Origin of the sequence: Blastococcus deserti (assembly GCF_042682525.1) — a bacterium.
GTDB classification, from domain to species: Bacteria; Actinomycetota; Actinomycetes; order Mycobacteriales; family Geodermatophilaceae; genus Blastococcus_B; species Blastococcus_B deserti.
Map to the genome: position 1 here is coordinate 56,792 of NZ_JBHUHP010000019.1, position 113,420 is coordinate 170,211.

105 protein-coding genes and 2 riboswitches (2 of these 107 running past the window's edge) are annotated in these 113,420 nt (G+C 74.0%); of the genes, 60 read left to right on the forward strand and 45 right to left on the reverse strand.

Annotation, left to right across the window (positions count from 1 at the left end; translation table 11 throughout):
* The 6 genes from ACFSHS_RS17825 to ACFSHS_RS17850 form a co-directional block, all read right to left on the reverse strand.
* Positions 1-2,295 carry the 5' portion of a site-specific DNA-methyltransferase gene (locus ACFSHS_RS17825; RefSeq protein WP_376878948.1) on the reverse strand. It extends 396 nt beyond the left edge of the window, so the window shows 2,295 of its 2,691 coding nt (coding positions 1-2,295); its start codon is at positions 2,293-2,295; its stop codon lies beyond the left edge, outside the window.
* Positions 2,285-5,335, reverse strand: a complete 3,051-nt coding sequence (locus tag ACFSHS_RS17830; protein ID WP_376878950.1) for a BPTD_3080 family restriction endonuclease — start codon at positions 5,333-5,335, stop codon at positions 2,285-2,287. The genes ACFSHS_RS17825 and ACFSHS_RS17830 overlap by 11 nt, the downstream gene beginning before the upstream one ends.
* Before the next feature lie 536 nt (positions 5,336-5,871).
* Positions 5,872-6,099: a hypothetical protein gene (locus ACFSHS_RS17835; protein WP_376878952.1), complete on the reverse strand. Its 228-nt coding sequence runs from the start codon at positions 6,097-6,099 to the stop codon at positions 5,872-5,874.
* Between the two features lie 790 nt (positions 6,100-6,889).
* Entirely contained in the window at positions 6,890-7,747 is an 858-nt protein-coding gene (locus tag ACFSHS_RS17840) for an ABC transporter permease subunit (RefSeq protein WP_376878954.1), read from the reverse strand.
* Positions 7,744-8,688, reverse strand: coding sequence for an ABC transporter ATP-binding protein (locus ACFSHS_RS17845; protein WP_376878956.1), 945 nt, complete (start codon positions 8,686-8,688; stop codon positions 7,744-7,746). Before ACFSHS_RS17845 ends, ACFSHS_RS17840 begins: the two co-directional genes overlap by 4 nt.
* Positions 8,689-8,804: 116 nt before the next feature.
* Positions 8,805-9,260 (reverse strand): DUF6326 family protein, encoded by a 456-nt coding sequence (locus tag ACFSHS_RS17850; RefSeq protein WP_376879218.1) that lies wholly within the window; start codon positions 9,258-9,260, stop codon positions 8,805-8,807.
* A gap of 230 nt (positions 9,261-9,490) precedes the next feature.
* Between ACFSHS_RS17850 and ACFSHS_RS17855 the strand changes: the two genes are divergently transcribed.
* From ACFSHS_RS17855 to ACFSHS_RS17865, 3 genes are all read left to right on the forward strand, one after another.
* Entirely contained in the window at positions 9,491-10,639 is a 1,149-nt protein-coding gene (locus ACFSHS_RS17855; RefSeq protein WP_376878958.1) for a sensor histidine kinase, read from the forward strand.
* Positions 10,636-11,283 (forward strand): response regulator, encoded by a 648-nt coding sequence (locus tag ACFSHS_RS17860; protein WP_376878960.1) that lies wholly within the window; start codon positions 10,636-10,638, stop codon positions 11,281-11,283. Before ACFSHS_RS17855 ends, ACFSHS_RS17860 begins: the two co-directional genes overlap by 4 nt.
* 677 nt (positions 11,284-11,960) lie before the next feature.
* The gene (locus ACFSHS_RS17865) at positions 11,961-12,626 is read left to right on the forward strand and encodes a peroxiredoxin (RefSeq protein WP_376878962.1); all 666 of its coding nucleotides are present in this window, start codon (positions 11,961-11,963) and stop codon (positions 12,624-12,626) included.
* A 64-nt stretch (positions 12,627-12,690) separates the two neighbouring features.
* On the opposite strand, the gene ACFSHS_RS17870 is transcribed toward ACFSHS_RS17865, so the two are convergent.
* Complete coding sequence (locus ACFSHS_RS17870; protein ID WP_376879220.1) at positions 12,691-13,431, reverse strand: GntR family transcriptional regulator; 741 nt, start codon at positions 13,429-13,431, stop codon at positions 12,691-12,693.
* On the opposite strand from ACFSHS_RS17870, the gene ACFSHS_RS17875 reads away from it, so the two are divergent.
* Complete coding sequence (locus ACFSHS_RS17875; protein ID WP_376878964.1) at positions 13,416-13,577, forward strand: hypothetical protein; 162 nt, start codon at positions 13,416-13,418, stop codon at positions 13,575-13,577. The two genes, ACFSHS_RS17870 and ACFSHS_RS17875, sit on opposite strands and share 16 nt — an antisense overlap.
* 248 nt (positions 13,578-13,825) lie before the next feature.
* On the opposite strand, the gene ACFSHS_RS17880 is transcribed toward ACFSHS_RS17875, so the two are convergent.
* Positions 13,826-14,566 (reverse strand): LrgB family protein, encoded by a 741-nt coding sequence (locus tag ACFSHS_RS17880; protein WP_376878966.1) that lies wholly within the window; start codon positions 14,564-14,566, stop codon positions 13,826-13,828.
* Positions 14,563-14,916, reverse strand: a complete 354-nt coding sequence (locus ACFSHS_RS17885; protein ID WP_376878968.1) for a CidA/LrgA family protein — start codon at positions 14,914-14,916, stop codon at positions 14,563-14,565. Before ACFSHS_RS17885 ends, ACFSHS_RS17880 begins: the two co-directional genes overlap by 4 nt.
* 360 nt (positions 14,917-15,276) lie before the next feature.
* Between ACFSHS_RS17885 and ACFSHS_RS17890 the strand changes: the two genes are divergently transcribed.
* The 6 genes from ACFSHS_RS17890 to ACFSHS_RS17915 all read left to right on the forward strand — a co-directional run bounded on the left by ACFSHS_RS17890 (position 15,277) and on the right by ACFSHS_RS17915 (position 22,955).
* A complete protein-coding gene (locus tag ACFSHS_RS17890) occupies positions 15,277-16,785 on the forward strand; it encodes an FAD-linked oxidase C-terminal domain-containing protein (RefSeq protein ID WP_376878970.1) in 1,509 nt (502 codons plus the stop codon).
* A 7-nt stretch (positions 16,786-16,792) separates the two neighbouring features.
* Positions 16,793-18,019, forward strand: coding sequence for an FAD-binding oxidoreductase (locus tag ACFSHS_RS17895; RefSeq protein WP_376878973.1), 1,227 nt, complete (start codon positions 16,793-16,795; stop codon positions 18,017-18,019).
* Complete coding sequence (locus ACFSHS_RS17900) at positions 18,016-19,434, forward strand: (Fe-S)-binding protein (protein WP_376878975.1); 1,419 nt, start codon at positions 18,016-18,018, stop codon at positions 19,432-19,434. Before ACFSHS_RS17895 ends, ACFSHS_RS17900 begins: the two co-directional genes overlap by 4 nt.
* 123 nt (positions 19,435-19,557) lie before the next feature.
* On the forward strand, positions 19,558-21,795 hold the full coding sequence (locus tag ACFSHS_RS17905; RefSeq protein WP_376878978.1) for a malate synthase G: 2,238 nt from the start codon (positions 19,558-19,560) through the stop codon (positions 21,793-21,795).
* 59 nt (positions 21,796-21,854) lie between these two features.
* Entirely contained in the window at positions 21,855-22,280 is a 426-nt protein-coding gene (locus ACFSHS_RS17910; protein ID WP_376878980.1) for a GlcG/HbpS family heme-binding protein, read from the forward strand.
* Between the two features lie 297 nt (positions 22,281-22,577).
* Positions 22,578-22,955, forward strand: coding sequence for an LLM class oxidoreductase (locus tag ACFSHS_RS17915; protein ID WP_376878982.1), 378 nt, complete (start codon positions 22,578-22,580; stop codon positions 22,953-22,955).
* A 72-nt stretch (positions 22,956-23,027) separates the two neighbouring features.
* On the opposite strand, the gene ACFSHS_RS17920 is transcribed toward ACFSHS_RS17915, so the two are convergent.
* Positions 23,028-23,669 (reverse strand): methyltransferase domain-containing protein, encoded by a 642-nt coding sequence (locus ACFSHS_RS17920; RefSeq protein ID WP_376878985.1) that lies wholly within the window; start codon positions 23,667-23,669, stop codon positions 23,028-23,030.
* 247 nt (positions 23,670-23,916) lie between these two features.
* On the opposite strand from ACFSHS_RS17920, the gene ACFSHS_RS17925 reads away from it, so the two are divergent.
* The 4 genes from ACFSHS_RS17925 (at position 23,917) to ACFSHS_RS17940 (ending at position 26,769) form a co-directional block, all read left to right on the forward strand.
* Positions 23,917-25,164 carry a hypothetical protein gene (locus ACFSHS_RS17925; RefSeq protein WP_376878987.1) on the forward strand — a complete coding sequence of 416 codons (1,248 nt, stop codon included), beginning with the start codon at positions 23,917-23,919 and terminating at the stop codon, positions 25,162-25,164.
* A 128-nt stretch (positions 25,165-25,292) separates the two neighbouring features.
* Positions 25,293-25,721, forward strand: a complete 429-nt coding sequence (locus ACFSHS_RS17930; protein ID WP_376878989.1) for a hypothetical protein — start codon at positions 25,293-25,295, stop codon at positions 25,719-25,721.
* Positions 25,718-26,302, forward strand: coding sequence for a hypothetical protein (locus tag ACFSHS_RS17935; protein WP_376878991.1), 585 nt, complete (start codon positions 25,718-25,720; stop codon positions 26,300-26,302). Before ACFSHS_RS17930 ends, ACFSHS_RS17935 begins: the two co-directional genes overlap by 4 nt.
* A gap of 50 nt (positions 26,303-26,352) precedes the next feature.
* A complete protein-coding gene (locus ACFSHS_RS17940) occupies positions 26,353-26,769 on the forward strand; it encodes a PaaI family thioesterase (protein WP_376878994.1) in 417 nt (138 codons plus the stop codon).
* On the opposite strand, the gene ACFSHS_RS17945 is transcribed toward ACFSHS_RS17940, so the two are convergent.
* A complete protein-coding gene (locus tag ACFSHS_RS17945) occupies positions 26,770-28,059 on the reverse strand; it encodes a hydroxyacid-oxoacid transhydrogenase (protein WP_376878997.1) in 1,290 nt (429 codons plus the stop codon).
* Positions 28,060-28,199: 140 nt separating this feature from the next.
* Between ACFSHS_RS17945 and ACFSHS_RS17950 the strand changes: the two genes are divergently transcribed.
* Genes ACFSHS_RS17950 through ACFSHS_RS17965 form a run of 4 tightly spaced genes read left to right on the forward strand, consistent with a single transcriptional unit; the run spans position 28,200 to position 32,223 of the window.
* Positions 28,200-29,165, forward strand: a complete 966-nt coding sequence (locus ACFSHS_RS17950) for a cyclase family protein (RefSeq protein WP_376879000.1) — start codon at positions 28,200-28,202, stop codon at positions 29,163-29,165.
* Between the two features lie 6 nt (positions 29,166-29,171).
* Positions 29,172-30,818 carry an AMP-binding protein gene (locus ACFSHS_RS17955; RefSeq protein WP_376879003.1) on the forward strand — a complete coding sequence of 549 codons (1,647 nt, stop codon included), beginning with the start codon at positions 29,172-29,174 and terminating at the stop codon, positions 30,816-30,818.
* A 50-nt stretch (positions 30,819-30,868) separates the two neighbouring features.
* Entirely contained in the window at positions 30,869-30,997 is a 129-nt protein-coding gene (locus ACFSHS_RS17960; RefSeq protein WP_376879005.1) for a hypothetical protein, read from the forward strand.
* 26 nt (positions 30,998-31,023) lie between these two features.
* Complete coding sequence (locus ACFSHS_RS17965; RefSeq protein WP_376879008.1) at positions 31,024-32,223, forward strand: serine/threonine-protein kinase; 1,200 nt, start codon at positions 31,024-31,026, stop codon at positions 32,221-32,223.
* Positions 32,224-32,233: 10 nt separating this feature from the next.
* Here the strand turns inward: ACFSHS_RS17965 and ACFSHS_RS17970 are convergent, their stop codons facing one another.
* The 3 genes from ACFSHS_RS17970 to ACFSHS_RS17980 all read right to left on the reverse strand — a co-directional run bounded on the left by ACFSHS_RS17970 (position 32,234) and on the right by ACFSHS_RS17980 (position 34,248).
* Complete coding sequence (locus ACFSHS_RS17970; protein WP_376879010.1) at positions 32,234-33,265, reverse strand: ion channel; 1,032 nt, start codon at positions 33,263-33,265, stop codon at positions 32,234-32,236.
* Between the two features lie 72 nt (positions 33,266-33,337).
* Positions 33,338-33,892 (reverse strand): universal stress protein, encoded by a 555-nt coding sequence (locus tag ACFSHS_RS17975; RefSeq protein ID WP_376879012.1) that lies wholly within the window; start codon positions 33,890-33,892, stop codon positions 33,338-33,340.
* Positions 33,889-34,248, reverse strand: a complete 360-nt coding sequence (locus ACFSHS_RS17980; RefSeq protein ID WP_376879014.1) for a universal stress protein — start codon at positions 34,246-34,248, stop codon at positions 33,889-33,891. The genes ACFSHS_RS17975 and ACFSHS_RS17980 overlap by 4 nt, the downstream gene beginning before the upstream one ends.
* Positions 34,249-34,407: 159 nt before the next feature.
* On the opposite strand from ACFSHS_RS17980, the gene ACFSHS_RS17985 reads away from it, so the two are divergent.
* On the forward strand, positions 34,408-35,592 hold the full coding sequence (locus ACFSHS_RS17985; protein ID WP_376879017.1) for an acyl-CoA dehydrogenase family protein: 1,185 nt from the start codon (positions 34,408-34,410) through the stop codon (positions 35,590-35,592).
* A 28-nt stretch (positions 35,593-35,620) separates the two neighbouring features.
* On the opposite strand, the gene ACFSHS_RS17990 is transcribed toward ACFSHS_RS17985, so the two are convergent.
* Positions 35,621-35,866 carry a hypothetical protein gene (locus tag ACFSHS_RS17990; protein WP_376879019.1) on the reverse strand — a complete coding sequence of 82 codons (246 nt, stop codon included), beginning with the start codon at positions 35,864-35,866 and terminating at the stop codon, positions 35,621-35,623.
* A 155-nt stretch (positions 35,867-36,021) separates the two neighbouring features.
* Here ACFSHS_RS17990 and ACFSHS_RS17995 point away from each other — a divergent pair, with 155 nt between their 5' ends.
* The 3 genes from ACFSHS_RS17995 (at position 36,022) to ACFSHS_RS18005 (ending at position 37,811) form a co-directional block, all read left to right on the forward strand.
* Positions 36,022-36,600, forward strand: a complete 579-nt coding sequence (locus ACFSHS_RS17995) for a hemerythrin domain-containing protein (RefSeq protein ID WP_376879021.1) — start codon at positions 36,022-36,024, stop codon at positions 36,598-36,600.
* A gap of 63 nt (positions 36,601-36,663) precedes the next feature.
* On the forward strand, positions 36,664-36,969 hold the full coding sequence (locus ACFSHS_RS18000) for a hypothetical protein (RefSeq protein WP_376879024.1): 306 nt from the start codon (positions 36,664-36,666) through the stop codon (positions 36,967-36,969).
* Between the two features lie 56 nt (positions 36,970-37,025).
* On the forward strand, positions 37,026-37,811 hold the full coding sequence (locus ACFSHS_RS18005) for an esterase/lipase family protein (protein ID WP_376879027.1): 786 nt from the start codon (positions 37,026-37,028) through the stop codon (positions 37,809-37,811).
* Between the two features lie 35 nt (positions 37,812-37,846).
* Here ACFSHS_RS18005 and ACFSHS_RS18010 read toward each other — a convergent pair whose 3' ends face one another.
* Positions 37,847-38,674: a phytanoyl-CoA dioxygenase family protein gene (locus ACFSHS_RS18010; RefSeq protein WP_376879030.1), complete on the reverse strand. Its 828-nt coding sequence runs from the start codon at positions 38,672-38,674 to the stop codon at positions 37,847-37,849.
* 95 nt (positions 38,675-38,769) lie between these two features.
* Positions 38,770-39,855, reverse strand: a complete 1,086-nt coding sequence (locus ACFSHS_RS18015) for a LacI family DNA-binding transcriptional regulator (protein ID WP_376879032.1) — start codon at positions 39,853-39,855, stop codon at positions 38,770-38,772.
* 162 nt (positions 39,856-40,017) lie between these two features.
* On the opposite strand from ACFSHS_RS18015, the gene arfA reads away from it, so the two are divergent.
* Genes arfA through ACFSHS_RS18045 form a run of 6 tightly spaced genes read left to right on the forward strand, consistent with a single transcriptional unit; the run spans position 40,018 to position 46,825 of the window.
* A complete protein-coding gene (gene arfA / locus ACFSHS_RS18020) occupies positions 40,018-41,532 on the forward strand; it encodes an arabinosylfuranosidase ArfA (RefSeq protein ID WP_376879035.1) in 1,515 nt (504 codons plus the stop codon).
* A gap of 43 nt (positions 41,533-41,575) precedes the next feature.
* On the forward strand, positions 41,576-42,886 hold the full coding sequence (locus tag ACFSHS_RS18025) for an ABC transporter substrate-binding protein (protein ID WP_376879038.1): 1,311 nt from the start codon (positions 41,576-41,578) through the stop codon (positions 42,884-42,886).
* 1 nt (position 42,887) lies between these two features.
* Positions 42,888-43,889: a carbohydrate ABC transporter permease gene (locus ACFSHS_RS18030; RefSeq protein WP_376879040.1), complete on the forward strand. Its 1,002-nt coding sequence runs from the start codon at positions 42,888-42,890 to the stop codon at positions 43,887-43,889.
* A 1-nt stretch (position 43,890) separates the two neighbouring features.
* Complete coding sequence (locus ACFSHS_RS18035; protein ID WP_376879042.1) at positions 43,891-44,799, forward strand: carbohydrate ABC transporter permease; 909 nt, start codon at positions 43,891-43,893, stop codon at positions 44,797-44,799.
* A complete protein-coding gene (locus ACFSHS_RS18040) occupies positions 44,796-45,833 on the forward strand; it encodes an aldose epimerase family protein (RefSeq protein WP_376879044.1) in 1,038 nt (345 codons plus the stop codon). Before ACFSHS_RS18035 ends, ACFSHS_RS18040 begins: the two co-directional genes overlap by 4 nt.
* Positions 45,830-46,825, forward strand: a complete 996-nt coding sequence (locus tag ACFSHS_RS18045; protein WP_376879046.1) for a glycoside hydrolase family 43 protein — start codon at positions 45,830-45,832, stop codon at positions 46,823-46,825. Before ACFSHS_RS18040 ends, ACFSHS_RS18045 begins: the two co-directional genes overlap by 4 nt.
* Before the next feature lie 24 nt (positions 46,826-46,849).
* Here the strand turns inward: ACFSHS_RS18045 and ACFSHS_RS18050 are convergent, their stop codons facing one another.
* Positions 46,850-47,305 (reverse strand): MarR family winged helix-turn-helix transcriptional regulator, encoded by a 456-nt coding sequence (locus ACFSHS_RS18050; RefSeq protein WP_376879049.1) that lies wholly within the window; start codon positions 47,303-47,305, stop codon positions 46,850-46,852.
* 20 nt (positions 47,306-47,325) lie between these two features.
* Between ACFSHS_RS18050 and ACFSHS_RS18055 the strand changes: the two genes are divergently transcribed.
* From ACFSHS_RS18055 to ACFSHS_RS18065, 3 genes are all read left to right on the forward strand, one after another.
* Positions 47,326-48,369, forward strand: a complete 1,044-nt coding sequence (locus ACFSHS_RS18055) for an ABC transporter substrate-binding protein (RefSeq protein ID WP_376879051.1) — start codon at positions 47,326-47,328, stop codon at positions 48,367-48,369.
* Between the two features lie 95 nt (positions 48,370-48,464).
* Entirely contained in the window at positions 48,465-49,919 is a 1,455-nt protein-coding gene (locus tag ACFSHS_RS18060; protein ID WP_376879053.1) for an APC family permease, read from the forward strand.
* A complete protein-coding gene (locus ACFSHS_RS18065) occupies positions 49,916-50,959 on the forward strand; it encodes an acetamidase/formamidase family protein (protein WP_376879056.1) in 1,044 nt (347 codons plus the stop codon). The genes ACFSHS_RS18060 and ACFSHS_RS18065 overlap by 4 nt, the downstream gene beginning before the upstream one ends.
* 109 nt (positions 50,960-51,068) lie before the next feature.
* Here the strand turns inward: ACFSHS_RS18065 and ACFSHS_RS18070 are convergent, their stop codons facing one another.
* Entirely contained in the window at positions 51,069-52,649 is a 1,581-nt protein-coding gene (locus ACFSHS_RS18070; protein WP_376879058.1) for an FAD-dependent oxidoreductase, read from the reverse strand.
* A gap of 77 nt (positions 52,650-52,726) precedes the next feature.
* On the opposite strand from ACFSHS_RS18070, the gene ACFSHS_RS18075 reads away from it, so the two are divergent.
* A complete protein-coding gene (locus ACFSHS_RS18075; protein ID WP_376879061.1) occupies positions 52,727-53,329 on the forward strand; it encodes a helix-turn-helix domain-containing protein in 603 nt (200 codons plus the stop codon).
* 9 nt (positions 53,330-53,338) lie between these two features.
* Here the strand turns inward: ACFSHS_RS18075 and ACFSHS_RS18080 are convergent, their stop codons facing one another.
* Positions 53,339-54,124: a PIG-L deacetylase family protein gene (locus tag ACFSHS_RS18080; protein WP_376879064.1), complete on the reverse strand. Its 786-nt coding sequence runs from the start codon at positions 54,122-54,124 to the stop codon at positions 53,339-53,341.
* Positions 54,121-54,735 (reverse strand): GNAT family N-acetyltransferase, encoded by a 615-nt coding sequence (locus tag ACFSHS_RS18085; RefSeq protein ID WP_376879067.1) that lies wholly within the window; start codon positions 54,733-54,735, stop codon positions 54,121-54,123. Before ACFSHS_RS18085 ends, ACFSHS_RS18080 begins: the two co-directional genes overlap by 4 nt.
* A gap of 180 nt (positions 54,736-54,915) precedes the next feature.
* Between ACFSHS_RS18085 and ACFSHS_RS18090 the strand changes: the two genes are divergently transcribed.
* From ACFSHS_RS18090 to ACFSHS_RS18105, 4 genes are all read left to right on the forward strand, one after another.
* Positions 54,916-55,488 (forward strand): OsmC family protein, encoded by a 573-nt coding sequence (locus ACFSHS_RS18090; protein ID WP_376879070.1) that lies wholly within the window; start codon positions 54,916-54,918, stop codon positions 55,486-55,488.
* Between the two features lie 80 nt (positions 55,489-55,568).
* Complete coding sequence (locus ACFSHS_RS18095; protein WP_376879072.1) at positions 55,569-56,831, forward strand: flavin-containing monooxygenase; 1,263 nt, start codon at positions 55,569-55,571, stop codon at positions 56,829-56,831.
* Positions 56,828-57,985, forward strand: a complete 1,158-nt coding sequence (locus ACFSHS_RS18100; RefSeq protein WP_376879074.1) for an NAD(P)/FAD-dependent oxidoreductase — start codon at positions 56,828-56,830, stop codon at positions 57,983-57,985. The genes ACFSHS_RS18095 and ACFSHS_RS18100 overlap by 4 nt, the downstream gene beginning before the upstream one ends.
* A gap of 29 nt (positions 57,986-58,014) precedes the next feature.
* Entirely contained in the window at positions 58,015-61,227 is a 3,213-nt protein-coding gene (locus ACFSHS_RS18105; protein WP_376879077.1) for an ATP-binding protein, read from the forward strand.
* 61 nt (positions 61,228-61,288) lie between these two features.
* On the opposite strand, the gene cobN is transcribed toward ACFSHS_RS18105, so the two are convergent.
* The gene (cobN, locus tag ACFSHS_RS18110; RefSeq protein ID WP_376879079.1) at positions 61,289-64,945 is read right to left on the reverse strand and encodes a cobaltochelatase subunit CobN; all 3,657 of its coding nucleotides are present in this window, start codon (positions 64,943-64,945) and stop codon (positions 61,289-61,291) included.
* Between the two features lie 53 nt (positions 64,946-64,998).
* Positions 64,999-65,064, reverse strand: a riboswitch (cobalamin riboswitch).
* Between the two features lie 111 nt (positions 65,065-65,175).
* Positions 65,176-65,832: a TetR/AcrR family transcriptional regulator gene (locus tag ACFSHS_RS18115; RefSeq protein WP_376879081.1), complete on the reverse strand. Its 657-nt coding sequence runs from the start codon at positions 65,830-65,832 to the stop codon at positions 65,176-65,178.
* A 60-nt stretch (positions 65,833-65,892) separates the two neighbouring features.
* Here ACFSHS_RS18115 and ACFSHS_RS18120 point away from each other — a divergent pair, with 60 nt between their 5' ends.
* Entirely contained in the window at positions 65,893-66,588 is a 696-nt protein-coding gene (locus ACFSHS_RS18120) for a hemerythrin domain-containing protein (RefSeq protein ID WP_376879083.1), read from the forward strand.
* A 61-nt stretch (positions 66,589-66,649) separates the two neighbouring features.
* Here the strand turns inward: ACFSHS_RS18120 and ACFSHS_RS18125 are convergent, their stop codons facing one another.
* The 3 genes from ACFSHS_RS18125 to ACFSHS_RS18135 all read right to left on the reverse strand — a co-directional run bounded on the left by ACFSHS_RS18125 (position 66,650) and on the right by ACFSHS_RS18135 (position 69,006).
* Positions 66,650-67,132, reverse strand: coding sequence for a hypothetical protein (locus ACFSHS_RS18125; RefSeq protein WP_376879085.1), 483 nt, complete (start codon positions 67,130-67,132; stop codon positions 66,650-66,652).
* Between the two features lie 93 nt (positions 67,133-67,225).
* Positions 67,226-67,897, reverse strand: coding sequence for a response regulator (locus ACFSHS_RS18130; RefSeq protein WP_376879087.1), 672 nt, complete (start codon positions 67,895-67,897; stop codon positions 67,226-67,228).
* On the reverse strand, positions 67,894-69,006 hold the full coding sequence (locus tag ACFSHS_RS18135; protein ID WP_376879090.1) for a sensor histidine kinase: 1,113 nt from the start codon (positions 69,004-69,006) through the stop codon (positions 67,894-67,896). Before ACFSHS_RS18135 ends, ACFSHS_RS18130 begins: the two co-directional genes overlap by 4 nt.
* Before the next feature lie 225 nt (positions 69,007-69,231).
* Here ACFSHS_RS18135 and cobG point away from each other — a divergent pair, with 225 nt between their 5' ends.
* The 4 genes from cobG (at position 69,232) to ACFSHS_RS18155 (ending at position 73,974) form a co-directional block, all read left to right on the forward strand.
* Entirely contained in the window at positions 69,232-70,392 is a 1,161-nt protein-coding gene (cobG, locus tag ACFSHS_RS18140; RefSeq protein ID WP_376879092.1) for a precorrin-3B synthase, read from the forward strand.
* Between the two features lie 117 nt (positions 70,393-70,509).
* On the forward strand, positions 70,510-71,748 hold the full coding sequence (locus ACFSHS_RS18145) for an HNH endonuclease (RefSeq protein ID WP_376879095.1): 1,239 nt from the start codon (positions 70,510-70,512) through the stop codon (positions 71,746-71,748).
* A gap of 112 nt (positions 71,749-71,860) precedes the next feature.
* A complete protein-coding gene (locus tag ACFSHS_RS18150) occupies positions 71,861-72,481 on the forward strand; it encodes a precorrin-8X methylmutase (RefSeq protein WP_376879098.1) in 621 nt (206 codons plus the stop codon).
* A complete protein-coding gene (locus ACFSHS_RS18155) occupies positions 72,478-73,974 on the forward strand; it encodes a precorrin-2 C(20)-methyltransferase (protein WP_376879100.1) in 1,497 nt (498 codons plus the stop codon). Before ACFSHS_RS18150 ends, ACFSHS_RS18155 begins: the two co-directional genes overlap by 4 nt.
* Here ACFSHS_RS18155 and ACFSHS_RS18160 read toward each other — a convergent pair.
* Complete coding sequence (locus ACFSHS_RS18160; protein WP_376879102.1) at positions 73,962-74,699, reverse strand: cobalt-precorrin-6A reductase; 738 nt, start codon at positions 74,697-74,699, stop codon at positions 73,962-73,964. The genes ACFSHS_RS18155 and ACFSHS_RS18160 overlap by 13 nt on opposite strands.
* A 26-nt stretch (positions 74,700-74,725) precedes the next feature.
* Between ACFSHS_RS18160 and ACFSHS_RS18165 the strand changes: the two genes are divergently transcribed.
* Positions 74,726-75,817, forward strand: coding sequence for a cobalt-precorrin-5B (C(1))-methyltransferase (locus tag ACFSHS_RS18165; RefSeq protein ID WP_376879104.1), 1,092 nt, complete (start codon positions 74,726-74,728; stop codon positions 75,815-75,817).
* Here ACFSHS_RS18165 and cobM read toward each other — a convergent pair.
* Both cobM and cbiE read right to left on the reverse strand, forming a co-directional pair.
* On the reverse strand, positions 75,814-76,557 hold the full coding sequence (gene cobM / locus ACFSHS_RS18170) for a precorrin-4 C(11)-methyltransferase (protein ID WP_376879106.1): 744 nt from the start codon (positions 76,555-76,557) through the stop codon (positions 75,814-75,816). The genes ACFSHS_RS18165 and cobM overlap by 4 nt on opposite strands.
* A complete protein-coding gene (gene cbiE, locus ACFSHS_RS18175; protein ID WP_376879109.1) occupies positions 76,554-77,795 on the reverse strand; it encodes a precorrin-6y C5,15-methyltransferase (decarboxylating) subunit CbiE in 1,242 nt (413 codons plus the stop codon). Before cbiE ends, cobM begins: the two co-directional genes overlap by 4 nt.
* 51 nt (positions 77,796-77,846) lie before the next feature.
* Here cbiE and ACFSHS_RS18180 point away from each other — a divergent pair, with 51 nt between their 5' ends.
* The 10 genes from ACFSHS_RS18180 to ACFSHS_RS18225 all read left to right on the forward strand — a co-directional run bounded on the left by ACFSHS_RS18180 (position 77,847) and on the right by ACFSHS_RS18225 (position 88,226).
* Positions 77,847-79,370, forward strand: coding sequence for a cobyric acid synthase (locus tag ACFSHS_RS18180; protein ID WP_376879111.1), 1,524 nt, complete (start codon positions 77,847-77,849; stop codon positions 79,368-79,370).
* A gap of 67 nt (positions 79,371-79,437) precedes the next feature.
* Positions 79,438-79,572: riboswitch (cobalamin riboswitch) on the forward strand.
* 92 nt (positions 79,573-79,664) lie between these two features.
* Positions 79,665-81,728 carry a putative cobaltochelatase gene (locus ACFSHS_RS18185; RefSeq protein ID WP_376879114.1) on the forward strand — a complete coding sequence of 688 codons (2,064 nt, stop codon included), beginning with the start codon at positions 79,665-79,667 and terminating at the stop codon, positions 81,726-81,728.
* 3 nt (positions 81,729-81,731) lie between these two features.
* On the forward strand, positions 81,732-82,346 hold the full coding sequence (gene cobO, locus ACFSHS_RS18190) for a cob(I)yrinic acid a,c-diamide adenosyltransferase (RefSeq protein ID WP_376879117.1): 615 nt from the start codon (positions 81,732-81,734) through the stop codon (positions 82,344-82,346).
* A 103-nt stretch (positions 82,347-82,449) separates the two neighbouring features.
* A complete protein-coding gene (locus tag ACFSHS_RS18195) occupies positions 82,450-83,850 on the forward strand; it encodes a cobyrinate a,c-diamide synthase (protein WP_376879120.1) in 1,401 nt (466 codons plus the stop codon).
* A complete protein-coding gene (locus ACFSHS_RS18200; RefSeq protein WP_376879122.1) occupies positions 83,837-84,517 on the forward strand; it encodes an energy-coupling factor ABC transporter permease in 681 nt (226 codons plus the stop codon). The genes ACFSHS_RS18195 and ACFSHS_RS18200 overlap by 14 nt, the downstream gene beginning before the upstream one ends.
* Complete coding sequence (locus tag ACFSHS_RS18205) at positions 84,514-84,834, forward strand: energy-coupling factor ABC transporter substrate-binding protein (protein WP_376879124.1); 321 nt, start codon at positions 84,514-84,516, stop codon at positions 84,832-84,834. The genes ACFSHS_RS18200 and ACFSHS_RS18205 overlap by 4 nt, the downstream gene beginning before the upstream one ends.
* Positions 84,831-85,568 (forward strand): cobalt ECF transporter T component CbiQ, encoded by a 738-nt coding sequence (gene cbiQ, locus ACFSHS_RS18210; RefSeq protein ID WP_376879126.1) that lies wholly within the window; start codon positions 84,831-84,833, stop codon positions 85,566-85,568. The genes ACFSHS_RS18205 and cbiQ overlap by 4 nt, the downstream gene beginning before the upstream one ends.
* Complete coding sequence (locus tag ACFSHS_RS18215; protein ID WP_376879129.1) at positions 85,565-86,410, forward strand: energy-coupling factor ABC transporter ATP-binding protein; 846 nt, start codon at positions 85,565-85,567, stop codon at positions 86,408-86,410. Before cbiQ ends, ACFSHS_RS18215 begins: the two co-directional genes overlap by 4 nt.
* The gene (locus ACFSHS_RS18220; protein ID WP_376879222.1) at positions 86,410-86,793 is read left to right on the forward strand and encodes a cobalamin biosynthesis protein; all 384 of its coding nucleotides are present in this window, start codon (positions 86,410-86,412) and stop codon (positions 86,791-86,793) included. Before ACFSHS_RS18215 ends, ACFSHS_RS18220 begins: the two co-directional genes overlap by 1 nt.
* Positions 86,790-88,226: a hypothetical protein gene (locus ACFSHS_RS18225; RefSeq protein ID WP_376879131.1), complete on the forward strand. Its 1,437-nt coding sequence runs from the start codon at positions 86,790-86,792 to the stop codon at positions 88,224-88,226. Before ACFSHS_RS18220 ends, ACFSHS_RS18225 begins: the two co-directional genes overlap by 4 nt.
* A gap of 4 nt (positions 88,227-88,230) precedes the next feature.
* On the opposite strand, the gene ACFSHS_RS18230 is transcribed toward ACFSHS_RS18225, so the two are convergent.
* The 7 genes from ACFSHS_RS18230 to ACFSHS_RS18260 all read right to left on the reverse strand — a co-directional run bounded on the left by ACFSHS_RS18230 (position 88,231) and on the right by ACFSHS_RS18260 (position 95,171).
* Positions 88,231-88,917 (reverse strand): glycosyltransferase, encoded by a 687-nt coding sequence (locus ACFSHS_RS18230; RefSeq protein WP_376879133.1) that lies wholly within the window; start codon positions 88,915-88,917, stop codon positions 88,231-88,233.
* The gene (locus tag ACFSHS_RS18235) at positions 88,914-89,753 is read right to left on the reverse strand and encodes an NAD-dependent epimerase/dehydratase family protein (protein ID WP_376879135.1); all 840 of its coding nucleotides are present in this window, start codon (positions 89,751-89,753) and stop codon (positions 88,914-88,916) included. The genes ACFSHS_RS18230 and ACFSHS_RS18235 overlap by 4 nt, the downstream gene beginning before the upstream one ends.
* Positions 89,754-89,761: 8 nt before the next feature.
* Positions 89,762-90,580, reverse strand: coding sequence for an aldolase (locus tag ACFSHS_RS18240; protein ID WP_376879137.1), 819 nt, complete (start codon positions 90,578-90,580; stop codon positions 89,762-89,764).
* Between the two features lie 65 nt (positions 90,581-90,645).
* The gene (locus ACFSHS_RS18245) at positions 90,646-91,755 is read right to left on the reverse strand and encodes an ABC transporter ATP-binding protein (protein ID WP_376879139.1); all 1,110 of its coding nucleotides are present in this window, start codon (positions 91,753-91,755) and stop codon (positions 90,646-90,648) included.
* Positions 91,752-93,176 carry an ABC transporter permease gene (locus tag ACFSHS_RS18250; protein ID WP_376879141.1) on the reverse strand — a complete coding sequence of 475 codons (1,425 nt, stop codon included), beginning with the start codon at positions 93,174-93,176 and terminating at the stop codon, positions 91,752-91,754. Before ACFSHS_RS18250 ends, ACFSHS_RS18245 begins: the two co-directional genes overlap by 4 nt.
* Before the next feature lie 176 nt (positions 93,177-93,352).
* Positions 93,353-94,363 carry an iron ABC transporter substrate-binding protein gene (locus ACFSHS_RS18255; protein WP_376879143.1) on the reverse strand — a complete coding sequence of 337 codons (1,011 nt, stop codon included), beginning with the start codon at positions 94,361-94,363 and terminating at the stop codon, positions 93,353-93,355.
* A 145-nt stretch (positions 94,364-94,508) separates the two neighbouring features.
* Complete coding sequence (locus tag ACFSHS_RS18260; protein WP_376879146.1) at positions 94,509-95,171, reverse strand: HAD family hydrolase; 663 nt, start codon at positions 95,169-95,171, stop codon at positions 94,509-94,511.
* A 91-nt stretch (positions 95,172-95,262) separates the two neighbouring features.
* On the opposite strand from ACFSHS_RS18260, the gene ACFSHS_RS18265 reads away from it, so the two are divergent.
* The 4 genes from ACFSHS_RS18265 to ACFSHS_RS18280 all read left to right on the forward strand — a co-directional run bounded on the left by ACFSHS_RS18265 (position 95,263) and on the right by ACFSHS_RS18280 (position 100,827).
* On the forward strand, positions 95,263-95,529 hold the full coding sequence (locus ACFSHS_RS18265; RefSeq protein ID WP_376879148.1) for a metal-sensitive transcriptional regulator: 267 nt from the start codon (positions 95,263-95,265) through the stop codon (positions 95,527-95,529).
* 88 nt (positions 95,530-95,617) lie between these two features.
* Positions 95,618-96,994, forward strand: coding sequence for a rhodanese-like domain-containing protein (locus ACFSHS_RS18270; protein WP_376879150.1), 1,377 nt, complete (start codon positions 95,618-95,620; stop codon positions 96,992-96,994).
* Between the two features lie 255 nt (positions 96,995-97,249).
* Entirely contained in the window at positions 97,250-98,026 is a 777-nt protein-coding gene (locus ACFSHS_RS18275) for a sulfite exporter TauE/SafE family protein (protein ID WP_376879152.1), read from the forward strand.
* Positions 98,027-98,295: 269 nt separating this feature from the next.
* On the forward strand, positions 98,296-100,827 hold the full coding sequence (locus ACFSHS_RS18280) for an HAD-IC family P-type ATPase (protein ID WP_376879155.1): 2,532 nt from the start codon (positions 98,296-98,298) through the stop codon (positions 100,825-100,827).
* On the opposite strand, the gene ACFSHS_RS18285 is transcribed toward ACFSHS_RS18280, so the two are convergent.
* From ACFSHS_RS18285 to ACFSHS_RS18295, 3 genes are all read right to left on the reverse strand, one after another.
* Positions 100,799-101,398, reverse strand: a complete 600-nt coding sequence (locus ACFSHS_RS18285; RefSeq protein WP_376879158.1) for an AAA family ATPase — start codon at positions 101,396-101,398, stop codon at positions 100,799-100,801. The two genes, ACFSHS_RS18280 and ACFSHS_RS18285, sit on opposite strands and share 29 nt — an antisense overlap.
* Before the next feature lie 102 nt (positions 101,399-101,500).
* Positions 101,501-102,277: an ABC transporter permease gene (locus ACFSHS_RS18290; protein WP_376879161.1), complete on the reverse strand. Its 777-nt coding sequence runs from the start codon at positions 102,275-102,277 to the stop codon at positions 101,501-101,503.
* A gap of 9 nt (positions 102,278-102,286) precedes the next feature.
* Complete coding sequence (locus ACFSHS_RS18295; RefSeq protein WP_376879163.1) at positions 102,287-103,225, reverse strand: EamA family transporter; 939 nt, start codon at positions 103,223-103,225, stop codon at positions 102,287-102,289.
* A gap of 70 nt (positions 103,226-103,295) precedes the next feature.
* Between ACFSHS_RS18295 and ACFSHS_RS18300 the strand changes: the two genes are divergently transcribed.
* Positions 103,296-104,165 carry a LysR family transcriptional regulator gene (locus tag ACFSHS_RS18300; protein WP_376879165.1) on the forward strand — a complete coding sequence of 290 codons (870 nt, stop codon included), beginning with the start codon at positions 103,296-103,298 and terminating at the stop codon, positions 104,163-104,165.
* Positions 104,166-104,237: 72 nt separating this feature from the next.
* Here the strand turns inward: ACFSHS_RS18300 and ACFSHS_RS18305 are convergent, their stop codons facing one another.
* The 3 genes from ACFSHS_RS18305 to ACFSHS_RS18315 form a co-directional block, all read right to left on the reverse strand.
* Positions 104,238-104,822 carry a hypothetical protein gene (locus tag ACFSHS_RS18305; protein WP_376879167.1) on the reverse strand — a complete coding sequence of 195 codons (585 nt, stop codon included), beginning with the start codon at positions 104,820-104,822 and terminating at the stop codon, positions 104,238-104,240.
* A gap of 119 nt (positions 104,823-104,941) precedes the next feature.
* Entirely contained in the window at positions 104,942-105,799 is an 858-nt protein-coding gene (locus ACFSHS_RS18310) for a siderophore-interacting protein (RefSeq protein ID WP_376879169.1), read from the reverse strand.
* 26 nt (positions 105,800-105,825) lie between these two features.
* Positions 105,826-106,785, reverse strand: a complete 960-nt coding sequence (locus ACFSHS_RS18315) for an ABC transporter substrate-binding protein (protein ID WP_376879171.1) — start codon at positions 106,783-106,785, stop codon at positions 105,826-105,828.
* Positions 106,786-106,901: 116 nt separating this feature from the next.
* Here ACFSHS_RS18315 and ACFSHS_RS18320 point away from each other — a divergent pair, with 116 nt between their 5' ends.
* The 3 genes from ACFSHS_RS18320 to ACFSHS_RS18330 are packed head-to-tail and all read left to right on the forward strand — an operon-like array spanning position 106,902 to position 109,776.
* Positions 106,902-107,894 carry a FecCD family ABC transporter permease gene (locus tag ACFSHS_RS18320; RefSeq protein ID WP_376879173.1) on the forward strand — a complete coding sequence of 331 codons (993 nt, stop codon included), beginning with the start codon at positions 106,902-106,904 and terminating at the stop codon, positions 107,892-107,894.
* Positions 107,891-108,961 (forward strand): FecCD family ABC transporter permease, encoded by a 1,071-nt coding sequence (locus ACFSHS_RS18325; protein WP_376879176.1) that lies wholly within the window; start codon positions 107,891-107,893, stop codon positions 108,959-108,961. Before ACFSHS_RS18320 ends, ACFSHS_RS18325 begins: the two co-directional genes overlap by 4 nt.
* Positions 108,958-109,776, forward strand: a complete 819-nt coding sequence (locus ACFSHS_RS18330) for an ABC transporter ATP-binding protein (RefSeq protein ID WP_376879179.1) — start codon at positions 108,958-108,960, stop codon at positions 109,774-109,776. Before ACFSHS_RS18325 ends, ACFSHS_RS18330 begins: the two co-directional genes overlap by 4 nt.
* Before the next feature lie 55 nt (positions 109,777-109,831).
* Here the strand turns inward: ACFSHS_RS18330 and ACFSHS_RS18335 are convergent, their stop codons facing one another.
* The 3 genes from ACFSHS_RS18335 to ACFSHS_RS18345 all read right to left on the reverse strand — a co-directional run.
* Entirely contained in the window at positions 109,832-110,347 is a 516-nt protein-coding gene (locus ACFSHS_RS18335) for an SET domain-containing protein (RefSeq protein ID WP_376879182.1), read from the reverse strand.
* A gap of 6 nt (positions 110,348-110,353) precedes the next feature.
* A complete protein-coding gene (locus tag ACFSHS_RS18340; protein WP_376879184.1) occupies positions 110,354-112,867 on the reverse strand; it encodes an EAL domain-containing protein in 2,514 nt (837 codons plus the stop codon).
* 146 nt (positions 112,868-113,013) lie between these two features.
* Positions 113,014-113,420: the 3' end of an RNA polymerase sigma factor gene (locus tag ACFSHS_RS18345; protein WP_376879186.1), read on the reverse strand. Its footprint extends 841 nt past the window's final position; only the last 407 of its 1,248 coding nucleotides appear in the window; the start codon falls outside the window, past its right edge; it ends in the stop codon at positions 113,014-113,016.

Genomic DNA, 113,420 nt, shown 5'->3' on the forward strand with positions numbered 1-113,420 from the left:
CTTGGCGAGGTCCTCCCCCATCAGCAGGTCGACGTTCATCCGAACGAGCAGTACGCGGATCCGACCGACGGTGCGTTCACCAGCGACCGAGGCGAAGCCTTGGTCGGTGGCCTCGACCGTCACTCCATCGGACTCGGTGACCTCGGTCGCCTGCGCGTCGAAGGCGAAGCCCAGCACGCACAGCAGATCCACGTCGCCGGCCCGGATTGCCTCACGCGCAGCCGACTTGATGAACGTCGGCGAGACAGTGCCGTACTGCGGGCCAATCGCGACCCCGACCCGACTCGGCGCGACCTCCTCACCGTCGGCGGCGGCCCGCTCGCCGATGGCCTGGATGTAGATGCCGGCGTACGGCTCGATCCCGGCAAAGTGGATGCGCTCCTTGCGCTTGCCGTTCTGGATGCCGGCCTTCGCGAGGTTGTCGAGGATCGACTGCTCGAACGTCGGCGCGGAGGCATCGGCGGCAGCGGTCTGCTCGCTGACGGTTTCCCGGTGCTCCACATCGTCGGGACCGCCCGCGAACACCAGCGACCGGTGCGGCGAGAGGCTCTCGACAGTGAAAGGACCAGTGACGCGAACCTTCGACTTGTCCTCGTACGGCTTGTCGTAGAGGACCTCGAAGTCGGCATGCCGCTTGATCGCGGCGTCGATCTCAGCCTGTGACATCCCCTCGCAAATGTCCGGGTTGTTTGCGATCGACTTCAGCGTGATGTGCTGCACGCGCTCGTAAACAAAGCCACGGCGGATGTCATTCGTGACCTCAGTCGGCGGTAATGGCTTGCCGCTGAGCTGCTCCTCCTTGGCGCGGCCTTCCACGGAGTCAGCCATAAAGTAGTAGGGAAACTTTGCTGCCATCAGGCGCTGACGTGCGAGCGCAAGGGCCACACGTGAGGTATCAATGGTGATCCATCGCCGCCCCCACTGCTCGGCGACATACGCGGTCGTCCCCGACCCGCAGGTTGGGTCCAGGACTAGATCACCAGGATTCGTACACATCAGCATGCAGCGCTCAATCGTCCGACTTGCCGTCTGCACTACGTAAATCTTCGGATCTGCCCGACTCTGCACACCCCCAATATCCATCCAGGCGTTATTGATGGCGAACGCCGGAAAGTCATCCAAATAGCGCACGTACGAGAGAGTGTTGCGAGTTCTCGCCACACGGCCAGCAAGCAAGAGGCGAGCCATGCCAGCTTCGTTCGTCTTCCACCTACTTTGCATAGTCGGATAAAAGTCGCGGCCGTCGATATGTACGGGGAACCACGAGGCTGCACCTTCACCCTTAGCCCGACCTTGGCTCTGGCTGGTCAGATTGTCCAACCGGTACGGCCTGCCTGAGGCGTCCACGGATCCGTACTTCGAGGCGCCGGCACCGCCCGCCTCCTTCGCGGCATAGACACGGTTGAATCGCGTCCGAGTGTGATCCTTGCCATACCACAAGATGAAGTTTGAAACGGAGGGCAGGAATTCATTAGTAGCCCCCGCCGTGGTGGCGAACGTAATGAGGCTGATGAAGTTCTGATCCCCGAAGACCTCGTCCATCAATGATCGGACCAAGTGGACGTTTTCGTCTCCGATTTGAACGAAGCACGAGCCACTTTCGGTCAACAGCTCACGAGCCGCCACGAGTCGGTCCCGCAAATATGAAAGATATGAGTGGATGCCTAGTTCCCACGTATCCCGAAAAGCCTTGATCTGCTCTGCCTCGCGGGCAGCATCCTCGAGCTTCCCGTCCTTGACATCACGACTGCGAGCGGAAACCTGCCAGTTCGACCCGAACTTGATTCCGTAGGGCGGGTCGATGTAGATCATCTGCACCTGACCGCGCAGCGCCTCTCGATCCCCCAGCGAGGCCATGACCTGCAGCGAGTCGCCCAGGATCATCCGGTTCGACCAGTTCGCCTGGTGCTGGTAGTACTCGATCATGTCGAGTTCATCGAGGCCGTCGAAGGTCTCGAAGAGCGACAGCTCGGGCTCTGACTGACCCGGCGCGGCGGTCCTGCGTAGGTTCTCCACCAGCACCCGCGGGTCGATCTTCTCCTGGATGTAGATCGGCGGAGCGTCGACGACGAGATCGGTCCCGGCTGTCGGGTCGCCGTGCGGGTATTTGCCCTTCCAGATGAGCTGCGGGTCCAGGCTGGCGTCGCGGGCCAGCGCGACCGTACGGATGGCCTCGAGCTCCGGCGTCCCGAAGTCCTCGACCGCATCGGCGGTCGGCAGGTTGACCCGGGTGTCCAGGTGCTCGATCGCCTCGACCGGCGTCGGAGTCTTCGGACCGTTCGGCTTAGGCACCACGTGTGACCTCGTCATAGTCGAGCAAATCGGGATCGCCGATGATCGGCGCGTCGGCGTACAGCAGGTCGATGGCCTCGGAGAGTCGCTCCCGGACGCCCAGCATGGTGGTGATCTCGACGTAGCCCCAACGCCCGAAGCCGCCGTGGTTGTTCACCGCGACGCACCACTGGTCGCGGGCGGTGTCGGCCTTGGCCTTGGTCGGCCCAGGGCTCTTCTGGCTGCCGGAGACCTCGACGACAAGCGTCCGCACCACGTCGTCCTCACGCGGCTTCAACCGGACGAGGAAGTCCGGAAGGTAGGAGTGCGTCCGGCCCTTGTGCACATACGGGATCACGAACCCCAAGTGGTCGTTCTTCACGTACGACAGAACGTCCCTATGCAGCTCGCACTCGGCAGCCAGCAGCTGTTCCCAGGTGTTGCCGTCCTTACCGTCCAGGGTGACGTGGCTGACCTCCGACTTCTCCGTCGCCACCACGGCCTTCCGCGTCGGGAAGGCGATGTCGGCCGTCGAGCCGACCGGGTCGAAGCGCCGAATCATCGGGCGCAGCCGCTCGCGTCGGCTGCCGGCCTGGACGGCGATCGCCCGATGGATCGCCTCCGCGGCCTCGGCCTGGCCCTCCGTCGACGTGAGCAGGTGCCCGATCGCGTAGCCGGGGGCGACGTCGACGCACTGCTCCAGCCACTGTTGGGCGATCTTCACCAGCTGCGGGAAGAGCCAAGGGCGTGGGTCTTCCCCCAGCGCGGTCAGGTGCGTCCGCAGGAGCCGGGCAGCCAGGCGGTAAGCGACCTCCTGCCGGCGCCGGCCCTGCGCCTCATCGTCGGTGACCGTCTCTCCCTCACCGACCACTCCCTCGACGTCTGTCCGGGTCGGCACGGTGCTGGGCCCGATGGGGAACCGCTCGGTCGTCGCCGGGTCGAACATGAGCTGCTCGTCGGGGATCTCGACCCGGTAGCCGTCGAGCTTGGGGAACTCGATCCGCAGGTGTTCCCGGCCGGGCAGCGACTCGACCATGATCGCCGGCGGCCGCGGCAAGGGATCGGGGCCGGGCTTGTCGCTCGGGATGAAGGCGAACGGGATGCCGTAGACGTTGGCGTACTCAGGCTCGAACTTGCCGTCCTCGCCCAGGGCGTAGGAGCGCCGGCGGAGTCCGCGGCCGACCACCTGCTCGCACAGCAGCTGGCTGCCGAAGGCGCGGATGCCGAGGATATGGGTGACTGTGTTGGCGTCCCAGCCTTCGGTGAGCATGGCCACGCTGACGACGCAGCGGACGCCCTCGCCAAGCTTGCCCTTCTTGCCGACGGTGTTCATCACCTCGCGGAGGAGGTCCTCGTCGGTGAGGGAGTCGGCGTCCGCGCCCGGGCTGCGGCGGCGGAAGTCGGCCTTGAACGCCTCGATCTCGGCGGCCGCGGCGTGCTTGAAGTCGGCCTTCATCGCCTCACCGGACTCCAGCTGTGCCGAGTCGACGAGGATGCTCCGCGGCCGGTCCAGGAACCGGCCATCCTCGACGTTGCTGAACCGCGCAAGCTCTCCAGGCACGAGCACGCCGCCGTCCGTCTCCGTGCCGGCGACGTAGTCGTAGACCAGCTTGGAGACAACCGTGTTGGGGCAGACGACGATGAAGACGGGCGGAGGCTCGCCGTGCTTGGCGAGCGTCCGCTCCCAGTGCTCGAACGCCCTCGTGTAGCTGCGGTAGAGGCTCTTCAGGGCGCCCTCGAGCTCGGCCGGCGGCACCCACCCGTGCAGCGCCTCGGTGGAGGACAGCCTCTTCTTCGGAAGGTGCGTGCCCACGTAGTCCCAGAGCCGTAGGTAGGTGACAAGGTCACCGGTCGCGTCGTCGTCCACCGGGGTGCGCGGGATCTTCACGATGCCCGACTCGATTGCGTCCATCAGCGAGAAGTCGCTGACCACCCACGGGAAGATGTAGCCCTCGGAGTAGCCGGAGCCACCGAGGTAGAACGGCGTCGCCGACAGGTCAAAGATCGTCTTGATGCCGACCTTGCGCTGGATCGCCTGGAGACCCTTGAACCAGACGCGCGCCGTCTCGAGGTCGTCCTTAGTTTGCGACGCGGGAGCACCCTTGACCGCGGGGATCGGCTTGTCCTGGTAGCAGTGGTGGGCCTCGTCGTTGAACACGACGATCTGCTCCTTGCGGCCGGCGAAATCGCGCAGCACCCGGGCGACCATGGCGTCATCGGTCTCGGTGAACGGATCGTCCGTCTTGCCGGCCAGAAGAATCTTTCTGGTGTTGGCGGCGACGCCCTTAATCTCCTTGGCGTCGCGGAGCAGGAAGGCGTGGTAGTTCGTGATCACGATCTGGGCCTGCTGCACGGCCGCGCGTAGGTCCGAGGGCAGGAGGTCGCGCTCGTCGTAGTAGTTGCCGGTGTGTCCAGGCTGCAGCACCTGGAGCCGGTCCCGGATGGTGATGCCGGGCGCCACGATTAGGAAGCGCTTGGCGAACCGCGCGTCGCGCGGGCTCAGCACCTTGTTGGCCGTCTGCCAGGCGATGAGCATGGCCATGACGACGGTCTTGCCGGTGCCGGTGGCCATCTTGAGAGCGACCCGTGGCAGCCCCGAGTTGTGGTCGGCGTTGGCCTCGTCGACCTGGCGGCGCCAGTCGGTGTATCCGTGCCGGCCGGCCACCTCGGCGAGGAAGATCGCGGTCTCGGCGGCTTCCCGCTGGGCGAACAGAACGCGGTTCTCGCGGGTGGGGTCCGCCCAGTGCTGCAGAAGCTTGCGGCTGGTCGCCGTCACCCGCTCGTAGCCGCGGTGCCGCCAGATCTCGACGTCCCGGCGGAGACTGTTGACCAAGCTGTTGCGCTCTCGGCGCTCGCCGGTGAGGTCGTAGTCGATCGTCTCTTCGACGAAGCCCGCCTGGTTCTGCTGGCCCTTGCGGGCCGCGGGGATGGGGATGAAGGACTCGCTTGGGCGGCGTCCCTCCTTGACTGTGTTCGTCCGCCCCTGCCTCCCCATCTCGTAGTGCCGCGCCGGCGGATCGTACGGACCGTTGAGGATCGGGCTCGCAGCGGTTGTCTCCGTCACGCCCGACCACGTCCCCTCGTCATTTCGAACCCTCGGCGTACCGACGTCACCCTAGGTCTTGGGCCGTCGCACGGGCAGTCAACAGGTGGCCACCACGATCGGCTGATCGTCTGCTCGTTACCCGCGGCGCGGGCGAGCGGCAGGGACAGCCACCCACTCCAGCCCCGCGCCCGCACTTGCCCGACCTTGGTGGCCAGCTCGGTGATCTGAGCGACGGCCTCCGCGTACGGCGACGCGCTCCGGATGCCTCGTCGAGTACCACCGACGCTCGTGGCGGTCGAGCAACCAGCAGCGCCGCAGCCGGTGGAGCACTCCTGGCCGCTTCGCACAACCGGCCCCTCTTGGCTGCAGTGGGTCGGGGGAAGGGTGGGCCGAAGGCCCATCCCGCAGGGACGCGAAGCGCCCTTCCGGCGACCCACTGCAGCCGACACACTCGGCCGGAGGTGAAGCGGCAGCTGGGTCTCAGGACCTTCCTGACGGCCGGATGAGACGGGCCGCTGTCCTGATCGCCAGTCCCCCTCCAGTCCCCAAGACGCTCAGTCAGTGCCCTGTCGGCGCTCGCCTTCTACGGCAAGGGCCGCGAGACCGAGGTCCGCGCCGAGAGCTTCCGTCGCATGGTCAACCCGCTTCTCGACACCGGAGTGCAGCGACTGATCATCGAGTCGCGCCAAGGGCGCGATCAGCGCGACCGTCAGGTGCTCATCGAGGAACTCCGCCGCCTCGCCCGACCCCAACCGTTTCGCTACGTGCATCTGCCGCCGCACGGCGACCCGCTTCTGTAGGTCGCCGACGCCTTGTCCTGAAGCCATTCCGCCGGAGGTGCCTGGCGAGCGCGCATCGGGGACATCACCGCGGCCGAGGACGTGGTGGCGCCGTAGACAGCGCGAGGCCCGGCCGCTCACCGTCCGGAGAGGAGCCGGGCCCACTTCCTGAAGCTAAGCGCGACAGGCAAGGCTCAGTGTAGGCGTCCCCACACGGGCGCTAAGCCCCGCAGGCAGCACACTGCCGGAGCGACCCGACCGCTCCCGCCGCGAGGCGTGCCGCCCGGGTACCCCTGCCTTGTATGCGTACCGGCCGTGCCCACACCGTGCCCACACGGTGCCCACAAAAGGGCCGTTTCGGACCATCGACGGCCATCGGCCGCCAACCATGAAACCGCAGGTCAGCCGGCAAATCACCGATGATCATGCAGGTCAGCGCAGGGCTCTGAGATACCTCATAATCCCTGGGTCGTGGGTTCGAGCCCCACCCGCCCCACCGATGAATTCCCAGGTCAACAGCGTGCCGCTTGATCTTTGATCTTGAGGTTCGGGTCCCGTGCCCACGGTGCCCACAGTTCGCGAAGTCTTGAGGGCGTCGTGTGCGGCATCAATGTGCCCTCGTGGGGGTCTGGCGTCTCCCATGACTGTTAGCGGGCCTGCACCGGCTCGCTTCGGTACGCCGCCAGTGCGGCGGCGTCGTCGTTGGTCATTCGGCGCAGCACCAGATGCTCGGCGGCGGCCAGGATCTCGGCGGTCATAGTGCTCAGCTGCTTGGGGTATCGAATGCAGGGCGTCAGGCGTCGCGTCGGTGCAGCGTGACGGCGGCCGCCGCGATAGGGACGACAGCGTAGGCGGCGATCACGATCAGGCTCGCCTGTGTGGAGAGGTAGGCACCTTGAGTCTCGGCTGCTCCGGTGCTGAGCAACGCTGAGGACGCCGGCAGCGGTAGGTAGCCGACGATGGTCTCCACCCAGTCCAGGCGGATGAAGCTGAGGACGCCGGGCAGCAGCAGCAGCACGGTCAGGGCAGCGGTCACGCTGGCAGCGGTGGAGCGTAGGAGCGTGCCGATGCCGAGCGAGAACAGGGCGGCGGCGATGAGGGAGTAGAGGGCGCCGCCGAACACGCGCCAGGGGCCCGGGTCGTCCAGCGCTGGGACGAGGTCGTACTGCGAGAGTTGGGGCATGGTGACGACGTAGGACAGGGTCACGCTGACGAGGGTCACGACGGCGGTCAGGACGACCAGGGTGAGGGCTTTCGCGGCAAGGACCGGGATCCGGGTTGGGACTGCGGCGAACGTGGAGCGGATCAAGCCGGTGGCGTATTCGCCGGTGATGAGCAGGGCGCCCAGGACGGCGATGGTCAGCATCCCGAAGGGGAAGCCGCTGGAGATGACCTCGGCGCCGTGCATCTGCTCGATCCCCGGGACCAGGGCGGGGTCGTCGGCCATGGCGTTCAGGGACGCGGCGGCGGCCAGGGCCGCCAGCGTGATCACTGCGGCGGTGGAGGCCAGCGCCCACCACGTCGAGCGCAGGGACAGCAGCTTGATCCACTCCCCGCGCACGACCCCCGCGAAGGTGGGCTGCACCTGCGCGGCGGCGGGTGGGGTGGCGGCGTGTGATGTCGTGGGGGGGTCGGCGGTCAGGGTGCTCATTGGTTCTCGGCCTTCGCGGTCCTGGAAGTGGTGGGGGTGGTGTGGGCGCGGTACTCGACCGCATCCTGTGTCAGGCTCATGTACGCCTCCTCCAGGCTGGCGCGGCGCGGGGACAGCTCGTGCAGCAGCAGCGCGTTTCTGTAGGCGACCTCGCCGACGTGCTCCGCGGTGGTCCCGCTGACCTCGAGCATCCCGGCCTCGGGCGAGGTGACGGTCGCACCGTCGGCGGCCAGAGCGGCGGCGAGATCACCGGCGCGCGGGGAGCGCACCCGCACCGCGCCGCCGCCGACGGAGTCGATGACCTGCTGGACCGGGCCGGCGGCGATGATGCGACCGCGGCCGATCACCAGGAGATGGTCGGCGGTCTGGGACATCTCGCTCATCAGGTGCGAGGAGAGGAAGACTGTTCGTCCTTCGGCGGCCAGGGCACGCACGAGCTGGCGGACCCACTGCACGCCCTCGGGGTCGAGCCCGTTGACCGGCTCGTCGAGGATGAGGGTCCTGGGGTCGCCTAGGAAGGCGGCAGCGATGCCCAGGCGCTGGCCCATGCCGAGGGAGAACCCTCCGACGCGCTTGGTCGCTACCCCGGCCAGGCCGGTCATCTCGATGACCTCGCTGATCCGGGAGGCCTTGATGTTGTGGGTGGCGGCCATGGTGCGCAGGTGTGAGCGGGCGCTCCGGCCGGGGTGCACGGCGCTTGCATCCAGCAGGGCGCCGACCTGGCGTAGCGGGGCACGGTGCTGCCGGTAGGGCTTGCCGTTGACGGTGACGGTGCCCGACGTCGGCCGGTCCAGTCCCATGATCATGCGCATGGTCGTGGACTTGCCGGCGCCGTTCGGGCCGAGGAACCCGGTGACGGTCCCGGGCGCGATCGTGAAGCTGAGGGACTGCACGGCGGTGGTGTCGCCGTAGCGCTTGGTGAGCTCGCGTGCCTCGATCATGACCGGGACCGTTCCGGGGGATGGGGTGGGACGGAGTGCTCAACAGCGAACGCTGAGACAGGTGACCGTGCCCGCGGGTGGCGCGAGCGAAGGATGGTCGGGCGCGGGGCGGGCAGTCACGCCTGCTGCGGCGTGCGGAGTGGCTCGCTGTCGAGGCTGGCTGCCAGGGTCGCCGGTGATGCGGTGCGGCGTGGCCAGGTCCAGGCGGAGCGCAGGATGAAGGCCAGGAGCACCACCTCGAGTCCGATGGAGAGGCCGTAGAAGAAGGCCCAGTCCCAGGACTCCCCGACCGCGTTGTACATCGAGAAGGGGATGTAGAGCGTTGCTACGACGAGGTTGGTGGCGCGGTTGACACGGGCTGGCAGTGTCGTGGAGAGCAGGATCATGAGGCTCGGGATGGCCACGGACGTGAGGAAAATGGTCAACAACGTCGGGCTGATGTCGAACTCGAAGACGACGCCGGCCAGGATGTCGTCGATGACACCGGGCTTGTACAGATGGAAGTAGTCGACGTAGATGTACAGGAACATGAAGCTGGTCCATGCGGCTGCGAGTGTGGCCTGCACGGGCATGCGCCGATCTTCCAGCGCGCTGCGCGATGGCGGATTCTCCAGCGCGGTGTGGGATTGAGGCGTTCTCATCACAATGCTCCTTGGCTTGATCGGGTGGGTGCTGCCACCTTCACGGAGGCCGGCGGCGGGCACATCAGCCCCGGAGCCTGATCCGACCTGGCCGTTGGCACAGCCGAGCTCTTGTACTTTCGGCGGATACACCGAGCACGCGGGCTGCCTAGGCTGGTCAGATGGCCACCAGCGCACTCCGCTCGCTGTGGGCCGAACCTCGACCCACGAATGCCCCGGACCGGGGGCCGCGGGACTGGGCCTTGGTCGTAGCCCTGGTCGGCTGGTCCGTGGTGGAAGTGGTGTTTCGCCAGGACCTGGCGCCGCGCCCGCTGCTGCTGCTCTACACGCTCGCGGTCCTCGGCCCGCTGCTGTGGCGACGCACGCACCCGCTCGTCGCGGTTGCGGTCTGCTTCGGCACGTTGACGACCCTCGACATCGTCAGAATTCTCACCGGGTCGCAAGGCGGCCTGCTGAACAGCATGTCCGCAGCGCTGATCCTGGCCTACGCCCTGTTCCGGTGGGGCTCCGGTCGGGAAGCCGCAAGCGGCCTCGGCGTCATCCTGCTCTGGCTGCCCATCACCACCGTCGCCGACCCCACCAGCCTGGCGGACACGGTCGGGGCGTACGCGTTCTTCCTGTTCGCCGCCGCGCTCGGCGCCGCGATCCGCTATCGCGCGAAGATCCGCATCCGCGACATCGACCACGCCAAGGCCCGCGAACGCGAACAGCTCGCTCGTGAACTCCACGACACCGTCGCCCACCACGTCTCGGGCATCGCCATCCAGGCCCAAGCAGGACGTGCCATCGCGGCCTCCCACCCCGAGCGTGCCGTCGAGGCCCTGGCCATCATCGAGGACGCAGCGACCCGCACGCTCACCGAGCTGCGCGCCATCGTCGGCGTGCTCCGCGCCACACAGGACACCGAGTTCGCGCCGCAGCCCGGCGTGGCCGAGGTCGAGCAGCTCGCCACCGATGGCCAGACGCGTCCCTGCGTCGAGGTAACGCTTTCCGGCGAGTTCGACGACCTCAGCCCGGCGGTCGGGGCCGCGATCTACCGCCTGGCCCAGGAGTCCGTCACCAACGCTCGACGGCACGCCCGCCACGCGACCCAGGTCACCGTCGCCGTCACAGGCGACGCCGACCAGGTACGGCTGACCATCGACGACGACGGCTCCTCCGGTGCTGGCGGCCGCGCCCCAGCGGGCTACGGCCTGGTGGGCATGCGGGAACGTGCCTCACTGCTCGGCGGCACCTTCCACGCAGGCCCCGCCGCCGAGCGGGGCTGGCGGGTAGAGGCGGTCCTGCCCCGAACCGGGACGCCACGATGAGCATCAGGGTCCTCATCGCCGACGACCAGCCCATCGTGCGCACCGGGCTGACGATGCTGCTCGACGCCCAACCCGACATCGAGGTGGTCGGCGCGGCCGCCGACGGGCGCGAGGCAGTCCGCCTGGCGCTCCAGCTGCGCCCCGACGTCGGCCTGTTCGACATCCGAATGCCGCTGATGGACGGCATCGAAGCCACCCGACGCCTCGCCGGCCCCGACGTCACCGACCCCCTGCCGATCGTGGTCATCACCACCTTCGACCTCGACGAGTATGTCCACGGGGCGCTCAAAGCCGGCGCCCGCGGGTTCCTGCTCAAGGACGCCGGACCCGCCCTGCTGACCCAGGCCATCCACGCCGCCGCCGACGGAGACGCACTGATCGCACCCAGCGTGACTATCCGACTGCTCGCAGCGTTCGCCCACGCACGGACCTCACCACCGAGGCAGCCGATAGAACCGCTTACCGCCCGCGAGGAGGCAGTCCTCGTGCCTGTAGCCCAAGGCCGCACCAACAATGAGATCGCCAGCGAGCTCTACATCACCCCGAGCACCGTCAAAGCCCACCTCGCCAGCCTCATGCGAAAGCTCGGCGCACGAAACCGCGTCGAGGTCGCCATGTGGGCCCACGAGACCGGCCGCACCTGACGCCGCCAAGGCTCCCGCCGCCGTTTGCCGCAACCCCCCACAGCGTCACAAAGCGGCGTGCACCCCTCGGAGGGACGCTGCGTCCTCTCAGCGGATGACGGGCTATACAGCACGCGGGTCTGAGGGCTAGCGCCGGAAGCTCCGGGTTGCCCGGCCGCCGTTGCGGCACTGCCTCCCTGCGCGTGAAGTGACCCCCTGGGCTGAACACCTCCGGACTTGGCGAAAGCCGAGAAGGGAGTGCCCGAGTGGGCCGACGGAGCAAGTACCCCGAGGGATTCCGGCAGCAAGCCGCACAACTGGTCCTCGACAGCCGCCGCAGCGCGTCCGCGAGGTCGCCGGCGAGCTCGGGATCAACCACGGGGCGAGTTCCGAGATTCTCGATGCGATAGGCAATCGAGATAGGACAATCTTCCTGAGCACCCTGGCAGAAAAACTTGGGGACGCGGATCAGGCTGTGTAAGCGATAGACAACTGGCGACGCTCAGGCTCGGAGGTCTTGAAAGGCGTCTCACTGGATCGATCAGCAGGCGCGGTAGCTGATATCCTCCGGCTGGACGCTAATCGCGTATACCCAAAAGTAGCCCGTTCGTGGAGTGCCTCGGCGCAGGCGCTGAGCACAGCGGCGAGTGCTCGCTGTCGCTGGCCGTTACCGCGGGAGAATCATCGAACTCGACCGCATGATCACGTCCCTGACGACCCGTCGCGGCCTGCTCGTCCGCAGGCTGGACGAGAGCGCGGCCCGAACCTTGCGACCGGAGAAGACCACGGTGACGACCGACTACACCGAACTGCCAGCGGATCTGCCCGCTCCCGCCGATGACGGGGCCGCAGCCCATCTCCCCGGCCGGGCCATACCCGCTCTGACGCTGACAGCCAGCGACGGCACCACTGTGAACCTTGCCGACCTGGGCGCCGACAGGACGATCATCTACCTGTATCCGCTCACCGGCCGTCCCGGTGTCGACCAGCCGCAGGGGTGGGACGCGATACCGGGCGCCCGCGGTTGCTCCGCCGAGGCGTGCGACTTCCGCGACCACTTCGCCGACCTCCGGCGAGCGGGTGCGTCACAGGTGTACGGCCTCTCCAGCCAGGACCCCGAGTACCAGGCCGAGGTCGTCGAACGGCTGCACCTCCCCTTCGGGATGCTCTCCGACCCGCACTTCGCTCTGGCCGATGCGCTCGACCTGCCGACCTTCTCCGCGCCCGGTCACGACCGCCTGTACTCGCGGCTCACGCTCGTGGTGCGCAACGGCCACATCGAGCACGTCTTCTACCCGGTCTTCCCGCCCAACGCCCACGCCGGGCAGGTCCTCGCCTGGCTCGACGCACATCCCATTCGGTGAGCAGATGGGCGGCACACGCCGCTGAACCCGGCCCGCCGGTCCGCCACGCGCACCCCTCGTCCGCTCAGGCCTGCGGGGACCGCGTACCGAGCAGCTGGGCCAGCTCCTGGACCAGTTCGCGCACCCGTCCCAGTTCCTCGCCCCCGCCCGCCCCGGGCGGACGGGGCCCGACGTGGGCGTCCACGTCGAACACGGTGTCGGGCCGGGGGTGCCAGGCGGTGAACCACTCGAGCCCGCGCCCGTACTGGTCCCGGGTCACCCCCTGCAGGAGGAGGACCGGCACGCCGACGCCCAGGTCCAGGTGGGTGGCCACGGCCTCGTCCGCGGGTACCGCCTGCAACTGACGCGGGCCGCCCTGCGGCTCCACGCCCCGGGCCCGCATCCAGTCGTGCAGGGAGCCGCCGTCGAGGTCCTCGGCCGACAGGTGCGGGAAGAGCTCCCTGGGCAACCACGTCCGCATGAAGACCAACGGCTCCTCCTCCACCCGCCGGATCCGCTCGAGGCGCCACGTGTCGGTCACCCCGAGCGCGGCGGCGGCAGCGGACGGCGCCTCGTCGACCGCCAGCCCGACGATCTCGGTGCGGAGGTGGTGACCACTGGCCTCGACCTGCTGGCGGAGGCCGCCGGCCTGGTCCGCGCGCCGCCGGTGCTCAGGGCGCGGTGCGACGACGCTGCCGCGGCCGCGCTGACGGACGATCAGTCCGAGGTCGGCGAGGTCGCCCAGCGCCTGCCGGACCACACTCCGCGAGACGCCGTAGCGCGCCTGCAGCGCCTCCTCGGTCGGCAGCGGTGCTCCGGGCGGCAGGGAGTCTCCTGCTGCAGTCGGGTCGCATCGACCTCGACTGGCTGATCACCCACCGCCTGTCCCTCGACGAGGCCGAGGCCGCGGTTGAGCTGCTCACCGGCGACGCGGGGAAGGTGCTGCTCGTCCCGGGCGCGAACCGGCGGTGATCCGGCGGGGTCGGGCCGGCACCCACCGGCCCGACCCCGCTCGCCCCGCACCGAGCCGGCGTCCACACGGCTCGCAGGGCCGTCATGGCGGGGCGGCAGCGCCGTCGCCCCGGCGCGTCGCCGCGGCCCTGTCCCGGAGACGACGGCGCAGACGAACTCGGTGACGCCGTGGCCTCCCGGGCAGCGCCCTCCGCTCGGCCGGCCGCCGCCGTGGACGACCTGGGATGAGAGTCGGCTCCCCCAAGGCTCTAATGGGTCAGCCGGACCAGCGGCGGCACGACCGTGAAGAGGAGCGGAACGAGCAGCGCGGTCGTGACGGCGTTGAGCGCCAGTCCCAGCCCCGCGAAGGCACCGCTGGTCGGATGGACCTGCATCTCGCGAGCCGTCCCGATGCCGTGTGCGACGACCCCGATGGCCAGCCCGCGAGCCCGGTGATCCCGTACGCGGACGAGGTCGAGCACGGCTCCGCCGCAGACCGCGCCGGTGATCCCCGTGAGGATGGTGAACACGGCGGTCAGCGAGGGAGCGCCGCCCAGCAGTTCGGACACGCCCATCGCGACCGGCGCGGTCGCCGACTTCGGGGCGAGTGAGACCAGCGTCTGGTCGGCGGCGCCCAGGGCCGCCGGGATGGCGATCGCGGTGACGATCGCGGTGAGCGAGCCGACGCCGACAGCCGCGAGCAGGGGCAGCGCCAGCCGTCGGAGCTGCGGCAGCTGCCGGTACAGGGGCACCGCCAGGGCGACCGTGGCCGGGCCCAGCAGGAAGTGCACGAACTGCGCGCCCTCGAAGTAGGTCCGGTAGTCGATCCCGGTGACGGCCAGCACGACGCTGGTCATGGTCACGGCCAGCAGCACCGGATTGAGGATGGCTCGGGAGCCGCTGAGCCGGTGCAGCCACGAGCCGGCGACGTAGGAGGCCAACGTCAGCGTCAACCCGACCAGCGGCGTCTCAGCGAGGTAGACCCAGATGCTGTAGAGGTCGCCGGTCATCGATCGGCGGGATTCGGCTCGGGGCTGAGGACGCGCATGACCAGCCCGGTGACGGCGATGGCCAGCACCGCACCGCCGACCACGGATGCACTCACGGCCGGCCATTCGGAGGCCAGCGTGGGCAGGTACTGCACGACGCCGACGCCGGCCGGGACGAACAGCAGCGCCAGGTGGGACAACAGACCGTCCGCGGACTCCTCCAGGCGCGGAGCGGGCCGGCCGCGCACCGTCAGCCCGGCGAACAGCAGCACCAGCCCGAGGATGGGACCGGGCACCGGCAGGCCGGTGACGCGAGCGAGCGCCTCACCCGCCAGTTGACAGGCCAGCACCAGGGTGAAGAAGGGCAACACAGCAGGACCTCCGGGACAGGGGACGGGCGGCCGAGACGGCTGCGCGCCGCCACGGGACAGCAGGCACGCTCGGCTCGTGCATGTCCTACCCGCTCGAGAAGAACCTGCAGAGGAACCCCGACGCGTCCCGGCGAGGCGCGATCGAGGCGGCCGCCGGGATGCCCGGCACACTGCGCCCCGCAACCTGACCGACGAGGAGCTCACCCCCGTACGGTCGAACGCAGCGACCTACGTAGAACCGGCGCGCCGGCACCGAGCCGCGCGAGCTGAAGAGCGGTAAACCATGGGGCAGTGTGAACTAGGCACGACACGCACCCCGAGGCGTGATCGCAGGGGCTCGGATGCAGAGGAGGCCCATCGGTGACGGTCTACGCGCAGGAGTACTTGGAGCTGCTGCCCGACGGCGTCAGCGGGAAGGTGACGGCCGCCTTCCGCGAGGAGGTCGCCGCGGTCGTGAGCCCGGGAAGCCTCATCAGCGAGCCCGCCCAGCTGCACACCTACGAGTGCGACGGGTTGACCGGCTACCGCGTGACCCCGGCGCTCGTCGTGCTCCCGGCGACGACGGAGGAGGTCGCGGCCGTCGTCCGCCTCTGCGCCCGGCACCGGATCCCCTTCGTCGCGCGGGGTGCCGGCACGGGACTGTCCGGCGGGGCGTTGCCCGTGGCCGACGGCATCGTCATCGGCCTGGCCCGCATGCGGAGCATCCTCTCCGTCGACGTCGCGAACCAGCGAGCCGTCGTGCAGCCCGGCGTCACCAACGCCGGCATCTCGGCCGCGGTCGGCGGGCACGACCTCTACTTCGCGCCCGATCCCTCGAGCCAGATCGTGTGCACCATCGGCGGAAACGTGGCGGAGAACTCCGGCGGCGCGCACTGCCTGAAGTACGGCTTCACCACCAACCACGTGCTGGCGCTCACGTTCGTCACCCCCGCCGGCGACGTCGTCACCCTGGGCGGCGATTCCCCCGACCAGGTGGGGCCGGATCTGCGGGCGCTGGTCCTCGGCTCCGAGGGCACGCTCGGGATCGTCACGGAGATCACCGTCCGGCTGCTCCGCCGGCCGGAGGCGGTGCGGACCCTGGTCGCCGACTTCCCCGACGCCGAGCACGCCGGGAACGCGGTCAGCGACATCGTCGCCGCCGGAATCGTCCCGGCCGCCGTGGAGATGCTCGACGAGCTCGCCATCGAGGCCTGCGAGAAGGCCGCGCAGGCCGGCTACACCCTGGGCTGCGCGGCCGCTCTCGTCGTGGAGCTGGACGGGGTCGGCGTCGAGGTGGACGCCGAGTTCGAGCGGGTGCAGGAGATCTGCCGTCGCAACGCCTCCACCCACATCCGGATCGCCGCCGACCCCCTGGAGCGGGCCAGGATCTGGAAGGGGCGCAAGGCCGCCTTCGCGGCCATGGGACGGATCAGTCCGGACTACTTCGTCCAGGACGGCGTCATCCCCCGCACCAGGCTCGGCAGCACGCTGACCCGCATCCGGGAGATGGCCGACGCGGCCGGCCTGCGCGTGGCCAACGTGTTCCACGCCGGGGACGGCAACCTCCACCCCCTGGTCCTCTACAACGCCGCCGTTCCGGGGGAGGCCGAACGGGCCGAGCACCTCGCCACCGCCATCGTCGAACTCTGCGTCGAGCAGGGCGGGTCGATCACCGGTGAGCACGGGGTGGGCAGCGACAAGGCGTGCTCGATGCTGAAGATGTTCGGACCCGAGGACCTCACGGTCATGGCCCGGATCCGCGCGGCCTTCGATCCGCAGGGCATCTGCAACCCCGGCAAGGTCCTTCCCACGCCGAGGCTGTGCGGCGAGCGCCCCGGCCCGTACCGTCCGCACCCGCTGGAGTCCGCGGGCGTCATCGAGCGGTTGTGAGGACGTCGTGACCCTGGCGAACAGCACATCCGTCGCCGTGGAGCGGCCCGAGTCGGTTCCCGAGGCTGCCGACCTGCTGCGCGGCTCCGACGGCCCGCTCCTCTTCCGCGGTGCCGGGACGAAGCAGGCCTGGGCCGGCCGCCCGGCCGAGCCGGCCATGGTCGTCGAGACCGGGCGACTCTCCCGCGTCCTGGCCTACAACCCGGCGGACATGACGGTCGCCGTCGGCGCCGGGATGCCGTTGCGCGACCTGCAGGCCCTGCTCGGCGAGAAGGGGCAGTGGCTGGCGCTGGACCCAGGATCGGAGGTCGCGGGCGCGACGATCGGCGGCCTGCTCGCCACCGGTGACTCCGGACCGCGGCGGCTGAAGTACGGCGCTCTCCGGGACCTGGTCATCGGAGTCACTCTCGTGCTGTCCGACGGCACGGTCGCCCACGGCGGCGGAACGGTCATCAAGAACGTCGCGGGCTACGACCTGCCGAAGCTGCTCTACGGTTCCCTCGGCACCCTGGGACTGATCGCCGAGGTCGTCCTCCGGCTGCACCCGCGCCCCGAGGCGAGCGCTACGGCGACGGTGCCCGCCCCGATCGGGCGGGCCGGGGAGCTCGCCCGGCGACTGCGCGCCTCCGCTCTCGAGCCGGCCGCCGTCGACTGGGGGGACGCCGACGGCGGGCTGCTGGCCGTCCGGTTCGAGGGCACGGCGTCCGGCGTCGACGGCCGGCGGACGGCCGCCCTGGACCTGCTCGGCGACGGCGACGTCCCGGTCGAGTGGCACACCGGCACCGCCGAGGAGGACCTGTGGCGGCGGCTGGCCGAGGGCCACCAGCCGGTCGAGGACACGACCCTTGCCGCCGCCGGCACCTTGCCCAGCTCCACGGCGGACGTCGCCCGGGCGCTGACGGAGACCGGGGACGCCGCCGGCGTCCACACCCGGTTCGCCTCCCGGCCGGCCCTCGGGTTGCACACCGCACGGTTCGCCGGCCCGCCCGATGCGGTGGGCCAGGCGGTCACTGCATGGCGGGAGCGGGTGCTGTCGCTCGGTGGCAGCGTGCTGCTCCGGGACCGGCCCCCGGCGGTCGACGCCGAGGTCGACCCCCTCGGCCCGCCCCCGTCGTCCGTCGGACTGCTGCGTGCCCTGCACCGGCGACTCGACCCCCAAGGTCGCTGTGCCCCGGGCCGGCTCGGCTCGTGGCTCCCGCCCTCGGCCCCCGGAGAGGACCCCGGAACGTCATGACAGACATCAGCCGCGACGAGGACCAGCGCGTGACCGTCGATCCGGTGGCCATCGGCAACGGTGCCGGCGTCTTCGACCTCCACCACCCGCCGTCCGACGAGCTCATCTCCGACTGCGTGCACTGCGGTTTCTGCCTCCCCACCTGCCCGACGTACGCCCTGTGGGGCGAGGAGATGGACTCGCCCCGCGGTCGCATCTACCTCATGAAGCTGGGCAAGGAAGGCAAGGTCGCGCTCGACGACACCTACATGCAGCACTTCGACATGTGCCTGGGCTGCATGGCCTGCGTGACCGCGTGCCCGTCCGGCGTGCAGTACGACAAGCTGATCGAGGCAGTCCGGCCGCAGCTCGAACGGCATCGCCGGCGCTCGCTCCTCGACCGGTTGTTCCGCGGGCTGATCTTCGCGCTGTTCCCGTACCCCAGCCGGCTGCGCGTCGCGGCCGTCCTCGGCGAGCTGTACCGCAGGTCGGGCCTGCGCGCCCTGCTGCACCGCAGCGGGCTGGTGTCCCTGCTGCCCCGACGGCTGCAGGCAGTGGAGGCCCTGATGCCCCCGGCCAGGCTGCGCCGCCTGGCGACGCGCACCCCCGCCGTCACGCCGGCCGTCGGAACCACCCGGCGCCGGGTCGGCTTCCTCACCGGCTGCGTGCAGCGGGTGTTCTTCGCCGACGTCAACCAGGCCACCGTCCGCGTTCTCGCCGCGGAGGGGTGCGAGGTGGTCGCCCCGCCGACCCAGCGCTGCTGCGGCGCGCTCAGCGAGCACGCCGGCCGGGAGCCGGAGGCCCTGGACCGGGCGCGGCGGCTCATCGACGCCTTCGCGGACGTCGACGTGGAGACGATCGTCTCCAACGTCGCCGGCTGCGGATCCACCCTCAAGGAGTACGGACGGCTGTTGCGGGACGACCCGGAGTACGCCGAGCGGGCCGCCGCCTTCTCGGCCAAGGTCCGTGACGTCTCGGAGCTGCTGGCAGAGCTGGGCCCCGTCGCTCCGCGGCACCCGATCGAGGCACGGCTGGCCTACCACGACGCCTGCCACCTCGGGCACGCCCAAGGCGTCCGCAGCCAGCCCCGCGAGGTGCTGCGCACCATCCCCGGGCTCCAGGTGACCGACATCCCGGAGGCGGAGATCTGCTGCGGTTCGGCCGGGATCTACAACCTCGTCCACCCCGAGCCGGCCGAGGAGCTCGGCCGACGGAAGGTCGAGAACGTGCTCTCGGTGAAGCCGGACGCGCTGGCCACGGCCAACCCCGGCTGCCTGCTGCAGATCCGCCGGTACTGGCCGGGCGACCTGCCGATGTTCCACCCGGTCGAGCTGCTGGACGCCTCGATCCGGGGCGTGGACCCGATCGCTGCGGCCACCGCACGCAGCGCTCGGCCCCGGCTCGAAGCCCGGACCGCCGAGCCGGGCAGCTTCTAGCCCCAGCGCAGTCGAGGTCCGGACGGGACGACGGCGATACCGCACAGAGTTCAGACAGTTCAGTCAGGCGACCGAGATCGAGACACCGGTCCCGGAGACAGGGGAGAGACGAACGTGGAGAGCATGACCGACGCGACCGGCACCGGCGGACTGCAGGTCGACCCCGCGCTGCGCGACTTCGTGGCCGACGAGCTGGTCCCCGGCCTGGACCTGACGCCCGAGCAGTTCTGGGCGATCGTCGCCGAGCTCGACGAACGGTTCGCCGGCCGGGTCGAGCAGCTGCTGCGCCGCCGTGACGAGCTCCAGGAGCAGATCGACGCGTGGCACCGGGAGCACGGTGCCGGTGACGTCGAGGCGCTGGAGGCGTTCCTCACCGAGATCGGCTACCTGCTGCCCGTGGACGAGCCGACCATCCGGGTGGAGCGGGTGGACCGGGAGATCGCCGAGGTGCCCGGGCCGCAGCTGGTCGTGCCCGCGACCGTGCCCCGGTACGCCCTGAACGCCGCGAACGCGCGCTGGGGCTCGCTCTACGACGCGCTCTACGGCACCGACGCACTGCCCCTCGACCACGAGCTGGAGCCCGGCTACGACGAGCGCCGCGGTGCGCAGGTCATCGCCGAGGCCGACCGCCTGCTGGACCGCTTCTTCCCGCTGGCCGACGGCAGCCATGCCGACGTGGTCGCCTACCGGGTGCCCTCACCCGGCGAGCTGGCCGTCGAGACGGCGGCGGGGACGACGACCCTGGCCGACCCGGCCCAGTTCGCCGGGCACCGGCCCGGCGACGGGGACGGCGACCACCCGGCCGCGGTCCTGCTGCGCCGGCACGGGCTGCACCTGGAGCTGGCGATCGACCCCTCCACCCGGGTCGGCACCCAGCACCACGCCGGGGTGTCGGACGTGGTGCTCGAGTCCGCGGTGACCACCATCGTGGACCTGGAGGACTCGGTCGCCACCGTGGACGGTCCCGACAAGGTCGGCGCCTACCGGACCTGGCTCGGCCTGCGGACCGGGCAGCTGACCGCCTCCTTCGGCAAGGACGGGCGCACCGTGACGCGCTCGGTCCACGGCGACCGCACCTACGTCGGCAGCGACGGGGCGGAACTGACCCTGCCCGGCCGTTCGCTGCTCCTGGTGCGCAACGTGGGCCACCACATGCGCCTGGACGCGGTCCGCACCGCCGCCGGGAGGCCGATCCTCGAGGAAGTCCTCGACGCCGTCGTCTCCGCGGCCGCCGCGTTGCACGAGCTGCGCGGCAACGGCCGCTACTCCAACACCCGCACCGGCAGCGTCTACATCGTCAAGCCGAAGATGCACGGCCCCGACGAGGTGTCGCTGTCGGTCGAGCTCCTCGCCGCGGTCGAGGAGGCCCTCGGGCTGGAGCCCACGACGCTCAAGATCGGCATCATGGACGAGGAGAAGCGGACCTCGACCAACCTCGAGGCCTGCATCGCCCGCGCGGCCGACCGGGTCATCTTCGTCAACACCGGCTTCCTGGACCGCACCGGCGACGAGATCCACACCGACTTCGAGGCCGGTCCGGTCGTCCGCAAGGACGACCAGCGGACGCAGACCTGGCTCACCACGTACGAGGACCGCAACGTCGACGTGGCGTTGCGCGCGGGGTTCGCCGGACGGGCGCAGATCGGCAAGGGCATGTGGGCCAAGCCCGCGGCGATGCGCGAGATGCTCGACACCAAGGGCGCTCACCCGCGGGCCGGGGCGAACACCGCCTGGGTCCCGTCTCCGACCGCGGCCACCCTGCACGCGCTGCACTACCTCGAGACGGACGTGCTCGCGGTGCAGCAGGACCTCAGGAAGCGACCGCTCGCCGACCGGCGCAACCTCCTCGTCCCGCCGGTCCTCCCGAACGGCGGTGCCGACCTGTCCGACGAGGACAAGCGGCACGAACTGGAGACCAACGCGCAGTCCATCCTGGGGTACGTCGTGCGCTGGGTCGGGCTGGGGATCGGCTGCTCGACCGTGCCCAACCTGGAGGGGGTGGGCCTGATGGAGGACCGTGCGACGCTGCGGATCTCCAGCCAGCAGATCGCGAACTGGCTCCACCACGGGCTCGTCGACGAAGCCCAGGTGCGCGAGACCTTCGCCCGGATGGCCGCGGTGGTCGACGAGCAGAACGCGGGTGAACCGGGCTACCAGCCGATGTGCGCCGACCTCGACCGCAGCCCGTCCTTCCAGGCCGCGCTGGACCTCGTCTTCTCCGGACGGCAGGAGCCGAACGGCTACACCGAGCGGGCGCTCACGCAGTGGCGGCAGCGGGCCAAGGCGACCCACGACGGCGGCGAGGAGCCGCGGACCCGCGAGGCCGTCCTCGCGGACCAGGCACCGAGCCCGACCCCTTGAGCCGAATCCACCGCACGGACGCCCACGCCGCAGACCAGCTCGACCGGGAGGAACCCGTCTTGGCCATCGACCTGCAGACCGCCCGCGCCATCATCGAGGCCGCGCGAGCCGCGGCTCGCGAGAAGGGCTTCAAACCGCTGACCGTCGTGGTGCTCGACGCCGGTGCTGACGTGGTGGCGGCCGAGCGTGAGGACGGGTCCTCCAACAAGCGGTTCGAGATCGCGTTCGGCAAGGCCCACGGGGCGCTCGCGCTCGGCATGGGCTCCCGGGCCCTCATGGCGCGGGCCGAGCAGCAGCCCTACTTCATCGCCGCCGCGACGACGGCCGTGGGAGCCCTGATCCCGGTCCCGGGTGGCGTGCTCGTCCGTGACGGGGCCGGCACGCTGCTCGGCGCCGTCGGCGTCTCGGGGGACACCTCCGACAACGACGAGGCCGCGGCCGTGACCGGCATCGAGGCGGCCGGACTGCAGGCGCAACCCGCCTGAGACATCCCCGGTCCGCTGGTCGCGCCCGTCACCACCGGGAGCGGGGAGCGAGGGGTGTGGCGTGCGGCAGCCGGTCGACGCGCTCAGGTGAGGCGTGGCGCCGCGCTGCGGGCGAACGACGGCTGAGGTCGCGCGGATGGGGGCGCGGATGGGGGCGCGGATGGGGGCATGGTCGGCCCATGCACTTCGGGCTCTCCCTCCCCTGCTTCGGCGACGGCGTCGACGCGGCGGCCGTCGCCGAAGCCGGTCCACCACGAGGGCCGCTTCTTCCGGACGGCGAAACCGGACTGGTCGGCCGTGTACTACCCGCCGCCGCTCCAGTGCCCGCGCATCCCGGTGTGGGTCGGCGGCACCTGGCCGGGCAGCCGCCCCTTCACGCGCGCGGCGCGCTGGGACGGCGTCGTCCCGATGCGCCTCGACGGGCCATGGGAGGTCACCGACACCGCCGCGGTCGCGGAGCGCATGAGCACGCTCCGGACGAGTGCGGCCCCCTTCGACCTCGCCGTCCCCGGTGAGAGCGACGGCGAGGACGACGCCAGGCACGAACGGCACGCCGAGCACGCCCGTGCCGGCGCCACCTGGTGGGTGGAGGCCGTCCACCCGTGGCGGGACGACCTGCCGGCCGGTCTGCCGTGGCCCTCGGCGGCGCGCGACCGCATCGATGCCGGCCCCTGACCGGTCACCGGGCACCCGGCGCGCCTCGGTCACCGATCCGCACGGGACGCGGAACGAGAGGCGTCCGCCGAGTCACCGGGTGGCTGCCGCCACGTGCCACACCGGAGACCGGTGGACGACGGCGGTACGCAGGCCGTGCTCGGCCAGCACCTCCAGCATCGCGGCCGGCGGGTGCGCGAACGTGCGGAACTCGCGACCGGACAGCCGGAGCAGCAGGTTCTGCGTGGCGACGACCGTCCGGGACACCACGTTGCGCGGTGGATGGCTGAACACGAGCTGACGGCGAGTGTGGTCGGCAGCGACCCCGAGCAGGGCCGACGGTTCGGGGTAGCAGCAGACGACCCGGTGCAGGATCACGATGTCGGCCGCAGGCACCGCGGCCGGATCGGTGGCGATGTCCACCAGGCGGCGATGCACCCGGCCCGCGAGGCCGGCCTCCTCGATCAGCGCTGCCGCCTCGGCCTCGTATGCCGGCGAGAGCTCGAGGTTGGTCGCCGAGGCGGCGCCGCGCTTCAGGAGCTCGAGCTGGATCTCGCCGACCCCGCCACCGATCTCCAGCACCGTCGCCCCCTGCACGCCGGTCCGGGTGAGCACGTCGACCATCCGGCGGGCGGTCCGGTCCAGGCCGCGCTTGCGGTAGCGGGCCGCCGTCCGGCGGGCGAACCGGTCGTCGAAGACGCGGTCGCAGCCTCGGGGGTCGCAGCAACCGGCCATGGCGCCACTGTGCCACCGGGGCGGCGCCCGGCGAGCACCCCCGGCGGTGCTCGCCCTGTCCGGCTCGGCGACCGGGAGCGCGGGCCTCACTGAGCGTCATGACGGGTCGGCGCACGACGACCGACGCGCCGCGCTCCTCCGGCCGGCCGGGGAGACCGGCGCGTGACCGGCGTCCGGACCGTGGACGCGCCGCACGGCACCGGGCAAGGCTTACAGCCGCGATCGTTCCGGGGCGCGGGGGTTCTCTATGGGTGAGCACAGCAGGCCGCGCCGCCGCGGCCGCTCGGTGCCCTTCCTCTCCGCCTGCTGCAGCGTGCTGACGGTCGCCGCCGTCGTGGCCGCCGTGCAGCCGACACCCGGGGAGCCCCGCCGGCAGCCGGATGTGCCGGCGACACTGTCCGACGACTGGGTCTGGTCCGCCGTCGACGAGTCGCCACCGACCGGCGGACCGCTCGAGATTCCCACGATCGGTGTCGTCGTCGACGACTACGAGGCACGCTACGACGCGCTCGCCGCGGCCCGCGCGGCCGACGCCGCGTCGTCCGACCCGGTGCCGCTGAGCGCCGGCCCGCCGGCGGAGGAGCCGGACCAGCCTGCGGCGGAGAAGCTGGACGCCTCCTCCGCCGACCCCTCGGAGCGGTCGGGGCCGTCCGGGCCGTCCGAGCCGTCGGAGCCGGTGCCGCCGGCCGACGCCGGCCCGACTTCCGCAGACCCGACGGCACCACCGGCCGATCCGCCGGGTGCAGCGCCCGAGGCGCCCCGGACACCGGCCGATGGGCGGGCCCGAGACGACGGCCCGCGGCCGACCGTCGCCGCCACCCCGTCCAGCGCTCCCCCACCCGCGGCCTCGCAGGCACCCCCGCCGGAGAAGCCACCCGCCGAGAAGCCACCCGCCGAGAAGCCACCGGCGGAGGAGCCGGCCGCGGAGCCGCCCCCGACGCAACAGGCACCGACGGAACCGCCCCCTGCGGAGCCGCCACCGACGGACCCGCCACCGACGGACCCGCCGCCGGCAGAGCAGCCGCCCACCGCGGAGCCCCCACCGGCCACCGATCCGCCGCAGGACCGGTACCTCGTCCTCGGCGAGACGTACGAGAAGCGCGACGCCGCGGGCCGGGTCGTGTTCTCCATCGCTCTCGACCGCGTCGCCGCCGACCCGTCCTGCTCCGGGACCGCCGTGCCGCCCCCCGGGCACGGCCACCTCGTCGCCCTGCACGTGCGGGTCCTCGTCGCTCCGGCCCCCGCCGCCGGCGGCGCCACCCCGGCCGTCACGGCTGGCGACTTCCGCTACCTGGGGGCCGACGGCAGCAGCGTGCCGGACGTGGCCACGCCAGCTGCGGCGGCGTGCCTCACGGAGGCCGAGCGCTGGCCGAACGGCGGTCCGGGCCCGGAGACGCCCGCGACCGGGACGGTCGTCCTGGACGTGCCCGCCACGACCGGCACGATCGTCTACCGGCCGGCTGCCTGGCCGACGGGCCTCCGCTGGCGGTTCTGAGCGACGACCCGGCCGGCAGCCCTCCCACGATCGCGCCGCCGTGACGCGGCGGTGACGCCACCGTGACGGCGCGCCCGCGAGGCTCCACCGGGACCGCATCGGACCGGTGCGACGGCAAGGGGGGACCGATGACGTACACCGCGACCGAGCAGGCACCTCCCACGGCGGAGGTACCGCCGCAGCTGTTCCGGCACTGGGTCCACTCCCGCGAGGAGGACCAGGGGGACGTCGAGGTCTACCGCCCCGACCACCTCGACTTCGACGACGCCGACGTCGTCACCCCGGAGAGCTTCCCGCCCCAGTACGTGCTGCGGGTCTCGGGCACCAAGCCCTACGCCTCCATGGACGTGCGGCTCGTCCCGCTCGTCCACGTCCGGCAGCCGGAGTACTGGGGCATCGAGGTAGTCGGGTCCCTGCACGGCCTTGGCCTCCCCGTGGTCAAGCCCTACGAGGTCAGCCTGGCGGTCACCACCTTCCTCGGCACCGCGGGCATCGAGGTCATCGGTGCCACCCGCCAGGAGCGACTCGACATCGAGCAACCAGGAGAGCGGCTGTGACCACCACCCTGCCCACCCGGACGACGGCCGCCTGGGAGCTGGCGCAGCGGAGCAGCATCCGGGCCTTCCGCGCCGGGCGCTACGTCCTGATCGTCGCCGAGGGCCACCTGCCCACGCCCGGTTACGAGCTGGACATCCAGCAGAGCCCGCTGCGGATCTTCCCGCAGCAGTACAACCTGGTCCGCCGCGAGCTCCCGGGGATCTGGCCGGACGTCCTCATGCCCTACCGCTACCCCGAGGTGGTCGTGTTCCCCGCCGACCGGCCGGCGGTGACCGTGCACCACGCGGACGGGCAGGACGAGGTGCACATCGAGGAGTGCGGCGAGAGCCTCGCTCCCTTCGCCGCGGCGGTCGCCGACGCGGACGGCGAGGCGGGGTCGCCGGCGCCCGAGGCCACCGGGATGTCACCGCGCCTGAGCTTCGACGAGGCGTTCGCCGACGCGCTGTCGAAGCTCCCGCAACCCGCCGAGACGCACCCCGACCGCATGACCACCGTGGACGTGATCCACATCGGCGGGCTGTTCGGCGGTGTCGCGGGCTTCCACCACCTCGTCGTCCGGATCCGGGGCACGTCGGACTGAGCGGGCGGGCATGCGAGGCTCCCGGGGTCCCCCGACGAGAGGTGGCCCCGGTGCCCTCCGACAGCGTGCTCGCCGCCCGCGTGCAGGCCGTGCTCGACATCCCTCTCCACCGGTTCCTCGGCATGCGGCTGCGCGACCCGGCCGACCCGCCGGCGGGCGTCTGGTTCCCCGTCGATGCGCCGGCGCAGAACCAGGCCGAGCTGCTGCACGCCGGCGTCGTCTACACGCTGCTCGACGTCGCCGGCTTCCTCGCGCTGCTTCCCCACCTCGGCGACGGCGAGCACGCGGTCACGCACGACATGTCGGTGTCGCTGCTGCGCCCGGTCGCCGCCGGGAAGCGGGTGGACATCACCGGTTCGGTGCTGCGCCGCGGCCGGGCCGTCGCCTTCCTGCGGTCGGAGGCCAGCGTGGACGGCGTGGTGGTCGCCGCGGCACAGGTCACCAAGAGCGTCGTGCAGCTCCCCTGATCACCACAGCGACATCGACCGCCGGAAGATCCCCGCGAGGTCGTCCTCGGTGACCTCCCGCGGACTGGTGGCCAGCAGGCGCTGCTGCTTCATCGCCCCCTCGACCAGGTCGGGGATGTCCTCCTCGCCGAAGCCGACCGCCCCCACCCCGTTGGGGATGTCGATGTCGCGCATCAGGTCCGCGAGGACCAGCGGCAGGAACTCGGCGGGCTCCGTCGGCAGGCCGGCGTTGGGGGCGAGCAGCTGCGCCGCGCGGACGTGCCGCTCCGGGGATGCCTCGAAGGTGAACCGGAAGGCCTCCGGCGCGGTCAGCGCCACCGACATCCCGTGCGGCACCATCGGCTCGTCGGCCGGGTAGTCCTTCGGGTGGAAGTCCTTCACCTGCCCGGCGATCGGATAGGCGTTCGCGTGCGGGATGTGCACTCCCGCGTTGCCGAACCCCATGCCGGCGAACGTCGCGGCCATCGACATGTCGGCGCGCGCCTGCGCGTCGTCGCCGTGCCGGACCGCCCGGCGGAACGAGCCAGCCAGGAGGGTCAGCGACTTCTCCGCCCACATGTCCGAGATCGGGTTGGACCCGCAGTACGGGACCCGCTGGTCGGGGGTCTTGCGCTCGTAGCTGGTGTACCAGCGGGCGGTGTAGCTCTCCAGCGCGTGGCACAGGATGTCCATGCCCGACGCGGCAGTGACCCCGGGTGGCTGGGTGTGCGTGAGGTCGGGGTCTATCACGGCCAGGGTCGGGCGCAGCCACGCGTGGCTGATCCCCGTCTTCACCCGCGCCGCAATCACGTCCATGACGCAGATCGTGGTGCTCTCCGAGCCGGTGCCCGTCGTGGTCGGGACGGCGACGAGCGGCTTCAGCTGCTGCGACGGCGCCTGGCCCTTGCCGACCGGCACGTTGACGTAGTCCATGAGCTCGCCGGGATTGGTGGTGAGCAGGTTGATCGCCTTGGCCGTGTCGATGCTGGAGCCGCCGCCCACGGCGACGTAGGCGTCCCACGGCCCAGTGGAGCGCGCCTCGTCGATCGCGGCGACCAGGCTGACGTCGGTCGGCTCCACGTGCACGCCGTCGTACACGTGGGCGTCGATGCCGAACTGGCCCATCTGGTCGGCCACGCGCTGCGGGATGCCGGTGGCCGCGAGGCCCGCGTCGGTGATCACGAGCACGCGCCGGACGCCGTACCGGCTGAGGTCGAAGCCGATCTCGTCGGAGGCTCCGCTCCCGAACTTCAGCAGCGGCGCCCCATAGGTGAACACGGATTCGGGGTTGGCGGGGAAGGCGGTGCTCATGGCGTCCCTCTCTGCGACCGGTGCGACGGGGTTGCAGCGAATGTTGCACGAGCTTGTGATCAGCACCACACCGGCGGAAGACTCGGCGGCACCGTCGCCGCCCGACCGCGACCGGACGACTCCCAGCCCAGGAGGCCCCAGTGACCGACGCGCCCCCCACCGCTCCCGCCCTCGACGACCTGCTCGCCGACTCGCCCACCAACTGGGGCAAGTGGGGCCCGGACGACGAGGTGGGGGCGCTGAACTACCTGGGCCCGGAACAGGTGCTGGCGGCCGCCCAGCTGGTGACCTCGGGCAAGGTCTTCACCCTGCAGCGGCTGATCGGCGACCCGAAGGGCGACCCCGTCTGGCCCGGCCGGACACCCGCCGAGCGGACCCAGATCCTCGACGAGTCGACCTGGGACTCCCCCGACGCCCCGCAGTACCCGGGCGGTCTCCACTACGCCGACGACAAGATCAACGCCTTCCTCCAGGGATCCACGCAGTACGACGGCCTGGGGCACGTCTGGTACGGCGGGAAGCTCTGGAACGGCTACGACGCCCGCACCACCATCGGGGGCCTGGAGAAGGCGAGCGTCGAGCCGATCGCGCAGCGCGGCGTCGTCGGCCGCGGCGTCCTGCTGGACATGGCCCGCTTCCGCGGCAAGGAGACCCTGGACAAGGGCGAGACCTTCACCCACGAGGACCTCCTGGCCTGCGCGCAGGCGCAGGGCGTGGAGATCCGGCCGCGCGACGTCCTGGTCATCCGGACCAATTTCCTGTCGCTGTTCTTCCAGCAGGGCGAGGCCTTCTACGAGGGCTTCAACGAGCCGGGCCTGGTCTACAGCCCCGAGCTCGTGCGGTGGTTCCAGGACATGGAGATCCCCAACCTGGTCACCGACACCATCGCCAACGAGGTCACCATCGACCCGAACAACGGCGTCGCCCTGGTGCTGCACAACGCCCTGATGCGCAACCTCGGGGTCACCCTCACCGAGATCGCCGACCTGGAGCAGCTCGCCGCCGACTGCGCCGAGGACGGGAAGTACGAGTTCCTCTACGTGGCCGCGCCGCTGAAGGTGGCCAAGGGCAGCGGCGCACCGGTCAACCCCGTGGCCATCAAGTAGGACCTCGTGAGCGACTACGACGACCGCCCCTGGCTGGCCCTCTACGGCGACCAGCCCGCGGACTACGACATCGAGTTCGGCGACGCGCTGAGCATGTTCCGTGCCGGCCTGGCCCGGGATCCCTCGGGCGACGCACTGCGGTACTTCGACGGCGTCATCAGCCGACAGGAGCTCGACGAGCTCAGCGACGGGCTGGCCGGCGGCCTGCTCGCCAACGGGTTCTCCCCCGGCGACCGGCTGGCCGTCTACCTCCAGAACGTGCCGCAGTTCGTCATCGCGATGGTGGGGGTCTGGAAGGCCGGCGGCGTCATGGTGTCGATCAACCCCATGAGCCGGGCGCGGGAGCTGTCCTACCTGCTGAAGGACTCCGGGGCGACGGTGCTGGTCGCCCTGGAGTCGCTCTACGACCAGGTCGCGCGGGACGTCGTCCCCGACACCGACGTCCGGCTGGTGCTCACGACCAGCGAGCTGGAGTTCCAGACCCGCAACGACGAACGGCTGTTCGCCGGCACGGCGCGGCAGCGGCACGAAGGGACGACGGACTTCGGCGAGTTCGTCGCCGAGCACCGCGGCCAGGCGCCGCCGCGGACGCAGCTGGGCCCCGACGACGTCGCGTTCCTGACCTACACCTCCGGGACCACCGGCGTGCCGAAGGGCGCCATGAACACCCACCGGAACGTGGTGTTCACCGCTCAGGTCTACCGCGACTGGGTGCACGCCGGCCGCGACGGCGCCATCTTCGGGATCGCGCCGCTGTTCCACATCACCGGTCTGATCGGGCACATCGCGGTCAGCATGCTGGTGCCCGCTCCCCTGGTGCTCGCCTACCGGTTCGAGCCGCAGGTGGTCCTGGACGCGTTCCTCGAGCACCGGCCGGCGTTCACCATCGGGGCGATCACCGCGTTCAGTGCCCTGCTGAACGCACCCGGGTTCACCACGGACCACTTCGCGTCGTTCACGTCGATCTACTCCGGCGGAGCCGCGATCTCGCCGACCGCGGAGCAGAACTTCCGGAAGGCCACCGGCAAGCAGGTCCACAACGCCTACGGCCTCACCGAGACGACCTCCCCCATGACGCTCACCCCGTTCGGGTCGCCGTCGCCGGTGGACCCCACGTCCGGTGCCCTGTCGGTGGGCGTGCCGGCGCCGAACACCATCGTGCGCATCCAGGACGACGACGGGAAGGACGTCCCCCTCGGCGAGGTCGGCGAGATCGTCGCCGACGGGCCGCAGGTGGTCGCCGGCTACTGGGGCAAGCCCGAGGAGACGGCCGCCAACCTGCCCGGTGGCGCGCTCAGGAGCGGCGATGTCGGCTTCATGAACCCCGAAGGATGGGTCTTCATCGTCGACCGCAAGAAGGACATGATCAACGCGTCGGGCTACAAGGTGTGGCCGCGGGAGGTCGAGGACGTCCTGGCCGAGCACCCGGCGGTCCGCGAGTCGGCGGTCGTGGGCGTCCCTGACGAGAAGCGCGGCGAGACCGTGAAGGCCTTCGTGAGCCTGAAGCCGGGGGCCAGCGTCACGCCCGAGGAGCTGATCGCGCACTGCAAGGAGCGCATGGCCGCCTACAAGTACCCGCGCAGCGTCGAGCTGATCGACGAGCTGCCCAAGACCGTCACGGGCAAGATCCTGCGCCGGGAGCTGCGGGGGTAGCCGGCATCGTCCGGCGGGCGGGCGTCCCCGTCCTGCGGGACGCTGCCCGCATGACGACACCGGCGCCCGACGACCCACAGCCCCGCGACATCGCCCTCGAGCAGGAGACGCCCGAGCTGGCCGCCGACCTCGAGGCCCAGAGCGAGCCGCCGACGCCGGAGCCGGGCGAGGGGTCGTAGCGGACCGGGCGGGGTAACTCACGCCCATGACTGCGGACACCGGTCCCCGGACCCGCGTCGTGGCGGGTCGCTATGCGCTCCGGAGCGTGATCGGCCGCGGCGGCATGGGCACGGTGTGGCTGGCAACCGACCGGGTCCTCGACCGGCAGGTCGCGCTCAAGGAGGTGACCTTCTCCGTCCATCTCAGCGACGAGGAGCGCCGCATCCTGCGCGAGCGCACGCTGCGCGAGGCCCGCGCCGCCGCGCGGCTCGAGCACCCCTGCGTGACGACGGTCTACGACGTCGTCGAGGAGGCGGGCAAGCCGTGGCTGGTCATGGAGCACGTCGCCGCCCGGAGCCTGCAGGACATCCTCGAGAACGACGGGCCCTTGCCCGTCGCCGCCGTGACCCGCATCGGCCTCGACGTGCTGGCTGCCCTCGACGCCGCGCATCAGGCCGGGATCGTGCACCGCGACGTCAAGCCGGCCAACGTGCTCGTCGAGCGCGACGGGCACGCCCGTCTCACCGACTTCGGCATCGCCACCACCACCGGTGACTCCAGCCTGACCACCGAGGGAACGCTCATCGGGTCGCCGTCCTACATGGCGCCCGAGCGCGCCCACGGCGACGAGCCCCGGCCACCGGTCGACCTGTGGTCCCTCGGCGTGACCCTCTACACGGCGGTCGAGGGACGGCTGCCCTTCGACCGCGGCGACGCGATGGCCACCCTCCTCGCCGTCGTCGCCGAGCATCCCGCCCCGATGCTCCGCGCGGGCCCACTGGAGCCGGTCCTGCGCGGGCTGCTCACCAAGGACCCGGCACAGCGGACGACGGCCGAGCAGGCGCGGCAGCAGCTGCTGGCCGTCGCGTCCGGCGCCGTCCCCGAGCCGCCCCGCCCCCCGTCCGCGCCGCCACCCCCTCCCCCGCCGCCCGGCGGCGTGCGCGGGCACTCGATGGAACGGATCGACGCCGAGGACCTCCGCAGACTGGCGTCCGCCTCCCGGGCGCTGCTCGGTTCCGTCGCCCGCGACGCCCGCGACGTGCTCGCCGAGCGCCGCCGCGAGCGCAAGACCCACGACCCCCGCGCGCGGGCGGGACGGTCGCCGCGGAATCCCGCTCCGCCGCCCCGGCGCCGGCGGTTCAAGCGGCGGTGGGTCGTCGTCCCGGTGCTCATGACCGTGCTCGTGGTGACGCTGCTGCTGATCGGAGCCGCCGTCGGCCTGGCCTACGTCCTCGGCGTGTTCTGAGCGCCCCGGCTCAGCGACCGACGGCCGCGCGCTCGGCGTCGATGCGGCGTCCGGCCACGTAGTACAGCGTCGTCCCCTCCGGCACGGGGGTCTCCCACGGCGGGCTGACGACCAGTCCGTCCGCGCCCCGGACCGCCAGCAGGGTGGCGCCGAACGTGCGGCCGAAGTACGTCTGGCAGTCGCCGAAGGTGGCATGCGGAAAGCCGGCCGGAACCCGCATCGAGTAGGTGTTCCCGTGGCCGCCGGCGCTCATCAGGTCGTTGTAGACCTGGGTGATGCCCGGGTCGCTGGCCTCCTCGGAGAGCAGGAAGGGCATGTGCCACTGCACGGCCTGCACACCCGGGTTGACGTAGCGGAGGTTCTCCCGGCGGCCCAGGTCGCGGACCGCGGCCACCAGGTGGATGTCGGGATTGGCGTGGTCGACCGCCACGGCGATCGCGAGCGTCTCGTTGTCGTCGCGCCCGTCGATCACCGCGGTCCGGGCCCGCGCCACGCACGCCCGCGTCATCACGTCCTCGTGCGCCAGGTCCCCTCGCACGAAGTGCACGGACGGCCGGTCGGGCATCGGGTTCTCCGGCACGTCGCCCCAGGCGCAGAGCGCCACCTGGACCCGGCCCTCCGCCGTCAGCTCCGCGACGATGCGCTCGGTGCGGCCCGGCCAGTAGCCGAGCAGGACGACGTGGTCGGACAGGTCCAGGGGAACCACACCTCTCAGTCGCCGGCCCCGGATCGACTGCAGGGCACCGGCCAGCTGGGTGAACAGGAGCGTGAGCGTGACGATGCCGCCGACGATCACGTAGGTGCCGACGACCCGCCCCGCCGTCGACACCGGGAACACGTCGCCGTACCCGACGGTCGCCGAGGTGACGAGGAAGTACCACCAGTAGGTCCCCGGCGCGGCGATGTCGCTCCCGGCCGGCTCCACCAGCGCCATCGCCAGCCAGCTGGTGAGGAACACGGCGACGGCCACGGCCAGCGGCAGCCGCCATCCCCGCAGGCGCAGTCGCAGGAACCGCGACAGGCGGTGGAACAGGAACGGCACCGGCACTCCTCCGTCGTCCGGACGGACAGCGCAAGCTACCGCCCGCCCGGCCGGCGCGGGAGCCGGACCCGGTCAGCCGACCGGTGTGCCCTCCCGCTGAGCGCCGCCGGAGTGCCGACCGCGGCGCAGGTGGATCCGCTCGCGATGGGCCTCCGGCGAGTGGACGACGGTCACCGGGCAGGAGGCGTGCAGGGCGCACTGCATGCTCACCGACCCGAGCAGCATGCTCGCGAAGCCGCCGTGCCCACGGCTGCCGACCACCAGGAGGTCCGCGCCCTGCGACTCGCCGATGAGCACGTCGGCGGGCGCTCCCATGACGGCGCGCAGGCGCACCTCCGGTGGCGGCTGCGGCCCCTCGGCCACGACGCCGGACACGAACTCCCGCAACCGGTCGAGCGCCGCCTTCCGCGGCTCCTCGGGGTCGTACGGGGCGACCGCGTCGAAGTCCAGCCAGTTCTCCGGCGGCCGGTACGCCGTCACCGCCTCGACGGGGACGCCCCGCCGTACCGCGTCCTGCAGCCCGAACAGCAGCGCGGCCCGCGCCCCGGTCGAATAGTCGATGCCGACGACGACCCGCGGCCCGCGGGACCGCACGTCGTCGCCGAGCGGATCGGTCTGCCCGGTCATGACGCCACCTCCTCCGAACCCACCACCAGCAGCTCGGCTCCCGTCCGGGCTGCCACGTCGGCCACGGTCACCGGCGACGTGACCGCCGCGATCCGGGTGCGGCCGTGCACACCCGTCTCGGCGACGGCCCGCTCCACCATGGCCGCGAGAGCCTGCTCCATCTCGGCCCGACCCTCGTCGGGCTGGGCGGGGTCACCGGCCCACACGGTCACCGCGAGCAGCTCGGCGTCGCGGCGCTCGGCCTCCCGCAGCGCCCAGACCAGTGCCTGGTAGCCGCATGCCGACGGCCGCACGTCGACGAGCACGAGTGGCCGGTCGGCTGCGTCGACCGGCGCGCCACCGGCGCCCGTGGCCATGCTGGAAGCGTGCTCCCGTCGCCCTCCCTCCGACAAGGGGGGCGGCGACATCGCCGGACGTGTCGTTCCCGCGTCCCGCGGGGGAGAGGCGGATGCGTAGGGGCAGAGCACGGTACGCGCGCCGAGCAGCATGCCGCCGCGGGTCGTAACGTCCGGCACGTGAGCGATCTGAGCCCCGACTTCTACGCCCTCGAGGAGCTGCTCGCCCCCGAGGAGATCGAGATCCGCGACCGGGTCCGGGCCTTCTGCGAGAAGGAGGTGACGCCGACGGTCAACGAGTACTGGGAGCGGGCCGAATTCCCCTTCGCGCTGGTGCCGAAGATCGCCGAGCTCGGGATCGCCGGCGGCACCATCGAGGGGTACGGCTGCCCCGGGATGAGCAACGTCTCCGCGGGACTGGTCGCCGCGGAGCTCGCCCGCGCCGACGGCAGCGTCGGCACCTTCAACGGCGTGCACAGCTTTCTCGCCATGCAGTCGATCGCGATGCTCGGCAGCGAGGAGCAGCGGGAACGCTGGCTGCCGGAGATGGCCCGGCTGGAGAAGATCGGCGCGTTCGGCCTCACCGAGCCCAGGCACGGCTCGGACGCCGTCGGGCTGGAAACCTCCGCCCGCCGGGACGGGGACGCGTTCGTCCTGAACGGGCAGAAGAAGTGGATCGGCAACGGCTCCATCGCCGACTACGTGCTCATCTGGGCGCGCGGTGAGGACGGCGCGGTCGGCGGTTACGTCGTCGAGAAGGGAACGCCGGGCTACCGGGCCACCGTGATGACCGGCAAGACCGCGCTCCGGGCGGTGTGGCAGGCCGAGATCACGCTGGACGACGTCCGGGTGCCGGCGGAGAACCGGCTCGCCGAGTGCCACTCCTTCAAAGACGTCTCCCGGGTGCTCGACCGCACCCGCTACACCGTCGCCTGGCGCGCGCTGGGGCTGGCGACGGCGTCCTACGAGCTCGCGCTGGCGCACGCGCTCCGGCGGGAGCAGTTCGGCCAGCCCATCGCCGGCTACCAGCTCGTGCAGGACAAGCTGGCCCGGATGCTGGCCGAGATCACCTCGATGCAGCTGATGTGCTGGCGGCTGTCGAAGCTCGCCGACTCCGGCCGCATGACCGCGGCGATGGCGTCCTTGGCCAAGATGAACCACGCCGCGAAGGCCCGCGCCATCGTCGCGGACGCCCGCGACATCCTCGGCGGCGACGGCATCCTGCTGGAGAACCACGTCGCCCGGCACCACGCCGACATGGAGGCGGTCTTCACGTTCGAGGGCACCGACTCGGTGCAGGCGCTCATCGTCGGCCGGGAGATCACCGGCCTGTCGGCCATCAGCGGGCGCAAGCCGGCCCGCTGACCACCCGCCCGGCCACCCGCCCCCGGCGTCAGCGCGCCGACGTCAGGGGTCTGGCGACGGCGGTGATGCGCTGGCAGTCGGGGCAGGCGGTCCGGCCGCGGCCGACGCGCTCCCACTTCTGCGAACCCCAGACCTGGACGATCGCGCCGCAGACGGCGAGCTCCACCTCGCCGTCGAGCTCGGTCGGGGGGCGGTGCGCCTCGACGGCGTGCCAGGGGTGGTGCTGCTCCGCCGGCCGCCCCCGTGACCAGCGATCGGGTCGGGCGAAACCCACGGCATACGTGTCCACATCGGACCTGTTCCCCGGATAACAGCAGGTCAATCGCCCAGATCGAGCGAATCCGGACGTCGGCGGCTGGTTGGGTGTGGCACGGGCCCGGGAGGGGAAAAGAGGGCCCACCCAGGTCCCTCCAGCGACGAGGAGTTCCCATGACCGAGACCCAGCGCGACGTGGTCGACCTGCTCTCCGCGGACCACCGGGAGTTCGACCGGATCTTCACCGAGCTCGAAGGACTGCGGGGTCGCAGCGCACCCGGCGACCTCGAGCGCAAGCGGGAACTGGTGGACGAGGTCACGATCGGCCTCGTCAAGCACTCGGTCGCCGAGGAGACCCAGGTGTACCCGCGCGTGGAGAAGAAGATCGACAAGGACGAGGCCGAGCACTCGAAAGAGGAGCACGCCGAGGCCGAGGAGACGATGAAGCGGCTGGAGCGCATGGACCCCGGCGATCCGCAGTTCGACGACGCGGTGGCCGAGCTCATCCGGGAGATCCGCCACCACGTCGAGCACGAGGAGGGCCGCATGTTCACGGAGCTGCGGGCCAACTTCACGCACGACGAGCTGGTGGAGATGGCCGGCATGGTCGAGACCGTGAAGAAGCTGGGCCCGACCCGTCCGCACCCCATGACTCCCAACGACGCCGGCGTCCGGCTGGCGGTGGGGCCGGTGGCCAGCCTGCTCGACCACCTCCGCGACGCCGTCAGCGGGCGGGGGAAGAAGAGCGACTGACCCACCACCGGACCGGCGCGGGCGCGTTACCTTCGTAGGACGCCGATCGGAGGGAGCGCGGGCATGGATCCGGTCAGTCTGCTGGTGGGTGGTGCGCTGCTCGCCGCCGGATTCCTCGCCGGGCGGCTCGGTCGCCGCCGGACCGCTCCTCCCCCACCGGTGACACCGCTGTGCGGGTGCGGACACACCCTGAGCCAGCACGACCGCGAGACGCACACCTGCTACGCCGAGCTGCGTCGCGACAACTACGACAAGCGCGGTCGCTGGGCCGGCGTCAGCTGGGTGCCCTGCACCTGCCGCCAGTACGTGGGTCCGCGCCCCATCGACGAGGTGTTCGCGCCCCCGCTGCTGCCGCCCGCCGTCGACTGAGTCGGGCGCAGGGGCCGGACCGACTGGCCCCGGTCGCTCCCGGGCATGAGCCGGTCATGGACCTCCGCCCCGATCCCCGTGCGGCCCGCCGCCGCGCCGTGGTCCTCGCCGCCACCGAGCCCGCGCGCACGCTGGTCAGCGCCGGCGCCATGGCCGCCGGGCTGCCCCTGCTGCGGTTCGCGCCGCGCGGCGAGCCGCACCCGGTGCTCGTGCTGCCGGGCCTCCTGGCGTCCGACCTGTCCACCCGGGTGCTCCGCGGATGGCTGCGGCGACTCGGCTATCCCGTCGTCGGCTGGGCCCTGGGCCGCAACCGCGGACCCACCGAGGAGGTCCTCACCGAGCTGCCGCTGCTGGTCGACCGGCTGGCCCGCGAGCACGCGACGTCGGTGAGCATCGTCGGCTGGAGCCTCGGCGGCATCTACGGGCGCCGGCTGGCCCGCCGCGCCCCCCGCCAGGTCCGGCAGGTCATCTCCCTCGGCTCGCCGTTCGCCCTCGCCGACCGGCCCCTCGGCGACGGCCTCGGCGCCCGCGTGCACCGACGGCCGGCACCCGGCGGCCGGCGCGTGCACGCCACCCCGACCTCGCCCGCTCGGCCGCTGCAGGTGCCGAGCACCGCGGTGTACTCGACCTGGGACGGGGTCGTGGACTGGCGGGCCTGCCGTCAGGAGCCCGGGCCGATCAGCGAGAACGTCGCCGTCCGCAGCAGTCACCTGGGGATGGGCCACGACCCCGCCGTCCTGTGGGTCGTGGCCGACCGGCTGGCCCAGCCACGCCACGACTGGCGTCCCTTCGAGCGGCCCACCCGCTTCGGTCTCGGCGCGCTGTTCCCGCCGGAGGACTGAGCCGGCCCGTCACCGGGTCCGGCGCCCGGGCCGGGTCACGGCTCGCCCATCACCAGGCCCTCGATGGTGTGCCGCTGCACGATCGGCTCCAGCTCGTCCACCACGCGGCCGAGCAGGTGCGCGCGCACGTCCTCCGGGATGCTGTCGTAGTAGGTCCGCGTCATGGCCATGTCGTGGAAGGCGTCGTGACCCGCGCCCGGCGCGTCGACGCCGACCACCAGGACCGGCCGGGACAGCTGCGAGCGGTTGGCCGTGCCGCGGTGCAGAGTGAGGGCCGACCGGGCCGACATGTCGCCCCGGCGGGGCAGCTTCCGCTGGGCGATCGCCTCGTACCGCGGCCAGTACTCGCGCGGCGGGAACATGCCGTGGTCGAAGTCGAGCCCGGGCTCCCACTGGGTCCCGGGCGCGATCTCGAAGGGGCCCATGTCCTCGGTCGTGTCGACCGCGGTCAGGTTGAAGGCCAGCGAGGTGAGCCGGTGGCCCTCGTAGGTCTCCGGCGGCGAGGGGAAGTCGCGGTGCCAGGGCTGGTTCTGCGCGCCGGCGAACGGGATGTCGAAGCCGAGCTCGAGCACCTGGTAGTCGGGCCCCAGGGCGGTCTCGCACACCGCCCTGAACCAGGGGTGGGAGACGATGTCGAGGAAGCCGCGCAGCTGCTCGGGGTGGATCTCGACGTAGTAGCGGTTGGGCCCGCGGCCCACGGCGCCGCCCTCGCGGTCGATCGCCTCCTCGAAGGCGGCTTCGATGTCCTCCCGCATGCGGTCGGCCCACTCGGTGCGGAACGCGCCCGTGAGGGCCGTGATGCCGTCGGTCATGAGCGCGTGCTCGATCGCCGCACGGTCGATGGTGTCGGCGGTGGTCGTCATGCGGGACTCCTTCGTCGCCTGCCTGCCTGCCGCGGTTTTCCAACGTTAGAACCGGCCGCGAGCCGGAGCCAGCCCGGCGCCGAGCCGTCCTGCGCTCAGCCGGCCCGGGCCCCGACCGTGCTCTCGCGGACGGCGAGGCCGAAGTCCGCGGTCACCTCGCGGGGGACGCCCCGCCCCTCGGACTCCAGCTGCTCGGACTCCAGTTGCTTGGACTCCAGCTGCATCGACTCCAACTGCGTGGCCAGGAACTCCACGGCCAGGGACGCGATCTGCTGCTTGTCGGGGCTGATAGTGGTGAGCGTCGGAGTGCTGTACCGGCCGTCCTCCACGTCGTCCCAGCCGACGACGGCGACGTCGTCGGGCACCCGCACACCCCGTTCGTGCAGGGCGCGCAGGGCCCCCAGGGCCAGCAGGTCGTTGAAGCAGAACACCGCGTCCGGCGGCTCGGGCAGGTCGAGGAGCCGGTGCATGGCCGCGGCGCCGTCGGCACGGTGGTAGCGCTCCACCGGGCACACCAGCTCGGGCGGCGCCGGCAACCCCGCCCGAGCCAGGGCCTGGAGGTGACCCCTGAGCCGCAGGTGGGCCGTCTGGGAGGTGGGCCGCGGCTGATCGCCGATCGCGGCGATGCGCCGCCGTCCCAGCTCGACCAGGTGCCCGGTGGCCACCTGCGCGGCCGCCAGGTTGTCGATGGACACGTGGTCAGCCGGACCGTCGTAGACCCGCTCGCCGAGGAGGACCAGCGGGGTGGTGTCGCGGCGCCGTTCCAGGTCGGCCGCCCCGAGCGTGATCGGGCTGAAGATGAGGCCGTCGATCAGGCGCCCCCGGATGCCGTCGAGCACCAGTTGCTCGCGTTCGACCAGGCCGTCGGTCTGGTCGATGAGCACCGTCCAGCCGACCTCCTCGGCCGCCTTGATGACCGAGCGCGCCAGCTCGGCGAAGTAGGGCAGGTCGAGCTCGGGCAGGGCCAGGGCGATGACGTTGGAACGGCCCCGGCGCAGGTTCCGGGCGGCGAGGTTCGGCCGGTAGTGCAGCTCGTCGATGGCCTGCTGGACGCGGGCGCGGGTCTCCGCGGTGACGTGCTGGTAGCCGTTGACCACGTTGGAGACGGTCTTCACCGACACTCCGGCCCGGGCAGCCACGTGCTTGAGGCTGACCCGTTCACCGGGAGAGCTGGTCGCCACCAGGAAAAGGTAGCGGGCAACCGATACGGGTGACGGCTTCGGCCTTCGGTCACCGGTGGATAACGCCGCTGTGGCGCAGGTCACAGGCACCGTGTACAACGATGCACACCCCGTTGCCGACCTTCCGAAACCCTCTTCGACACCCCGGACGGCTCGCTGCACATGAACGGATCCTCGCTCGTCCTCGACCCCCGCTTCGTCCTGGCCGAGGTCGACCGCCGGCTCTTCGGCTCGTTCGTGGAGCACATGGGGCGTTGCGTCTACACGGGCATCTTCGAGCCCGGCCACCCCACCGCCGATGACTCGGGTCTCCGGGGCGACGTGCTGGAGCTGGTGCGCGAGCTCGGGCCCACCGTGGTGCGCTACCCCGGCGGCAACTTCGTCTCGGGCTACCGGTGGGAGGACGGCGTCGGCCCGGTGGAGGACCGCCCCGCGCGGCTCGACCTCGCCTGGCGGGCCCTCGAGCCGAACACCTTCGGCCTCAACGAGTTCATGCACTGGGCCCACGCCGCGGGGGTCGAGCCGATGATGGCCGTGAACCTCGGCACCCGGGGGGTCCAGGAGGCCTGCGACCTCCTCGAGTACACCAACCACCCCGGCGACACGTACTTCTCCGACCTCCGCCGGTCCCACGGGGCCAAGGACCCGCACGGCATCAAGCTGTGGTGCCTGGGCAACGAGCTCGACGGCCCGTGGCAGGTCGGCCAGAAGACTGCGCACGAGTACGGGCGGCTGGCGGCCGAGACGGGGAAGGCGATGCGGCTGGTCGACCCCTCGATCGAGCTCGTGGCGGTCGGCAGCTCGAACAGCGGGATGTCGACGTTCGCCTCCTGGGAGGCGACGGTGCTCGAGCACACCTACGGCGTCGTCGACTACATCTCGCTGCACGCCTACTACGAGCAGCACGGGGACGACGTCGACAGCTTCCTCGCGACGGCGACCGACATGGACATGTTCATCGACGCCGTCATCGCCACCGCGGACCACGTGGGAGCGCGGTTGCGGCAACGCAAGAAGCTGCGGCTGGCCTTCGACGAGTGGAACGTCTGGTACCAGGAGCGCTTCGTCGGCCAGACCAACCTCGACTGGCGCTACGCCCAGCCGCTCATCGAGGACAACTACACCGTCGTCGACGCGGTCGTCGTCGGCAGCTACTTGATCTCGCTGCTCAACCACGCCGACCGCGTCGCGATCGCCTGTCAGGCACAACTGGTCAACATCATCGCGCCCATCCTCACCGAGCCGGGTGGGCGCGCGTGGCGCCAGACGATCTTCTACCCCTTCACCCAGGCCGCGCGGCTCGCCCGAGGGCGGGTGCTGCGCACGCTGGCTGACTCGCCGCTGTACGCCACGGCGAGGTTCGGCGAGGTACCGGTGCTGCACTCCACGGCCACCTACGACGAGGACACCGGCGACCTGTGCGTCTTCGCCGTCAACCGCAGCACGACGGAGACGTTGCCCCTGACCGCCGACCTGCGCGGCTTCGGCCCTCTGCAGGTGGCCGAGCACTCCGTGCTCGCCGACGACGACCTGCAGGCCCGCAACACCGCCGACCACCCCGACCGGGTCAGCCCCCGTCGCGGCGAGGGCGCCCGGCTCGACGGGGGACGTCTCACCGTCGGCCTGCCCCCCGCGTCGTGGAACGTCCTCCGGCTCGCCCCCGCCCCGACCCGTTGAACCGACAGCTCTCACCCACCGTCCGACGACAGGGAGCAGACAGATGAGACGAATCTCCTGGACCGCAGCGGTCGCTGCGAGCCTCACGAGCGCCCTGGTGCTCTCCGGGTGCGGAGGGGGCCAGGGACCCGGTGGCCCGTCGACGGCCGAGACCGGGGAGTTCACCGGTGAGTACGACGGGCCGGAGGTGACGCTCTCGTACTGGAACGGCTTCACCGGCGGTGACGGGCCGTTCATGCAGGACCTCGTCGACCAGTTCAACGAGGAGCACGACAACATCACGGTCGAGTCGAACACCATCCAGTGGGCCGACTTCTACCAGCGCGTGCCCGCCGCCGTGCAGGCCGGCCAGGGGCCGGACGTCGGCGTGATGCACCTCGACCAGCTGGCCACGCACGCCGCCCGCAACATCATCGTCCCGCTCGACGACCTCGCCGAGGGCATCGGTCTCTCGGAGGAGGACTTCACGGCCGAGATCTGGGACGCCGGCATCTACGAGGGCGCGCGCTACGGCATCCCCCTCGACGTGCACTCGCTCGCGATGTACTACAACACCGAGCACTTCCAGCAGGCGGGCATCACCGAGCCGCCGACCGACGAGGCCTCGTTCATGGACGCCCTGGGCAAGCTGCAGGCAGCGGGCTTCCAGACCCCCTTCTGGATGCCCTCGCTGTGGCCCAGCCACCTCATCTTCCTGACGCTGAGCTGGCAGAACGGTGAGCCGCCCTACGGCGAGGACGGCACCGAGGCGACGTACGACTCGCAGGCCGGCGTCGACGCGCTCACCTGGCAGCGGTCGATCGTCGACCAGGGCTTCAGCCCGCCCAACGTGGCCATCGACGCGCAGTACGTCGCCTTCAAGAACGGCGAGACGTCGATCACCTGGGACGGCATCTGGCAGCTCAACGACCTCCAGGAGAACAACGTGCCGTTCGGCATCGCGCCCCTGCCGACGATCGGCGAGGAGGAGGCCGTCTGGGCCAACTCGCACCACTTCTTCCTCAGCCGCCAGGCGGCCGAGGACGAGAACAAGGCGCAGGCCGGCCGGGTCTTCATCGCCTGGATGAGCGAGCACTCCGGTGACTGGGCGGGCTCCGGGATGATCCCGGCCCGGCAGTCCGAGCGCGAGGGCGGCGCCCTCGCCGACGCGCCGCAGGCGGTCATCGCCGAGCAGATCGAGAACATGCGCTTCCTGCCGCCGGTCCCCGGCCTCGGAGGCGTGCAGGCCGAGGCGCTCGAGCCGGCCGTCGCCAACGGTGTCCTCGGGGAGGAGCCCCCGGAGGAGGCCCTCGCATCGGCGGCCGACAAGGCCAACGAGCTGATGGAACGCAACCGAGAGTCGTTCGGGGACTGACATGGCCACCACCGTCACGGCGCCCAGCAGCGACAGCGTGTCCGACGCCCGCCGCGGCCGGGCGCCGCGACGGCGGGACGTGCAGGGCGCCGGCTTCACACCCTGGCTGTTCCTGGCGCCGTACCTGGTGCTCTTCCTGGCCTTCGTGGTCGCTCCGATCGCCTACGGCTTCTGGATCAGCCTGCACCGCTACGACTACACGCTCCCGAACAAGCCGTTCGTCGGCCTCGAGAACTACACCGACCTGGTCACGCCCGACTCGCTGACCTTCGACGCCTTCTGGAACTCGATGCGGGCCACCGCGATCTTCACGGTGTTCAGCGTTCCGCTCCTGCTGGTCGTGCCGCTGGTCATCGCGCTGACCATGAACCGGAAGTTCCCGGGCCGGAACCTCTTCCGGGCCGTGTACTTCGCCCCGTACGTGCTGGGCGTCGCGGTGGTCACCGTGCTGTGGCGCTACCTGCTGGACAGCAACATCGGGCCGGTCAACTACTACCTCGGCCTGCTGGGCCTCCCCGACGACACCGCGTGGACGACGTCGACGCCGGCGGCCTGGTTCGCCCTCGTCGGCGTCACCGTCTGGTGGACCCTCGGCTTCAATGCCGTCATCTACCTGGCGGGCCTGCAGGACATCCCGAAGGAGCTGTACGAGGCGGCGGAGATGGACGGGGCCAGCCGGTGGCAGCAGCTCCTCAACGTGACGCTGCCGGGGCTCAAACCGGTGCTCTCCTTCGTCACGATGACCACGATCATCGCCTCGGCGAACATGTTCGGGCAGTCGTACCTGATCACCAAGGGCGCGCCCGGTACCGAGACCCGGACGGCGATCTACCAGATCGCCGAGACGGGCCTGCGCAACTACCAGATGGGCAGTGCCGCGGCGATGAGCTACGTGCTCACGCTGTTCCTGGTCCTCCTCAGCGTCCTGGTGTTCTGGCTGTTCCGGGAGCGCCAGAAGCCGAAGGGCGCGGCACCGTGGATGCTCCGGCAGGGAAGGGGCTGACATGTCGACGTCGCTGGAGTCCCGCCCGGCCGCTGCGCCGTCGCCGGCCTCGGCCGGTCGCTCCGCGCCGCGGACGCCGCCACGCCTGGTGGCCCGGAAGACGGTGCGCTACGCCCTGCTGATCCTGCTGGCGCTGCTGTTCGTCAGCCCGCTGGTCTTCATGCTGGTGACGTCGTTCAAGACCCGGGCCGACGCCGCCTCGCTGCCGCCGACCTGGTTCCCGAACCCGTTCAGCCCCGACGCGTACGGCAGCCTCCTGGCGACCGACACGCAGACCCCGGTGCTGCGCTGGTTCGGCAACAGCATGCTGGCCGCCGCCCTGCACGCCCTGCTGGTGGTGGCGACGTCGGCGCTGGCCGCCTATCCCCTGGCCCGCATGGAGTTCCGGGGCAAGCGGATCGTCTTCGCGGCGATCGTGGCGACGCTGTTCGTGCCCCCCGTCATCCTGATCATCCCGAACTACCTGATCGTCGGGCAGCTCTACTGGCTGGACACCCTGCTGGCGATCGTCGTCCCCACGGCGGCGTCGGCCTTCGGCGTCTTCTTCCTGCGGCAGTTCTTCCTGGGCCTGCCCAAGGAACTGGAGGAGGCCGCACGGCTCGACGGCGCCAACCGGCTGCAGATCTTCTTCCGGGTCGTGCTCCCGCTGTCGCGGCCGGCGCTGGTGACGCTGGCCATGCTGTCGTTCCTCACCAACTACAACGACTTCCTCTGGCCGGTCTACGTGCTCTTCAGCCCCGAGTCGCAGACGCTGCCGGCGGGGTTGTCCACGCTGCAGACCGCCAACGCCGTCCGCTACGACCTGCTCATGGCCGGCGCGGTGGTGGCCAGCGTGCCGGTGCTGGCGCTGTACGTGGCGGCGCAGCGGTTCATCATCGAGGGCGTGTCGCGGTCCGGGCTCAAGGGGTGAGCCCGCGGTGCGAGCCGTTCGGCTCGCTCCCCGACGGACGGGACGTCGAGCGGTACGTCCTGCAGGCGGGTGCGGTGGAGGTCGCCGTCCTCACCTACGGCGCGGTCCTGCAGTCGGTCCGCACCCCCGACGCCCGGGGCTCGGGGGCCGACATCGCGCTGGGGTACGACGACCTCGACGGCTACCTGCGCGACACGACGTACGTGGGGGCGGTGGTCGGCCGGTTCGGCAACCGCATCGCCGGCGGCCGGTTCCTCCTCGACGGCGTGGAGCACGTGCTGCCGCGCAACCACGGCACCTCGTGCCTGCACGGGGGGCCGGCGGGCTTCCACACCCGGCTGTGGTCGGCGCGGGAGGTGCCGGGCGGAGTCGAGCTGACGCTGACCAGTCCCGACGGCGACATGGGTTTCCCGGGCACCCTCACCGCCACCGTCACCTACGTGCTCGGCGACGACGGCCTCACGCTCACCTACGGCGCTGTCACCGACCGGCCGACCGTCGTGAACCTCACCAACCACGCCTACTGGAACCTCGCCGGCGGGGGGACGGTGGAGGACCACGTGGTGGAGCTCCCCGCCGCCCGCTTCGTGGCCGTCGACGACCGGTTGATCCCGACCGGCATCGAGCCGGTCGAGGGCACCCCGATGGACTTCCGCTCTCCCCGGCGGATCGGGGACCGGCTTCGCGACGGCACCGAGCAGCTGCAGCACGCCCGCGGGTACGACCACGCGTGGCTGCCCGACGGCCGGGGCCCGCGGTCGGTCGCCCGGGTGGGCGATCCGCCGTCGGGCCGGGTGCTGGAGGTGGTCAGCGACCAGCCGGGCGTGCAGTTCTACTCGGGCAACTTCCTCGACGGCAGCGTGCTGGGGCGCGGCGGCCGCGCCTACCGGCAGGGCGACGGTCTCTGCCTTGAGACCCAGCACCTGCGCGACTCCCCCAACCGGCCGGAGTTCCCCTCCACGGTGCTGCGGCCCGGCGAGCAGTACGCCACGACGACCACCTTCCGCTTCGGCACGTCGGACGGTGCGCGGTGAGGCGCGCCGGGGCAGCGGCCCTCGTCCTGGTCCTGCTGACCGGGTGCGGCGGCGGAGAAGCCGGCGGCGACGGCACCGCGGCTGCGTCGTCCCCGCCCGGGGCGGCGACCGACGGCAACCCGGTGCTCGACGAGGACTTCCCCGACCCGGACGTCCTCGAGGTCGACGGCACCTACTACGCCTACGCGACCAACACGGCGACGACCAACGTGCAGGTGGCCACCTCGACCGACCTGGTGTCCTGGGACGTGTCGGACGCCGACGCGCTGCCCGACCTGCCCTCGTGGGTCATCCCCGGGAAGACCTGGGCCCCGGAGGTCACCGAGGTCGCGCCCGGGCGGTTCGTCATGTTCCCCACGACGACCAACTTCCGCCCGCCGCTGCAGTGCATCGCGGTGGCCACGGCCGACTCCCCGGAGGGCCCGTTCCAGGTCGTCGGCGACGCGATGCTGATCTGCCCGCCGGACGAGGGCGGCGCCATCGACGCGTCCACGTTCACCGACGACGACGGCACCCGCTACCTGCTCTGGAAGAACGACGGCAACTGCTGCGGCCTCGACACCTGGCTGTCCATCGCTCCCCTGAGCCCCGACGGGCTGACGCTCGCCGGGCCGTCGACCCCGCTGGTGAAGCAGGACCAGGACTGGGAGGGCAGCCTCGTCGAGGCGCCCACCCTGGTGAAGCGGGACGGGAGGTACGTGCTGATGTACTCGGCCAACGACTACCGCGGCGAGCGGTACGCCATCGGGTACGCGACGGCCGACGCGGTGACCGGGCCGTACACCAAGGCCGAGGAGCCGCTGTTCAGCACGGACGCCGCCGACGGCCGGTACGTCGGCCCGGGCGGCCAGGACGTCGTCGTCGCCCCCGACGGCGGGGACCGGCTGGTGTTCCACTCCTGGTACGGCGGGGAGACCTACCGCGCCATGAACGCACTGGCCCTCAGGTGGGACGACGGCCGGCCGGTGGTCGCGCCGCCCGGGCCCGGCTGACCGGGGACGGCGGCGATGCGGAGATCAGGTCTCGACGGCCGCCAGCTCGGTGAGCGCCCGCACGAGTGCCGCGACGCGATCCGGGCCCACGGCCGTGGCCAGCGCCGACTCGTGGGCGGCCACGAGCGCCTCCAGCCGCGCGAGCCGCACGCGGCCCAGCTCCGACAGGTGGACGACGACCTTCCGGCCGTCGCGCGCATCCGGCAGCCGGTAGGCCAGGGCCGCGTCGACGGCGCCGTCGACCAGGCGCGTCAGCGTCGGCGCGGGCATGTGCAGGGCCGCGACCAGCTCCCCCATCGACCGGCCGTCGGCGCCGGCGAGCGAGCGGAGGAGGCGGTAGCCGTCGAGCGTGGCGCCGTCCTCGGCGAGGACCGTCGCGACGCCCCGGGCCACCCGCCGCTGCGTGACCGTCAGCAGCTCCACCAGGCCGTCGGTGACCCGGACGGGCGGTTCGGCTGCAGCATCCGCGCCCGGCACCATGGCCGCACCATACTCATGTCGTGACCAGCCAGCCCGGACTCCTGGACCCGTGGGAGGTCCTGCTGACCGGCCCGCGTGCCGACGTGGTCCGTGTCGGCCTGGCGGTCCCCCTGTCCGGCCCGCTGGCCATGACCGCTCCGTCGGCCCTGGACCTCGCGGGGCTGGCCGCGGACGAGGTCAACGCCGCGGGCGGTTCTGCGGGCCGGCCGGTCGAGCTGGTCGCCCTCGACTCCGGGCGCCCGCCGGAGGTCGTGGCCACCGACGCGGCGATGCTGCACCGGGCCGGCGCCTTCGACGTGCTCGTCGGCTTCCACACCAGCGACGTGCACCGGGCCCTGGAGCACGCGCTGCCCCCCGGTGCCCGCTACGTCTTCACCCCGCCGCACGAAGGCGGCCGGCGTCGCCCCGGGGTGGTCCGGATCGGCTCCTCCCCGCTCGAGCAGCACGCCGCCGCCGTGGCCTGGCTGGTCCGGCACCGCCGGGCCCGGCGCTGGGTGCTCCTGGGCACCGACTATGTCTGGCCGCGGGCGGTGCACCGCGCCGCCCAGCGGGTGCTCGCCGACGTCGGTGGTGAGGTCGTCGGCGAGGCGCTGGTGCCGTTCGGCCCAGGCGATCCCGGAGCGCTGCTGGACCTGGTCCTGCGGTCGCGCGCCGACGCCGTCCTGCTGAGCCTGGTCGGCCGCGACCTCGTGGCGTTCAACCGGGAGTTCACCCGGGCCGGCCTGGACCGAAGGGTGGTCCGGCTCTCCGGCGCGCTCGAGGAGAACGGGCTCTACGCGCTCGGCGGGGACGCCACCGGCGGGTTGTTCGCCTGCATGCCCTCCTTCGCCGCGGCCGACGACGGCGCGGACGAGGGACAGCTGGCCCTGCAGGAGCGGCACGCGCGCCGGTCGGGTCCCGCGGCGCCCGTCGTCTGCGCCTACGCCCGCGGGGTCTACGACGGCGTCCGGCTGGCCGCGGCCCTGGCCGGCGGCCGGCCGGTCCGCTCCCACCGGTCGGCTCCGCGGCTGGCCCAGGCCGACGGCCTGAGCTTCCGCGAGCTGACCGGGATGCGCACCGCCTGACCCCTCACCCGAATCGTTACTTCCACCTGGAAGCAGTTCCCTCTAGTCTCCACGCGGCCCGGCCGCGCGCCGGAGGCAGAGACACAGGAGTCGTCATGAGCGAGCCCCGCACCACCAACGATCCGGCCGCGCCGCTGCCCGGCGCCGCCCGCGGCCCGATCCCCGCGCACGGCGAGCCCGAACCGGGCATCGAGGCGTTCGGCTACCGCCAGGAGCTGAAGCGCTCGCTGAGCTTCACCGACCTGCTGGTCTACGGGCTGGTCTTCATGGTCCCCATCGCGCCGTTCGGCATCTTCGGCGGCGTCTTCCAGGCCTCGGGCGGCATGGTCGCCCTCGCCTACGCGATCGGCATGCTGGCCATGGCGTTCACCGCGGCGTCGTACTCGCAGATGTCGCGCGCCTTCCCGATGGCCGGCTCGGTCTACACGTACGCCGGCCGCGGCATCGCGCAGCCGGTCGGCTTCATCGCCGGCTGGATGATCCTGCTCGACTACGTGCTGGTCCCCGGCCTGCTCTACCTCATCGCCGCGATCGCGATGAACTCGATCGTGACGTCGATCCCGGTGTGGGTCTGGCTGGTCGGCTTCGTCGTCCTCAACACCGTCGTCAACTACATGGGCATCGAGTTCACCGCCCGCATCAACAAGCTGATGCTGATCGGTGAGCTGATCGTGCTGGCGATCTTCCTGGTCATCGGCGTCGTCGCCCTGGCGTCCGGCGAGGGGCGCGGCTTCGACTTCTCGCCGATCTACAACAGCGACACCTTCTCCCTCGAGCTGGTCTTCGGTGCCGTCTCCATCGCCGTCCTCAGCTTCCTCGGCTTCGACGGCATCTCCACGCTCGCCGAGGAGAACCGGGACGCCGCGCGCTCCCTGGGCAAGTCGATGATCGCCGCCCTGGTGCTGGCCGGGACCCTGTTCATCGTCCAGACGTGGGTCGCCGCCCTCCTCGTGCCCGACCCGGACACGCTGATCGCCGAGGGCGACGCGGCGGGGACGGCGTTCTACGACGCGGCCGAGGTCGCCGGCGGCGCCTGGCTGGCCACCCTCACCGCGGTGGCGACGGCGATCGCGTGGGGCTTCGCCAACTCCCTCGTCGCCCAGGCCGCCACCTCGCGGCTGCTGTTCGCGATGGCTCGCGACCGCCAGCTCCCGGCGATCCTCGCCAAGGTGGACCCGAAGCACCGCGTGCCCGTCAACGCCACCCTCGTGGTCGCGGTGATCTCCCTGGCGCTCGGCATCTACATGAGCCAGCGGGACGACGGCATCACCCTGCTCTCGACGCTGGTCAACTTCGGTGCGATGACGGCGTTCCTGCTGCTGCACGTGTCCGTCGTCTGGCACTTCATCGTGCGGCGGAAGAGCCGGAACTGGGGGCTGCACCTGGTCGTGCCGGTCATCGGCTTCGCGATCCTCGCCTACGTCGTCTACAACGCGCAGGTCGCCGCGCAGGAGCTCGGCTTCGTGTGGCTCGGCATCGGCGTCGCGCTGCTGGTCTTCCTGCTGGCCACCGGCCGCAAGCCCGAGCTCCGGGCGGAGGAGAACCTGTGACGGTCAGCCTCGAGGTCGTCTCCGTCGAACCGGCGCAGGACCAGCTCCGGTACACCTTCGGCGGCGGCGGCGGCGAGCCGCTGGTGCGGGTGCGCCCGGGCACCGTCGTCGAGCTGGCCACCGAGGACTGCTTCGGCGGCCGCGTCCGCAGCGCCGCCGACCTGCCCAGCCAGGTGTGCGAGTTCCCCTACCTCAACCCGGTGACCGGGCCGATCCACGTGGAGGGGGCCGAGCCGGGCGACACCCTGGCCGTGCACCTGGTCGACATCGCGCCGGCGCGCGACTGGGCGGTGTCCGCGACGTTCCCGCACTTCGGCGCCCTCACCGCGACCCACAACACGGCGATGCTGCACGACCCGCTGGAGGAGGTGGTCTGGGTCTACGAGGTCGACCGGGAGCGGGGCACCTGCCTGTTCCGGCCGCGCCGCGGCGGCCCGGAGGTCGAGCTCCCGCTGGACCCGATGCACGGGACGATCGGCGTCGCCCCGGCCGCCGGCGAGGTCTTCGCCAGCATCACGCCGGGGGCGCACGGCGGGAACATGGACACCCCGGAGATGCGTGCGGGGACGACGGCCTACTTCAACGTGAACGTCCCCGGCGGGCTGCTCGCGATCGGTGACGGGCACTGCCGGCAGGGCGAGGGCGAGGTGTGCGGCACGGCCGTGGAGGCCGCGATGCGCACCGTTGTCGTCGTCGACCTGATCAAGGGCGGCGGCCCGGCGGCACCCCTGGCGTGGCCGCGCATCGAGAGCGACGACTTCCTGATGTCGACGGGCTCGACCCGCCCGCTCGAGGACGCCTACCGGGTCAGCCAGCACGACCTCGTCACCTGGGCGGCCGAGCTGACCGGCTGGGACACCCTCGACGCCTACCAGCTGGTCAGCCAGGCGGGGCTCGCGCCGGCCGGCAACGTCGTCGACACCAATTACACGATGGTGGCGAAGCTGGCGAAGAAGCACCTCGGCTCCGCCGCCGTGGTCGCCGACGGGATGCACGACCGGCTGCGGGAGACCGCCGCGGCCTACCTCGCCCAGCGCTGAGCCGCGCACCTGTGCCCGCGAGCGGCGGGCGAGGGGTTGCGGAGGCTCGTGCTCCGAGTGCGGACACGACTCGGAGCACGAGCTTCCGCGGACACGGATCAGCCCCTCCTCACCGGTGTCTGCGGGCCACCAGGACGGCGTCGTGGACCGTGGCCACGTTCCCCTCGTGCGCGTGCGCCGGCCGCGGTCGCGCCTCGGCCACGAGGACGTCCCACTCCCCCGGCTCGAGCGAGGCGGCGACCTCCTCCGCGGTGAAGAACATGTCGGGCTGGTGCGGCCGGCTCGCCCCGGACTCGAGGTCCTTGGGATGGTGGCCGACGAGCAGCAGGGTCCCGCCGGGCGCGACGGCCGTCGCCAGCCGGGCGAAGAGCTCCCGCCGCTGCTCCCCGCGCAGGTGCAGGAAGTGCGAGGTCACGAGGTCGTAGGTCCTCGCGTGCGGAGCCCCGGAGGTGACGTCGGCCAGCCGCCAGTCGATCCGCGCGGCGACGTCCGCTCCCGCGGCGGCGGCGTGGCCCGCCGCCCGCTCCAGCGCGGTGGGTGACAGGTCCACCGCGGTCACCCGCCAGCCGCGGGCGGCCAGCCAGATGGCGTCGGCGCCCTCGCCGCAGCCGACGTCGAGGGCCGCGCCGGGTTCGAGCGCCTCGGCGTGCTCGACGAGCGGGGCGTTCGGGCGGCCGCTCCAGAGCTGCGGGTGCGAGCGGTACTGCTGCTCCCAGTCGTGCTCGCCGTGCGGTGCGTGCCCGTCCTCGCGGAGCGCCGCGACCGCGAGGCGGGTGTCCTCGGCGATCAGGTCGGCGTTGATCTGCCCCGCGGCGTTCAGCCCGGCGGCGACCGCCCCGATCACCTGGGCCTGCAGAGTGGTCACGTTCCCGGCCACCCACACGCCCGGGACGGCGGTGGCGCCGGTCGGTTCCGCCGGGACGTAGCTGCCGACCACGGTGCCGTGCATCTCCAGCTCCGCCGTCTCCAGACCGAGCGAGCGGAGGACGGCCGAGTTCGCGCTGAACCGCGGCGCCACCACCAGGGCCTCCCGTGCGACGACCTCCCCCGACGCCAGCCGGACACCGGAGAGGCGTCCGCCGCTGGTCTCCAGCGCCGTCACCTCCCCCTCGACGACCGTCACACCGCGGGCCGTCAGCTGCTCCTGCTCCTCCTCGCTCGGCGCCGGCCCGGTGTGCCGGAAGAGGGTGACGTCGGCGCTCCACTGCCGCCAGAGCAGCGACGCGTACACGCCCAGCGGGCCGCCGAGGACGCCGATCGGCCGGTCCCGCACCTCCCAGCCGTGGCAGTAGGGGCAGTGCAGCACGTCGCTGCCCCACAGCTCGCGGACCCCGGGGACGTCGGGCAGCTCGTCGGTCAGACCGGTGGTCACCAGCAGCCGCCGGGCGTCCACGGCCCGCCCCTCGGCGAGGTGCACACGGAAGCCGCCGTCGACCCGCTCGGCCCCGGTCACCGAGCCGGTCGTGACCTCGCCGCCGTAACCGGCCACCTCCTCCCGGCCGACGGCCAGCAGCTCGGCGGGCGGCATGCTCTCGCGCCCCAGGTAGTTGTGCACGTGCCCGGCAGGGGCGTTGCGCGGCGCACCCGCGTCGACCACCAGCACCCTCCGCCGGGCCCGCGCCAGCGCCAGCGCGCCGCCCAGACCGGCCGCGCCGCCCCCGACCACCACCACGTCGTACCGCTCGTCCATCTGCCTGCTCCTCGCCTCTCGGTGACGCGGACGACTGTCCACCCCGGCGCGGCGCGATGACAACTATGGTTGCCGCTATGGCAAACGACGAGCCGCTGGACGCCGTGCTCACCGCGGTCGGGCCCCGGTTGCGCGCCCTCCGGCTGGAGCGGAAGGCGACGCTCACCCAGTTGTCGGCGAGCACGGGGATCTCGGTGAGCACGCTGTCCCGGCTGGAGTCGGGGCAGCGAAAGCCGACGCTGGAGCTGCTGCTGCCGCTGGCCCGGGCCCACCAGGTGCCGCTGGACGAGCTGGTCGGCGCCCCCGAGACCGGCGATCCGCGGGTGCAGCCCAGGCCGTTCCAGCGCGGCGGCGTGACCATGGTGCCGCTGACCCGGCGGCCGGGCGGCGTCCAGGCGTTCAAGCAGGTCTACCCGCCGCACTGGCCTGGTCACGAGCCCGAGCAGCAGTCCCACGAGGGCTACGAGTGGCTGTACGTGCTCAACGGTGAGCTCCGTCTGCTGCTCGGCGACCACGACCTGACGCTGCACGCCGGCGAGGTCGCCGAGTTCGACACGCACGTGCCGCACGCCCTGGCCACGGGCGACCGCCCGGCCGAGGTGCTCACCCTCTACGGACCCCAGGGCGAGCGGATCCACGTCCGCGCCCGCCCCGTGGGGCGGCGCGCCGAGGGCGCCTGACCGCGCCCCTCAGGCTGCCTGCGTCGTCGCCGACGACACGGCGGCTGCGGAGACGAACGCCTCCGTGCTCCACCACGCCCGGTACCGCTCCTCCCCCACCCGCGCGATCAGCCCGGCGGTCTGCGACGTGTGCGCGGCGAGGGCCGCGAACTTGCGATCGAGCCGCGCCCCCGAGCACACCTCCACGTGCACCAGGTCGGCGTCGGCGACGGGGGCCGGCGGGCCGCCGTCCATCCAGACGCTCTGCTCGGTGCACAGCCGCCCCCAGCGGGCGAGGAAGTCCGACGTCAGGGCCGCGTACCACAGCTCCCCGCACGCTCCGCCCTGCTGCCACGCCCGCGTCGTCCACCGCGACACCGCCCGGTGGTCGGAGTGCCCGGTCAGGCCGTCCGGCCCGAAGGTGACGACCAGGTCCGGCCGGACGTCCTCGAGCAGGCCGGCCACGATCCCGGCGCCCTCCTGCTCCGGCAGGTCGGCGAGCTCGCCGTCGAGCAGCGGCCGCGACGCCCGCAGCCACCGGTGGTCGGTCACGCCGAGCACGGCGAGGCTGTCGGCCAACTCCTGCTGGCGCACGGCGGCCAGCCGGGCCGGCGGGAGCGCCTCGGGGTCGTCGGTGCCGCTCTCGCCGCGCGTCGCCGTGGCGACCACCACCCGCCAGCCCGCCGCCGTCAGCGCGGCCATGAGGCCCGCGGAGAGGTAGGCCTCGTCATCGGGGTGCGCCCACACGCCCAGCAGGGTGGGGGCTGGGTGGCCCTCCCGGGGCACGGGCCGCAGGAGCCCGTGGCCGGCGCTCATGCCGCACCCCGGGTCGTCGCGCGCCGCCGGGCGGACCGGGCGACCCTCGCCACGCGGGTCGCGTCCAGCGGGGGCAGTTCGGGCAGCCTCGACGTCCCCTCCAGGACGTCGTGGTGCAGCTCCAACGTCGCGCCGAGCGGCGCGGCGAGCCGGCGGATCCGCTCGTTGGCCGGGTCCAGCACCCAGTACAGCGAGCCGACGTCGGTGTCGCGAGCGGCGGCGGCGACCACCTCGAGCAGCAGCCGCCCCAGGCCGTGGCCCTGGAACCGGTCGACGACGTCGAGGGCGACCTCCGCCGTCCCGGGCCGGTCCGCCAGGGCCACGTAGCGGCCCAGCCCGACCGCCTCGCCACCGACCTCGGCGACCCAGCAGCCGTGCACGACGTGATCGACGTCGGCCAGCCGGCGCAGCATCGAGTCGTCGAGCGCGGGGACCGCGGTGAGGAAACGCATCCGCCGCGACTGCGGCGACATGCCGCCGAACACCTCCAGGACCGGGGCGGTCTCCATGCGTCCCAGCGGCCGCACCGTCACGTCGGGCAGCAGCAGACCCGGCCGGTCGCCGACCCGCAGGACCAGTGACCCGTCGGTCGCCATCGCCATGGCGAACATGTCCATCTCCTTGGCCCGGCGGATCGGGGGTGGAGCCGGGTTGCCGGCAAGGGTGCGGGCCGCGCCTTCTCTCGACCTTCCGCGCCGTCCGGGGCGCGAACGGGGGGGCGGAAGGCCCGGGGAAGGCGGCGTTGACAGCGTCCGCGTCGTCCACAGCAACCCCGTGAAGGAGCACCTGACATGACCCAGACCGCAGCCCGCCCGGCCCGCAACGGCGTGGACGTCCCGACGCTGTTCGCGACGCTGGACGCGGTGAAGGGCGCCCCGCAGCTCGCCGACTTCCGCTTCCGCGCCCACAACACCTGGGTGAGCGGCACCCACAACCGCACGACGATCCAGGGTTTCTACGGCGCGGGGCAGGAGGACACCAGCCGTGCCGAGCCGTTCGTCTACGACGCCGACCACCCGACGGTCCTGGTCGGCACGGGTCAGGGGCCGACCCCGGTCGAGTTCCTGCTGCACGCCATCGCGGCCTGCCTCACCTCGGGCCTGGCGAACATCGCCGCCGCCCGCGGCATCACGCTGCACCGGGTCGAGTCGACCGTGGAGGGCGACCTCAACCTGCTGGGCATCCTCGGTTTCTCGGACGACGTGCGGAACGGCTATCGGCAGATCCGCGTGCACTTCGAGATCGAGGGTGACGCGCCGCCCGAGAAGCTGGCCGCGCTCGTGGAGCAGTCGCGCCGCCGCTCCGCGGTCTACGACGTCCTGACCAACGGCACCGACGTCGTCGTGGATGTCACCACCCCCTGAGCGGACCGCCGCTCCTCGCACCCAGGCCGGCCCGTCCCCGCCGCGGGCCGGGCCGGCCGCCCTTCCTCCCGGAGCTCGCCATGACCACCGTTCCCGTCGCCGTCGTGGGGGCCGGCCAGGCCGGCCTCGCGGTCAGCAGGCTGCTGACGGAAGCCGGCGTCGACCACGTCGTCCTCGAGCGGGGGCGCCGGGCACAGCGCTGGCGCTCCCGCCCGTGGGAGTCGCTCCGGCTGCTCACCCCCAACTGGATGAGTCGGCTGCCCGGCTGGGAGTACAGCGGCGAGGACCCGTCCGGCTTCATGCCGGCCCGCGAGGTGGCCGGTTACCTCTCCGCCTACTCCGCGTCGTTCGCCGCCCCGGTCGTCGAGCAGGCCGAGGTCGTGTCCGTCCGCCCGGCGGGCGGGGCCTACCGGGTCACCACGACCGCCGGAACCTGGACGGCGCGCTCGGTGGTGGTCGCCACCGGGTGGGCGGACCAGCCCTTCGTCCCGCCCGCCTCCGCCGGACTGGGGTCCGACGTCGTCCAGCAGACCGCGGCCACCTACCGCAGCGTCGCCGGCCTCCCGGACGGCGGCGTCCTGGTGGTCGGCGCCTCGGCCTCCGGCGTGCAGCTGGCCGACGAGATCGCCGCCGCCGGCCGCCGGGTCGTGCTCTCCGTCGGCACCCACACCCGGGTGCCGCGCCGCTACCGCGGCATGGACGTCCTCTGGTGGCTCGACAGCATGGGGCTGCTCGCCCGACGGGTCCGGACGCAGGTCGCACCGAGCACCGCCGCCGACCCGTCCCTGCAGCTCGTCGGCCGCGCCGACGGCCGCGATGTCGATCTGCCGTCCCTGGAGGGCCGAGGGGTGGAGCTGGTCGGCCGGCTGCAGAGCGCCGAGGGCAGGCACCTGCGGTTCGCCGACGACCTGGCCCGGACGACGGCCGTCGCCGACGAGCGCCTCGCCGCCCTCCTCTCCCGCATCGACGCCTACGCCCACGCCGTCGGCCTCGACGACGAGATCCTCCCCGCGCCGGCTCGCCCCGCCGGGATCCGGCCGGGCGAGCAGCTCACCGATCTGGACCTGGCGCGCGCCGGCATCCGTGCCGTCGTGTGGGCCACCGGTTACCGGCGCTCCTACCCGTGGCTGGAGGTGCCCGTCCTCGACGCCGCAGGGGAGATCCGCCACGTGCACGGCACGACGGCGTCGCCCGGGCTGCACGTCGTCGGCATGCGGCTGCAGACCCGGCGCAACTCCACTTTCATCGACGGGGTCCGGCACGACGCGGCAGCGGTCGTCGGCCGGGTCCTCGACGAGCTCGGGGCGCGCCCGGCGCGCCTGTCCGTCTGGAGCGCGGCATGACCGCCCGCTGGGACGCCGTGGTCGTGGGCGCGCGCGTCGCCGGGGCGTCCACCGCCCTGCTCCTGGCACGTGCCGGCCTGCGCGTCCTGTGCGTCGACCGCTCGCGCCGGGGCAGCGACACGGTGTCGACCCACGCCCTCATGCGCGCCGGCGTGTTGCAGCTCTCGCGGTGGGGCCTGCTGGACGCGGTCCGGCAGGCGGGCACGCCGCCGATCCACCGCACCACGTTCCACTACGGCAGCGAGACGGTGTCGATCACCATGCGGCCGAGCCCGGGGGTGGACGCGCTCTACGCGCCGCGGCGGACCCTGCTCGACGACCTCCTGGTGGACGCCGCCGGTCGCGCGGGCGCCGAGTTCCGCCACGGCACCGCGGTGACCGGGCTGGTACGCGGTCCCGGTGGGCGGGTGAGCGGCGTGACGCTCCGCGACCGCCACGGGGGGCAGCGGACCGAGCAGGCGGCTCTCGTGATCGGCGCCGACGGCCGGGAGTCGCTGGTCGCCGACGCCGTGGCCGCGCCCACCGTGTTCGCCGGGCGGGCTGCCACCGCGGTCGTCTACGGCTACTGGGCCGACCTGCCCGTGGACGGTTACACGTGGGCGTACGGTCCCGCAGCCAGTTCCGGGGCGATCCCCACCAACGACGGGCTCACCTGCGTCTTCGGCGGTGGCCGACCGGAGCGGGTTGCGGCTCTCGTCCGCGGGCTCGGGCCGGCCGGCGCCCTGCGCGAGCTCACCGGGGCAGGCCCGCTGGGCCCCCGGCTCGGTACGGCACCGCGGATCGGGGGCGTGCGGTACGTCCGGGGCACCCCCGGGCACCTGCGCCGTCCGTACGGGCCGGGGTGGGCGCTCGTCGGCGATGCGGGGTACTGGAAGGATCCGCTGAGCACCCACGGCATGACGGCGGCGCTCCGCGACGCCGAGCTGCTCGCCGGCGCCGTGATCGCCGCACCCCGTCCGGGCCGGGAGCAGCTCGAGGCGCTCTGCGACTACGCCCGATGCCGGGACGAGCTGTCCCTGCCGATGCTGAGGGTCGTCGAGAAGGTGGCGGCGCACGACTGGGACATGGCCGGGATCCGCAGCCTGCTCATGGAGATGTCGTCGACGATGGTCGACGAGGTGGAACTGCTCGAAGGCCTCCCGGACGCCGCCTGACAGGTCTAGGGTCGCCCGGGGGTGGTCCCATGAGCGCCCACGACGTCCGCGTCACGATGCTGGGCGGTTTCGGGGTGATCGTCGACGGCATCCCCCTGCCCGACGGCGGCTGGCGCCGGCGGCACGCGGCCTCCCTGATCAAGCTCCTCGCGCTCTCCCCCGGCCGCCGGCTGCACCGCGAGCGCGTCCTGGCCGCCCTGTGGCCGGAGCTCGACGTGGCCGAGGCCGCGCCGCGCCTGCACAAGGCCGCCCACTACGCGCGGCGCTGGCTGGGTGGAGGGGACACCCTGGTGCTCGGCAGCGACGTGGTCGCGCTGTACCCCGGCCGCCATGTGCACGTGGACGCCGTCGAGTTCGAGCAACGCGCCCGGTCGGCGCTGGCCGCCCGCGACCCCGTGGCCGCCGCGGCCGCGGCCGACATGTGCAGCGGCGAGCTGCTGCCCGACGACCTCTACGACTCCTGGGCGGAGGAGCCGCGTGAGCGGTTGCACGTGCTCCGGCTGGACGTGCTCCGTGTCGCCCAGCGGTGGGAGGAACTGGCCGCCGCCGACCCGGCCGACGAGCAAGCGCACGTGGCCCTCGCCCGCGCGCTGGCCGAGCGCGGCGACCGGCCGGCGGCCCTCCGCGAGTTCGAGCGCCTCGAGCGCGCGCTGCGCCAGCATCTCGGGGTCGGCCTCAGCCCCGAGGCCGCGCAGCTGCGCGCCTCGTTGCTCCAGCCGCGCGACGAGGCGCCGTCCGGCCGTTCCGACAGCGGCCTGCTGGGCCGGGACGGCGAGCTGACCTGGGTCCGCCAGGTGCTGGCGCGGGTCCGTCAGGGCACCGGGCGGGTGCTCTTCGTCGGGGGCCCCGCCGGCATCGGCAAGACTCGCTTCCTCAGCGCGGTCGGACGCGAGGCGGCCGGCGCGCGCATGCGCGTGGGCACCGGAGTGGCGGCCCGCATCGAGGGCGCGTGGCCCTACGCCCCGGTCCTGGAGGCCCTCTCCGATCTCTGCCGACGGCATCCGGCCCTGCTGGACGGCCTCGACGACCTGATGCGCGTGGAACTCGAGCGGGCACTGGCCGGGCGGCAGGGCGACTGGAACGGGCAGGGCGCGCACCAGCGGTTGTTCGTCGCCGCGGCGGAGCTGCTGCGACTGGCCGCCGCCGGTACCGGTGCCGTCCTCGTCGTGGACGACGCCCACGATGCGGACGAGGCCAGTCTCCGCCTCCTCCACTTCCTGGCCCGCTCGACCCTGACCGAGCGGGTGGCCGTGGTGCTGGCGCACCGGCCGGTTCCCAGCGGCCTCCTCGCCGACATCCGCGACGGCCTGGTCGCCCGCGGGCATGCGTCCACGCTGGAGCTGCGGCCGCTGGCGCCGGAGGACGCCCTCGCGCTGGCCCGGCGGCACGCGCCCACCGTGCCGGATCCGACCCTGCAAGCGGTCGCCGCGGCCGCCGGGGGCCTGCCCTTCCGCGTCGTGGCAGGGGCGCGGGCCGCCGCCGTCGATCCGGATGCTCCGCCACGCCAGGTCCTGCTGCCCGCGGGGTTGCCGCCCGACCTGCTGCGCACCCTCGCCGCGGTGGCCGTGCTGGGGTCGAGCTTCGACACCGACGAGTTCGTCGAGCTGACCGGGCTGCGGGACGACCAGGCGTACGCCGACCTCGACGCGGCGGTGGCCGCCCGGCTGCTGCGCAGGACGGAGCGAGGCTTCGTCTTCGGCCACGCCCTGCAGCGGGAAGCGCTGCTGGAGCGATGGACCGGTCCCGGCGGCCGGCGCGCGGCACATGTCGCCGCCGCGCGGGCACTGGAGCGCCTGGGGCGCTCGCCCGGCCGGATCGGCCGGCACCTCGTGCAGGCCGGGGAGACCGCCGCCGCCGTGCCCTGGGTCCTCCGGGCCGCGGAGACGGAGGCGGCCCTGGGTGCCTACCGGGACGCGCTGGCCACCCTCGAGGACGTCCGCTCCGCAGCCACGGGCGAGGACGCGGCCCGCCTCCTGGCACTGCGCGCGGACCTGCTGAGCGTGTGCGGGGACCTGGCCGCGCTGGACGCGTACCGGGAGGCCCTGGCAGCAGCGTCCTCCCCCGGGGACCGGGCGAGGATCCGCACCCGGATGGCTCGGGCGGCGACGCACCGTGGTGACCTGGAAACCGCCTCGCTCGCCCTCGAGGGCCTGACCACCGACGGCGGCCCGAACGACGGGGAGCTCCTCGTCACCCAGGGCATCGTGGCTCTCCTCCGCCGCGACTTCCCGGCCGCGGACCGGGCCGTGGCCGAGGCCTGGCACCGACTCACCCACGGGGACCCCGTGGACACCCGGCTGTTCGAGGTCGTCACCTTGCAGGGCATGCTCGCGCACTACCGAGGGGAGTGGTTCCAGCGATTGCGGGGCGAGCTGCGCCTCGGTGTCCAGCGGCCGGACCTCGCGGGGGCGCTGTTCGACTCGCACCTCTGCGTCGCCGAGTTCCTGCTCTACGGGCCCACGCCGTACGACGAGGTGCTCGGCCTCGCCGACGAGCTGCGGCGGACGGCCGAGCGGGCCGGCGTGGTGCGGGCGGTCGCGTTCGCCGGCGCCCTGCGCGGCGAGGCGGCCCTGCTGAAGGGTGACCTCGACCTGGCCGAGTCCGAGCTGGCCGAGTCCGCCGACCTGTACCACGCGCTGGACTCGCCCGGCGGCGAGGCGCACTCACTGCAGCGGCTCGCCGAGGTGCACGTCCATCGCGGGAAGCCGGCGAAGGCCGGCCTCCTCCTGCAGAAGGCCTTGCCGCTGGCCCGCTGGTCGATCGTGCCGCAGTGCCTGCTCCCGCGGATCTACGGGACTATGATCGAGGCCGCACCGGACGTCGCCGCCGCCAACGCGATCGTCGATCGGTGGGAGGCCGGCGTCGGTCCGGAGGACCTGTGCCCCTTCTGCGCGATCATGCTGGCCGTCCCCGCCGCCCGTGCCAGCGCAGAGGCCGGCGACCTCGAGCGGGGACGACGCTTCCTCAGCCTGGCCGAGACGATCGAGGCCCGGTGGGAGGGGACCGCCTGGGAGGCGGCCCTGCTGGAGGTCCGCGGCATGCTGGCCCGCGCCGAGCACGACACGGTGCGGGCGAACCGCCTCCTCACCACGGCCGCCACGCTGTTCGACAGCTCCGGGCAGCCGCTCGACGCGGCGCGCTGCCGGGCCACCGCCGGCCGGCCCGCGCTGGTGCCGGCCCCCCGCGTGGCGTCCGCGCACTCGCGCGGCGTGGCGACCGCGACCGGATCACCCTCCCCCTGAGCACCGACCCTCCCGCTCCCGCACCGCCGCCGGGACGGTGTGGGAGCGCCCGCCCCGCGGCTCAGCGGGGACCGGCGTCCGACCCGGCCCCGACCTCCCCACCCTCCAGGTCACCCTCGGTGTCGAGGTAGGCCTGCTGCAGCTCGGCCAGCAGGGCGGGGTCCGGCTCGGCCCACATCTTCCGGTCCACGGCCTCCAGCAGCCGCTCGGCGATGCCGTGCAGCGCCCACGGGTTGCTCTTCTCCAGGAACTCGCGGTTCTCCGGCTCGAGCACGTAGGTCTGCGCGAGCTTCTCGTACATCCAGTCGGCGACCACGCCCGTGGTGGCGTCGTAGCCGAACAGGTAGTCGACGGTCGCGGCCAGCTCGAAGGCTCCCTTGTAGCCGTGCCGGCGCATCGCCTGCAGCCACTTCGGGTTCACCACCCGCGCCCGGAAGACGCGGGCCGTCTCCTCGGTGAGCGAGCGGGTGCGCACGGACTCGGGCCGGGTGGAGTCGCCGATGTAGGCCGCCGGCGCCGTCCCGGTGAGCGCCCGGACCGTCGCCACCATCCCGCCGTGGTACTGGAAGTAGTCGTCGGAGTCGGCGATGTCGTGCTCGCGGGTGTCGACGTTCTTGGCGGCCACCGCGATCCGCCGGTAGGCCGCCTCCATGTCCGGCCGCGCCTGCACGCCGTCGAGGTCGCGGCCGTAGGCGTAGCCGCCCCACACGGCGTACACCTCGGCCAGGTCGGCGTCCCCCCGCCAGTTCCGCGAGTCGATGAGCGGGAGCAGGCCGGCGCCGTAGGCCCCGGGCTTCGAGCCGAACACCCGGGTGGTGGCCCGTCGCCGGTCGCCGTGGGCCGCCTCGTCCGAGTCGACGTGCGCCTTCACGTAGTTGGCCTCGGCGGGCTCGTCGAGCGAGGCGGCCAGGGTCACCGCGTCGTCCAGCATCGTCACCGCGTGCGGGAAGGCGTCGCGGAAGAAGCCGCTGATCCGCACCGTGACGTCGATCCGCGGGCGACCCAGCTCGCCGAGCGGGACGGGTTCCAGGCCGGTGACCCGGCGGGAGGCGTCGTCCCACACCGGCCGGATCCCGAGCAGCGCCAGCACCTCGGCGATGTCGTCGCCCGACGTGCGCATCGCCGAGGTCCCCCACACCGAGAGACCGACCGAGCGCGGGTACTCGCCCGTGTCCGCGCGGTACCGGTCGACCAGCGACTCGGCCATCGCCTGGCCGGTCTCCCACGCCAGGCGGGAGGGCACCGCGCGCGGGTCGACCGAGTAGAAGTTGCGGCCGGTCGGCAGCACGTTGACCAGCCCGCGCAGCGGCGACCCCGAGGGCCCGGCCGGCACGTAGCCGCCCTCCAGCGCGTGCAGGGTGGCGTCGAGCTCGTCGGTGGTGCGCTCCAGGCGCGGCACGACCTCCTCGACGGCGAACCGGAGGACGGCGGCCACGGCGCCGTCCTCCCGGCCGAGCACCTCGCGGACGACGTCGGTCTCGCTGCCCGGCAGCCAGCCGCGGGCCTCCATGGCCGTGACCAGGGCCGCGGCCTGCGCCTCGACGTGGTCGGTGGCCTGCCGGCCTGCGGTTCCGTCCTCGGCGAGCCCGAGTGCCTCGCGCAGGCCCGGCAGGGCCACCGACCCGCCCCAGATCTGCCGCGCCCGCAGCATGGCCAGGACCAGGTCGATCCGGTCCTGACCGGTGGGCGGTGTGCCGAGCACGTGCAGCCCGTCGCGGATCTGCGAGTCCTTGATCTCGCAGAGCCAGCCGTCGACGTGCAGGATCATCTCGTCGAAGTGGTCGTCCTCCGGCCGCTCGTTCAGCCCCAGGTCGGAGTCGAGCTTCGCGGCCTGCAGCAGCGTCCAGATCTGTGCCCGGACGGCGGGCAGCTTCGCCGGGTCCATCGCGGCGACGTTGGCGTGCTCGTCGAGCAGCTGCTCGAGACGGGCGATGTCCCCGTAGGAGTCGGCGCGCGCCATCGGCGGCACCATGTGGTCGACGAGGGTGGCGTGCGCCCGGCGCTTGGCCTGGCTCCCCTCGCCGGGGTCGTTCACCAGGAACGGGTACACCAGCGGCAGGTCGCCCAGAGCGGCGTCGGGGCCGCACGAGGCCGACATGCCGACCGTCTTGCCGGGCAGCCACTCGAGGTTGCCGTGCTTGCCGACGTGCACGATCGCGTGCGCACCGAAGCCCCCGGCGTCCCGGCCCGACCGCAGCCACCAGTAGGCGGCCAGGTAGTGGTGCGAGGGCGGGAGGTCGGGGTCGTGGTAGATCGCGATCGGGTTCTCGCCGAAGCCGCGGGGCGGCTGGACCATGACCACGACATTGCCGGCGCGGAGGGCGGCGAAGACGATGTCCGCGTCGTCGTCACTGCCGTCCACGAACAGCGATCCCGGGGGCTGTCCCCAGTGCTCGACCATCGCCTCGCGCAGGTCGTCGGGGAGGGTCGCGAAGAAGGCGCGGTACCGCGATGCCGGGATGCGGACGGGGTTGCCGCTCAGCTGCTCCTCGGTGAGCCAGTCGGCGTCCTGCCCGCCCGCGGCGATGAGCGCGTGCACGAGCGCGTCACCGTCGAGGTCGGCGACGCCGGGCAGCGCGTCCGGCCCGTCGAAGGAGCCGATGTCGTAGCCCTGGCCCGCCATCGCGGCCAGCAGCCGCACCACCGACGCCGGGGTGTCCAGGCCGACGGCGTTGCCGATGCGGGCGTGCTTGGTCGGGTACGCCGACAGCATCACGACGATCCGGCGTTCCTCCGGCGGCGTGTGCCGAAGGCGGGCGTGGGCGACCGCGGTGCCGGCGACGCGGGCGGCGCGCTCCGCGTCCGCGACGTAGGAGGTCAGGCCGTCGGCATCGGTCTCCTTGAACGAGAACGGCACGCTGATCAGGCGGCCGTCGAACTCCGGGATCGCCACCTGGTTGCCGACGTCGAGCGGGGACAGCCCGTCGTCGTCGGCGGCCCACTCGGCCCGTGACCGGGTGAGGCACAGGCCCTGGATCACCGGCACGTCGAGGGCGGCGAGCGCGCCGACGTCCCAGGCACCGTCGTCCCCGCCGGCCGAGGCGGTCGCCGGACGGGAACCGCCGGCCGCGAGCACCGTGACCACGAGGGCGTCGGCACCGCGCAGGGTCTCGAGCAGCTCGGGGCCCACCGACCGCAGCGACGAGGTGAACACCGGCAGGGCCCGGCCACCGGCGTCCTCGATCGCCGCGCACAGGGACTCGACGAAGGCGGTGTTGCCGGCGAGGTGGTGCGCCCGGTAGTAGAGGGCGGCGACCGTCGGGCCGCTCCCCCGGCTCTCCCGGTCCAGGATCCCCCAGTCGGGCGCGACCGACGGGGGCTCGAAGCCCTCGCCGGTGAGCAGCACCGTGTCGGAGAGGAACCGGTGCAGCTGGGTGAGGTTGTCCGGCCCGCCCTGCGCCAGGTAGCCGTGCGCCTCGGTGGCCACGCCCATGGGAACGGTGGAGAGCCCCATCAGCTCGGCGTCGGGCACCTGCTCGCCGCCGAGGACGACGACCGGCGCCGGGCCGGCCAGCAGCGGGGCGAGCATCTCCTCGTACTGCCGCCGGACGCCGAGGATGCGGACCACCACGAGCGGGCTGCCCTCGACGAGCGCAGCGACACCGGCGTCGTCCAGGCGGGCCGGGTTGCCCAGCCGCCAGCCCGCACCGCTGGCGCGGGCGGAGAGCAGGTCGGTGTCGCTGGTGGAGAGCAAGGTGAACATGCGGTGTTCGCTCACTGGCCAGGCCTCACTCGGGGTCCGCGCCCCGGGTCGTCGGGCACGGCAGCCTGGAGTGTCTGGCTGACCCCTCGGGGTTCACAGTGGCGGGACCGCGCCGGAGTCGCACCGGCTTCCTCCGCACTGCCGCGATGGCCCCGACCGTACCGGGCGCCCCACCGCCGCTCCGTCGAGGGAGTCGGGTCGCGGAGCGGCCGCAGGCGGTCCGCCGTCCGGACCGGGAGCCGACGTCAGGACGCCGGTGTCGCGGCGCCCCGCCGGTCGAGCAGCAGTCGTTCGAGAGCATCGACCAGCCAGTCGGCGTACTGCTCGACGTCCCAGCCGCGCCCGCCGACCAGGGCGTCGGAGGTCGGGTGGGCGAAGACGGCCCAGAAGACGTCGACGGCCCGGTCGACGTCCAGGCCGGGCCGCAGCCACGGCGCGAACGACTCGACGAGCGCGCGGTTGTCCGCGTACCGGCGCTCGCCGTACTCGGTCCACGCCGCGGCGATCTCGTCGTCGACGGCCGCCGCGGAGGCGAACGCCCGCATGATCGGACCGGTCCGGGGGACGTAGTCGACGGTGATCGACCGGAAGGCCTGCAGCTTCTCGCCGATGTCCGTGGCCTCGAGCAGCCTGCGGAACTCGTCGCGGCGCATCAGCGGCCGGGCCTCGTCGTCGCCCGCGAGCGTGCGGTCCACGCAGGCCAGCAGCAGCGCGGCCTTGCTGCCCTGGGCGAACACCGTCTGCGGGGCCACACCGGCGGCCTGGGCGATGTCCCGCATCGTCGTCCGGGCATAGCCCCGCTCCACGAAGCAGCGTCCCGCGGCGTCGAGGACGGCGAGACGGGTGCGCCGGGCCTGCTCGGCGCGCAGCGCCGAGCGGTAGACCCTCTTGCCTGCGGCCACCGGTTCACCTTAGCATCGCGCTATTCATCAGATTGACGCTCCACCCATTACGGAGGAGTCATGACCGCCCCGACCACGCATCCCGCGCAGTTGCTGCTCCCCGGTCAGGCCGCGGCGCCGGAGGGACCCGTCGACCTCGCGGCGATGTACGTCATGCACCGCGCCTTCCGCCGCGACGCCGACGCCTTCGCGGCAGCGGCCGCCGCCACGCCGGTCGCCGACCGGCGCCGATGGGCCCGGCTGTCCCGGCGCTTCGCCCTCTTCGCCGGCATCCTGCACAAGCACCACCACGGCGAGGACGTCGGGCTGTGGCCGCTCCTGCGGGAGCGAGGCGCCGATCCGGAGGTCCTCGACGCCATGCAGGCCGAGCACGCGCACATCGATCCACTGCTGGCCTCCTGCTCCGGCGACCTCGCCGCCCTCGCCCGTGGAGCCGGCGAGGAGACCCGTCGGCGGCTGATCGGGTGCACCGCACGGCTGCGCGACCTGCTCTCGGCGCACCTCGGCCACGAGGAGCGCGACGGCATGGCCCTGGTGCAGCGGCACCTCGGCCCCGCCGACTGGCAACGGCTGGACCGCGAGGTGTTCGCCAAGGAGTACCGGCCGCGGGACATCCCGGCCGTCCTCGCCTGGGTCATGTCCGGCCTCCCCGACGAGGCGGCCCGCCGCATGCCGGGCGCGAACCCGGTCATGCTGGCGGTCGGACGCCTCCTCGTGCGCCGATTCGAGCGCGCCGAGGCGCGCACCTTCGGCTGACCTCGGCGTCCCGGCGAGGCGGACGGGTCCGCCCGGCCGGGACGCCGAGGTCAGGGCCGATTCAGTGGCTGTACTCGGCGGGCCGCAGGAGCATGACGATCGCCATGGCCGGGAGCATCAGCAGGTGGCCCCAGGTCATGAGCGTGTGCTCGTCGATGGCGCCGGCCCAGAAGGGGACCAGCAGGACCACGAACGGCAGGTACATCGACGCCGACATCTCGGCGATGCCCCGCCACGAGTGGCCGCGGAACCACATCCACAGCGCCATCCCGATCGACATGTTCGTGGCCATGATCAGGACACCGACCTCGATCGGTACCTTCGCGTCCGGCCAGATCAGGTGCTGAGCCGCGCCGAGCACGTACATGCCCGCGAACATCGCGACGACCATCTCGACGTAGTGGCCGACGAAGTGCGCGATGCGGGAGCGCCGGGACTGCCGGTGCCCGTGCGCGGCGTGCTCGGGGTGAGCGGCGTTACCGGGTCCAGCGGGTGCGGTGGGGCCGGGGGTGGTGGGCTCGGGGGTGAGGATCTCGGTGGTCATGGCGCAGATCGTCGGGGCGGACGCCCCGGCTGCCATGTGCCGGAGGTCATGATCCCGGGTCACGACCGCGGCATGACCCTTCGAAGACAGCCCTCAGACGAGGCCGAGTGCGCGTCCCCGCAGAGCCGCCTGGGTACGGTCGCGGGCGCCCAGCTTGGCCAGCACGTTGGTCACATGGTTCTTCACCGTCCCTTCGGCGAGGAACAGCGATGCGGCGATCTCGCGGTTGCTGCTGCCGTCGGCCAGCAGCCGCAGCACCTCCAGCTCGCGGTCCGACAGCGGCACGACCAGCGGCTGCGGGCGCGCCGGCGGGGCCCCGTCCTCGGGCAACGTCGCGAAGCGGGCCACGACCTTCGCCGCCACCGACGGCTGGAGCACCGACTCACCGCGCGCCGCCGCCAGGACGGCCTCCAGCAGGCGGTCGGACGAGACGTCCTTGAGCAGATAGCCGACGGCGCCGGCGCGCAGGGCGGCGAAGACGTCCTCGTCGTCGTCGAAGGTGGTCAGCGCGAGGACCCGCACCTCCGGCTGCTCCACCCGCAGCCTCCGGGTGGCCGCGACGCCGTCCAGGACCGGCATGTGCAGGTCCATCAGGACGACGTCCGGCCGGTGGGCGGCGCACTGCCGGATCGCCTCCGCGCCGTCGCCGGCCTCGCCGACCACCTCGACCTCCCCGCGGACGCCCAGCAGGGTGGCCAGCGCCTCCCGGAAGAGGGCCTGGTCGTCAGCGAGCAACACCCGCACCGGCCGGTCGGGGGGATTCACCCAGGCACCTCCACGCGCAGCGTCGTCCCCCCGGCCGGCTCGCGGTCCAGCGTCACCCGGCCGCCCAGCCGGGCCGCCCGCTCGCGCAGTCCCACGAGTCCGAAGCCGCCGCCGTCCGCTGCTTGGGACGGCAGCCCTCGGCCGTCGTCGCACACCTCCAGCCGCACGGCGGCGGTGTCGCGGTAGTCGAGCACGACCCGCGCCCGCGACGCCGCCGCGTGCTTGCGGACGTTGGTCAGCCCCTCCTGCGCCACGCGGTAGAGGCACTCCTCGGCGTCCGCGGGGAGGGTCCGGACCGAGCCCTCCACGTGCACGTCGGTCGGCACGCCCGCCGCCGAGGTGTCGGCGGCCAGCGCCGCGAGCCCGTCGGCCAGCGGCGGCGTCGCCCGGGGTCCGCGGAGCGCCGCCACCGACCGGCGGACCTCGGCGAGGGCCTCCGTCGACTGCTGCTGCGCCTTGGCCAGCACCGCGTCCGCCCTCGAGGGGTCGGTGGCCAGGACCGCACGCGCAGCCTGGACCTGCATGGCCACCACGGTCAGGTGGTGACCCAGGCCGTCGTGGATGTCTCGCGCCACCCGGTTGCGCTCCTGCGTGGTGGCCAGTTCCTCGGCCTGGGCCGCGTAGCCGCGCAGCTGCCGGTTGGCCTCGTCGAGCTCCGCGCGGGCCTGCTGCTCCCGCTTGAGCAGCTCGGTCACGACCGCGGTGAACGCCGCGGCGGCGAGGATGCCCAGGCCGTTGCGCAGGCCGTCACCCCACGTCATCCCGAGGTGCACGAGCGGGAGGACGGCGGCGACGAGCGCCGCGGCGGGCAACGGCAGGAGGAGCACGCTCTGGCTGACCAGGACCATGAGCAGCAACGTCGCTCCCACGCCGGCGTCGGCCGCGCCGAACACGAGGAAGCCCAGCGGCAGCATGACCGCCACGTAGCCGACGGCGAAGCGACGCCGTCGCTGCGCCGGCTGCCCGTCGACCCAGCTGAAGCCGAGGACCGCGAGGAGCGCGAACACCGACCCGGCGGTCACCGCGGCCAGGGGGTACTCGGCGTCGGTCGCCTCGAGCAGCAAGGTGAGGACGGCCCCGCCGGTCAGGACGGCCAGTGCCCGCTTCACCGGCCCACTGTGCGGCGGCGGGATCCCGAGGTCAACGACTCGGGGGCGGGCGCACCGGCGGCGTCATGCCGCTCCGAGGCCGTCGGCGATCCGGTGGTGGAGGACCGCCTCCCGCCCCGGCGCCGCGTGTGGATGTCGTTCGACCGACCCGACGGCTGACGTCCCGGCGAGGGAAGACGCCGGCGATCCCCCGCCTCGCGGGCGCGGAAGTAGCCTCACGGGGCCATGACCGCTCCCGTCCCGACCCGCGTGCGCGCCGACGCCTGCCCCGGCGCCCTGCAGACCCATGCGGCCGCCGACGGCGCCCTGGCGCGGGTCCGGGTTCCCGGTGGTGCCCTCACCCTTCCCCAGCTGCAGGTGCTGGCCGGCGCCGCGCGTGATCTCGGCGACGGTGCCCTGGAGCTGACCAGCCGGGGCAACGTGCAGCTGCGCGGCCTGCGGCCGGGCGCGGCGGCCGAGCTCGGCGAGCGGCTGGCCGCGGCCGGGCTGCTGCCGAGCGCCACCCACGAGAGGGCCCGCAACGTGGTGGCCAGTGTGCTCAGCGGGCGGGCGGGCGGGCTGGTCGACGTCCGCCCGTGGGTCGCGGCCTTCGACACCGGCCTCTGCGCCGAGCCTGCGCTCGCCGCGCTCCCCGGCCGGTTCCTGGCCGCCTTCGACGACGGCCGGGGTGACGTGGCGGGGCTCGGAGCGGACGTCGGGCTGCTGGCCCTGGACACCGGGCCGGTCGCGCTGCTGCTCGCCGGCACCGACACGGGGCTCCGCACGACTCCTGAGGGCGCCGTCGGCCTGGCGCTGGCGGCGATTCGGGCGTTCCTCGACGTGCGCGCCGAGGACGGGAGGACGGCCTGGCGGCTGGCCGAGATCCCCGACGGACCCGCCCGCGTCGCCTCCGCCCTCCCCGGTGCCCTCGTCGAGCCGGTCGACGTGCCGCCGGCGCCTGTCGCCGGGCCCGCCGGAGCAGTTGTGCAGGACGACGGACGGACGGCGCTGGTCGCCGTCGTCCCCCTCGGCCGGCTGTCGGCGGACCAGGCGGAGCTGCTGGCCGGCACGGCGGTCACCGACCTCCAGCTGACGCCGTGGCGCAGTGTCGTGGTCCCGGACCTGGCCGACGCCGGGGCGGTGGACGTGCTGTCGGCTGCCGGGCTCGAGCTCGATCCCGGCAGCCCGTGGCTGCGGGTGACCGCCTGCGCGGGGCGCCCCGGCTGCGTGAAGTCGCTGGCCGACGTCCGCGCCGACGCGTCCGCCGCGGTGGTCTCGGGCACCCTGCCCGCCGGTGGCGCGCGGCAGCACTGGGCCGGGTGCGAGCGCCGGTGCGGCCGCCCCCGGGGAGACGTCGTGGACGTCGTCGCGACGGCCACCGGCTACCGCGTCGACCCGACGCGCTGAGCGCCCCGATCCCTGCGCCGCAAGTCGACGGCGGGAGCCGTGGACAAGTTTGCGACCTGCGGATTCGGGTCGCCCGGGCGCACTCACGACGGTATGATCCGAACATACGTTCGCATCGTGGGGAGGTGTCGTGGGAGAGCTGCGGTCGGCCTCGATGCCCTCGCGGCCGAGGATCTGCACGCCCTGGTCGGGCCGCAGTTGCTGGACCGGACCGCGGAGCTGGTGGCCGCCCGCAACCGGATCGACGCCGAGCTGACCCGCACCGTCCGGGCCGCGGACCTGGCCCGGGCCGCCGAGCACGACGGGCTGGAGTCGATGAAGCCGTGGCTGCGCAGCCACGTGCGGCTCTCGGCCGGTGAGATCGCCCGGCTGGTCCGCCACGGCCGGGCCTTGGAGCAGCTGCCGGCGCTGGCCGCGGCGTTCTCGGCCGGGGCGGTGAGCGCCGAGCAGGTCGCCGTGACCACCCCGGTGGTCAGCGCCGAGCGGGTGGCCGCGGCCGCCGGGCAGGGCGTGGACCTCGCCGCGGTCGACGACGCCCTGGCCACCGTGGCGGCCGGCGCACCGTTCGACCGGCTGCGCCGCCTGGTGCAGCACTACCTGGCCTGCCTGGACCTCGACGGCACCGAACCCGACCCGACCGAGCACCGGTCCCTCACGCTGGCCAAGCACGCCGACGGCACGGTCAGCGGCCGGTTCGAGCTGGATGCGGTGGGCGGGGAGAAGCCGGCCGCGGCGCTGGAGTCCTTCGTGCAGGCCGACCGGCCCTCCGGGGATCTGCGCACCCGCGCCCAGCAGCTGGGCGACGCGCTGGTGCAGGCCGCCGACAACGCCCTGGCCGCCGGTGGGCTGCCGACGCTGCGGACGGTGAAGCCGCACGTGATCGTGCGCATCGACCTGCCCGACCTGGTCGACCCCGCGCTCGGCCCGGGCGCGGGGACCACCGGCTTCGGGGCCACCGGCTTCGGGGCCACCGTCTCCGCGGCCCGGGCCCGCTGGCTGGCCTGCGACGGCAACATCAGCCGGGTGGTGTTCGGCCCCGAGGGCACCCCGCTCGACCTCGGCCGCACCCACCGCGTCGTGCCGCCCCACCTGCGGCGGGCCGTGGAGCTGCGCGACCGAGGCTGCGTGTTCGCCGGCTGCGCCGCCCCGACCCACTGGTGCGACGTCCACCATCTGCTGCACTGGATCGACGGCGGGGAGACCTCGCTGGCGAACGCGGCGCTGCTGTGCGAGCGCCACCACACCAAGGTCCGCCACGGCTTCCGCGTCCAGCGAGATCCCGGCGGACGATGGCGAACCTTCCGCCCCGACGACACCGAGATCCTCATCGCCGAACCAGTGCTCGCCGTGCGCTGACGCATGTCGGCGTGCTCCCGGGGGCGACCGCAGCACGGCCCGGACGTAGCCTCGCCGGGGCAGCGCGCCCTCAACGCGCCGCACCCCGAGTCGACGGAGACCCGCGCACCGCATGTACGAGTACGAGAAGGACGGCGCCGAGATCTACCGGCAGTCGTTCGCCACCATCCGCGCCGAGGCCGACCTGGCTCGGCTGCCCGAGGACGTCGCGCGGGTCGCCGTCCGGATGATCCACGCCTGCGGTCAGGTGGACCTGGTCGACGACCTGGCCTTCTCCCCCGCCGTCGTGGAGCGGGCCCGCGAGGCCCTGGACGGCGGCGCACCGGTGCTCTGCGACGCGCAGATGGTGGCGTCCGGCATCACCCGGCACCGGCTGCCCAAGGACAACGACGTCGTCTGCACCCTGGACGACCCCCGCACCCCCGGGCTGGCCGCCGAGCTCGGCACCACCCGCACCGCCGCGGCGCTGGAGCTCTGGCGCGACCGGCTCGACGGCGCCGTGGTCGCCATCGGCAACGCGCCCACCGCGCTGTTCCACCTGCTCGAGATGGTCGCCGCGGGCGGGCCCCGGCCGGCCGCCGTCCTGGGCATCCCGGTCGGCTTCATCGGGGCGGCCGAGTCGAAGGACGCGCTCGCCGCCTCGGACCTGGAGTTCCTGGTCGTCCGCGGCCGGCGCGGGGGCAGCGCCATCACCGCGGCCGCGGTGAACGCGATCGCGAGTGAGGCCGAGTGACCGGGCGGCTGTACGGCGTCGGGCTGGGGCCCGGCGATCCCGAGCTGATCACCGTCAAGGCCGCGCGGCTCATCGGCGCGGCCGACGTGGTCGCGTTCCACGCCGCCCGGCACGGTCGCTCGGTGGCCCGGTCCGTCGCAGCGCCCTACCTCCGCGAGGGGCAGGTCGAGGAGCTGCTCGTCTACCCGGTCACCACCGAGACCACCGACCACCCCGGCGGCTACCAGGGGGCGATCGACGAGTTCTACGAGTCCGCGGCCGCCCGGCTTGCCGCGCACCTCGACGCCGGGCGTGACGTGGTCGTCCTGGCCGAGGGCGACCCGTTCTTCTACGGCTCGTACATGCACATGCACAAACGCCTGGCCCACCGGTACCCGACCGAGGTCGTGCCCGGCGTCACCAGCGTTAGCGGCGCCGCCGCGGCGGTCGGCCGGCCGCTGGTCGAACGCGACGAGGTGCTCACCGTCCTGCCCGGGACGCTGGGCGCCGACGCGCTGGCCGAGCGGCTCGCCGGCACCGACTCCGCCGCCGTCATGAAGCTCGGCCGCACCTTCCCCGAGGTCCGGGAGGCCTTCGACCGCGCCGGCGTCCTCGACCGGGCCCTCTACGTCGAGCGGGCAACCACGAACCAGCAGCGCACGCTGCCGCTGGCCGACGTCGACCCCGCGAGCGTGCCGTACTTCTCCCTCGCCCTCCTGCCGAGCCCGCTGACCGGCGAGATGCCCGTCCCCTGCCGCCCCGCGCCCGGAGGCGGGCAGGTCGGCGAGGTCGTCATCGTCGGGCTCGGGCCCGGCGCCCGCCACTGGACGACGCCGGAGGCCGCCGACGCCCTCACGTGCGCGGACGTCCTCGTGGGCTACGGCCCGTACCTGGCCCGGGTGCCGGTCAACCCGCGCCAGGAGCGGTACCCCAGCGACAACCGGGTGGAGGCCGACCGCGCCGCCCACGCCCTGGAGCTCGCACGGTCCGGACGGCGGGTCGCGGTCGTCTCCAGCGGCGACCCGGGTGTCTTCGCCATGGCCGCGGCGGTGCTGGAGGTCGCCGGCCGGCCCGAGTTCGCCGGCGTCCCGGTGCGGGTCGTGCCCGGGCTGACCGCCGCCCAGGCCGTCGCCGCCAGGGTCGGCGCGCCGCTGGGCCACGACTTCTGCGTGCTGTCGCTCTCCGACGTCCTCAAGCCCTGGGACGTGGTCGTCGACCGGCTGCGGCACGCGGCAGCGGCCGACCTCGTGATCGCCCTCTACAACCCCCGGTCGAGGCACCGCCCGCACCAGCTGGGCGAGGCGCAGAAGGTGCTGCTGGAGAACCGGTCGCCGGACACCGTCGTGGTCGTCGGCCGCGACGTCGGCGGCCCGGAGGAGCGCCTGACCGTCACCACGCTCGGTGACCTCGACCCCACGACCGTCGACATGCGCTGCCTGGTGCTGATCGGCTCCTCGCAGACCCGCGTCGGATCCGCCGGTGCGGTCTGGACGCCGCGGACCTATCCCGCCTGAGCGCGCACCCAGGCGACCGCCTCCTCCACGGTGGCGACCACCTCGAGACCCGGCGGCAGCGGAGGGCGGCGGACCAGCACCACCGGCAGCCCGAGCTGCTGGGCGGCGAACAGCTTGGCCGCGGTCATGGAGCCGCCGCTGTCCTTGGTGACGACGACGTCGACCGCGTGCCGGCGCATCAGCGCCAGTTCCTCCTCGACGGTGAACGGCCCCCGCGCGAGGACCACCGTGGTCCGCTCGGGCAGGGGCGGCGCCGGCGGGTCGACCGACCGGACCACGCACCGGCCGGGCAGCCCGGCGAAGGCGGCCAGGCCCTGCCGTCCGGTGGTGAGCAGCACCGACCCGAAGCCCGAGACGGCGTCCGCGGCCTCGGCCACGGAGTCCACCCACCGCCAGTCGTCGCCCGGACCGGCCGTCCAGCCCGGCCGCTGGAGGCGCAGCAGCGGCGTGCCGGTGAGCCGCGCGGCTCCGGCGGCCGAGGCGGTCATGGCCGCCGCGAACGGATGGGTGGCATCGACGATGGCGGCGACCGGGGTGGCCGCCAGCCACGCCGCCAGGCCCTCGGCACCGCCGAAGCCGCCGATGCGCACCTCCCCCGCGGGCAGCACCGGGTCGGCGACCCGCCCGGCCAGCGAGCTGACGACGTCCACATCGGCCGCGACGAGGGCGGCCGCGAGCCGCCGCCCCTCCCCCGTGCCGCCGAGCACCAGCACCCGGCCGGTCACGCGCGCCGTCCAGGCATGCTGATCCGGTGACGACGGCGGGCAGGGAGCGCAGCACCGGGCTGCGGTACGGCTGGACGACGGGCGCCTGCGCCACCGCCGCCACCACGGCCGCCTACACCGCGCTGCTGACCGGCGAGTTCCCCGACCCGGTGCAGATCCATCTCCCGAACGACAAGCACCCGTCGTTCGCCCTGGCGACGGAGCTCCTCGAGGACGGCGCGGCCACCGCCGGCATCGTCAAGGACGCCGGCGACGACCCCGACGTCACCCACGGCGCCCTCGTCTCGGTGCGGGTGACCCACGGCGAGCCCGGCACCGGCGTCACCTTCCGGGCCGGCGCCGGGGTGGGCACGGTCACCAAGCCCGGGCTGCCCCTGGCGGTCGGTGAGCCGGCGATCAACCCCATGCCCCGCCAGTTCGTCCGCGAGCACGTCGCCGCCGTCGCGGCCCGGCACGGTGGCACCGGCGACGTCGTCGTCGAGGTCGCGGTCGAGAACGGCGAGGAGCTGGCCCGGCGGACGTGGAACCCCCGGCTCGGCATCCTCGGCGGGCTGTCGATCCTCGGGACGACGGGCGTCGTCGTCCCCTACTCGTGCTCGTCGTGGATCGACTCGATCCGCCGCGGCATCGACGTCGCCCGGGCGGCCGGGCACCGGCACGTCGCCGGGTGCACCGGGTCGACCAGCGAGCGGGTGGTGACGGAGCTGTACGGCCTGCCGGAGGACGCGCTGCTCGACATGGGGGACTTCGCCGGAGCCGTGCTCAAGTACCTGCGCCGCCACCCGGTGCCCCGGCTGACGATCGCCGGCGGCATCGGCAAGCTCGCGAAGCTGGCCGACGGCCACCTCGACCTGCACTCGGGCCGCTCCCAGGTCTCGCCCGACGCCCTCGCCGCGCTGGTGGCCGGCGCCGGCGGCTCCCCGGAGCTGGTCGCGCGCGTGCGGGCGGCGAACACCGCCCTCGACGCGCTCCAGCAGTGCCAGGCCGACGGCCTCCCGCTGGGTGACCTCGTCGCGGCCGGCGCCCGGGACACCGCCCTCGGCGTGCTCCGCGGCGCCCCGGTCGAGGTGGATGTCGTGGTGATCGACCGCGCCGGGAACGTGGTGGGCCGGGCCTAAGGGCGGCATCTGGTGGTCGAGTACAGGTGGCTGTCGGGGAACTCCTCCGCCGCCAGCACCGAGCCGACGATCACCACCGCCGTCCGCTTCACGTCGGCCTCCTGCACCCGGGCCGCGATGTCGGCGAGCGTGCCCCGGAGGATCAGCTCGTCGTCGCGGCTGGCGCGGGCGACCACGGCCACGGGGCAGTCGGGCCCGTAGCTGGGGACCAGCTCGGGCACGAGCTCGGCGATCCGCTGCACCGCCAGGTGCAGCACCAGGGTCGCGCGCGAGGCGCCGAGCGTGGCGAGGTCCTCCCCCGGAGGCATGGGGGTGGACCGGGCGGAGGTGCGGGTGAGGATCACCGTCTGCCCCACGCCCGGCACGGTCAGCTCCCGCTTGAGCGAGGCGGCCGCGGCGGCGAACGCCGGCACCCCGGGGACGACGTCGTAGGGCACGCCCGCCGCGTCCAGCCGGCGCATCTGCTCGGCCATCGCGCTGTAGACCGACGGATCGCCCGAGTGCAGCCGGGCCACGTCGAGGCCTGCCTGGTGGGCGGCGACCAGCTCGGCGGTGATCTGGTCGAGATCGAGCTGCGCGGTGTCGACCAGCCGGGCGCCGGCCGGCGCCGTGTCGAGCAGCTCCCGCGGCACGAGCGCCCCGGCGTAGAGGCAGACGGGCGCGCTCCCGACGATCCGCGCCGCCCGGACCGTGATGAGGTCCGCGGCGCCGGGTCCGGCACCGATGAAGTGGACGGTCACGGCTTGACCACCGTCCAGATCGTCACCGGCATGGCCGGCTTCCAGCCGGTGAAGCGCCCGACCGGCTCGGCGTGCTGGATCCCGAGCCGCAGCAGATCTCCGCCCGCGCGGGCGAACCACGCGGCCAGCACCGCCTCGCTCTCCACCGTGACCGCGTTGGCGACCAGCCGGCCCCCCGGCGGCAACGCCTCCCAGCATGCCTCCGGCAGACCCGGCGTGGTCAGCCCGCCACCGATGAACACGGCATCCGGCCGGGCCAGGCCCTGCAGCGCCTCGGGCGCCCGGCCGACCACCACCTGCAGGTACGGAACGCCGAGCCGCGCGGCGTTGCGGGTGATCCGCCCGGCCCGCTCGGCCGACGCCTCGACCGCCACCGCGCGGGACGAGGGGTGCGTCCGCATCCACTCGATCCCGATGGAGCCCGAGCCCGCGCCCACGTCCCACAGCAGTCCACCGGGCACCGGAGCGAGGCGGGCCAGCGTGACGGCCCGGACGTCGGACTTCGTCAGCTGCCCGTCGGACTCGTATGCCTCGTCGGGCAGCCCCGGCACCGTGGGCAGCGGCACGGTCCCCGGATCGGCCCGGCACTCGACAGCGGTGACCGCCAGGGCCGGGACGGCGGCCGACCAGCCAGCGGCGGTGCCGGCGTGCCGCGTCTCGTCCGGGGCACCCAGGTCGCCCAGCACGGTGACGACGCTGGCCCCGTACCCCCGCCGCGCGAGCAGCGCGGCGACCTGCGCCGGCGTACCCCCGTCGGAGCCGAGGACCAGCAGCCGGCGCCCGGGCTGGACGTGCGGGTGCAGCAGCTCGACCGGCCGCCCCACCAGCGTCACCACGGCCGTGTCCTCGACCGCCCAGCCCAGCCGCGCGCACGCCAGCGACACCGACGACGGGGCGGGCAGCACCCGCACCCGATCGGCCCCCAGCAGGCGGGTCAGCGTGGTGCCGATCCCCGACAGCATCGGGTCGCCGCTGGCGAGGACCACGACGGCGCGGCCGGCCTGCTCGACGAGGCCGGGCAGGGCCTCGCTGAGCGGGGACGGCCACGGCACCCGCTCCGCAGCGACCGAGACCGGGACGAGGTGCAGCTGACGGGCACTCCCGATCAGCACCTCGGCCGCCTCGATCTCCGCGCGGGACCGGGGTGCCAGGCCGTCCCAGCCGTCGGCGCCGAGGCCGACGACGACGACCGGGGGGCTGAGCGCGGCGGGGGCCCCTCCGAGGTCGGCGGCATGCATGACGGCCGATCCTAGGGAGGCCCGGAGCGGGCGGTTGGCACCATGTGCGCCGTGAGCACCAGGAGCGGGACCGGCGCGCTGCTCGTGGCGGGGACGACGTCGGACGCCGGCAAGTCCGTCGTCACGGCCGGGATCTGCCGCTGGCTGGTGCGCCAGGGCGTCTCGGTGGCGCCGTTCAAGGCGCAGAACATGAGCAACAACTCGATGGTCACCGCCGACGGGGCCGAGATCGGACGGGCCCAGGTCATGCAGGCCGCGGCCGCCCGCGTCGAGCCCGAGGCGGCGATGAACCCGGTGCTGCTCAAGCCGGGCGGGAACGACTCCAGCCAGGTCGTCGTCCTGGGCCGGCCGGTCGCCGACGTCACCGCGCTGTCCTACCGGCCGATGAAGGCGGCGCTGCTCGACCAGGTGCTGGCCTGCCTCGACGACCTGCGGTCCCGCTTCGACGTCGTCGTCTGCGAGGGCGCCGGGTCGCCCACCGAGATCAACCTGCGCGCCGACGACATCGCCAACATGGGCCTGGCCACGGCGGCGGACCTGCCCGTGCTGGTCGTCGGCGACATCGACCGCGGCGGCGTCTTCCCCGCCCTCTACGGCACCGTGGCGCTGATGCCGCCGGCCGACCAGCGGCTGGTCGCCGGCTTCCTGGTGAACAAGTTCCGCGGCGACGTCCGGCTGCTCGAGCCGGGCCTGGCGGAGCTCGCTCGGCTGACCGGCCGGCCGACGCTCGGCGTCCTGCCGTGGCTGGGCGGGCTGGAACTGGACGTCGAGGACTCGCTGGACGTTCCCGGCGCGTCCTCGGGAGGACCGCCCCTCGGTGCGGAGGTGCTGCGCGTGGCGGTGGCGCGGCTGCCGCGGCTGTCGAACTTCACCGACCTCGACGCACTCGCTGCCGAGCCTGGGGTCCTCGTCCGCTACGTCACCCGGCCCGAGGAGCTGGCCGACGCCGACCTCGTCGTGCTGCCCGGCACCCGATCGACCGTCGCCGACCTGGACTGGCTGCGCCGGTCGGGCCTGGCCGACGCCGTCGCCCGGCACGCGGCGACGGGCGCGCCCGTGCTCGGCATCTGCGGCGGCCACCAGATGCTGGCCCGCACGATCACCGACGAGGTGGAGTCCCGGGCCGGCACGGTGACCGGGCTGGGGCTGCTGCCCACGGACGTGCGGTTCCACCGGGAGAAGACCCTGGGCCGGCCGGTCGGCGAGGCTCTCGGCCGGCCGGTGCGCGGGTACGAGATCCACCACGGCGTCGTCACCGTCGACCTCCACGGCGACCGGACCGCGCAGCCCTTCCTCGACGGCGCCCGCGCGGGCTCGGTCTTCGGGACGACGTGGCACGGCGCGCTGGAGAACGACGGCTTCCGGCGCGCCTTCCTCACCGAGGTCGCCGCGATCGCCGGCCGGCGCTTCACCGTCGCCCCGGGCACCGACTTCGCCGCCGTCCGGGAGACCCGGTTGGACCGGCTGGGCGACCTCGTCGCCGAACACGCCGACACCGACGCGCTGTGGCGGCTGGTCGAGACCGGGCCACCGCCCGGGCTGCCCCTGCTCCCCCCGGGCGCCGGAACCCGCTGAGGCGAGGACGGGCTGTCCGCGCCCGGGCGGGCTGTGGTCGAATGACGGCGCCACGCGACGGCAGTGGAGGAAGCCCGGTGAGATCCCGGCGCGGTCCCGCCACTGTGACCGGGGAGCCCGTCCCCACGCACGGCCACTGCGCCCGAGCTCGCTCGGGGGTGGGAAGGCCGGGGACGGACGTCGATCCGGAAGCCAGGAGACTCCCGCCGTCGTCCCTGCCACTCCGGGCCACCGCGGATGAACGGACACCCGGGGAGAGGAACGCACCGTGCGCCGGACCCCGGTCAGCGACTCGTGAACTTCCCCTTCGGCGCCGTCGTCGGCATGGACGACATGCGGCTGGCGCTCGTGCTCAACGCCGTCTCCCCCGCCGTCGGCGGGGTGCTCGTCCGCGGCGAGAAGGGCACGGCCAAGTCGACGGCGGTGCGCGCGCTCGCCGCCGTCCTGCCCGCCGTCGACGTCGTCCCCGGCTGCCGCTTCGCCTGCGATCCGGCCGCTCCCGACCCGGGCTGCCCCGACGGCCCCCACGACGCCGGGGCTGCCGGGCACACCCGGCCGGCGCGGCTGGTCGAGCTGCCGGTCGGCGCGTCCGAGGACCGCGTCGTCGGCGCCCTCGACCTCGAGCGGGCGCTCACCGAGGGGGTCAAGGCCTTCGAGCCCGGGCTGCTCGCCGCCGCCCACCGCGGGGTCCTCTACGTCGACGAGGTCAACCTGCTGCACGACCACCTGGTCGACCTGCTGCTGGACGCCGCCGCCCTGGGCACCGCCTACGTGGAGCGCGAGGGCGTGTCCGTGCGGCACGCGGCCCGCTTCCTGCTCGTGGGCACGATGAACCCCGAGGAGGGCGAGCTCCGCCCCCAGCTGCTCGACCGCTTCGGCCTCACGGTCGAGGTGGCCGCCCCCCGCGACCCCGACGTCCGCGCCGAGGTGGTGCGGCGGCGCTTCGCCTTCGACGCCGAGCCCGCGGCGTTCACCGAGCAATGGGCCGGCGAGGAGGCGGCGCTGTCGGCCCGCATCGCCGGGGCCCGCGCCCAGCTCCCACACGTCGTGCTCTCGGACGCCGCGCTGCGCCAGGTCACCGCCGTGTGCGCGGCCTTCGACGTCGACGGCCTGCGCGCCGACCTGGTCACCGCCCGGGCGGCCGTCGCGCACGCCGCGTGGTCCGGTCGCGACGCCGTCACCGAGGACGACGTCCGGGTCGCCGCCCGGCTGGCGCTGCCCCACCGCCGGCGCCGCAACCCGTTCGACGCCCCCGGCCTGGACGACGAGACGCTCGAGCAGGCCCTCTCCGACGCCCGCCCCGACGACGACAGCCCGGACGACGAGGGCCCCGACGGCGGCGGCCCCCACGGCGGCCCCGACGGCGGCGGTGGTGGCGGTGGCGGCACCCCGCCGCCGGGGGGTCCCGGCGCCGACGCATCGGCCGGCGAGCCCGACGGCCAGGGTCCGGTGCAGAAAGCTCCGGGGACCGCGCCGCGCGGGGACGGTGCGCACCAGGCGGACCCCGGACCCGCACCCGCACCCGAGCGGGCCGCGGCCGCCCCGACCGACCCGTTCCGCACCCGGCGCCTGGAGGTGCCCGGCGTGGGAGCGGGCGCGGCCGGCCGGCGGTCACGGGCACGCGCCGTGCGCGGGCGCGTGGTGGGCTCCCGTCGTCCGGCCGGCGCCGTGACGAGGCTGCACCTTCCCGACACCGTCCTCGCCGCCGCCCCGCACCAGGTCGCCCGCGGCCGCACCGGCCCCGCGCTGCGCATCGCGCGGGACGACCTGCGCCAGGCCACGGTGGAGGGCCGCGAGGGCAACCTGGTCCTGTTCGTCGTCGACGCCAGCGGCTCGATGGGGTCGCGGGCGCGCATGGGCGCGGTCAAGGGCGCCGTCCTGTCGCTGCTCCTGGACGCCTACCAGCGCCGCGACAAGGTCGGGCTGGTGACGTTCCGCGGGGCGGCCGCCGAGCTGGCGCTGCCGCCCACCTGGTCGGTGGAGGCGGCCGCCGCGCGGCTGACCGACCTGCCCACCGGCGGGCGGACGCCGCTGGCCGCCGGCCTGCTGCGGGCGCAGGAGGTGCTGCGGGTCGAGGGGGTCCGCGATCCGCAGCGACGCCCGCTGCTGGTCGTCGTCACCGACGGCCGGGCCACGGGCGCCCGGGGCGGCAACCACCTCGGCGACGCCCATGCGGCCGCGGCGCTCCTGGCGTCGGCGGGCACGGCGAGCGTCGTCGTCGACTGCGAGTCCGGCCCGGTGCGGCTGGGGCTGGCCGCCACCCTCGGCGCCCACCTCGGCGCGCGGACGCTGCGGCTGGAGGAGCTGGCGGCCGACGCGCTCGCGGCCACGGTGCGCGGCGCGAAGAGGGCGGCCTGACGCATGCCGAAGGGACAGGTCGCCGTCACCCCGGACGACGGGCTGAGCACGCGTCAGCGCCGCAACCGGCCGATCCTCGCCGTGCACACCGGCGAGATGAAGGGCAAGTCCACCGCCGCGTTCGGCATGGCCATGCGCGCCTGGAACCAGGGCTGGTCGATCGCGGTCTACCAGTTCGTCAAGAGCGCCAAGTGGAAGGTCGGCGAGGAGATCGCGCTGACCGCCCTCGGCCGCCTGCACGAGCAGACCGGTGAGGGTGGGCCGGTCGTCTGGCACAAGATGGGCAGCGGCTGGAGCTGGTCACGCCGGCAGGGCACCGAGGTGGACCACGCCGCCGACGCCGCCGAGGGCTGGGCGCAGATCACCCGCGACCTCGCCGCCGAGGCGCACCGGTTCTACGTGCTCGACGAGTTCACCTACCCCATCACGTGGGGCTGGGTGGACGTCGACGAGGTGGTCGAGACGCTCGCCGGGCGGCCGGGCAACCAGCACGTCGTCGTCACCGGGCGCGACGCCCACCCGAAGCTGGTCGAGGCCGCCGACCTCGTCGTCGAGATGACCAAGGTCAAGCACCCGATGGACGCCGGTCAGAAGGGCCAGCGGGGGATCGAGTGGTGACGAGCTCGGTGGCGTCCCGTGGCGTCGATCATCGGCGGGTGGCTGTCGACACGCCCGACGGCGGCAGCCATCCGCCGATGATCGACCGCACGGGGGGACGGCGGTGAGCGTCGCCGTCCCGCGGCTCGTGGTCGCGGCCCCGAGCAGCAACGCGGGGAAGACGTCGGTGAGCACGGGGCTCATCGCCGCCCTCACCGCCCGGGGGCTGGCCGTCTCGCCGCACAAGGTGGGGCCCGACTACATCGACCCGGGCTACCACGGGCTCGCGGCCGGCCGGGCCGGCCGCAACCTGGACCCCTGGCTGGTCGGCGAGGAGCGCATCGCCCCGCTCTTCCTGCGCGGTGCCCTGCACCCCGCCCCGGCCGACGTCGCGGTCGTCGAGGGCGTCATGGGCCTGTTCGACGGCGCGACGCATCCCTCGGTGGAGCCCGGCTTCGCCTCCACCGCGCACGTCGCCGGGCTGCTGCGGGCACCGGTCGTCCTCGTGGTCGACGCCTCCTCGCAGGCCCGGTCGGTCGCCGCGCTGGTGCACGGCTTCGCCACCTTCGACCCGGGCGTGCGGCTCGGGGGCGTGATCCTCAACCGGGTCGGCACCGACCGGCACGAGGCGATCCTGCGGGAGGCGCTGGGCGCCGCCGGTGTGCCGGTCCTCGGCGCGCTCCGGCGGCTGGACCAGCTGCACACCCCCTCCCGTCACCTGGGCCTGGTGCCCGCGGCCGAGCGCTCCGCCGACGCGCTGGCCACGGTGACCCGGCTGGGGGAAGTGGTCGCCGACGGCGTGGACCTCGACGCCGTGCTGGCCCTGGCCCGCACCGCTCCCCCGCTCGACGCCGCGCCCTGGGACCCCGCGGCCGAGGTGCCCGCCGTTCCCGGCCGGCCGCGGATCGCCGTGGCCGGTGGACCGGCGTTCACCTTCGGCTACGCCGAGGACGCCGAGCTGCTGGCCGCCGCCGGCGCCGAGGTGGTGACCGTCGATCCGCTGCGCGACGAGGCGCTGCCCGACGGCACGGCCGGGCTGGTGATCGGCGGCGGGTTCCCGGAGATCTACGCCGCGGAGCTCTCGGCCAACGCGCCGCTGCGCGCCGACGTGGCCGCCCTCGCCGCACGCGGCGCGCCGATCGCCGCCGAGTGCGCCGGGCTCCTGTACCTCGCCCGGGAGCTCGACGGCGTCCCGATGTGCGGGGTGCTCGACGTCGCGACGGCGATGGCCCCGCGGCTGACCCTCGGCTACCGCGCGGCGGTGGCGCCCGCGGACTCGGTGCTCGCGCCGGCGGGCACCCGCGTGCGCGGCCACGAGTTCCACCGCACCGCCGCCGACCCGACCTCGGGACCCGTGCCCGCGTGGCAGTGGTCGAGCGAGGGGCCGGAGGGGTTCGTGCACGGCGGCGTGCACGCCTCCTACCTGCACCTGAACTGGGCGGGCGCCCCGGCGATCGCCGGACGGTTCGCCTCCGCGTGCGCGGTCGGCGCCGGACGATCGGAGCAGCTGCATGCACATCGCTGAGGGGTTCCTGCCGCCGGCGCACGCCATCGGCTGGACCGTCGCCGCCGCTCCGTTCGTGGTGCACGGCGCGCGGGCCGTCGTCCGCGAGGTTCGTGAGAACCCGGAATCGACCCTGCTGCTGGGCGCGGCGGGGGCGTTCACCTTCGTGCTCAGCGCGATCAAGCTGCCGTCGGTGACCGGCAGCTCCAGCCATCCCACGGGGACCGGCGCCGGCGCGATCCTGTTCCGCCCGCCGGTGATGGCCCTGCTCGGCACCGTCGTGCTGCTGTTCCAGGCGCTGCTGCTCGCCCACGGGGGGCTCACGACGCTGGGCGCCAACGCGGTCGCCTTCGCGGTCGTCGGCCCGTGGACCGGCTACGGCGCCTACCGCCTCACCCGCGCCCTCGGTGCCGGCCTCCTGCCCGGCGTCTTCGTCGGCACGGTCGTGGCCGACCTCGCCACCTACGTCACGACGTCGCTGCAGCTGGCGCTCGCCTTCCCGGACGCCTCCGGGGGGATCCCCGCGGCGGTGGCGAAGTTCCTCGGCGTCTTCGCGCTCACCCAGATCCCGCTGGCGATCGGTGAGGGGCTGCTGGGCGTGCTGCTGTTCCGGGCACTGACCGCGAACGCCCGGCCGGAGCTGGAGCGCCTCGGCCTCCTGCGGCCCGCCCCGGAGGCCGCCCCGTGAACCGCCGCCGCCTGGTCACCGCGCTGCTCGTGCTGGGCGTCGTCGCCCTGTTCGCCCTTCCCCTGCTGCTCGACCGGGGGACGGCGGAGTTCGCGGGCACCGACGGCCTGGCGACGACGGCGATCGAGGAGGACCACCCCGGCTACGAGCCCTGGTTCGAGTCGGTCCTCCGCCCGTCGTCGGCCGAGGTCGAGTCGGGCCTGTTCGCCCTCCAGGCCGCCCTGGGCGGCGGCGTGCTCGGCTACGCGCTCGGCCGGCTGCGCGGACGGCGGGCCCCCGGGACGTCCACGACGGAACCCGGGGCCGGCGAGCCGTGAGCGGGCTGGCGATCGACGACGCCGCCTGGAGCAGCGCCTGGCGGCGGCGCTCACCCGCCGACAAGCTGGTGCTCTGCCTGGGCCTCGTGGTGTGTGCGCTCGCCCTGCCGGCGTGGCCGGGGAGCGGGCTGGTGGCGCTGACCGCCACCGTCCTGGCCCTGGGCCCCGCCCGCGTGCCGCCGCGGACCTTCGGCCGGGCGGTGCGCTGGCCGCTGGCGTTCATCGGCGTCGGCGCGCTCACCGCGGTGGTGCAGGTGGGCGGTGGCGGCCTCGGCTGGGCACCGGACGCCGCTGCCCGGGCCGGGTCACTGACCGCGCACGCGGTCGCCGGCAGCACCGCCGTCCTCCTGCTCGCCACGACCACCCCCGTGTCCGACCTGTTGCCCGCCCTGCGTCGGCTCGGCGTCCCCGCGGCCGTGGTCGAGGTCGCCTCGGTCGTCTACCGGCTGCTGTTCGTCCTGCTCGACAGCCTGCGCACCATCCGCGAGGCCCAGACGGCGCGGATGGGCCACTCCTCGGTGCGCCGCTCGTACCGGTCCTCCGGCGCGCTGGCCGCCGCCGTGCTCGTCCGGTCCTGGGACCGCGCGCGCCGGCTGCAGGAGGGCCTGGCCGGACGCGGCATGGACACCGGCCTGCGGGTGCTCCCCGAGGTCCTGCCCAGCTCCCGGGCGTTCCTCGCCGCGACCCTGGTGGGGCTGGGCGCGATCGTCACCGCCGGCACGGTGCTGGCATGAGCCACCGGACGCTGGCGGGGACCGGGCTGGTGGTCGGCTACGACCGGGCACGGCCGGTCCTGGACGGCGCCGCGCTGACCGTGCCGGCGGGACGACGGCTGGCCGTGCTCGGCGCGAACGGCTCGGGGAAGACCACGCTGCTGCGCTGCCTGTCCGGCGCGCTGCGCCCGCTCGCCGGCACCGTCACCGTCGACGGCGTGCCGCTGCGGCACTCCAGAGCCGGACTGCGGGCCCACCGGCAGGAGGTCCAGCTGGTCCTCCAGGACCCCGACGACCAGCTGTTCAGCGCCTCCGTGGCGCAGGACGTGTCGTTCGGGCCGCTCAACCTCGGGCTGCCGGAGGAGACCGTGCGCGCGCGGGTCGCCGAGGCCCTCGCCCTGCTCGCCGTCGACCACCTGGCGGCCCGCCCCACCCACCAGCTGTCCTACGGCGAGCGCAAGCGCGTGGCGATCGCCGGCGCCGTTGCCATGCGACCGTGCGTGCTGCTGCTCGACGAGCCCACGGCCGGGCTCGACCCCTCCGCCGTGGCCGAGACGCTGGCGGCGCTCGCCCGCCTGGAGGAGCACGACTCGACGGTGGTCATGAGCACGCACGACGTCGACCTGGCGCTGCGCTGGGCCGACGAGGTCGCCGTCGTCGTCGACCGGGCGGTCGTGCAGGGCGCGCCCCTCGACGTGCTCGGCGACGACGTCCTGCTCGCGCGGGCCCGGCTCGAGCGACCCTGGGCCCTGGCGGTCGGCGCCCGGCTCCGGGAGCTCGGGCTCCTTCCCGGCGGCACGCTGCCCCGGGACGCCGCGAGCCTGCTCGCGGCGCTCCCCGACCGGCCCGGGGTGCCGACCTGATCACGGTCGGGTTCGGCGCGGTCCGCGGGGTCACCGCTGACGAGCTGCTGGCCGCCGTCGACGCCGTCCTCCCCGTCGGGGCCGGGGACGTCCGGCTGGCGGGCCTGGCCGCACGGGTGGCGGAGGCCGGTCCGGTGGCGGCGGCCGCGCGTCGCGGATGGCCGCTGACGGGGTACTCCCCCGCCGAGCTGGCCGCCGTCGCCGTGCCGTCGCCGTCGGCCCGCGTGGCTGCGCTGGCCGGGACGCCGTCGGTGGCTGAAGCGGCCGCCCTGCTCGGGGGCGGGGAGCTCGTCGTCGGCAAGACCGTGCGCGGCCGGGTGACGGTCGCCGTGGCCGCGCCGCCGCCGGAGCGGCGGGAAGGGTCGCCTAACCTGCTGGGGTGACGACGACGGCGCTCCGCACCGGCGCCCCGGCCGCGCCGCCCTCGGCCGGGCCGCCCCGGTGGACGCCGGCCGAGCTCCTCGCGCCGCTGCTCGTGCTCGTCCTCGGGGCCGTGCTCCTCGTCCCCGGCCACGGCCTCTGGTACGACGAGCTCTTCACCGCCGAGGTGGCCCGGCTGCCGCTGCCCGACATCCTCACCGCGATCGCCGAGGGCACCGGGACGACGAGCTACCTCGCCGGCGTGCCGCCGTCCTACAACGGCCCCTACTACGTCGTCGTCCACGCGTGGATGGCGCTGCCCGGGCTGGGCGGGGACACCTCGCTGCGGGTCCTGTCCCTCGTCGCCACGGCCGGTGGGCTGGCCCTCGTCACCCGGGCGGTCGCGCGGCTCGCCGGACGGGCCACCGGGGTGCTGGCCGGGTGCGTCCTCGCCTGCAGTCCCCTGCTGCTCGAGCAGGCCGTGGAGGCGCGCAGCTACGGGCTCGCGGTGCTGGCCACCGGCGGTGCCGCGCTCGCCCTGGCCCGGTGGCTGCAGGAGGGCAGGGGCCTGGTGCTCCTCGGCCTCGCGGGCGCCGCGATGGGCCTGGCGCACTGGTACGCCGTCACCGCCCTGGCCGCGTTCGTCGTCGCCGCGGTCGTGCTGCGCGGACGGAAAGCCGTGCCCGTGGTCCTGACCGGGGCCGTGGCCGCGCTGCCGACCGTCGCGCTGGTGGCGCTGAACCTGCTCAACGGCACCGGCGACCGCAACGCCCAGCACGTGCGCGACACCGGCGGCACCCTGGCCGACCTCGCGGCGCGCGCCTGGACGGCCGGTGAGAACCCGCTCCTGTACCTGACGACGGGCCTCGCCGTGCTCGGGGCGGTGCGCGCCGCCGGGGTGCGGGTGGTGGCCGCCTCGTGGGTGCTGGTGCCGCTGCTCCTGCTCCTGGCCGCGGAGCTGGTGCGCCCGGTCTACTTCCCGCGCTACCTGCTCACCGGCCTGCTGGGGCTCGGCGTCCTCGCCGCGGCAGGCGCGCTCACCGTGCCCCGCGCCGCTCGCGCCCCGGTCGCGGGGCTGCTCCTCGCCTGCTCGCTCGTGGCCTCGCAGCCGCTGTTCGACCGGCCGCCCCGGGAACGGTCCGACGACCTGGTGCGGCTGCTGGCGCACGTGCACCGCCCCGGTGAGCCGATCGTCGCCGCCGACCTGCGCTCGGCCACCGGGCTCGACCACTACGTCCGCACCCTGGCGCCCGGGCTCCGACCGGATGTCGTGCTGCCACCCGACGACGCGCCGGTCGAGGAGGACCGGGTGTGGCTGGTCCGCCGGCTGGTGAAGGGGCTGCCCGTGCGCACCGACGACGACCGGATCCTGGCGGCCGAGGGGTTCCGGCGGGTCCAGCAGCGCGAGTTCCCGGGGAGCAAGACCGACCTCGTGCTGCAGCGCTGGGAGCGCTGAGCGCTCAGCGGCGGCGGCGCAGGGCCCAGGCCAGCGAGCGGGCCGACTGCCGCAGCCGGGCCCGGCCGGTCCATGCCGACCGGCCGACGGGACGCCGGTCCCGCGCCACCGGCACGCTGGTCACCGGTACCCTCGCACGGGCCACGCCCAGGACGACGCTGGGCGCGCCCTCGTCGGCCACCGCGGTGAGGACGGCGGCGCGGACGGCGGCGTCCATCGCGACGAACGCGCCCGCGTCGGGGGGCAGACCGGTCAGCCGGGCCGCGATCCACCGGTGCACTGTTCCGGTGAGCCGCCGCACCGGGGACTCGTAGCGTCCCCGGCGGCCGGCGAACACGGCGCCGACGTCGCCCCCGGCCAGCCGGTCGAGCAGCACCGGCACCGCTTCCGGCGGATCCTGCAGATCCGCGTCCAGGCACACCCAGGCCTCGGCGTCGGGTTCGGCGGCCAGCCCCTCGGCGAGCGCGGCGTGCTGACCGACGTTGACCGTCAGTCCGGTGACGGCGATGCGGGGATCGCCCGCGGCGAGCGCACCCGCGACGGCCACGCTGTCGTCGGGCGAGGCGTCGATGACCAGCCGCAGCCGCCAGTCCCGGCCGGCCAGGGCGGTCGCCAGGCGCTCGGCGAGGGTCCCCAGCGTGTCCGCGTTCCCGTACACGGGCACGACGACCGACACCCGGGGCGTGGTCATGCCGCCGACCAGGTCCGAGCCAGCCCCTCCGCCAGGTCGACGGTCGGTTCCCACCCGAGCAGCCGCCGGGCGGCGGAGGGGTCGGCCACCCAGTCGGCGGTGTCCCACTCGCGGCCGGGGTGGCCGCCCGGCGCGGTGGCGATCGGCCGGCCCGTCACGCGCTCGGCGACGGCGACGAGCTCCTCGGTGCTGGTCTGGACGCCCGTGCCGATGTTGAGGACGGTGCCGCCGGGCAGGGCGTCGTCCAGTGCGGCGCGGATGCACGCGTCCACCACGTCCCCGACCCAGACCCAGTCCCGCCGGCTCACGGCCGCGGGCAGGGGCACGGTGGCGCCGGTGCGGGCAGCGGACAGGACGACGGGGACCAGCCGGGTCGGGTGGTCCCCGGGCCCGTACACCTGGAAGGCGCGCAGCACCGCGGCGCGCACGCCCCGCTCGGCGGCCGCCGCCTGGAGGAGCAGCGAACCGGCGGCCTTGGTGGCGCCGAAGAACCCACGCGGCTGCAGGGCGGCGTCCTCGGCCAGCGGACGCGGGGACGCGCCGTACTCGGTGGAGGACCCGAGGCGGACGACCGCCCGGCACCGCTCCGGCAGGGCGTCGACCAGCCACGGGCTGGTGTTGACCAGCACGGTGGCCGCCCGCTCCTCCGGCGTGGCCTTGGCCCGCCCGGCCGCCAGCGCGAAGACGACGTCCGGATCGGCGGTCCGCACCGCCGTGGCGGCCGCGACCGGATCGGTGAGGTCGACCTCGGTTCGGGTGAGGGCGGTGACGACCCAGCCGTCGGCCCGCAGCCGGTCGACCAGGTGCCGGCCGACGAAACCGCCGGCGCCGGTCACGAGCGCCTTCACGCCGGCCGGGCCGCGACCGCCGGTTCCCGGACGGGGCCCGCGTCGACCGGGGCGCCGGTCACCGCGGCGACGAACCGCGCCCGGCGCTCGGCGGCCTCCGCCGGACGGGCACACCGCAGCCCGGCGAGCGCCTCGAGCATCCGGGGCACCTCGGTGAACGGGTCGCGGCCGGCCATGTCGGCGGTGAACGACCGGCGCAGGAAGGTGAAGTCGGTCCCCAGCCGGACCAGCTCGGCGGCGAGCAGGGCGCTCGGCACCGGGAACCCGCTCTCCGGCAGCGTGAGACCGCCGACGCCGAAAGGCTGCCCCACCTCGGCGCGGACGTCGTCGACGGTGCCGTCGACCAGGGGGCGGAACAGCTCGGTGGACCGGCGGTCGATGCGCAGGTCGTTGAGGCCCACGTAGATCCGCGACAACGGCCGGCGGGCGAGCTGGGCGGCCCGGTCGACGGCGTCCTGCGTCTCGATCAGGATGCCCAGGCCGCAGCGCCCCGCGACGAGGTCGAGCGTGCGGTCGACCTCCTCAGGGGTCCGCACCATCGGCAGCAGGATCTCGTCGGCGCCTCGGGCGATCGCCTCGTCCACCTCGGCCGCGGTCCAGGGCCCGGAGCTGTTGATGCGGCAGAGCAGCCGGCCGTCGGTCGCGGCGCGCATGCGCGCGAGGTCGTCGGGGGTGTCCGCGTTGATCTGGGTGCCCTCTCCCAGCTGCCGGCGGGCCTTGCCGCGGCGTTCCCAGTCGACGACGATCCCGGCCGCCCCGGCGGCCACGACGTCGGCGCCCCAGCGCGGCTCGACGGTGAAGAGGAAGAGGTCCACGAGGGCAGCTTAGGCTTTCCTAACCGCATCGCCCGCGGGGCCCCGCACGGCGGTCGCCGCCGGCGTCAGCTGAGCGGCGCCGGGGCTCGGAGCGCCCCCTTCGCGGCCACCGCCGGCCCGGCGCCGCCGTCCCCGGCCGGGAAGGCGAGAGCGGTGCCGCGCACGGAGATGGTGACGTCGTCGCCGACGGCGGGCAGGTCCGCTCCGTCCAGGCGGCCGGTGACCTGGCCGCCGTCGGGCAGCCGCAGCCACACGCGCGAGTCGTGGCCGTAGAAGTCGACGCCCTGCACCCGTGCGACCGACCCCGCTCCCGCGGGGGTCGACAGCCGGAGCTGCTCGGGACGCAGGAGGACCCGCGCGCGGCCGTCGGGCACCGCGCCGGCCGACGCCTGCTCGTAGGGCAGCGCGCCCAGCACGCAGTGCGCCCGGCCGCCCCGGAGCTCGGCGTCCAGGACGACGGCCTCGCCGACGAAGGTGGCGACGTCGAGGTCACCAGGCCGGCGGTAGAGGGTCCGGGGGTCGGTCAGCTGCACGAGCCGGCCGCCGCGGAGCACCGCGACCTGGTCGGCCATCGACAGCGCCTCCGCCTGGTCGTGGGTCACCAGCACGGCGGTGGCGCCGGAGGCGGTGAGGGCCCGGGAGACGGCGGCGCGCGTCTCCTCGCGCAGCGCGGCGTCCAGGGAGGAGAACGGCTCGTCCAGCAGGACCAGCGAGGGCTCCGGAGCCAGCGCGCGGGCCAGCGCCACCCGCTGCTGCTGCCCGCCGGAGAGCTCGTGCGGGGCCCGGTCGGCGAGGTGCGCGTCGAGGCCGACGAGAGCGAGGAGTTCGCGGACCCGCCCCCCGTCGCGGCGCTGCCGACGGGGCAGCCCGAAGCTGATGTTGCCGGCCACGGTCAGGTGCGGGAACAGCCCGCCCTCCTGGGGCACGAAGCCGATCCCCCGCCGGCGCGCGGGGACGCTGCGCCCGGCCCCGGCCACCACCCGGTCGCCCACGGCGACGGTGCCCGAGTCGGGGTCGTCGAAGCCGGCGATCAGCCGGAGGAGGGTCGTCTTCCCGCAGCCGGAGGGCCCGAGCAGCGCGGTGAAGCTCCCGCCGGGGACGTGCAGGTCCACCCCGGTCAGCACCGGGGTGGCGCCGAAGGACTTCGTCAGGTCCTTCACGGTCAGGGAGCTCATGTGGTCAGACCTCGTCGGGCGTCGTGGGACAGCAGCACGGTAGCCGGGGCGGAGAGCAGCACCATGATCACCGCGTACGGCGCCGCCGCTCCGTACTCCAGGGCGCTGCTCGCCGACCAGAACGCCGTGGCCAGCGTGGTCGTTCCGGTGGGCGCGAGCAGCAGGGTCGCCGTCAGCTCGGTGACGACGGCGAGGAACACCAGCGCGGCGCCGGCGCCGATGCCGGGAGCCAGCAGGGGCAGGGTCACCCGCCGCAGCCGGTCGGGCGCGGAGGAGCCCAGCGAGGCGGCGACGTCGTCGTAGAGCGGCGGCGCCTGGGCGACCGCCGAGCGGACGGTGACGATGGCCCGCGGCAGGAACAGGATCGCGTAGGCCGCCAGGAGCACCGGCACCGTCTGGTAGAGCCACGGCGTGGCCCGGATGCTGATCGTCACCAGGGCCAGGGCGACGACGATGCCGGGGACGGCGCTGCCGAGGTAGGTGCTGCGCTCGAGCAGCGTGCTGATCCGGCCGCGCGCCCGCACCGCCAGCCATCCGGTGGGCACCGCCATCGCCGTCGTGAACGCCGCCGCGGCCGCGGCGAGGGCCAGGGTCGTGCCCGTGGTGGTCGCCAGGCGCGCCCAGTCGAGGGCGGAAGACGCGCCGGCGGCCATCCAGTAACCGAGGCTGCCGAGCGGCACGACAAGGGCCAGGCCCACGAGGGCCGCGAGCGCGAGCAGGGCCGGCCCGGTGAGGGGGCCCAGGCGGACCGGTCGCACGGGACGGGCGGCCCCCCGGCCGGTCCCGGCGTAGCCACGGCGGCCCCGCAGCCGCAGCTCGGCGAGCAGGAGCGCCAGGCAGAGCAGGACCAGGACGCCGGCGAGCATGGTCGCCCCGGGCCCGTTGAAGGTGGCGCGGTACTGGTCGTAGATGGCGGTGGTGAAGGTCGGGTAGCGCAGCATCTGCAGCGCCCCGAACTCGGCGAGCAGGTGCAGCGCCACGAGCAGGCTGCCGCCGAGCAGGGCCACGCGCAGCTGTGGGAGCTGCACCCGCAGGAAGACCGCCCAGCTGGAGAGTCCCAGGCCGCGGGCGGTCTCCTCCAGGGCCGGGTCGAGGCCGCGGAAGGCGGCGGCCAGCGGCAGGTACACGAACGGGAAGTAGGAGAGGGTCACGATCAGCAGCGCGCCGGCGTAGGTGTCCAGCCCGGGGAGCAGGGAGATCCAGGCGTAGCTGTTGACGAAGGCCGGCACGGCCAGCGGCGCCACCAGGAGCACGTGCCACACCCGGCGGGCCGGGACCGAGGAACGCTCGACGAGCCACGCGGCAGCGAGCCCGAGCACCGCGCAGCAGGCGACCGTCCCGAGCACCAGCCGGGCGGTGTTCCAGAGCAGCTCCGCCACGCGCGGTCGCAGGACCAGCTCGCGGATGCCCGACCAGCCCACGTCGACGGTGTAGGCGGCGATGTACCCCAGCGGCAGCAGGGCCAGCGCGGCGACGGCGACCGCCAGGGCGAGCGTGACCGGGGACCGGCGCAGCCGGCCGTGCCCGGATGCGCCACGACCCCGGTTCGCCGGCCGGGCCGGCGCTCCGGGGTCCGAGGTCTGCAGCGCGGGAGGAGTCAGAGCAGCCCCACGTCCTGCATGAGCTGGGTGACCAGCGGCGCGTCGAGGGAGCCGGGGTCGATGTCGGGTGCCTGGAGCTCCTCCAGCGGCGGCAGCACCCCGGCCGACGGGACCCCGACGCCGACGGCGTACTCGAGGGCATCGCTGTCGGCCAGCCGCTCCTGCGCGGCGGCACTGGTGAGGAACTCGACCAGCCGCTGCGCGTCCTCCTGCTGGTCGGACGAGGCGAGGACGCCGGCCCCGGAGACGCTGACGAAGGCGCCCGGGTCCTGGTTGCGGAAGTAGTGCAGCGCCGCGTCGTCGCCGACCAGCCCGCCCTCGGCCTGGTCCCGGTACCAGTAGTAGTGGTACATGATGCCGACGTCGACCTCGCTCTCGTCGACGGCCTTCATCACCGCGGTGTTGCTGGCGTAGATCTCCGCGTTGCGCTCGAGCCCGGTGAGCCACTGCCGGGTGGCGTCCTCGCCCTGGGTCGCGAGGACGGCGCTGACGATGGCCTGGAAGTCGGCGCCACCCGCGGCGATCCCGACCCGGCCCTGCCACTCGGGGGCGGCCAGGTCGAGGATCGAGGCGGGCAGCTCGGGCTCGGAGATGTCGGCCGGGTTGTAGGCGAGCACCGTCGACCGGGCGGCGAAGCCCACCCAGTTGCCCGACTCCGGCCGGTACTGCTCCCCCACCTGCGCCAGGGTCGACTCGTCGAGGGGCGCCAGCAGACCGGCCTTGTCGACCACGTCGATCGACGGGCTGTTCTCGGTGAGGAAGACATCGGCCGGCGACGCCTCGCCCTCCTGCACGATCTGGTTGGCCAGCTCGGAGTCGTTGGCGTCGCGGAACTCCAGCTCGATGCCGGTCTCCTCGGTGAAGTCCTCCAGCATCGCGCGGATCAGGCTCTCGTGCTGGGCGCTGTAGACGGTGAGGGGATCGCCGTCCGTGCCGCAGCCGGCCAGCGCCACGGCGGCGCCGAGGGACGAGACGAGCCCGGCGATCGCCCGGCGGGGCCAAGACACGTGCGGTCCTCCAGTGGGATGGGCCGAGAGATAGGCCAGGCACACCTAACCACGACATCATCCCCCCGGGAGGGGCGGGGCGGTCCCGGGCCCCACCCCGAGCAGTGGTGCGCGTACCCGGACCCCGCGCCGCGCGGTGGAGCAGTCAGCCCGGCAGCCGGCCGAGGATGGCGGGCAGGCCGCTCAGGTCGTCGATCTCCCACGAGGGCTGGGGCCCTGCCGGGTCGACGGAGTGGCCGGGTCGCCGGACGCGGACGACGGTCATCCCGGCCCCCAGCGCGCCGCGGGTGTCCCGTGCGGAGGCCGGGACATGGACGTCGACCCCGGCCGCCAGGGCACGGCGGTAGATCGCGGGGTGCGGCTTGTACGCGTGCAGGCGTTCGCTGGTGAGCACGTCCCCGGTCTTCACCAGGGGCGCCACCCGGGTCCGCGCGAACACCGCGTCGTCGACGTTCGACAGCACACCGACCCGATGGCCCGGCCGGAGCCGGGTCAGGGCCTGGGGCACGTCCGGCCACAGTGGCCACTCGGACATGCTGTCCAGGAGGCGACCCGCGTCGACGTCCGGATCGCCGCCCAGGCCGAGCACCCGGTAGGTGTCGGCCAGAGCACGGCGGGAGTGCTCGGCGAAGGGCCGCCATCCGGCAGTGTCCTTCTGCGACGACTTGTTGCGGCTGTCCCACTCGTCGTAGACCGGCTGCGCGCCGACCGGCCACCGCCGCTCCCCTGCGATCTGCGCGAAGGCCGCCGTCCCACCGGTCCGCGAGTCGATCAGCGTGCTGAAGAGGTCGAAGGTGACGAAGGCCATGACCACATCCTGGCCGGCCACCCCTTCCCCCTGCGGCCACCGAGGCGTCCCCAGGTTGCCAATACCCCCGGGGGTATCTACCGTGGGCGCCATGGACATCCCCCCGAACGAGCTCGCGGACGTCGTCAAGCGGCTCAAGCGGATCGAGGGCCAGATCGGCGGCATCGTCCGCATGATCGAGGACGGTCGGGACTGCTCGGCCGTCGTCACCCAGCTGGCCGCCGCCTCGAAGGCCCTGAGTCGAGCCGGCTTCGCGGTGATATCCACCGGGATGCGTCACTGCTCGACCACCCACGACGGCGACGCCCGCGAGGTGGATCTCCGCGAGCTCGAGCGCCTCTTCCTCTCCCTCGCCTGATCGCCGGCGAGGACCGCCGGCACCGCACGCGGCACATGACATCCGGCCGCCGCGGGAGTACCCCTACCCCGTACCGTAGGAGCGCACAGTGCAGATCGACATCATCGAGACGACCAGCCTCGGCGACCGCAGCTACCTCGTCTCGGCGGAGGGCGTCGCCGTCGTCGTCGACCCCCAGCGGGACATCGACCGCGTGCTCGGCCTCGCCGCCGACCGGGGCGTCCGCATCACCACCGTCGTGGAGACGCACCTCCACAACGACTACGTCACCGGCGGGCTGGAGCTCGCCCGGACGGTCGGTGCCGACTACGTCGTCCCCGCCGGGGACACCGTGCAGTACGCCCGCGTCCCGGCCGCCGACGGCGACGTGATCACGGCCGGTCCGATGCGGCTCGAGGTCCTGCACACGCCGGGCCACACGCACCACCACGTCAGCTACGTGCTGACCGACGCCGCCGGCGAGGTCCAGGCCGTCTTCACCGGCGGATCGATGCTCTACGGCGCCACCGGCCGCACCGACCTGCTCGGTGCCGAGCACACCGACACCCTCACCCACGCCCAGTACCACTCGGTGCGCCGCCTGGCCGCCGCGCTGCCGGAGGGGACGCCGGTGTTCCCGACGCACGGGTTCGGCAGCTTCTGCTCGGCCACGCCCACGTCCGGGACCTCATCGACCGTCGGGGAGCAGGTGCGGGTCAACCCGGCGCTCACCCAGGACGAGCAGGCCTTCGTCGACCAGCTGCTCGCCGGCCTGGGCGCCTATCCCGCGTACTACGCACGCATGGGCCCGCTCAACGCCGCCGGGCCGGAACCGGTGGACCTCTCGGCGCCGCGCACCGTCGACGGCGAGGAACTGGCGTGCCGCCTGACCGCCGGTGAGTGGGTGGTCGACCTCCGGGCGCGCACCGCCTTCGCCGCGGGGCACCTGCCCGGGGCGCTGAACTTCGAGCTGAGCACCAACTTCCTCACCTACCTGGGCTGGCTCTACGACTGGGGCGCCCCGCTCACGCTCATCGGGGAGACCGCCGAGCACGTCGCGCGGGCCCGCCGGGAGCTGGTCCGCATCGGTATCGACCGGCTCGCCGGCGCCGCAGTCGGCACACCGGAGGAATTGGCCGCCGGCCCGTCGCTGGGCTCCTACCCGGTCAGCGACTTCCCGGGTCTCGCGCAGGCGATGGCGGCCGATCCGGACCTTCCCGTGCTCGACGCGCGCCGGGACGACGAACGCGCCGGCGGAGGGGTGCGCGGCTCGCTGCACGTCCCGGTGCACGAACTGAGCGCGCGGATCGACGACGTCCCGAGCGGCGAGGTCTGGGTCTACTGCGGCTCCGGCTATCGCGCCTCCATCGCCGCCTCGATGCTCGCTCGCGCCGGCCGCCGACCGGTGCTCGTCAACGGCAGCTACGGCGACCCCGACGCCGGCGCGGCCGCCGTGGGGCTGCACAGCGGCTCCGTTGCCGCGTGACCGGACGATCGAGGAGACGACCCCTGATGTGCAGAGCAGTTCCCTGCCGCACGTGCGGCAGGACCACGTGGGCCGGCTGCGGTCAGCACGTGGACCGGGTCCTCCACGGCGTGCCGACGAGCGCGCGGTGCCAGGGGCACCCCGACGACGCGCCCGCTGCGCAGGGCTTCCTGGCGCGCCTGTTCTCCCGCCGATGACCACCGGCCGGCCCGGGCTCGCCCGCGGGACCGGACCGGCGCGCCCGCCGGAGACGCCGTGATCGTCGCCCTCCCCCTCGGCCTGCTCATCGGGATCCTGGTCGGCCTGCTCGGCGGCGGCGGCTCCGTCCTGGCGGTGCCCGCTCTGGTCTACGCCGCGGGTCAGGAGCCCCGGCAGGCGGTGGCCTCCTCCCTGCTGGTCGTCGGCATCACGGCGGTCGTCGCGCTCCTCCCCCGACTGCGCAGCGGGCAGATCGCCTGGCGGATCGCCGTCCTGTTCGGCCTCGCGGGCGCGGCCACCGCGTTCGCGGGCGCCGCGGTCAGCCGGCTCCTGGCGGACGACGTGGTCCTGGGTCTCTTCGCCGGCCTGATGATCGCTGCGGGTGTCAGGATGCTCCTGGACGAGCCCGTCACCGGTGCGGCCTGCGCCACCACGGGCGGCCGCGTCAACTGGCGCCGATGCCTGCCCCGCACGGTCGCCGGCGGGCTGGTCGTCGGCTTCCTCACCGGCCTGCTGGGTGTGGGTGGCGGCTTCCTCATCATCCCGGTGCTGGCCGTCGCCCTCGGCCTCCCGATGAGCACCGCCGTCGGCACATCCCTGGTGATCGTCGCCGTCAACGCCGCCGCGGGGTTCGCCGCGCACGCCGGCCGGACTCCCCTCGACCTCCCCGTCACCGTGGTCTTCACGGGCGCGGCCGTCGTCGCCGCCCTGGTCAGCGGACGGGTCGCCGTCCGGGTCGACACCGAGCGGCTTCGCCGCTGGTTCGCGTACCTCGTGCTCGCGGTCGCCGTGGCCGTCGTCCTGCAGATCTCCGTCGGGCCGTCGACGGGATAGTCCCGGCCACCGCAAGCGCACACCTCGAAGCCCTCCTCTGCACGCGCTCCCGCGGGACGCCCGCCGCGTCCGGCGACCGGCGGACGGCTGCCGTCAGCCCGGGCGGGCCACACAGGGAGACGTGGGGGCGCCGCGACGGCGGTCCTGCATGCTCCGGCTGTGAACCCGCTGCCAGTTCCGAGCGCGGGAAGGCAGCCGCCCGTCCCGCCCGGCAGACTCCCGGTGGACGGCACGATCCCGGGCCGGCCGGGTCACGGAAGGCGAGCCTGATGGACGTGCAGGAGTCGACCTCCCTCACCGAGCCCGCCGGACTGTCCCAGCGCGAAGCCGAGGCCCGCCGCCGGCGCGGGGCCGGGAACGTCGCCGTCAGCGCGTCGTCCCGGAGCTACAGCCGCATCCTGCGGACGAACGTCTTCTCCTTCTTCAACATCGTCCTGTTCACCATCGGCGCCGCCCTGCTGGCGCTGGGCCGCTACAGCGACGCATTCACCAGCGTCGGGCTGGGTGTGATCAACGCGGCCATCAGCGCCGTCCAGGAGATCCGCGCCAAGCGCAAGCTCGACCGGCTGCAGCTGCTCAACCGGAGCACGGTCACGGTGGTGCGCGACGGCCGGGACGTCGAGGTGACCCCGGAGGAGGTCGTGCGGGGGGACGTCCTGCACGTGCGTCCCGGCGACCAGGTCGTCGTCGACGGGCCGGTGCTCGACGGGGGCCGCATCGAGGTCGACGAGTCACTTCTCACCGGGGAGTCGGAGCCGCTGCTTAAGAAGCCCGGCGACGATCTGCTGTCGGGGAGCTTCTGCGTCGGCGGCGAGGGGCACCAGCTGGCCCGGGACGTCGGCGCGGCCAGTTACGCCGGCCGGCTCACCGCCGACGCCCGGCAGGCGTCCACCGACGCGACCCCCCTGCAGCGCCGGATCGAATTCGTGGTCCGGCTGGTCATGGTGCTGGTCGCCCTCATGAGCGCGACGATCCTGTTCCAGGCCGCGCTCGAGGGCTTCACCCTGGTCCGGGTCGTGCAGACGACCGCCGTGCTCTCGGGGCTGGTGCCCTACGGGCTGTTCTTCCTGGTGGCCCTCGCCTACACCGTCGGGGCCGCGAACAGCGCCGGGCGCGGTGCCCTGGTCCAGCGGGTCAACGCCGTGGAGTCGGTCAGCAACGTCGACGTCGTCTGCACCGACAAGACCGGCACCCTCACGACCGGCCGCCTCGCCCTGGCCGAGGTGCTGCCGATCGGGTCGGTGGACGCCGGAACCGCCGAGCGGCTGGTCGGCTCGACCGCCCGCAGCACCGCGGCGCCGAACCTGACCAGCTCGGCGCTGGCCGCCGCCCTGCCCGGCGACACGTGGCCGGTCCGGGAGGAGATCCCGTTCTCCTCGTCGCTGCGGTGGAGCGCGCTGCGCACGGACGACGGGGTGCACGTCCTCGGCGCTCCGCAGGCGCTGGCCCCGCACCTGTCCGGTCCCGACCTCGGCGACCTGGTGACCGACCGGACCGGCCGGGGGCTCCGGGTGCTCGTCGCCGCCCGCGCCGTCGACCCGGCGGCCCCTCTCCGCGACGCCGCCGGGCGGCCGCGGCTGCCCGCCGTGGAGCCGGTGGCCCTCGTCGCCCTGGCCGACGAGCTGCGGCCCGACGTCACCGCCACGCTGGCCCGGTTCGCCGACGACGGCATCGCCGTCAAGGTGATCTCCGGCGACGATCCGCGCACCGTCGCCGCGCTCACCCGGCAGGCCGGTCTGACTCCCGGGGAGCCGGTGGCCGGCGCCGATCTCGACGCGCTCCCCGATCCGGAGCTGGACGCCCTGGTCGCGCGCACCACGGTGTTCGGGCGCATCGCCCCGGAGCAGAAGGAGCGGCTCGTCGAGGCGCTGCGCCGGCAGGGCGGTTACGTGGCGATGATCGGCGACGGGGTGAACGACGCCCGCGCGCTCAAGCGGGCGCAGGTCGGCGTGGCGATGAAGAGCGGCAGCGCCGTCGCCCGGGACGTCGCCGACATCGTGCTCACCGACGACTCGCTGGCCGCACTCGCCCCCGCGCGGCACGAGGGGCGGCGGATCATCAACGGCATCGGCACGTCGATGCAGGTCTTCCTGGCCCGCGTCGGCACGCAGGCGCTGGTCATCCTCGCGGTGACGATGCTGGGGCTGGGCTTCCCCTACTCACCGGCGAACGTCGGGCTGACGCTGCTCACCGTCGGCGTGCCGACGCTGTTCCTGACCGCGTGGGCCCGCCCCTCGGCACCGGACCCGCAGCTGCTGGCCAACCTGGGCAGGTTCGTCGTCCCGGCCGCGGTGCTCACCGCGGCCGCCGGCGTCGGGGTGTACGCCTACCACTACACGACCCTGCTCGAGGGCCTGAGCAACGCGGGCGCACCCCCCGGCTTCCTGGCGGCTTTCGAGCGCTTCACCGGGCTCTCGTCCGACGACGTGGGCTTCGCGGAGGCGGCGGCGACCATCGGCGCGCAGACCGCCCTCTCGACCTTCGTCTCCTACGCGGCCTTCCTGCTGATCCTCTTCCTGAAGCCGCCGAGCCGTTTGTTCGGGTCGTGGACACGGCCGGACGGCGACCGGCGTCCCGCGGTGCTGGTCGCGGTGCTCGTCGCGGCGTTCTCCGGCCTGCTCTTCGTCCCCTGGTTCACCGAGTACTTCGGTCTCACCGATGCCGCGGACCCCGTGTTCCGCACCGTGCTGCCGGCCCTGGTGGTCTGGTTCGCCCTCCTGTCGGCGGCCTACCGGTTCCGCGTGCTGGACCGCGCGCTGGGGCTCGCGCAGCTCAGCGCGAGCGGGGCGTCCGGCCGCTGACCGGCAGGTCCACGAGCTCGCCGAGCGTGAGCCGGTCGGCACGCGGGCGGTCGACCACGACGGCGTGCTGCCCGTGCCGACTGCGCATGGACCGGAGCAGCCGGTGCCACCGCTTCGCGTGGCGCCGCAGGGCGCGTGCCGAGATGGCCCGGCCGCGGGCGGTCTGACCGTCCCTGGCCTCCTCGGGTGAGGCGTCGAGGAGCACCAGTCGCACGGAGCGGCCGGCGGCCCGCGCGACGCACAGCACGACGGTCCGCCACGGGGCGCTGGTCCAGGGGTCGGTGAGCACCACGACCGGAGCGGGGCCGCCGATCCCCCGCAGCACCCGCCACCGGTGCCAGGAGTGCACGAAGGGGCGGAGCAGGCGGTAGGGCAGGCCGATCCCCGCCCGTCGCACGCGGGCGGTCACCTGCTCCGAGTCCAGGCCGGTCACCCCGGGCACCCGCTCGGCGAGCAGCCGGCGCAGCAGCGTCGTCTTGCCGCTGCCGGGCAGTCCGCCGATGACGACCAGCACCGCGTCCCGGTCGCCGGCGCGCGGCTGCGGTCGCGGCGCGACCGCTGTGACCACCATGGCGTCCCCCTCTCCGTCGGGACGACCATGCGCCTCGAAACTCGGTGGACCCGGGGTGCTCGCTGGACGTTCCCTGTGAGAGTCGGGGCTTCCGGGGCCGTCCTATCGGGGCACGTCGTCGAGGATCCGGCCGCGGGCGACGAGCTCGGTCGTGACCCACACCGCGACCGCGTCGGTGGCGAGCAGGCCGACGAGCACCAGCAGCTGGGCGGCACCGGCCTCCAGCGGGGTGCCGCCACCCAGCAGCACCCCGACGAAGGCGCCCGGAAGGGTGACCAGGCCGACCGTGCGCGTCTGGTCCAGCGGCGGCACGAGGGCGGTCGCGGCGGCGGTCCGGGTGATCTCGAGGACCGCCTCCCGGCGCGGCAGCCCGAGCGCGAGAGCGGCCTCCACCTCGCCCCGCCGGGTGCCGAGCTCCTCGCGCAGCCGGCGACCGGCGAGGGACACCGCGGTCATGGCCCCGCCGATCAGGATCCCCGCCACCGGGATGAGCGATTCCCCGCGCAGGGGCACCGCGCCGCTCACCACGACGAGCGCGGCAACCGGGACCGCGCCCGCGGTGACCGCCACGGCGACGGGCGGCAGCCGGTTCCGGCGTCCCGGTGCGCCCAGCGGCCGGCCCGTCACCCGGGCGGCCGCGGTCACCGAGGCGACGCCGATCATGACCGTCGCGAACGCCACCGACAGCCACAGCGACCCGACGACGACCAGCAGGACGGCCGACACGACGGCCAGCTGCACGGTCGCCCGCAGGCTGGCGACGAGGATGGGGCGGTCCTGGGCCAGCCCCGACCAGCGGCCGGCCAGCGCGGCCAGTGCCGCCAGGACCACCAGGACGACGGCCAGCCGTGGACCGATATCGACCACGGAGGCGCCCATGGCCGTCGATCATGCCGGTCGCGCGTCGAGCTCCTCCGCGGCCGGCGGCACCGCGCCGGCCGTCGTCGCGCCCGAGTCCGGAAGCGGGGAGGCCGCGCCACCGGAGGCGACGGCGGCGACGTTCGTGAGCACGACCACCGCGATGCCGGCCCACTCGTGCAGCTCGAGGTACTCCTCCAGCACGGCGATGCCGACCACGGCCGCGAGCACCGGGTGCACGCTCATGAAGACCGCGAAGAAGCGGTACGGGACGAACCGCAGCGCGGCCAGGTCGGCGGCGTACGGAACGGCCGACGCCAGCACCCCCGCCGTGACGGCGTAGAGGAGCGGTGCACCTCCGAGGCGCCCCTGCAGGGTCAGCAGCACGAGCACGGGCAGGTAGGCCAGCGCACACAGCGCGCTGGCGACGGCCGGCGCCTGCAGCCCGGGCAGGCGAGCGCCGGCGATCCGGTTGAGCACGATGTAGGCGGCCCAGCACAGGCCGGCGAGCACGCCCGCACCCAGCCCCAGGTAGTCGCTGGAGGGCCCCGGCAGCACGAGGAGGTACACGCCGCCGGCGGCCGCGACGGCCAGGAGCACGTCACGGCGGGACCGGGAGCCGGCCAGCGCCACACCCAGCGGTCCCAAGAACTCGAGCGTCACCGCGAGCCCGAGGCCGATGCGGTCGATCGCCGTGTACAGGCCGAGGTTCATCGCGCCGAAGACCACCGCCAGCACCAGGACCGGCCACCACTGCGGCCAGGACATCCGCCGCAGCGGCGGGCGGGCGACGGGCAGCAGCACCGCCGCCGCCACCCACTGGCGGATCGCCACCACGCCGGCCGGACCGACCGCCCCGAACGCGGAGGCGCCGACCGCGGCCCCGACCTGGTTGCTCAGCGCGCTGCCGAACATGGTCGCCACCCCGCGCAGCGACCCGCGCGACGGGGTCGCGTCCTGCTCCTGCACCTGACCGAGTATCTGCACCCGGGAGCCATCGGGGAAATGCCGATCCCGCACGCGTCGATACGCTGCGCGTATGGACGTGGAGCTGCGGCACCTGCGCGTCCTGCTCGCGGTCGTGGACGCCAGCACCTTCACCGGCGCGGCCGCCGCGTTGCACACCACCCAGGCCTCGGTGTCGCGGACGATCGCCGCCCTGGAACGGGCGCTGGACGCACGGGTCCTCCGGCGCACCACCCGCGAGATGTCCCTGACCCCGGTGGGGACGCGCGTCGTCGCGCACGGCCGGCGGGTCCTCGCCGAGGTGGCGGCGGTGCAGCGCGCGGCCGACGAGGCGCGCGGCGACCTGCGGGTGGGCTACGCCTGGGCGGCGCTCGGCCGGCACACCACCGCCGTCCAGCGCCGCTGGTCGGCCGACCACCCGGGCTCCGCGCTCGTCTTCGTCCAGTCCAACACCCCGACCGCGGGCCTGACCGAGGGCACCGCCGACGTCGCCGTGCTGCGCGGGAACGTGCACGACGGCCGTCTCGGATCGGCGCTCGTGGGCACCGAGCCCCGCGTCGCGGCGCTGGCCGCCGACGACCCACTCGCGCACCACCGCAGCCTGCGGCTCGACGACCTCGCCGGCCGCACGCTCGCCGTCGATCCGCTCACCGGGACGACGACCGAGGAGCTGTGGTCCCCGGCCGCGGCTCCCGCGGCCATCCGGGCCGTCCACGGGGTCGACGAGTGGCTGACCCTCATCGCCGCCGGGCAGGCCGTGGGGGTCAGCGCCGAGGCGACCGCGACCCAGCACCCCCGGCCCGGGCTGGTCTACCGGTCGGTGCGCGAGGCGGCGCCCGTGCCGGTCCGGCTCGCCTGGTGGGCGGACAACCCACCGGCCTACCTGGAGTCACTCGTGCAGCTGGTCCGCGAGGAGTACGCCCGCCCGCACGCGACGGCCTGACCCCGGCCGCGGGAACGGGCGGCGGCGCCGCCCCCGGAGTGAACGACGCCGCCGGCCTGCCTGCTCCGGGCGTCAGTCGGCCGGGGTCTCCTCCTCGTCGCCTCCGTCGTCGTCCCCGCGACCGCCGTGCCCGTGGTGGCCGCCCCGGTCGTCACTGTTCACCCGCTCGGTGACCCGCTCCTCCAGGTCGGCGAGCCGCCCGTCGGCCTCCTCCTCGGTCAGGCGGCCGTCCTCCACCGCCTGCGCGATGCGCTCCTGCTGGGCCTGCACCAGCGCGTCGACGAGAACGCCGACCTCGACGCCCCGCTCCTCCGCCACGTCGGCCAGGGTGGTGCCGTCGGCCTCCAGGGCAGTGCGAAGCTCGTCCTCGGTCATGTCGAGGGCGGTGGCGGCGGCCGCGAGGTCGAGGCGGCCGCCGTGGTGCCCGTGGTGGCCGCCGATCCCGGCCTCGCTCAGCGTGGTGGCCACCTCGTCGGCCTGCTCCTGGGTGATGGACCCGTCGTCGACCAGGCCGGCCAGGGCGTCGGTGATCCGCTCCACCACCGACGGGGCGGGGTCCCTGCTCGCGTCGGTGTCGGCCAGGGCGGGCACGGCCACGGCCAGACCCGTCAGGGTGAGCGCACCGGCGGTGGTGGCGATGATCAGCTTTCTGCGCACGTGAACTCCTCGTTCGTGGTCGGTGCGGTCCGACCGTCCGAGGAAGCCTCAGGCGCCCGCCTGTGGCGGAGCTGTGAACCGCCCCCTGCGTCGCTGTGGATTCGCGGTCCGGGGCCGGCTCAGCCGGCGAGCGCCGCCTCCTCCGCCTCGATCGCCGCGTTCCACTCCCGCTTGCCGCGCTGCCAGCGGTCCTCCGTGTCCCCCCGCCGCCAGTAGCCGGAGATCGACGTCAGCTCCGGCACCAGCCCGCGTCCAGCCCGCAGGTGGCGGCGCAGCTCGCGGACCGCGCCGGCCTCGCCGTGCACGAAGACGTGGCCCCGACCGGCGAGCAGCGGCGCCGACCGCACCGCCGCGACCAGCGCCTCCCCCGGCATCCGGTCGCCGCGGTGCACCCACACCATGTCGACGCCGCCGGGCACGTCCAGGTCGCCCTGCTCCTCCTCGGGCGAGGCCACCTCGACGACCACGCGGGCCGGTGCCCCGGCCGGCAGCCGGCCGAGCGCGGCGCCGATCGCCGGCAGCGCGCTCTCGTCCCCGGCGAGCAGGTGCCAGTCGGCCGCCGGGCTGGGCGCGTACGCGCCGCCGGGGCCGAGCAGCAGGATGCGGTCGCCGGGGCGGGCCCGCGCCGCCCACGGGCCGGCCAGCCCGGAGTCGCCGTGGTGGACGAAGTCGAGGGTCAGCTCGCCCGCCGCCGCGTCCCAGCGGCGCACCGTGTAGGTGCGGGTCAGCGGCCACTGGTCCGCGGGCAGTTCGGTCCGAGCCCGGTCCAGGTCGGTGGGCCCGTCATAGACCGTGCCGTCCGACGCGAACAGCAGCTTGACGTAGTGGTCGGTGTACTCGCCGGCCGGGAAGCCGGACAGCCCCGCCCCGCCCAGCACGACGCGGACCATGCGCGGCGTCACGCGCGAGCTGCGCATCACCTCGGCCACGCGTGGCACCCGCGTGCGGGCGGGCGCCGCGCCGCTCTGCTTGCTCATCCCGACCTCCTCCTGCGCGACGGCGATCAGCCGAGCGCGGCCTCGATGTCGTCCATGACCCGCTCCGCCGCGATCGGGCCGGACGCGCTGCTCCAGACGCTGCCGTCGACCACGGACACCGCGCCGGACTCCACCGCGCTCAGGCGGGCGAAGGCCGGCTCCCCCTCGGCGGCCTCGAGCGCCGCGGCGCCGTCGGCACCGAACGTGCCGAGGAACAGCCGGTCGGCGTCGATCTCGACGAGGTTCTCCAGGGAGAGCGGATCGCTGTGCGGCCTGCCGCCCAGGTCGACGGCCGCCTGCATCGGCGACGCGCCGGCGGCCTCCAGCAGCGTGCCCGGCATGTTCGTGGCGTTCATCAGCACCGGCCCGGTGGCCATCCAGCGGATCACCGCCGCCGTGCCGTCGAGGGAACCCTCCTCCGCGAGCGCGGCGGCCCGCTCGTCGACGGCGTCCAGCCGCTCGGTCAGCTGCTCGTCGGCACCGAGGGCCTCGGCGTACGTGTGCAGCGGCGCCTGCCACTGGCCGCGGGCGGGGGCCTCGGGAACGACCGTCGGCGCGATGGCCGCCAGGGACTCGTACTGCGCCTCCTCGAGCCAGGCAGTGGCCAGGATGACATCGGGCGCGGCCTCCACGATGGCCTCGAGGTTCGGCTCGGACACGGTGGCGACCACCGGGATCCCTGCCGCGTCCTTACCGAGGTATGCGGCCGGCTCCTCGCCGCCGCGGCTCGCGCTGGTGCCCACCGGTTTCACGCCGACGGCCAGGGCGACGTCGAGGGCCGGCTCGGCCAGCGTGACCACGCGCTCCGGCGACGCGGGCACGGAGACGTCCCCGTAGGCGGTCGCGACCGTGACCTCGGCGGAGGACTCCTCAGGGGCGGTGGTGCCCGCGTCGGCCTGGCCGCAGGCCGTCATGGCCAGTGCGAGACCGGCCGTGACCGGGAGGGAGAGCGGGGCACGGCGCCGGGACGCCCCGATGAGATGCATGGAGTTCCTCCAGAACTGAGGGGGCCCGGAAGATCGAGCCGGAGCGCAGGTTAGCCTTACCTCACCAAGCGGTCCGACGGCAGGTCCGCGTCGATGCCGGAGCGGAGGATCGTCGGGTGGACCGGTTGGTGGCGCGCGGCCTGGTCCCGGCCGCCGTCGCGCTGCTCGTCGCCGTGCTGGCCAGCCTCGCCTTCGGGGCCGGCGCGGTGGGCCCGGCCCGGGCCCTCGCCGTCCTGGCCGGTGGTGGGGACGACGACGCCCGGTTCGCCGTGCTGCAGCTGCGCGCCCCCCGGACGCTCGTGGCCGTCGCGGTGGGGCTGGCGCTCGGCGTCGCCGGCGCGGTGCTGCAGGCCGCGGCCCGGAACCCGCTCGCCGAGCCGGGCCTGCTCGGGGTCAGCGCCGGCGCGTCCTTCGCCGTGGTGGTCGCCATCGTCGCCGGAGCGAGCGCCGCAACCCTGGGGCCGTGGGTCGCCGTGCTCGGGGCGGCGGCCGGCTGCCTGCTCGCCCTCGGTGCCGCCCGGCTCCGCGGGACCGGCGACGACCCGGTCCGCCTGGTGCTCGCCGGCGCGGCCCTGTCGGGGCTGCTCGGCGCCGGGACGTCGGTCGTCCTGCTCCTCGACCAGCGGACAGCCGACGAGGTGCGCTTCTGGACCGTCGGCTCGGTCGCCGGCCGTGACCTCGGGACGCTGGTGCAGGTGGGCCCGGTCCTCCTCGCCGGCCTCCTGGTCGCAGTGCTCGTCGCCCGGCCGCTGTCGGCGCTCGCCCTGGGTGACACGACGGCACGGACCCTCGGCCACCGGCCCTCCCGCGCGCGGGCGCTGGCGGTCACCGCGGTGGCGCTGCTCGTGGGCGGCGCGGTCGCCGCGGCCGGACCCATCGCCTTCGTCGGGCTGGTCGTGCCGTTCCTCGCCCGCGCGCTGGTGGGTCCGGACCTGCGGCGGGTGCTGGCCGTCTCCGTGCTGCTGGGCCCGGTCGTCGTGCTGGCGGCCGACGTCGCCTCGCGCCTGCTCGTCCGGCCCTACGAGATGCCCCTCGGCGTGGTCACCGCCCTGCTCGGCGCGCCGGTCCTCGTGGCCGTCGTCCGCGCGACCCGGCTGCCGTCGCTGTGAGCGCGAGCGCGGCCGCGCGGATCCCGATCGCGGCGCCGCCGGGGACGTGGCGCCTGGGCCTGCGGCACTGGTCGGTGCTGGTCGACCGGCGGGCCCTGGTCGCGGCCGCCGTCCTGGGCGGTGTGGTCCTGCTGACCGCCGCCGTCAGCCTGGCCGGTGGAACGGCGGCCGTGAGCGCGGCCGACACGCTGCCGGCCGTCTTCGGCATCGGCGAGGCGCGCGACGTCCTGGTCGTGCAGCGGCTCCGTCTCCCCCGCGTGCTCGCCGGGCTCGCGGTCGGCGGCGCGCTGGGCATCGCCGGCGTCCTGCTGCAGACCCTCGCCCGCAACCGCCTGGCCACGCCGGACACCGTGGGGCTCGACGACGGCGCCACCGCGTTCGCCGTCGCCAGCATCGTCGCGGTCCCCACCACCCTGGCCCCGTCGGCCTTCGCGCTGGTGGGCTCGGCGACGGCGGCCGCGCTCGCGATCGGGCTCGCCGGAGGCGCCGGCCACCGGGGGTACCGGTTCCTCGTCGTCGGGCTGGGCGTCGGCGCCGCCCTCGGGGCCCTGACCCAGCTGATGCTGGCCCGGGCCGCCATCGACGACGCCAACCGTGCCTTCCCCTGGACGGTGGGCAGCCTCAGCAGCCGCGCTCCCCTCGCGGTCGCCGTCCTGGCCGCGGCCGTGGCGGTGGCCCTCCCGCTGGCGGTGCTCCTCGGCCGGCAGCTGCGCCTGCTCCGGCTGGCCGATCCCGTGGTCCTGGCCCTCGGCCAGCGGGTACGGCGGATCCGGCTGGCCGCCATCGGGGCCGCCGTCGTCACCGCCGGCCTGTCCGTGGCCACGGCCGGTCCTCTGGGCCTGGTGGCCCTGCTGGCACCCGAGATCGCCCGCAAGGCCGCGGGGCCCCGGGCGGTACCGGTCGTCGGCGCCGCGCTGGCCGGCGCGCTGGTCGTGCTCCTCGCCGACCTGGTGGGCCGCACGGTGGCGGCACCGGTGGAGCTGCCGGTCGGCATCGTCACCGCCGTGGTCGGCGGGCCCTACCTGCTGTGGCTGCTGCTCACCACCCGGACCCGGAGGATCCCGTGACCACGACCGCCGAGATCCCCGTGGGCACCGCCCCCCGGCTGGCCACCGAGGCCCTCGACCTCGGGTACGGGGGCGAGCCCGTCGTCCGGGCCCTCGACGTCCGCCTGCCGCCCGGTGCGGTGACCGCGATCGTCGGGCCCAACGGCTGCGGGAAGTCCACGCTGCTCGGCGCGCTCGCCCGGGTGCACGCGCCGCAGGGCGGTGCGGTGCTGCTCGACGGCCGCGACCTGGCCGGCATGCGCCCGCGCGACGCCGCGCGCCGGGTCGGCCTGCTGCCGCAGCACACCGAGGCGCCGGACGGGCTCACCGTGCGCGACCTGGTGCGCTACGGCCGGCACCCGCACCAGGGCCTGCTGCGCCAGTGGTCACCCGACGACGCCCGTGAGGTCGACCGGGCGCTCGCCGCCGCCGACCTCGCCGACCTGGCCGACCGCCCGCTCGACACGCTCTCCGGCGGCCAGCGGCAGCGGGCGTGGATCGCGATGGTGGTGGCCCAGCAGACCGGCGTCGTGCTGCTGGACGAGCCGACGTCGGCGCTCGACCTCGGGCACCAGCTGGAGGTGCTCGAGCTGGTGCGGGACCTGGCCGCGGCGGGGCGCACCGTGGTCGCCGTCCTGCACGACCTGTCGACGGCCTGCCGGCACGCCGACCGCCTGGTGGCCATGCGCGACGGCCGGATCGTGGCCGAGGGTGCGCCGGCCGACGTCGTGACGCCGGAGCTGGTGCGCGACCTGTACGAGGTGGAGGCCGCGGTGCTGACCGACCCGGTGGCCGGCACCCCCGTCATCTGCCCGGTCCGCCGACTCACCCCCTGAGCCCGGCGCGGCGGGACAGACGGCCGGCGCGACGCCGCCGGTGTGCCGCGGGTGCTCAGCGACCGGGGTCGCCGCCGGGCATCCTCCGGGCCAGGTACCACGAGAAGTACCCGCGGTAGCGCGCCTGCAGATCGGCTCGCATCCAGTCCCGTCCGTCGATCCGCCGACGGCACGCCGCGCTGCCGCAGGCGCAGTCCATGGACCCCTCGTGGTCGTCGAACATGGCGTAGTCCGTGGTCAGTTCCTCGCCGGCGTTGATGTCGCGCATGGCCACCAGGACGACGTTGCCCGCGAACCCGACGTTCGGCTCGCAGGAGTGGTTGATGAACAGCATCACCGCCTCGTACTCCTCCTCGGTCAGCGCGACCAGGTGCAGGTCGTCGGTGATCTGGACGTCGGAGTTCTGCAGCCGCTCGGGCAGGGACCGCAGCCGCTCCGTGGTCACGACGTGGCCTCCCTTGACGGCGACCACCTCGCCCGCGGCGATCGCCCGCAGCGCGACGAGGCCTCGTCCCGAGATCCGGCTGGGCGCCCCCTTGGCGGCCTTGGGCGTGATCCAGCTGCTCGCCACGGCCGGTCATCCCCTCCGGGACCGGCCGCGCCCGTCGTCGTGCGGCTCCCGCTGCAGGATGTGCGCGAAGACGTAGGCGGGCCGCCCCGAGCGGTCCAGCACGGCGGCGGCGTGCACCCGCACGTGGACGGGCGTGCCGTCGGCACGCAGGTAGCGCTTCCGGACGTCGTGGGCCTGCGCCGCCCCGGTCCGGGCCTGGGCCAGGTTGGCGTCGTCCTGGGCGAGGTCGTCGGGGTGGGTGAGGTCGGCGACCGACATCTCGGCGAGCTGCTCCGGAACCCGGTCGACGAGGGCGGCGTACGCCTTGTTCACCCGGATGAAGCGGCCGTCCAGCCCCGTCAGGGCCATCCCGATGGGGGCGTCGTCGAAGGCGTGGCGGAACATCGACTCGCTCTCGGCCAGCGCCTCCTGCGCGGCCACGGTCGCGGTCACGTCACGGGAGACGGTGAGGACCTCCCGGACCGAGCCGGTGGAGTCGGTCAGCTCCTGCATCGTGGTGCGCAGCCAGCGCACCCCGGCGTCACGGTGCAGGGCACGGTGGACGGTGCCGTCGGCGCCGCCGGCGCCGCCGAGCCGTCCCGCGGAGCGGAGGCGCTCCACGTCGTCCGGGTGCAGCAGGTCGAGGACCGACCTGCCCACCAGTTCCTGCGGGAGCCATCCCAGGACGGGGCCGGTGGTGGCCGAGGCGTACGTGATGATCCCGTCCGGCGTCGTGACGACGACCGTCTCGTCGCTGCCGTGCAGCGGCAGGGGCGCGGGGGCGGCGACGTGCATCCCGGCCGGACCCTGGGTCGGACCCGCCAGGACCGGCACGTCGGCGGGGCGGCCGAACAGCCAGCCCTGCGCGGAGTCGCATCCCATGGCCACCAGCTGCCGGGCCTGCTCGAGCGTCTCCACGCCCTCGGCACACACCCGCCGGCCGAGGCTGTGCGCCGCCTCGATGACCAGGCGCACCAGCACGGCGTCCGCGGTGTCGGTGGTGACCCGCTCCACGAAGGACCGGTCGATCTTGACCAGGTCCACCGGCAGCCGGCGCAGCAGCGTCAGCGACGAGTGACCCGAGCCGAAGTCGTCCAGGGCGAGCCGGACGCCCAGCCGCCGTAGTTCTTCCAGCCGCGCGGCGGTCGATGCGAGGTCGGTGATGGCGGCTGTCTCGGTGATCTCCAGGCACAGGCGCGGCGGCTCCAGTCCGGAGGCGCGCAGGGCGGCGACGACGTCGCCGACGAAGTCGCGCTGGCCCAGCTGCACCGGGGAGACGTTCACGGCCACCGAGGCAGCGGGACCGGCCACGACGACGGGCCAGCGAGCCGCCTCGTGGCACGCCGTGCGGAGCACCCAGCGCCCGAGGTCGACGATCAGCCCGGTGCGCTCGGCGAGTGGCACGAACTCGTCCGGCGAGATCTCGCCGAGCTCCTCGTCGTGCCAGCGGGCCAGGGCCTCCACGCCGGTGACCTGCCCCGACGGGAGCGCGACGACCGGCTGGTACCGCAGGGTCAGCCCGCCGCCGTCGACCGCGGCCCGGAGCCGGCGTTCCAGCACGTGCCGGGCACGCACCGCCTCGGTGGCCTCGCGATCCTCGAGCAGCTCGGGGGCGAAGTGGGCGGCGCGGCCCCGGCCGAGCGACTTCGCCCGGTACATGGCCGCGTCGGCCTGGGCGAGGAGGACGTTCAGCGCCTCCGCGCCGAAGAACCCGTCTCCCGCCGGTGCGTGGGCGATGCCCACGCTCGCCCCCACCGTCACCAGGTTCTCGGCACCGTCGGTGCCCCGCAGCACGAGCGGGGTGTCGGCGGCGAGCAGGATGCGGTTGGCGACGGCCTCCGCCTGCTCGAAGGTCAGCCGGTCCGCGGTGATCAGGGCGAACTCGTCCCCGCTCAGGCGAGCCACCAGGTCCTCCGCCCGGCCCAGCGCGCGCAGCCGCGCGGCCAGTTGCAGGAGCACCTCGTCGCCCGCGGCGTGGCCGAACTGGTCGTTGACGTCCTTGAAGCGGTCCAGGTCGATGAAGAACAGGACCGCCGGCCGGAAGCTGCGCGGCGGCTGGAGCTGCTCCTCCACGAAGAGCCGGTTCGGCAGGCCGGTCAGCGGGTCGTGCACGGCTCGGTGGGCGTAGTGCTGCGCGAGGTGCTCGAAGAGCGTGGTGAGCGGGACGACGCCGAACGCGCCGTCGGGGCGGCTGACGACCAGCGCCTCCGGGATCTGTTCCCCGGTGCGCCGCCGTTCGGCGACCAGGGCGGCGGCCTCGCCGACGGTGCAGGCTGCGGGGACCACGACCGCGCCCGGGGGGCTGACCTCGCGCACCGGACGCCGGGCGTCGTCCTCGCGGCCGGACGAGCCGGACCTCAGCTGCTGCAGCCAGGTGCGGGTCAGCAGGACCGGTCCGCCGGCGTCGGTCATCACCAGCCACTGCGCATCACCGTCCGCCCGGAGCAGTTCCTCGACCGCGCGCACGAGGGTGTCCGGCCGCACCGCGCGGGCCGGCTGGGCGACGTCACCGAGGGTCTGTTCCCCTGCGGGATGGGGCATGGCACCCAACGGTGCCACTTCCGACGACGTGCGCGCACCACCCGCCGACGACACGCGTCGTGGTGCCATCGTGCGGCCCCTTCCGTTCCCCTGTCACCAGGGTTCTCGGCAGGAGGACCCGCTGACCGTCGGCGACGGCGGAAGGCTCACTCCTTCGGGGCGGGCGGGCGCGCCGACCGCCCGTGGACGTCGGACCGGCCGCCCCCACGGCCCGGCGGGTGGCTGCCGCCGGCCGCGCGACCGCGCAGTGCCGCGTTGAGCCGTGCGGCCTGTCGCACGAGGTGGTCGCGTTCGGGGACGTCGGGCGCCGATCGGGCGGCCTCGGCGTAGAGCCGAGCCGCGGTTCCCGCGTTCCCGTCGCGCTCGTGCAGGTACGCCGCGACGGCGGCGTGGCGGGGCAGTGACGGGTCGAGCCCCGCCAGGGCGGCCAGGCCGGCCCGCGGGCCGTCGGCCTGCCCGACGGCGACGGCCCGGTTGAGGCGGGCCACCGGGCTGTCGGTGAGCCGCACCAACTCGTCGTACCACTCGACGATCTGCACCCAGTCGGTCTCCT

What these genes read in the sequence shown, in the direction of transcription:
- ACFSHS_RS18265 (WP_376879148.1), top strand. Translation starts at nt 95,263, where the DNA reads ATGGACATCCCCCCGAACGAGCTCGCGGACGTCGTCAAGCGGCTCAAG.
- ACFSHS_RS18030 (WP_376879040.1), top strand. Translation starts at nt 42,888, where the DNA reads ATGGCCACCACCGTCACGGCGCCCAGCAGCGACAGCGTGTCCGACGCC.
- ACFSHS_RS18100 (WP_376879074.1), top strand. Translation starts at nt 56,828, where the DNA reads ATGACCGCCCGCTGGGACGCCGTGGTCGTGGGCGCGCGCGTCGCCGGG.
- ACFSHS_RS18105 (WP_376879077.1), top strand. Translation starts at nt 58,015, where the DNA reads ATGAGCGCCCACGACGTCCGCGTCACGATGCTGGGCGGTTTCGGGGTG.
- ACFSHS_RS17865 (WP_376878962.1), top strand. Translation starts at nt 11,961, where the DNA reads ATGATCACGTCCCTGACGACCCGTCGCGGCCTGCTCGTCCGCAGGCTG.
- ACFSHS_RS18310 (WP_376879169.1), bottom strand. Translation starts at nt 105,799, where the DNA reads ATGAGCAAGCAGAGCGGCGCGGCGCCCGCCCGCACGCGGGTGCCACGC.
- ACFSHS_RS17860 (WP_376878960.1), top strand. Translation starts at nt 10,636, where the DNA reads ATGAGCATCAGGGTCCTCATCGCCGACGACCAGCCCATCGTGCGCACC.
- ACFSHS_RS17855 (WP_376878958.1), top strand. Translation starts at nt 9,491, where the DNA reads ATGGCCACCAGCGCACTCCGCTCGCTGTGGGCCGAACCTCGACCCACG.
- ACFSHS_RS18120 (WP_376879083.1), top strand. Translation starts at nt 65,893, where the DNA reads ATGACCGCCCCGACCACGCATCCCGCGCAGTTGCTGCTCCCCGGTCAG.
- ACFSHS_RS18290 (WP_376879161.1), bottom strand. Translation starts at nt 102,277, where the DNA reads ATGGGCGCCTCCGTGGTCGATATCGGTCCACGGCTGGCCGTCGTCCTG.
- ACFSHS_RS17975 (WP_376879012.1), bottom strand. Translation starts at nt 33,892, where the DNA reads ATGACCGGGCAGACCGATCCGCTCGGCGACGACGTGCGGTCCCGCGGG.
- ACFSHS_RS17900 (WP_376878975.1), top strand. Translation starts at nt 18,016, where the DNA reads ATGACAGACATCAGCCGCGACGAGGACCAGCGCGTGACCGTCGATCCG.
- arfA (WP_376879035.1), top strand. Translation starts at nt 40,018, where the DNA reads ATGAACGGATCCTCGCTCGTCCTCGACCCCCGCTTCGTCCTGGCCGAG.
- ACFSHS_RS18060 (WP_376879053.1), top strand. Translation starts at nt 48,465, where the DNA reads ATGAGCGAGCCCCGCACCACCAACGATCCGGCCGCGCCGCTGCCCGGC.
- ACFSHS_RS18260 (WP_376879146.1), bottom strand. Translation starts at nt 95,171, where the DNA reads ATGGCCTTCGTCACCTTCGACCTCTTCAGCACGCTGATCGACTCGCGG.
- ACFSHS_RS18085 (WP_376879067.1), bottom strand. Translation starts at nt 54,735, where the DNA reads ATGTTCGCCATGGCGATGGCGACCGACGGGTCACTGGTCCTGCGGGTC.
- ACFSHS_RS18340 (WP_376879184.1), bottom strand. Translation starts at nt 112,867, where the DNA reads ATGCCCCATCCCGCAGGGGAACAGACCCTCGGTGACGTCGCCCAGCCG.
- ACFSHS_RS18035 (WP_376879042.1), top strand. Translation starts at nt 43,891, where the DNA reads ATGTCGACGTCGCTGGAGTCCCGCCCGGCCGCTGCGCCGTCGCCGGCC.
- ACFSHS_RS18095 (WP_376879072.1), top strand. Translation starts at nt 55,569, where the DNA reads ATGACCACCGTTCCCGTCGCCGTCGTGGGGGCCGGCCAGGCCGGCCTC.
- ACFSHS_RS17980 (WP_376879014.1), bottom strand. Translation starts at nt 34,248, where the DNA reads ATGGCCACGGGCGCCGGTGGCGCGCCGGTCGACGCAGCCGACCGGCCA.
- ACFSHS_RS18025 (WP_376879038.1), top strand. Translation starts at nt 41,576, where the DNA reads ATGAGACGAATCTCCTGGACCGCAGCGGTCGCTGCGAGCCTCACGAGC.
- ACFSHS_RS17905 (WP_376878978.1), top strand. Translation starts at nt 19,558, where the DNA reads ATGACCGACGCGACCGGCACCGGCGGACTGCAGGTCGACCCCGCGCTG.
- ACFSHS_RS17845 (WP_376878956.1), bottom strand. Translation starts at nt 8,688, where the DNA reads ATGATCGAGGCACGCGAGCTCACCAAGCGCTACGGCGACACCACCGCC.
- ACFSHS_RS18200 (WP_376879122.1), top strand. Translation starts at nt 83,837, where the DNA reads ATGCACATCGCTGAGGGGTTCCTGCCGCCGGCGCACGCCATCGGCTGG.
- ACFSHS_RS17995 (WP_376879021.1), top strand. Translation starts at nt 36,022, where the DNA reads ATGACCGAGACCCAGCGCGACGTGGTCGACCTGCTCTCCGCGGACCAC.
- ACFSHS_RS17920 (WP_376878985.1), bottom strand. Translation starts at nt 23,669, where the DNA reads ATGGCCGGTTGCTGCGACCCCCGAGGCTGCGACCGCGTCTTCGACGAC.
- ACFSHS_RS18125 (WP_376879085.1), bottom strand. Translation starts at nt 67,132, where the DNA reads ATGACCACCGAGATCCTCACCCCCGAGCCCACCACCCCCGGCCCCACC.
- ACFSHS_RS17960 (WP_376879005.1), top strand. Translation starts at nt 30,869, where the DNA reads ATGACGACACCGGCGCCCGACGACCCACAGCCCCGCGACATCGCCCTC.
- ACFSHS_RS17930 (WP_376878989.1), top strand. Translation starts at nt 25,293, where the DNA reads ATGACGTACACCGCGACCGAGCAGGCACCTCCCACGGCGGAGGTACCG.
- ACFSHS_RS18315 (WP_376879171.1), bottom strand. Translation starts at nt 106,785, where the DNA reads ATGCATCTCATCGGGGCGTCCCGGCGCCGTGCCCCGCTCTCCCTCCCG.
- ACFSHS_RS18090 (WP_376879070.1), top strand. Translation starts at nt 54,916, where the DNA reads ATGACCCAGACCGCAGCCCGCCCGGCCCGCAACGGCGTGGACGTCCCG.
- ACFSHS_RS17965 (WP_376879008.1), top strand. Translation starts at nt 31,024, where the DNA reads ATGACTGCGGACACCGGTCCCCGGACCCGCGTCGTGGCGGGTCGCTAT.
- ACFSHS_RS17850 (WP_376879218.1), bottom strand. Translation starts at nt 9,260, where the DNA reads ATGCCCGTGCAGGCCACACTCGCAGCCGCATGGACCAGCTTCATGTTC.
- cobG (WP_376879092.1), top strand. Translation starts at nt 69,232, where the DNA reads ATGACCGCTCCCGTCCCGACCCGCGTGCGCGCCGACGCCTGCCCCGGC.
- ACFSHS_RS18215 (WP_376879129.1), top strand. Translation starts at nt 85,565, where the DNA reads ATGAGCCACCGGACGCTGGCGGGGACCGGGCTGGTGGTCGGCTACGAC.
- ACFSHS_RS18010 (WP_376879030.1), bottom strand. Translation starts at nt 38,674, where the DNA reads ATGACGACCACCGCCGACACCATCGACCGTGCGGCGATCGAGCACGCG.
- ACFSHS_RS18080 (WP_376879064.1), bottom strand. Translation starts at nt 54,124, where the DNA reads ATGAGCGCCGGCCACGGGCTCCTGCGGCCCGTGCCCCGGGAGGGCCAC.
- cobO (WP_376879117.1), top strand. Translation starts at nt 81,732, where the DNA reads ATGCCGAAGGGACAGGTCGCCGTCACCCCGGACGACGGGCTGAGCACG.
- ACFSHS_RS17840 (WP_376878954.1), bottom strand. Translation starts at nt 7,747, where the DNA reads ATGAGCACCCTGACCGCCGACCCCCCCACGACATCACACGCCGCCACC.
- ACFSHS_RS18005 (WP_376879027.1), top strand. Translation starts at nt 37,026, where the DNA reads ATGGACCTCCGCCCCGATCCCCGTGCGGCCCGCCGCCGCGCCGTGGTC.
- ACFSHS_RS18050 (WP_376879049.1), bottom strand. Translation starts at nt 47,305, where the DNA reads ATGGTGCCGGGCGCGGATGCTGCAGCCGAACCGCCCGTCCGGGTCACC.
- ACFSHS_RS18300 (WP_376879165.1), top strand. Translation starts at nt 103,296, where the DNA reads ATGGACGTGGAGCTGCGGCACCTGCGCGTCCTGCTCGCGGTCGTGGAC.
- ACFSHS_RS17880 (WP_376878966.1), bottom strand. Translation starts at nt 14,566, where the DNA reads ATGACCGGCGACCTCTACAGCATCTGGGTCTACCTCGCTGAGACGCCG.
- ACFSHS_RS18230 (WP_376879133.1), bottom strand. Translation starts at nt 88,917, where the DNA reads ATGACCACGCCCCGGGTGTCGGTCGTCGTGCCCGTGTACGGGAACGCG.
- ACFSHS_RS18150 (WP_376879098.1), top strand. Translation starts at nt 71,861, where the DNA reads ATGTACGAGTACGAGAAGGACGGCGCCGAGATCTACCGGCAGTCGTTC.
- ACFSHS_RS17945 (WP_376878997.1), bottom strand. Translation starts at nt 28,059, where the DNA reads ATGAGCACCGCCTTCCCCGCCAACCCCGAATCCGTGTTCACCTATGGG.
- ACFSHS_RS17925 (WP_376878987.1), top strand. Translation starts at nt 23,917, where the DNA reads ATGGGTGAGCACAGCAGGCCGCGCCGCCGCGGCCGCTCGGTGCCCTTC.
- ACFSHS_RS18285 (WP_376879158.1), bottom strand. Translation starts at nt 101,398, where the DNA reads ATGGTGGTCACAGCGGTCGCGCCGCGACCGCAGCCGCGCGCCGGCGAC.
- ACFSHS_RS18280 (WP_376879155.1), top strand. Translation starts at nt 98,296, where the DNA reads ATGGACGTGCAGGAGTCGACCTCCCTCACCGAGCCCGCCGGACTGTCC.
- ACFSHS_RS18070 (WP_376879058.1), bottom strand. Translation starts at nt 52,649, where the DNA reads ATGGACGAGCGGTACGACGTGGTGGTGGTCGGGGGCGGCGCGGCCGGT.
- ACFSHS_RS18000 (WP_376879024.1), top strand. Translation starts at nt 36,664, where the DNA reads ATGGATCCGGTCAGTCTGCTGGTGGGTGGTGCGCTGCTCGCCGCCGGA.
- ACFSHS_RS18075 (WP_376879061.1), top strand. Translation starts at nt 52,727, where the DNA reads ATGGCAAACGACGAGCCGCTGGACGCCGTGCTCACCGCGGTCGGGCCC.
- cbiE (WP_376879109.1), bottom strand. Translation starts at nt 77,795, where the DNA reads ATGCATGCCGCCGACCTCGGAGGGGCCCCCGCCGCGCTCAGCCCCCCG.
- ACFSHS_RS18245 (WP_376879139.1), bottom strand. Translation starts at nt 91,755, where the DNA reads ATGAGCTCCCTGACCGTGAAGGACCTGACGAAGTCCTTCGGCGCCACC.